The sequence below is a fragment of the Mesorhizobium jarvisii genome, from assembly GCF_003601985.1.
In the GTDB taxonomy this organism is placed as follows: domain Bacteria; phylum Pseudomonadota; class Alphaproteobacteria; order Rhizobiales; family Rhizobiaceae; genus Mesorhizobium; species Mesorhizobium jarvisii.
Window position 1 is genome coordinate 1 of sequence record NZ_QZXA01000015.1, and the last position, 110,134, is coordinate 110,134.

The following is a 110,134-nucleotide window of genomic DNA, read 5'->3' on the forward strand; positions in this document are numbered from 1 at the left end:
GAAGCACTTGCGCGGCGAAGAGGATCTGCGGCACGGTTCGCTGCAGGATTTTCGTGAGGAATGAGCAAGCGAGGGAGCGATTTTCTCTATCTTTGGATTTCGGACCATCTATCCGACGATCCGATCACTGACCATGTGCTGCTGATCATCGAAATGGCTGTGGATGCGAAACGGGCGGCTGAAGCACAAGGCATTTCCGGTCACGAGATCGACGAGGAAATCGGCACGATCTACAAATTCATCATGCAGGGGCTGCGCTGACCACCGGGTGCCTTTTGGTCGGGCGAAGACAAACCCGGGGCCGGGCACCTCTATACTTCAGTTTTGGCTAAACTACGGAACGTCCAACGAATGTTACCGGAACCAAAACGGAAACGTCAGACTTTCGCTGTCGGTAGGCAAGACCTTAGTCTTGCTACCCACGGTTTAAGGTCTGAAGCTATTCGGAAGACATAGGGCCGCACCGCAAAGGATCAATCTCCACGGGTGGCTACCGCCTAGATGTGCTTGCAAAGCTTGTTCAAGCCGATGCGCATGCGTTGTCCGTCCGCGAAGGACCGGGCGTAAGCTTCTCCCTCAAACGTGCTGACCTGCGCTTTCCCGTTGATGACGACGCGCACGAACCACTCGCCCATATTCTCGACTACTTCGACGCCATCCGGTTCGGGATCTGTCTTTTTCGCGTCAGCCACGGCTTTCGTCCCAGAGGCGAAAGCACCTGATTTGGCTTCCAAGCGCCCGAGTGCCTTGAAAGGGCGAGCGACGCAGAGATTGTACGCTTCCAACAATTCTTTGGCGACTCAGAACGAACGTGTGGCTTCCTATAGCGGCTTGCCTGCGCGCATCATGGCCCGAGCGATTGCGAGCTGTGTTTCCGTCCTCGCGTTCTCTTTCTGAGTCATATTGTCCGCCGCGATCAGCCGCTTTAGTGACCGCAGAGTTTCGCCGCGCGACCATGCGGCTTCCAGCATGCAATCAACGATGGCCTGGAAGCCGGGCTCCATCGCCTCCTGGCAGTCGATGACTCGGTCTGGATAATCGTTCGCTTCTCTTGGTCGACTGATCATCTCACCCCCGCCAAATAGCTGTCGCCGTGTTCGCGATGTTCGAAACAGTACCAGTGCGATGGCTGTCTCGGCTTGGCAAATCCGAACGGCGCACGCTTGCCGCAAACGTCAAACTCGCAGACATGATTTTCGCTCCGAACACGTGCGAGCGGCGGTACGGGCAGGCCGTCAGTTTGTCGGGTGGGTTCCTCGCTCATGGCTAAAAGATTCCACAGGCCGTCTTGACGTTCAAGGAAAATGTTCCTTTTCTGTTCTCATGGCGCATGAACCGATCGACACGCTGGGGAAGGCGACCCGGCATAACATGCTTGTGAAAGCGGAATGCAGCTGCGGCAACGTCCGCTACTGCCGATCTGCCGATCTGATGATGGTCTATGGCGGCGGTGTCGATCCGCTGAAGCTGAAGTTCGACTGCAACCGCTGCAAGCCGGATATAAGGATCACTCTGCTCGAGGTGCACCCAGAGCACCTGCCAAAGCGCCTCATGATCCACAAGCCGATGAAGGTCGACGGCAAGATCACCTGGTACACGGAACGGTTTCGTGGATAGCGAACGCCTCACGGTCCGATCCGCCTTCCAGCGCGGCTGGCAGGTCGTCGAGAACAACCGCGCGATCGAGACCTTCGACAGCAAGGCCGAGGCCTTCAACTTCGTCCATACCAGGGATGCCCGCGTCCAACTCACATGGGGGCGGACCGCCATCAGTGGAAAGGTGCTGCACTACGATTTTGGGGCGACTTATGGGGATACCTCAGTTGGCCGCATCATGAAGGAGATACATGGGCCGTCGGCGGGCACCTGGTCCTGGACGTGTTACGACGGCGGCGCTCGAGGGCGCAGCGATACCAAGGATGAGGCAGCGGCCGCTGTCGAGGTCGCCTACACGCGCCGCGTAGTCGGGGCGGATTTGGCTCGAAAGAGCTAGCTTCCCAAAGCTGAACGCTTCACGGGCCGCCGATAATTTCCACGCCTTCAATCGGCACATACCAACCGCAGGCTTTAAACAATGATTTTTCTTGCGACCCGGTAAACTTCTCTGGCCTCGGATCAGCCCCCCAGACTTCGCAATGGTAAAGGATTGCCCTCAACGGGATCGTATCCGATACGAAGCGAAAGCCCTGCCGGCCGGAGCGTTTTGGCATGGACTATTCGCGTTGCTGCGCGGCGTGCGGGGAAAGCACGGGCGCGGTCATCGCTGTCGATTCGCCGAGCCACGCCTGAAACTTGCCGCCTTTGCAGATTTGGCCCGCTGCCGCTGGTGGCGGGCCTATTTGGTAATCGCTTCTAGGGAAGCGGCAACGGTGTTTCACTCAAGGTCCGCAGGTACGCGATAAGGTCTGCTCGCTGCTTCTCGTCCTGCAGACCCGGAAAAAGCATATCTGTTCCAGGCAAGGTGAGCGCGGGATTTGAGATAAACAAATTGAGCTCCTCGAAAGTCCAATCGCCGCCGGCGTCCTTGAGACTTGCCGAATACTCAACATCGCCTTGCGAAGCCTTCCGCCGCCCGACGATGCCCCACAGATTAGGCTTGGGATTCTTGATCCCGGGCGCTACAAGATGACAAGTCCCGCACGTCTTGCCGAAAAGTTCTTTGCCCGATTCAGCGTTTGCCGATGCAAGTCGTGGCGCAATCGGCGCGATGGCCGGTCGTCCGGCGCCATGGCTGCGTAAGTAGGCCACGACGTCGTCGTGACCGGCGAGCTTGGCCAAATGTATAGGTGGACTTCCGTTCGACGTCAGTGCGTTGACTTCTGCACCAGCGTCGACGAGGTGCACGACGCACGGAAGGCAGCCATTTTCTGCAGCCACGTGAAGCGGCGTCTGCGATTTCGCCAACTGATTTGGATCGGCTCCATTATCGAGCAACAGCTTCACGATGTCAGCGTGCCCACCCTTGTTGGCGGCGTAGAGAGGCGTTCGTTGCCAACTGACGGGCAGGTTCACGTCCGCCCCGCGATCGATCAGAAGTTTCGCTATTTCGACATTTCCGCCTTCGCAAGCGATATAGAGCGCAGTAACACCATCAACGTCGTTGACAGCGGCGCCTTTGTCCAAGGCAGACGTTACTCCAACTAGGTCGCCACTTTTGACTAGATCTCCGAGGCTGCCTGCTTGGGCAGGTATGATGAAAAGCGAAAGGATCCACGAAGCTCCTTTCAGCCACACGCGTCGCTTGGTCATCGTCTCCTCCCTGATGCGTTTTTCGACTTCCGACAGGTCGCGGGCTGCCTGCGTGCGGTTTCCTTCGCGGAAAAGCGCCGAAGGTTGGTTATTGCCGCACAGACAGTGGCCTGGACAAACAGTGGCCTGCACAAAGACGAATTTTAGCAGATCCTTATATAGCGGCCAAGGAGCAGGTCGCAGTTGCTACGGCCCGGTGCCTCGGCTATCGGGGCGCACTCAGAGCGCCCCTAGATGGTGGACACTGCCGAAGACAATTTCCGGATCGAGGTTTGGGATCGGGAGGAGAAGACGCATCTCGAAACCATCTGTCGAACGCCGGACGCGGTGGTGAGCCAAGCTGCCTGGCACGCCGCCATCCGGCGCCGGCCAGGCATGCTGCTGATCCACTACAACAGCCGCCACGTTATGGAGAAGATCGTTACCCCCGGCGAGGTGAAGGTTCCGCCGCAGACGATCATCGACGGCAGTATTCACGCCGGACTAGACGTCGCGCTGGGCGACTTGCGCAGCTGGCACACGCTGCGTGCGTGGTGCACGACTTGCTCGCACCATGCCGAGGTGAAGCCCGAAGGTCTGATCCGGCGCAACGGCAAGGAAGCTCTGTTCAGCTCGGTGGAGCGCGCTCTTTTCTGCACGAGTTGCAAAAAGGGAGGACCGGTTCGGATGGAGATACACAGCATGCCGCGAAACTAAGGGTGATGACCGACCGCTCACGACCCGGCCTGCGGCGGGTGTTTCTTGTATCGAGCCTCGCGGAAGTCGAGCAAGTTCTGAAACACCTCCAGTTGCCTCGCGAAATTGCGCGCTAGATATCGAACCAGCTTGGGGTTGTTCAGCAGTCGGTCGAAATAGCTCGTAGCGGCGATCAGGTTTAGCATTTCTGAGCCGTGGGTGCTGGCAGCGCTCAGATAGTCATGGCTGGCCTCGGCAATGTCGGCTTCCATGGCGGCCATTTGCGCAGGGGAAATACCCTCGTATCTTTTTCTGCGAGCCAAGGGATTGGTGAGTTGTGATCGTGGGGTGAGCTCGATCAAGAGCCTCGCTACTCGAAATTCCACGCGGTTCATCGCGAGCATCAGCCGGACAATTTCAACCTGCCGGCCCGGCACGACCTCTCGTAACAAGCCGAAAATCTTCAAGGGGGCGCCGAAATCGTTCAGCATGTCGAGAGCTTCGAGGCAGATGCCTTCGACAAGCGGCTCGTCGACGCGCGGCAAGGAAATCTGCCGGTCTTCGCCGATACCTGCTTTCACCCCGGCCTCTGGCGAATTTTGCATCAAGATCGAAGGAGGCGTTGCGAAGCCATTCGATTGAAGCAATCCTTGAAATGCAGCGATGCGCAGGACATGACGAAAGGCATCGACGACGCTTTCCATCTGGTGTTTCACCGCGTCGGCTTCCCTGATGAATTCCTGCATATTGTCGACTTGGCGCCTGTAGGTCTTCAACAAACCGGAGACACGCAGCGGGTTCATCGGCGCCCGCGAATCTACCGTCAGCCGAATGGCATGCCGATTGTTTGTGACGAAGTCGCGAAGCCGGGCTTTCGTAGTTCTCATATATTTGCCGGCATTGGTTCTCGTCTCGCCATCTCAACTACAGGATCAAGCGAAGCGAAGAGGAAGGCATCAAGGCGCACGCCATTGTTGGCCTTGAGCATGTGAAGAGCAGACTGCGCTTCATGAGCGGGTGCGATCAGGAAGTCACGAACGGTCTGATTGTCGGACTCCATCCTGATCAAAATCGTTACCTCTGGCCCGATGAGACCCCGCTTCCAGAACGGCCAGCGTGGAAAACCGGTGACGTTCATCCGATATTGCGCAGTCCAAATCGCCACGGAGAATTCATCATTGACACGCATAATCTTTGTTTGGGGATCGTACAGCGCTGAGCCACCGACCCCGTCGATGTCCGACATCAAGTTCTCGATTGTTTGCTGCCGAATCTGAATGAGCCGCCTTCTGATGTCGAGTTTCCGATAGTTCGCCGACCCGTCGTATCCGATCAACTGGTAGGCGGCGTTCATGCTTCCAAAGCGATGCGCGTAAATGCTGGCTGAATGACAGCCTGGAGCGGCATCAATGATTGGGCTCGACAGCCTTCCCCGTTCTTTCAAAAGCTTGGTCAGATCGGCCAACAACTCTTCATCGGGTCTGAGGTAAGTGCGCGCCCGCCTGATAGCTTGCGCACGATCGAACAGCGCCCGGGGTACGAGCGGTTCGATGACGTTGTCGGCGCGAACAACTGCGCTTGGCGGATTTCTCAGCCGGTTTTGCAGAAGCCTGTGGGATATTCGGTTCCATACAATGTTGCCGACATATTTCTCGCTGGCCAATATCGTGCCTACGCACGCTCCGGTCCAAGGCCGGCCAAACTCGGTGACCAGGCCGCGCGCGTTTAGAGCAGACGCAATTTCGACTGCCGTTTTTCCTTTCTTCACGAACTGGTTGAATATCCATCGGACGGTTGACACCTCATTTTCAGGCCCGGGGACGAGAACGACGCGGTCGCTGGCCAGGCCTTTTCGCTCATCACGATGGAGGATTGCCTTGGGATTTCCAGAGCCGTCGACGAGAAGGCGCCTCAACCCATAGCCCGCAGGGCCGCCTCCGCTGAAACCCAGTTTGACTATTCGGCTTTGACCGGCAAAGACCCTATTCGACAGCATTCGGCTGTACTCCGCAGCCATGCTGCGCTTGATGGCCTTCAGAACATCGGACCCAATGCTGCCATCGTTGACGAATAGCTCAGCGCAGAATTCGATCCGTACTCCGGCTCTTTGGCATCGGTATTCATAAGAGGCGCTTTCATCAGTGTTCTGAAAGCGTCCCCATCGACTGACGTCATAGACCACGACAGTTTCGAAATCGGCCCGCCGGCTTTCGATATCTTCGATCAGCCGCTTCAAGCCCGGGCGCCCCAAGATGCTGAGCCCGCTTCGGCCTGGATCTTCATACGTGGCAACGATGTCGTAACCCATGATCTCTGCATAGTTACGGATCGCGTCCCTTTGATTGTCGATGGAGTAGATCTGCCTCTCCGTCGACATGCGCAGGTATTGAGCAGCGCGAGCCCTTCGCCTTTCAAACTCGGGGGGTGTGGTTGCTTTGTCCATCGCGCGGGCCATGGTACTCAGACCTGATAATAGGGGCCTGTACCGCCTGCGATTTGGTTAGGAAAACATGTCGAGTTTGCTTCGAATGCGAGCCGTCGGCCGCATCCAGATATAAATATATATCCGTGCGCAACTTTATCGGCCGTTGAGATCAGCGGGTTTGCCCGTTTCCTTTGCGCTTTGGAAACCATGGCTTTCAACTCATGGGAAACCCTGACTCACTTCGTGAGAGTGTGCGCCCCCGTTCCGCCGCAATGCGGCCTCACGGGACGATCGATAGGGATTTCAGACGTTTAAGGGAGACTTCACATGACCTTTCACAAAGCCATAGCCGCATTGCTGCTGACCGCCGCACTTGCCGGCTGCCAGTCGCAGACCGAAGGCCAGCAGCGGGCTACCACCGGCGCGCTCATCGGCGGCGCCGGTGGCGCACTCGTCGGCCAGGCGATCGGTGGCAACACCAAGAGCACGGTCATCGGCGCGGCGAGCGGCGCGCTGCTTGGCGCCGTCGTCGGTTCCGCCACTACGCCGCAGCGCCGCGGCGAAGAAATGTGCCGATACCAGGACCGCTACGGCCGCATCTACACGGCACCTTGCGACGACCGGTACTACAACGGCAATTATTGAGAGGCCGCTGGCTCCTTCTTTGCGAAGGCCCAGACCATCAGCGGGTATTCCTCGTCGTTGCTGAGGTCTCGCCAAAGACCGTAGGCGTACCGGGCCACCGATGTGAGCCCGGGCGCACGCCTTGTTGCCCCAGCCATGGACCTTCACGTTGGCTTCGGGGAAGCCGCCCTCGACCATCAGCTGCTTCAGGCCGGCGGGCGTCCACCTGTTGTAATCGTGCGGCCGGGCATGGACCCGGAACAGGAATGGTGTCGCCACCATCGCCCAGCCGCCGGGCCGGGTCATGGCATGGATGTTCTGGGCCGCCGCTAGCGGCCGCCGCACGTGTTCCAGCACCTGGTCGGCGATGACGATCGAATATTGTTCCTCCGTGCGGTCCTTGCAGATGTCGAAGGCCGGGAAATCGACCGAGCGATAGTTGGGGCACATCGCCCGCCAATAGCGGTTCCAGCCCGGCGAGATCTCGATGACGTCAGAGGCCTTGCGGTTGCCGGCTTCCAGAAAGACGGTGAACGCCTCGATCTGGCGGATACGCAGCCAGTTTCGGGAATCATAGCCAAGCAGGCGTTTGGCCATCTGTTTGCCGCGGTTTTTCAGGGTGCCGGCAAGGCTTGTCGTCATCAGATCGACCTCCTCCAAAGCCCGCCGTGAAAACAGCCTAGCCTAGGCAAATGGGCAAAAGATGACAGGACAGCCTATCTCTCTACGCGCGCCAGGGGATGATCGACCGCACGCACAACCGGGCGCGATAGCCTATTGAACAGTCATCTGTTTGCGCCATTCCCATGGGCGGTCGAACGCTCCAGCCCACAGGCCGCGCTTGGCGATCCTCGCGTCAGTCTCAGCCTTGGCATAGAAGCCAGCGCTGTATCTCGGCCAGTCGACCGCATAGCCCTTCCTGACAATCCATTCCCCGATATCGGCGCCTCCTGCCGTGCAGACGGCCACCATGCGTCTGAACCGGTCGCGGTCGACCTCGATGCACGATATGGGGCGATGCGCCTCGAGGAAGTCGGCCAGGGCGAGAGACGCCCTTTGCCCGCAACGATATTTCTTGCCGGAGGCGTCAAGGCAGAGCTGCGCACTCTCAGGTGCGTCGATGCCGTTGAGGCGAATTCGCTGCCCGTGAATTTCGATTGTGTCTCCGTCAATGACGGAGGGAACGCCCAGTTTATGTCTTGCGTCGAGGGGACGGTGAATATCACCCCGGCTAATACCCCGCTTATCGCCGAGGCTACACGAACCGGTTTCCAACAGATTTCCGATGCCATCAACCAGCCGAAGAGCCTCAGAGCTCTGGTGAAGCTGGATGAGCCAGGGCTCTACATTTGGATTGGATATCCGATTTGGAGCGGCGGCCTGACCAGCGTCGGTGTGGGCTTCGACCAAGGCGTCACCGTCGGAAGTATCAATCAGCAGTCCGCGATCAGCCTGACTGGCAGCGAGTTCGTGCAGGACCACGAGGTTTGCGTCGCGCGGAACGTCCCCGTCGGGCTGCACATGGTGACACTATCATCGAGTGCAGGGGCGGCCGCACTTGGCCTCAGCTACGTCCGGACGCGCCGATCGTCGGTCAAGAAGTCGTTCGGCAGAACTACGGTGACTGGCTTTGACCGGCACAAGGATCTTTCGGCGCCGATGGCCGAGCATCGAAAAGGCTGCCCGACATGCCGAGCCCGAAGAAAGGAAGCGACGCCGAGAAGCCGCAAGGGACACTGAAGCTCGCAAGGCCTCGAAAAAGTGGATTGCCGACGTCGGCGTCATCGCTATCCACTGCTAGCCGAGATTTGCCGCCGCTTGGTCGGCTGGTTGCGACAGCGCAATACGGTATCGTCTTTTCATCCAAGTGACGGGTGAACTTGTTGAGCCATTGGACTTGATGGCTTCCTATCCAAACGCAATGCGTCGAGAAGGCAACTGCATTTGGGGTAGGTGGCGTTCGGCTACGCTCGCCGAGTTGGTTAGGACATGGCCCACACCCCATCGCCAGGAGCGGACGAACTTTTGCGCGGCAGGTGGCAGCCGGCGCTTGCCGAACTGAGGTCGCCCGTCGAAATGCCGGGAGCCTTGAGCGGAAAAATCCATGTCGCAAGCTTAAGACGACTGGCTGACTTGCAGTCTGAACGAGACGGATCATATCGGGCGTTCGGTAACTGTCCGTGTTCACATGTGGCGAGGCAGGAACACAGGTTCTGGAGCAGAGATTACGAACAGCGGTGGGCAAAAATATGAACTTTTTCGTATGCTCATGAGCCGGCCAGCCGTTGGCCGAGCATCCTTGTGCTACGAGCTACTCGCCGCCTGCGCTCGCCGTCTCGTCCTTGAAGCTGACTTTCGTTCCTTTCTGCACCATGGACGCGAGGTCCTCGGCATCCCAGTTGGTCAACCTGATGCAGCCATGCGAGAAGGTCGCGCCGATCTTGCCCGGTTCGGGCGTGCCGTGAATACCGTAGCTCTCGATGGACAGATCGATCCAGACCGATCCCACGGGATTGTTCGGTCCGGCCGCAATCGTGAACGGCCGTTTGGCTTTGACCCCCTTGAAAGCGAAGTTCGGATCGTAGTGATAGGTGGGGTTGCGCGCGACGCGTTTGACCTCCGCCTCGCCACTCGGCGCCGGCTTCTCGGCGCTGCCGATGGAAGCGGGAAAGACCGCGAGCCATTTACCGGAAGGATCAAGAACGCGCACCAGGCGTGCGCCCTTGTCGACCTCGATGCCGGCAATCCTGGCTGGAGATTCCCCCCGATCAATATCCGGAACCAGCAACTTAGTGCCGGCCTTCATGAACCCGATCCCCGGATTGAGCCTCCTGAGCAATTGCTCGCTTATGTGGAAGCGCTCGGCCAGTTTCTCCGTCACGTTGTGATAGCCGAGCGTCCGCAGGCGGGCCATCTTCTCCATGCGCGCCGGAATGCGCTTGGTAAAGGGTCCGCTCACATCCTTGCGTGTCAGTTCGTAGCTCACCACGACTGGGTTGGTGGAGGTTGCCGTCAGCCTGTCCCAGGTCTCCGGCGTAAGCTTGCCGTCGGAGGACAATCCGTTCGCAGTCTGAAAGGCCCTAATGGCCTTTGCGGCGTTGTCTGAGAAGCGGCCCTCGATCATGCCTGGCGAGAAACGGGCGCGATCCAAAAGTATCTGCGCCTTCAGGATAACCGGGCTGAAGCCTTTCGATCTTTCGGGTGAGAATTGCGCTTGATTGACAGTGGCGGAGTCGAGCTTGGCCGCCGCTGTCCCGTCGCAAGTGAGGGCAAGCGCCGCAGCCGCGACGAGAAGGAGCCTGACCATCGATGCCTCCACCAGAACCTGTTTCTATGACGCATCAACGCCGATATGGTTCCGGCCCATGAGGCTCCTCCAACGGCTTAACGGGCCTCGGATACGCTGGGGCTCTGGCCAGGCGCTTCGCTGTCAACCAGAAGATGGTCATGATGGAAGAGGCGAGCATCGCTCGCCGACCTGCCTGCCGGCCCGAAAGAACCGGCATCGGCGATGCTCGCGATTCTGGAGGCCGCGGTCAATTGTCGCTTTCCGCCGCAAAATGACGCTGTCGCACGACGCTGCCTCTAGGCCACCTCGAGGAAGAATGAACCGGACCATCAGAGGCGCCATCCTCAAGACCATCAGAGGCGCCATCCTCAAGCGCTCTTACGACGACGAGAGCCAAGCATCGTCGCGCCACGTCGTCGTCGCTTTACAACTTCGCCTGCATGAGCCGCACCTCGAGGTCTGACCTGCGAGTCCGATGGGGCAATCGACAACGGGATGGTTTCGAACTCGACCTGATCCAGCAAAGTGCCGGTACTGAACATCTAGGAACAGAGGTAGTGTAAGGTTTTGCGCCAATTGCGCCGTTGGCAGGAACTGGCACGGCTGCACGACGTTTCCAGGACACGCAGTCAAGGGAGTGCTAGAATGCAAACCTCACCAGCGAGTCCCGAGTATCCTCCGACCGCGCCTGCCATCCTTCCCTTTCATGGTACGGTGACGGTCAGATTCTCTGACGCCATTGTTGCGTCAAGCGAGTGCGCAAAAATGCTCTACGAAGACGGGCGAGATCCAGTCTTTTACATCCCGTTCGAGGACATCTATTTCGAGCTTTTCGAGAAAACCAACGCCACCTCGGAGTCTGCATGGGGCACGGCCGGCTATTGGCGCGTGCATGCAGCCGGTGCATCGGCTGACAATTTCATGTGGGCCTACGAGACTCCCGAAACGGCCGCCCTGGCCATCGCCCGGCACGGCGCATTCGACCCGCACAAGGCCCGCATCGACGCCGATCCGGCCGAGGACAAGCAGCATACCCCGCACCTCCCCGAATAGTCATGTAATGGGGAAGCTGATAATGCCGGACATGTTTTGGCATGTGGACGCAGCAAAGGAACTAATCAATGCGCCCAAAATCATCGCGCGATATTCCGGGACAAAAGCCTCGCAACGACAGGGATCGGACCAGCCGGAAGGCCGCTGCTAAAACCCCGGATAAGACCAACGACTGGGATCGAGATGCAGTCCACGGTGAGGGCGAGTCGATCGGAATAGAGATTGAGCAAGTAGAGATTGAGCAAGGGATCGAGTCGAAATAGGCGTTTATTCAGGATTGTCGAAGGGCCGAATTGAGCCACTCGTACAGGAATCCCTGCGCGTCCTCGAAATCAGCAATTTCCCGTACCAGATTATCGGCGCTCTCACGAAAACAGGGCAGTCGAAAATCCGATTGTTTTTAGGATCCTGCAAGTCAACGAACAACTGAGTTTTTGATGCAGGCCAGCCATATGGTCAGCGGCCGAGCGCGATATGAGGATTTTGTGCGTCAAGACGGTCGAAACGGGCGTGGGAGAAATCAACGGAACGGTTGGCTTCCACCTCCACATATCCTCCGGCGTTCGTGACCGCGCTGTACTGAATGATGACGGCACGCTTTCCTAACTGCCCGCGCGGCACCGCTTTGCGCGACGGGTCCGCATTTGGAACACAGTCATGCTGGAAAATTGGGGCCGCACTTGTCCCCTTCTTGCTTCTCCGTGAGACTTGCAGGCGGCGGGCTTTTGCCTATCGCTCTGCTAGGACCGCCGCCGGCACGGATTCAAATAGGATTTGTATTAATCTGGTGCGCCCCGCAGGACCGGCTTGGGCTTGCTACAGGTCTCGACGCATAGCAGATAAGCCGCCGCCACAGAGGGCGGCGGGCAGTTATCCTACCAGTCTTGCCTGGTGTACCAGGCGTCGATATCCCTACGCGCGCGGTCGCGTTCGATGCCGTAGCGCTCCTGGATCTTACCTTCGAGTTGATCGCGTTTGCCAGCGATGCGATCAAGGTCATCATCAGTGAGTTTTCCCCACTGTTCTTTGACCTTGCCTTTGACCTGCTTCCAGTTTCCCTCAACGCGGTTCCAGTCCATCACGACCTCCTTCATTCGAAAAAGGATCGAACGTCGTTTTGCCGCGGAAGTTCCAGGCAATCGGGGGTGCCGAGCCCGATCCACGAAAGTCCCGCGTGTTGCCGAATGAATCATGGGCAGCGTGTATTCGTCTATCGACGAAGCCGTCAACCTTCCTCCCCATATGTTGACCAGCCCGGGATGCGGAAAGCGCACCTAAATTGCCCAGGTGTGTCGCATCGTTAATAGCCGCTACAGCAATAAGTTGCATAACATACATTATGGAACTTGAAAGTACTCAATACAATCAATATGGTAAGTCCTCATTAGGCCGACCTTGGCGGTGGCCGGGACACTGGTCTGCTATCTAACCCTTCGCACACCTAAAACCTATTTTGTGGCCTTCTACGATCAACGATTCTGTCAAAGGGCGTCTGTATTTGATTGTACGCTAATGTACGTTTTCAGCTAGGCAAGCACGGGGGCTATCGAATCCGACGAAGGAAATTGGATGGCCACTCTCCATTATGCATCAGGCGGATCAGCGACGGACGTCGCAACCGCCGGATTCAATCTTGTCGACGTTTCATCCGTGGACGAACTCAACGCCTTGCCGGCTGGCACGAAAGGTCTGGTTTGGCTGGATGAAGCCAATGGCGCAACCTCGTCTTTCATTGACAAAGTCACGCCCTTCATCGGCAACCCGAAGGTGTTCGGCTTCTTCCTCGTCGACGAGCCCGATCCCACGGGCAAATGGGGAACCTATGCCACAGCCGACAATCTGAAGGCGGAATCCGACTGGATCCACACCCACCTGCCCGGCGCCAAGACCTTCATCACCATGATGAACATGGGGTCTTCGGCTGATCCCGATTTTTCAAACACTTTCAATCCCGCCAACACGCATATCGACTATTACGGCGTGGATCCCTACCCGGTGCGCACCGGCACAAGCACCGTCGACTACAATATGATCGACAGGACCGTGGCCGCGGCGGTCGCCTCTGGCGTTCCGCTCAGCCAGATCGTTCCGGTTTATCAGACGTTCGGCGGCGGCAACTACACCACCGATACGGGCGGCCAATATGTCCTTCCCAGCGTCGCCCAGGAGCAGACCATGCTGGACCACTGGGCCAAGGTTGCGCCATCGCCCGCCTTCGACTATGCCTATGCGTGGGGCTCTCAACAGGGCGACACCGCGCTTGGCGACTCGCCGGAGCTGCAGGCCTTGTTCCAGCAACATAACCTCAGCAGCGCCGCAAGCGCCCCGGCAACCCCTACCCCGAGCACCTCTGAAACCTCCAGTACTCCTGGCATTCCCCCCAGTACGTCCGGTACGCAGGGGAGCCCTGGCACCGCTAGTACACCGAGTACTCAATTTGTCGCCAATCCTAGCGATGGTAGACATCATAATTCTGATGGTGCCGATTTGATCCACGGAACCGGTGCCGTCCATCACCTCGCGAATGCCAGCCACTGGGTGACAGAGTCGGCCGGTGTCGGCAGGGGCATAGGACTTGCCTCACTGGCCGATGCCGGCAGCGATGCCTTCGCATTCGATGCAGGCGCTCTTGCGGCCCGCGGTGCCGACCGCCCTACGGACTTCAGCGTCTCCCAACAAAAGTTTCATCTCGACCACGCTTTGGGGCTTCACACGGGCGCTCCACCAAATGGCGCTCTCGTCGCCGGCATGGGCTCGCATGATGGTAGCGACCATATCATCTACAACAGTTCGACCGGAGCGCTCTCTTTCGACAACCATGGCACCGGAGGTGCTCATCACATAGAATTCGCCCATTTTCCCGCTGCCTTAATCTGAAAAGGCCTTTAGAACGGCCGCCATTGACCGAAGCCCCGCAAATCACTCAGACCAAGTCTGTGGCCCTCGAAGTGCGTCTCAGAAGATGATTGGTGCCTGGGAATGATCAAGCGCGTGACCGACGATCGCATCAGCGTTGAATTCCCAGCTACAATTTCCCTCATTCAATTATCGAACGGCCAAGTTGTTGAAGGGCCAACAGAGCCGCGTTTGGCGGACTAGAAAGAAGGCGCTGATCGATGAGCCGGATTGACAAACCATGACTAGGCCTTCCGACGTTGGCCGGCCGTTCCCCTTCATCGTGCTCATCGATTGGCGCTGCCGTTCACGAAAATTCATCATTAGCAACTAGGTGGAATGTTGGGCCGGAACCTTCCGCCCGCGTCCCGCTGTCCGGGGGAACCTCACCCGCTTCCGACAGCGCTGGAAGTTGATTTGTAGCTGTCCGGCAAAGCCTCAGTTCAAAAACGAAGGTGGACCATCCGCACCATGGGTTTGAGCGATCCCTCGCCAGAATAATTAACCGTGGATGCTGTGTGGATATCCCCGCCGCGCCCATTGCGAATCGAGGTGATGCGGGCACCTTGGCCGAATGGTCGCAGGATATGTTGAAATGGTGCTATTCGAGCAGTCGCTTTGCGACGGCGACGGTATGCATCGGCCATTCGCCGATCGCGTCGCTGACGCTGCGGCGAAAACATCCGGAACGGTCTTGTTCGACGTTCGTATCGATGGTGACACCCAAGTCCAACGAATGGCCGCTATCGGATATGACGACGCTGGCACCGCAATAATTTTGATGGAGAAGACCGGAGACTTGAGGTGCGCGTCGGTAAACGGCGAGACCGCCGTGTTGGTAGCGGAGCTGGCCGCTTGGGAATCATCTCCTCTTAGCGAGCATGCGCGCGTTGATTTCCGAGGGACGGCAGCGATGCTGTTGGCAAAGCTTCGCAGTTCCGGTCACTTCGGCCGATCCATTTGATCCTCTGCAGCACACGGGGCACGTTTGGTGCGGCGCCCTCCGTCCAGCCCGGTTAAGTGCGAGGGATGCTCTGAGCGTCGTGCAGCAAACGTTCGAGCCTGACAATCGTATCTCGAACCAAATCGTGAGCGCGGCTGCTCTCTCCGAGACACATTGCCGCCTCGCATTCACCTAACACAGCGACAGCGTTCTGAATCTCTCGCTTGAGGTCATCGGTCTTTTTGCTCATTATCAATTATAGTCCCTTCGAGCCGTCGCCGCAAATCGTTGCCCTGAAGGCGTCAGGTTATCAATCGCGGGCCGCAGGTCTCGCCATAGGCGATAGAATTCGACCAGGATGTTCGTCTTCGGCTGCTCGTACCTCCAGGGAGAGGCCGCACTTTCACCGGATCTGGAAGCTGCTATATTGGTCTTTTGGTCATTGCCTGCGCGCCATACGGTCCTCCTCGGGAACAGTTTCACCGAACAAGCTGGTCAGCAATCAGCGTGAAGCGATAGGTTCTGCCCCAACCTGCGAGTTCGTCGGATTTCTTTAAGCGGGCTCACGGCGATTTTGTGGGCTGCTGCCCTCCCAGCGCGCCTGGCGATCATCGGCGCTACGCGAAGGTTAAGCTTGGTTTTTAGGGTGACCGGTCGTTGCGGGCGTGCAGGGGCCATGGCAAAGGACGCCGCCCTCGATCTGATGGCAAAGCCAAGCTTTCGCCTCGCTGAAACGGGACCGAATAATTGATCCTGGTTGGTGCCAATTCCGACGCACGAACCATGGCAGGTTCATCCGGCGAGGCGCCAGATCGATAAAGCACTACGCTCACTGCAATCTCACTGCGACTTCCCAAGACAGCGCCTACACGTCGCTCATGTCGTCGCCTGACAGAACGGCGGGTTGTGGCACTCGTCAGGCATCCTTCCGCCTGGCCTTCCGCGTCCGCTCCCGATCCTGCGCGCCAGCTTCACATCGACTCGATCTGTCTGCCATTGGAACCAAGCAATCGCCGGGAGGTTTGGCTCTCATCGTCGTCTCCAACAAAGGAGTAGCTGCATGAGAAATACCTTTCGCCTAACGTCTCTGTCGCTTGCCACCTCACTGGCGTTTGCATTGCCGTCATTCGCCGCCGAGACTGCGCAAGACTTCGTAACCAAGGCCGCGATTGGCGGAATGTTTGAGGTCCAGTCGAGCAAGGTCGTCCAAGACAAGCTTCAGGACCAGGCGCTGAAGGACTTCGCCCAGAAGATGATCTCCGATCATGGGGCTGCCAACGCCAAGCTCGAAAGCATCGCCGGCGAACAGAAATTGCAGGTGCCTGCCGATCTCGATGCTTCTCACAATAGCGACCTCGACAAGCTGAAATCAGCTTCAGCACCAGTCGATAAGCCATATGCGGTCATGCAGAAGGCTGCTCATGCCGATGCTGTTAGTCTGTTCGAGGCGTACGCCAAGGATGGCGACAACGCCGCCCTGAAATCCTTCGCTTCTGAGACATTGCCTACACTCAAGATGCACCGGGACATGATCCAGAAGGCTGAAACCAAGGCGCCTGCCAACGAAAGCACAACGCCCGCAGTCTCAACCAGCGGCGTCAATAATCCCGCAGCTCCGGTACCCGGCGCCAACAGCTTCACCGAAGACCAGGCAAAAAGCGCGATCCAGAAGGCCGGTTATACCGACGTCTCTGCACTCAAGAAGGACGACAAGGGCATCTGGCGCGGGACGGCGAGCAAGGACGGCAAGTCGACTCCAGTCGCTCTCGACTATCAGGGCAACGTCGTTGCCGACACTCAGTGATCAAAAGAAAGGATAAATGCGATGCAAACCGTAACGGGATTGTTCGACGACTATGATGACGCCAACGATGCCGTAGGCGAACTTGTGGCAACTGGCGTGCCTCGCGATGAGATCAGCCTCGTGGCCAACAACGCGACCGGGTGGTACAAAGCCGACGACGCCGAGGCGGGTGAGGATGCGGCCACCGGAGCTGGCCTTGGCGCCGTCGTGGGCGGCGCCGGCGGCCTGGCGACTGGCCTCGGGTTGATGGCCATCCCTGGCCTTGGACCTGTCGTTGCGGCTGGATGGCTGGCGGCCACGGCTGTCGGCGCGGTCGGTGGTGCCCTGGTTGGTGGGGCCGCAGGCGGCATTATCGGGGCTATGACCAAAGCCGGTGTCCCGGAAAACGATGCCCATGTCTATGCGGAGGGTGTCCGTCGCGGTGGAACGATGGTCACAGCCAGGGTCGAGGACAGTCTTGTTCCGAACGCCGAACAGATCCTCAAGCAATACAACTCGGTCGACATCGCTGACAGGCGCTCTGCGTATGAAGCCGCCGGCTGGACCGGTTTCGATCCCGCGGCCGACGTCTATCCTGACGACGACCTCCGGCGGGGGACCCGGGCGCGATCTCTGATGTAAACCGCAGGGCGGCGAAGCCGCCCTGTTCTTCTCTTAGATGGGATAGAGCCAATGCGCCTAAAGCGGCTCGCGACCGCTGAGGTCAACCCAGGCGGGAGCATGGTCGCTTGGTTTCTCCCATCCGCGCACTTCAACATCGACGCCAGCTGAGTGTATCCGACCGGAAAGTGAGGGGCTCACCAGGAGGTGATCCATGCGCAGGCCAGAACTGCGATCGTAACCTCCCCGGTAGGTGAAATTCCAGTAAGTGTAGATGCCTTTTTCCGGATGTATTGTGCGCACGGCGTCCACCCATCCGCCGGCCAACATGTCAGCATAGGCCTTGCGGGTCTCGGGAAAATACACCGCATCGCCAACCCAGCGGTGCGGCACGACCGCGTCTATTTCGGTTGGGACGACATTGTAATCGCCACACAGAACCGTCGGCACGTTTTCCTCAAGCAGTAGCTGTCCGTAGGCAATGAGACGGTCGAACCATCTAAGCTTATATTCGAATTTTGGCCCCGGCGCTGGATTGCCGTTTGGCAGATAAAGGCAACCGACGACGAGGCCATCGACCTCCGCCTCAAGATAGCGGCTATGCGTGTCGTCCGGGTCGCCCGGCAACCCGCGTCGTCGTTCAAGCGGCACTTGCCCCCGGGCCAGGATGGCAACACCATTGTATGATTTTTGACCGTGCCAGATCGCGCCGTAACCGACGGCCTCGATCGCTTTTTCAGGGAACTTCTCGTCCGAGGTTTTTAACTCCTGCAGGCAAACAATGTCGGCACCGGTTTCCGACAGCCATTTCAGCAGCACAGGCAGCCGACCGTTTACACCATTCACGTTGAATGTTGCCACCCGGGTCATTTTCGATCGCATGGGGCCACCTACTGTGTTGACTTCGGAGCCGGATGACGTCGCCGCATGATATCGATAAGGCTGCTGTGAAGATCATCCCAATTTTCGACTATGTCTTTGTCGGTGATGCCTTGCGCCTCTGCTTCGACCGCGAGCCGTTTGGCGAGTTCCGTTATGTCCGCATTACCCACGCGCCGGCCGTCCAGCAGATCGTATCTCTCCATCCACAGGTGTAAAAAGTGAACGGCGCGCTGACATTTCACGTTCGCGCTCCCACATCGAAATTTTCCATGGCGTTGACAACAATGCGGCAGAGGCTTTCGAAGTCGGCGTCTATTTCAATCCGCTTGAGGCCGTCGGCCCTGAACTCGGCGGCAGGTTTATGGATGGGCTCGTCTCTGAATAGATGCATCCGCATTGGCGGTCTCCGGAGTGCCGTCTGCAAATTCACCAGGGCAGAAAATTGACGCCGCGCGTGTTCGTTTATTCATAAGCTCAAGCGCGACTTTCCGTTCCTATAGCGTTTTCGATATTCGTCGTGGTCAGAGCAGGGACGTTGCGAAAGTTGCTCCCGCTCGACTGGCGAAATTCCATCCTTATCGGCAGGAGTGCCGCCTGCGGGAGACTGCCCGGGCCGAATTCCCTGTCGACGGCATCACTGAGCTGTCGTTTCCTTGCCATAATGGATCCGAAAATGGATTCTCCCCTTCCTGCGGGCTAATCACGGCCTGAAGAAAGGCTAGAGGCGACGGGAAACGCGCGCCCGGACCGTTCCTCACCCCGAAGCGGGCAGCTTCATTCCGAGCGGTGAATTCAGACAGCGGGAGGTCTGATGGTCGCGTTCGCGGGCTATTGTTCAAGCCTTCTCACGTTGGTGTTCGCCGGGATATCTCCCGAGACATCTGCCCCTGCCGATGTTGGACGATCGCGTCGAGTACTGCTTCGTACGTGCTCCCGTTGTCTTGCTTGAGCTCCTCGCTACGGATGCCGATCGCTTTGGCGTCGGAGAGAAGCTTCTGCGTTGCTTCAGCAAGCGTGACCACATTGGCACCAACAATTCCCGACATATTGTTCATCAGCCATTGGCGAAGGAATTTTGCGCCGCGTTCACTCATCGTTTTGCTCCACGCAATTCCCTTTCCATCTCCTGCAGAGAGGCGGCCCGTGATGCAGTTCTCTTATGGGTGTTGGCCTTTTCATCGCCCCAGAAAGCCACTGTTCGCGCAACCTTCCCGTCTTGGATTCCTGAGCCTTTTGTCGGCATGAATGATCCGGAGGGCATCTCTGGCCGCGCGTTTTATTCGACGTTTGTCAATCTTTCTGCGCATGAAAACCTCCCCTGTGGTTGTTTCACAAAATGTGATCCGCCGCAGGAGGGTTCCAGCGCGCAAGCACAGACATTGGCTTGGTAAAAAACGTACAAATGACGCCGAACAAGCCCACTTGCGAACGGTAAAGCGAACGGTTCCGAGACAGGAAATGATCGCTGTCCTAGCCTGCTTCCGGCTTTGCGGACAAATTGCGAAAACAGCACATGAGGGTGACGGGGATGCAGTCTCGGCATCGCGCAAACAGGTTCGTTCAAATCCTAAAACCCGTCGAAGGTTTTAGAGGCGCGTAATATTGGTCGCCCTCACGACAATATCGTTCTGGCGGAATTCCTCCGCGAGCTTCCCCTTCACTGTTTGCCAATACGTGGCTTCCAGAGTCTCGGCCATGACCTCGAACAACACGACGTCATCGTGGTGGCTGCCGCCTCCGCCTTCGTGCCACAAGCCATTGGCCGGCGAACGCATGTAAGCGGTCGCACCGCCAAATTTCTCAGCGAGACGTTCTTGAACGTCACGGTAAAGCGTCGTTGGGAAAGGTGTCCCGGAATTGTCGCTCAAGGGGAGCAGTATTTCCACCAGAACCATATTCAAGTCCTTTGCGCGTCTCTCTGAGAATGACATTCCGCGCGGGAAGTTCCGTTGACGCAGGCTCCGCGATCCTATTTGACGCTGGCCTCCGGCCTCCCATCTGCCGCCGCGGTCTCCTCGTTGGGCGCTTGAAGGCCCCGCGGGGTATGGCTTCGTCCTTGCCAGGGCGCTCGCGACCTGGATCGCGCGTCGCGCTGTCTATCTTGGAGATGGACACCTCCAATCGCGCATTTCATGGCCGCTACGAGGTTGGTGAGTGCGCGACCGGCGTTGACGGTGGTTCTTGCCCGATATGTTTATTTCGTCGCGGGTATTGTGTCCCTTGGCTCCAGTACGGGGCTGCGATAGGCTGAGCAATCACAGATCGACTTTGGCGCCTGTCGCCCACGTCTGCGAACTGGCAGCAGCGTTGGCGATCGAGCTGTTCTCGAAGACCGCGTCCGACATTTCAAACGGTCTTAAGCATATTGATGACTATACGCGACCGCGTCTTTTTGGCATTGCTCGTTTTGCCATGCGGCGTGGCGCTCAACCTTTCCGCTCCTGCTTGGCTCTGGCAAAGCCCCGATCCGTCGCGATGAATCGCTCAAGCATGGGCACAATCAGGCGAAGAGGATCCGTGGAAGGCTGCCCCGCGTCGCGGCCAAGGATCTCAGCATATCTGGACAGATCGCGGTGCAGCGGCGCAGGCAGTTCCACCGTGACCTTAACCGGCTTGTCATCTGCAATCGGACCGAGTTTCAGCTTGGCCATTTCAGCCTCCATAGGGTTCGAGCACGAGATCGCGCGTAACGACGACACGCACATCAAAGCCCGGTCGTATCGTCAATGTCGGTGCGATGTTAAGTTGGCGCTGGACGATCTGCTGGCCCACCTGGCTGAGACTGTCGGAGGCGCCGCCGCGCAAGGCGCGCACGGTGTCACTTTCCTGGCCGGACGAGCCGGCCTCCGCACCGACACTGAGGATGGTGGTGAGTGCGGCCGCCTTGAACAGGTCGGCCCAATGGTAGTCGACGCCGTCCTCAAGGCCGGCATAGCCTTGGGTGTCAGTGCCAGGCTGGCGTTCAAGAACAATGGAGCGGCCGTTGGGAAAGACCAGCCTGCTCCAGACGAGCAGCACGCGACGCTGGCCGAAGCCGACCCCATTGTCGTACTGGCCAATGACACGCGTGCCTTGCGGGATCAGCAGCGAGCGACCCGTGGGACTGTCATAGACATTCTCGGTGACCTGCGCGGTGATCTGACCGGGCAGATCGGAACGGATGCCGGTGATGAGTGCTGCCGGAATGACGGCCCCTGCCTGGAGCACATAGGGCGATACCGCCGGCGTGACGCGATCCGGCGCCACGGTGCGCCGATCAGCGGCCGCATTCAGAAAGCCGAGCTGGCGGTCCTGCGTGGTCGACTGGCCGATCTGACCGGCAAGGTCGGGGCCGCCAAGGTTAGGCGGGGAAGTTCCTCCGGGCGGGGTTTCGGCCATCGCCGCGGTTGACTGCCCTGTCTGGAAGAAGACACGCGAGATTCGGGCCGCCTCCTCTTCGGTCCGCCGGCGCTGTTCCGCCTCATCGACCATGGGTGTGGCGATCGTTGGCGGCACGACGGGCTGTCCCTTGTTCTGGGCATCAAGCATCGGCCGGCCAAGATCGCCAGGCAGCGGCGGCCCAAGAACGGGACCGGTATAGTCGCGCGGCAGGCTGGCCAGTCCGTCGGCGGGCTGTCTGTTCGACGTCGAGTAGAGCTCGTCGCCATGCCTGCGCGTTTCACCCGTCTGAAGCGCGTAGATCAGCGCGCCGCCGACGCCAAGCGATGCACCTAGGCCGATGCCGGCGAGCACCTTGCGGGACAGGCGCGTGACACGCGGCGGATCGGCGCGAAGCCGCATGGGGGCAGCCGGGATTTCGTTCTCCTTCATGATTGCTCCCCTCCCCTTTGACGAAATGCGTTCTTTGCATTCGGCGCCGCGTTGGTGCCTGAGATCCACAGACCTCTCCTCGCATCGGTGCGGACGATCCTGACCGTCTGTTGCCGCTTGCCGCTGCCAAGCCGCAATTCCGCCGCGCCAAAGAGACGGTCGACGATCAGGGTGTTCTGGTAGACGCGGCTGTTGGCGATCTCGGCCTCGCCGTCCGGGCCGATGACGAAGATGGGCGGCATCTCGCCTTGCACGATCCCGCCTGGAAACTCGACATAGACCCGCCTGCCGTCGTCATAGACGCCGACAGGCCTCCAGGGGGGCGCGTCGCCGGTGAGACCATAGCGGTATTTGCGTTCGGCAATGGCGGGAATCACCGGTGTCGCCGGGATTACCCGCGCTTGTCCCGCCGGCGGAGGGGGATAGGCCCATGACACGGCTGGCATATACGGCTTCTCGCCCGATCGGAGCTCGATCATGTAGCTGCGCCGGTCGGTGGTGATGACGAGATTGGTGTTGATGTCCGAGCGCAAAGGCTTGACCAGCACATGGACGCGCCTGGCGACGCCCGCTCCGCTTTCGGTGTCACCGATGATCCAGCGGGCTGTATCGCCCGCCGCGATCGGACCTTCGCCGGTCAGGCTTTCGCCAGGCTCAAGCGCGATGTCCGTTATCTGTCCTGGAGCGGCATAGACCTGGTAGAGTGCCCCTTCGCTCCAGGGATAAATCTGAATGGCGTTGTAATAGCCCTCACGACGCGGCTGGACCCGCGCCGCCGCGTTGGCGTTCTCGACGCGCGCCACCGGCGTGCTGCCGGCGACACCGCCGCGGGTCGCGACCCACCCTGGTGGAACGTGCAGCGGCTTTGGTCTTTCATCGAGCGCGGCTGCCGGAGCGGCGGGCAAAGGCGGCACGTAGGCATCATAGGAGATCTGAGGTGGTTTCTGCGGCATGGCGCAACCGGCAAGTATGGAGCCAGATAGCAACACCACGGCAAACGCCGACCTTGTCAAACCCGGAGTGGCGATGACACACAATGGCAGGTTCATTGGGTCATCTCCCGGGACCAGTTGATGGCGTTGACGTAGATGCCGAGCGGATTGGCGCGAAGACGTTCGGCGTCGTTTGGCATCTGTGTCACGATCGTCAGGATCGCGGTCCAGCGCTCGGTGCCGGAAAGCTGGCCGTTTTCGTAATGGTGCTCGATCCAGGCGACACGAAAGGAGCCCGGTGAAGCCCTGATGACCGAAGAAATATCCACCGCGACCTGCTGCTTGCCGACCCTGGAGAAAGGATCGTTGGCGCGAGCATAGTCATTGAGCGCTGCGGCGCCCTGGTCGGTGGTCCAATCATAGGCGCGCAACCAGTCCTGGCGCAGAACAATCGGGTCTGCGGGGATGGAGCGCACCTGTTCGACAAAGCGGGCGAGATGCCACGCTATCTGGGGATCAGTCGGCTTGTAATCCGCGATCGCGGGCGCGGTCGCTTGAACCTGGCCCATCTTGTCGACCTGCACGACCCAGGGCACCACAGTACCGCGGCCCAATTGCCAGACCAGTGACGTGGAAAGGCCTGCCGACAAGATGAGCGACCCGAACGCCATGGCGCGCCAGTTGCGTGCCTGCACGCGCGCAGAGCCGATGCGTTCATCCCAGATCTGCTCCGCCTTTTGATAGGGGGTTTGGGGGAGAGGGGTCTTGCCGTAGTGGACGTCGGGTCGCCTGAAGATGTTCATGGATCATTCGCCTTCAGAAAGAGAAATCGAAGCTCCGCCGCCATGGCTGTCGCCGGCGCGTACCGCGTGGGCAGCGGTCTGGGCGCCATGAGAGAGGCGTTGAGAGCGCTGCAAGCGTCTGGCCCATTCCGGCTGCCCTTGAGCGCTCGATGGCTTGCCCGCGCCCGACGCAGGAGCATCGGTTGACACCGCGGCACCACCGATCGTTCCCATGGTCGACGAACCGCCGGTGATTTCAGCCGCCGAACTGGCGCCGAAGGTGAAGCTGGACTTAAGCGATTGACCGGTGTTTGCGGCAGCACGCTTGAGGGGGGAGGAGGCTGCCGTAGCGCCAGCACGCGCAATGCCGCCCAAACCGGAGGCGATGCCTGCCGCGCCAGTCTGGCCGGCGGCGCCAAGCGTATAAGCGGCCGAGGCGCCGCCAGCGAGTGACGTGGCGCCACGAGCGGCTGACACAGCGCCCGAGAATGCGGTCGTCCCGCCTCGCGCTGCCAGGCCGGCGGCGCCATAGCCCGCAACCGACATGCCCCCCGCCGCAAGGCCGGTGCCAACGGCCGCACCGGCGCCAAGCTGCGGTCCACCCGCGACGAGGCCGTTGGCAATACCGGGACCGAAGATGCCGAGGCCAAGCAGCGACAGCGCCGCCAGCACGATCGCCATGGCCTGGTCGATGGTGGGGCTCTCGCCGCCAAAGCCTTGGGTGAATTCGCCGAAGAGCGTCGACCCGATGCCGATCACCACGGCAAGCACCAGAACCTTGATGCCGGACGAGATGACGTTGCCGAGCACGCGTTCGGCCATGAAGGCCGTCTTGCCGAAGAGGCCGAAGGGGATCAGCACGAAGCCGGCCAACGTCGCCAGCTTGAACTCGATCAGCGTCACAAAGAGCTGCACCGCCAGGATGAAGAAGGCGAGCAGGACGAGCGCCCAGGCAAAGAGCAGGCAAACAATCTGGATGAAGTTTTCAAAGAAGGAGACGTAGCCCATCAAACCGGAGATCGCCTCAAGCAATGGTCGTCCCGCATCGAGACCGGTTTGCGCCACCTTGCCGGGGTGCAGCAGGTCCTGTGCCGAGAAACCCGTTCCACTCGCCTTGAGACCAAGACCGGAGAAACTCTCGAACACGATTTGAGCGAGACCGTTCCAGTTGGATATCAGATAGGCAAAGACACCGACGAAGAGCGTCTTCTTGACGAGCCGTGCAAGAATGTCGTCATCAGCGCCCCAGCTCCAGAAGAGCGCGGCGAGCGTCACGTCGATGACGATCAGCGTGGTGGCGACGAAGGCGACCTCGCCGCCGAGCAAGCCGAAACCGCTGTCGATGTAGCGGGTGAAAGTGGCCAGGAATTGGTCGATGACACCGGTATTGCCCATGTCTATCGGGCCTCGTGCAGGGCAGCATCCGGCGCGTCCGGCTCGACAATTGAACGCCCCGATGGCTCTTTGAGACCAAGAAAGCGATCGCGCTGTTCGGCCCATAGCCGCGCGCATCCATCATCACGCAGGGCAGCCTCGCCAAGGACCTGGCAGCGGCGCAGACTGTCGTGAAGCGGATTTGGCATGTAGGCTGAGGTTGCGCGCGGGCGCTGGCCCGCCGGCTTGTCCTCCTTCCGGCTCATACCGAGCGCCGCCGCCGTGGCGGCGGCCGCGACAAAGATGACAGCCGCCATGCGAGCGAGCGTTTTTCCGTCCATGGCCTTCGACCTCAGCGGTTGAACATCTGGACCGAGCCGGCCTCGTAGCCCGAGCCTGGAGTGAGGAAGCGGCGCCGCTGCTCGCGTCCCTGATCGACCGCGGCAGCCCGTTCGGCCTCAGTCAGAGCCTGTGCGCGGCCGTTGGCAGCGACCACAGCGGTCAGATCCGCGAGCTGCTGGCCCTGGAGCGCGAGAAGCTGATTGCCAGCTTGCGTCGCCTGCAGAGCTCCGGTCGCCGATTGGCTGGCGCCGACCAGCGCCGACATCTGCGCCCGGCCGGTCTCGATGTTTCCAACCACACCGGCCTGGACGCGCATGGCGTCCTGAAGGCCGCCCACCGTGTTTTGCCAGCGCGAGCGCGCGTCCGTGACGAGCTCTCGGTCGGATGCCGAGAGCGAGACGCTGGCGTATTGCTGCTGAAAGGCCTTGTCGACCTGCTCGACGTCGAAGGCGATGTTCTGTGCTTGCCCGAGAAGCTGTTGCGTGCGTTGCACCGACTGTTGCAGTTGCTGGAGCGAGGACAAAGGCAGGCTCGCCAGGTTGCGCGCCTGGTTGATGAGCATCTGGGCCTGGTTCTGCAGCGAGGTGATCTGGTTTGTGATCTGCTGCAGCGAACGCGCGGCCGTCAGAACATTCTGGGAATAGTTCGATGGATCAAACACGATGAGGGCATAAGCTGGCGCCGTCATCATGGGTGAGATGGCGGCCGGCGCGGCGAGCATTGCCGCGACCAGAAAGATGGCGCGTGGGCGGCTTTGATGAACAGTCATGGTTGCGGATCCTTTTCAGGTTCGGGAAGGGTCAGGTTGGGAATAAGGTCGGCGGCCCAGCCGACGTCGCGGGCACGCAGCCAGGCCGCCAGGAAGCCGTGGCGGCCATGCTCGGCGATGATGCTGCCAATCAGGGCCTGATCGCCCTTCGAGGACGCGGCGCAAAGTGCCAGCCCGACCTCGGACAGGCCGAGCTCGAAGAGACGGTTGCCGCGGCGGGACTGGCAGTAGTAATCGCGCTTGGGTGTCGCTCGTGCCAGGATTTCGATCTGGCGGTCGTTCAGGCCGAAGCGCCGATAGATGGCGGTGATCTGCGGCTCAACCGCGCGCTCATTGGGCAACAACAGCCGGGTTGGACAGCTTTCGATGATCGCCGGCGCGATGGTCGAATTGTCGATATCGGCAAGCGACTGCGTGGCGAAGACGACGCTGGCGTTCTTCTTGCGCAGCGTCTTCAGCCACTCGCGCAACTGCCCGGCAAACCCCTCGTCGTCGAGGGCAAGCCAGCCTTCGTCGATGATGAGCAGCGTTGGACGCCCATCGAGCCGATCGCCGATGCGATGGAACAGATAGGACAGAACAGCCGGCGCGGCTTGCGTGCCCACCAGCCCTTCTATCTCGAAGGCCTGGACGGATGCCTGGCCGAGATGTTCGGCCTCGGCGTCGAGCAAACGGCCGTGGGCGCCTCCGACACAGTAGGGGCGCAACGCCTGTTTCAGGTCATTGGCTTGCAAGAGCACGCTGAGCCCGGTGATTGTGCGCTCCTCGACGGGAGCAGAGGCAAGCGACGTCAGCGCCGCCCAGATATGCTCCTTTGCGTCCGGGGTGATTGGGACGCCCTCGCGCGTCAGCAGCGCAACGATCCAGTCAGCCGCCCAGGCGCGCTCGTACGTGTCATGAACCCGGGCGAGCGGCTGAAGCGAAACGGAGGCATCCATGCCTTCGGTAAGCTGCCCCCCGAGATCGTGCCAGTCGCCACCCATGGCGAGCGCCGCCGCGCGGATAGAGCCGCCGAAGTCGAAGGCGAATATCTGAGCGTTGCGGTAGCGGCAGAATTGCAGGGCCATCAGCGCGAGCAGCACCGACTTGCCGGCGCCAGTGGGTCCGACGACGAGTGTGTGACCGACATCGCCGACATGAAGGACCAACCGGAACGGGGTCGAGCCTTCGGTCTTGCCGTAAAGCAAGGGAGGACTGACCAGATGCTCGTCCCGTTCCGGCCCCGCCCACACGGCGGACAGGGGCATCATGTGGGCGAGATTGAGCGTTGAGATGGGAGGCTGGCGGACATTGGCATAGGCGTGCCCAGGCAAGGAGCCGAGCCAGGCGTCGACGGCGTTGACGGTCTCGGCAATCGCCGTGAAGTCGCGGCCCTGGATGACCTTTTCGACAAGGCGCAATTTCTCGTCGGCGACGCGTGGTTCGGAATCCCAGATGGCGACGGTCGCGGTGACATAGGCCATACCCGCCATGTCGGCGCCGAGCTCCTGCAACGCCGTATCGGCGTCGGCCGCCTTGTTGGCGGCGTCGGTGTCAAGGAGGGCTGACGCTTCGTTGGTCATCACCTCCTTCAGGATCGAGGCGATGCTCTTGCGCTTGGCAAACCATTGCCGCCTAATCCTGGTCAACAGGCGGACAGCGTCGACCTTGTCGAGCAGGATGGCGCGGGTCGACCAGCGGTAGGGGAAGGCCAGCCTGTTGAGGTCATCGAGCAGGCCGGGTGTTGTGGCGGTCGGGAAGCCGACAATCGAGAGCATGCGAAGATGCTTGTCGCCAAGCCGCGGCTCGAGCCCGCCGGCGAGCGGTTCATCGGCCAGCAGCGCATCGAGATAGATCGGCGTCTCGGGGACGCGCACCTTATGGCGCTTGGTCGAGATCGTCGAATGCAGATAGGTGAGCGTTTCGCCGTCATCGAGCCAGTGGCATTCCGGCATGAACCCGTCGAGCAGGGACAGCACGCGCTCTGTCCTGTCGACAAAGGCGCGCACGATCTCGCCCGGATCCGCGCACGACTGGTTGCGCCCCTCATAAAGCCATCCCTCGGCGCGCGTGGCGTCTTCGGGCGGCGGCAGGAACAGGAAAGTGAGAAAGTAGCTCGATACGAAATGAACCCCCGCCTCGTCGAAGTCGGCTTTGCGCTCGGCATCGAGCAGCGCGGAGGCTGCATTGGGGAACTGGCTCTCGGGATAGGAGGCCGCTTCATGCCGCTGCGCTTCGACGAAGATGCTCCAGCCCGAGCCGAGGCGACGAAAGGCATTGTTGATGCGCGATGCCACCGCCACAAGCTCGGCCGCGACGGCGGAGTCGAGATCGGGCCCGCGAAACTTCGCGGTGCGCTGAAAACTTCCGTCCTTGTTGAGCACGACGCCCGGCGCGGCGAGAGCTGCCCAAGGCAGATAGTCGGCAAGGCGAGCGGCTGTCCGGCGGTATTCATGAAGGCTCATCACGGCCGCGTCCTCAAACCGACAGGTGCCCGGGCAGCCGCAAGTGCCGGCGTCCGACCTCGAAAAACAACGGATCGCGCCTGGCGGCCCATACCGCCGTCAGATGTCCGATTGCCCATATGAGGAGACCGACCAGCCACAGCCGCAGCCCAAGACCGACCGTGCCCGCCAGCGTGCCATTAAGGATCGCGATTGCGCGCGGCGCGCCGCCGAGCAGGATCTGCTCCGTCAGCGCCCTGTGGACGGGCACCGTCCACCCCGGCACCGCGTCGAGTTGTTCAAGAGCGCTTGTCATCAGATCAACGCTCCGCCGCCGAACGAGAAGAACGACAGGAAGAAACTCGACGCGGCAAACGCGATCGATAGGCCAAAAACGATCTGGATGAGCCGCCTGAAGCCGCCCGAACTGTCGCCGAAAGCCAGCGTCAGGCCGGTGACGATGATGATGATGACGGCCATGATTTTGGAAACCGGTCCCTCGACCGACTGCAGGATCTTTTCGAGTGGCTGTTCCCACGGCATCGAGGAGCCTGACGCATGGGCGCTCGACGCGACCAGGAGATTGATGGCAAGGGCGGTGGCCCCCGCGGCCAGGTGGCAGCGTGCAAGGAGGCGGATCATGAGATTTCTCCTGGGTTGATCGGTGTGGCGTCAGCAATGCGATAATCGCCGTCGGGACCGAGACCCTCGACCCGAACGAGTTCGCTAAGCCGTCTAGCGGCGCCACGTCCGGCGAGCACAGCGACGAGGTCGATCGTGTCGGCGATCAACGCACGCGGGACAGTGACGACGGCTTCCTGGATAAGCTGCTCAAGGCGGCGCAGCGCGCCCACGCCGGAGCCCGCATGAAGGGTACCGATGCCGCCGGGGTGCCCGGTTCCCCATGCCTTCAGCAGGTCGAGAGCCTCGGAGCCACGCACCTCGCCGATCGGGATGCGATCGGGACGCAGACGCAGCGAAGAGCGGACCAGGTCGGCGAGCGTGGCGACGCCATCCTTGGTCCGCATCGCGACAAGGTTGGGCGCGGCGCACTGTAATTCGCTTGTGTCCTCGATGATCACGACCCGGTCCATCCCTTTCGCCACTTCGGCGAGCAGCGCGTTGGTGAGGGTCGTCTTGCCAGTCGATGTGCCGCCGGCGACAAGGACATTCGCGCGCTCCGCAACCGCGGCGCGCAAGATCGCGGCCTGGCCGGCTGACATTATGCCCGCCGCGACGTAGTCATCGAGCGTGAACACGGCGACGGCGCGCTTGCGGATCGCGAAGGCGGGTGCTGCGACGACGGGCGGCAACAGCCCCTCGAAACGCTCGCCGGTCTGCGGCAACTCGGCCGAGACGCGTGGGGAACGGGAATGGACCTCGGCGCCGACATGATGGGCGACCAGACGCACAATCCGCTCTCCAGCGGCCGGCGCCAGTGTTTCCCCCGTATCGGCCAAACCTTCCGAAAGCCGGTCCACCCAGATGCGGCCATCCGGATTCAGCATCACCTCAACGATCGCGGGGTCGTCGAGAAACCGGGCGATGGCTGGTCCGAGCGCGGTGCGCAGCATGCGCGAGCTGCGCGCGCGTCTATCGGTATCGTTGTGCGATATAGCCATCCTGTCCCCGTTTGAGCCGGGAACGCGTCAGACGACGCCCGGTCGGGGACGATCAAAAGAGCTCTGGAGCGGTCGGGTTCAACGGGTTTCAGCCATCATCGTAGCGTGGCGTGCAATTACTGGCGAACGGCGGCGCCGGCGGCAGCGACCAACATAATGTGAACTTTCGCAATAATATGTCTATGTTTATTGACACACGACTCCTGCGAGGTTTATGAGAGAGCCATCGATGGCCTGCCCCTACAGGCGATCGTTTTCTATGGCGCGGAGGGTTGTCATGAGGTCCGGTCCGGAGGGTGCGATATCTCGGCGCATAAAAGCCCTCCTCAAGCACGCCGAAACGATACCGACAACGCCGCCGGCCCCGACGAAGAGGGTTGGCACCCCGTGAGCATGATCGAGATCTGGCTTGGCATTCTGCAGGGGTTGGGTATCACCGCAGAGGTCACGGCCTATGGCCTGCTCTTTGCGGTCCCCTTCGCGCTCGTCTTGGGCGTCGCGCAGTTTCTGACCACCGGCTTGACGCGCTTTCTGGTTACCGCCGTGATCGAATTCTGGCGCAGCTCAGCGGTCGTCGTCCTGCTCTTCTTCTTTTACTACGTGCTGCCGGTGATGGGGGTCACTCTGTCGGCGCTGACCGTCAGTGCATTGGTGCTCGGTCTCAACACCGGCGGTTATGCCAGCCAGGCGGTGCGCGCCGGGCTGCAGTCTCTTCCGGCGGGGCAACGCGAGGCCGGCATGGCGCTCGGCCTCTCGCGCCCGGCGATCCTGCTCCTGATCGAGCTGCCGCAGGCGCTGGTCGCGATGAGCCCGACCTTCGTCAACAACCTTATCCAGCTCGTCAAGGCGACGTCCCTCGTCTCGCTGGTCACGCTGACGGACATGACCTTCCGCGCCAAGGAAATTGCGCAGACCGACTACGACCCCGTCGCGATTTATTCGGCGCTGCTGCTGGCCTTCTTCGTCGTCTGTTATCCGATCGCACTTGCCGGCCGCTGGCTCGAGGCGCGGGTCAATCCCGAAAGAGGAACGCCGCGTGGGATTTGACTTCGATTTCGCACTATCGACCATCCCGACGATCATCGGGGCGATCGGGACGACCCTGCTCGCAACGGTCTTGAGTTGCCTCGGCGCCTCAGTGCTCGGCTTCACTTTCGAAATGATCCGCCGCGGCGGCGGTGCGACTGGCCTCGCCGTCCGCTTCCTGATCGACTTCATCCGCTCGACGCCGGTTCTGGCCTGGCTCTATTTCCTGTATTTCGTCCTTCCTTTCTACGGGATCCGGCTTGGCGCCGTGACGGTCGGCATACTGGGGCTGAGCCTCTATTACAGCGGTTACTTGGCGGAGGTGTTCAAAGCGGGCATCGACGCGATTCCGAAAGGCCAGCAGGAAGCGGCCAGAGCCTTGTCGCTGACCCGCCGCGACACGGTCGTTTTCGTCATCGCGCCGCAGATGTTGCGCAACATCGCCGCACCGTTGGGCAACTATCTTGTTTCAATCCTCAAGGCGACGCCCTATCTCGCAATCCTGGCTGTGCCCGAAATGCTCGGACGCGCCTTCGATATCGCTTCCGAGACCTATCGATACGCAGAGCCGCTGACCGTTGCCGGCATTCTGTTTCTCGCCTTGGCCTTGCTCATCTCTTACGGCGTGAAGCGCATCGAGCAGCGCCTGCTTGCGGCTGGACGTCGCTGATGCTCGCTGAAACCTCACATCCAGTCGCGGCCGTTCAATTGATCCCTCATGTTAGGATCGACGGCCTCAACAAGTGGTTCGCCGCCCTGCAGGTTTTGAAAAACATCGATCTTTCCGTACGGCCGGGCGTACGCATCGTCGTTTGCGGACCGTCCGGCTCGGGCAAGTCGACCTTGATCCGCTGCATCAACGGTCTGGAGCCTTTCCAGAAGGGAACGATCCAGCTCGACGGGATAGCACTGGGAAGAAATGCCCGGGACACTGCGACGGCGCGCCGGCTGACAGGCATGGTGTTCCAGAGTTTCAACCTGTTTCCGCACCTCACGGTGCTTGCCAACTGCACGCTGGCGCTGCGCCGGGTTCTCTTGAAACCGGCACGGGAGGCCGAAGAGATCGCCATGCAGCATCTGACCGCGGTCCGCATCCCCGAAAAAGCGCAGGCCTTTCCGGCCCAGCTCTCGGGCGGCCAGCAACAACGGGTGGCGATCGCACGTGCGCTTTGCCTCAATCCCCGCATCATGCTGTTCGACGAACCCACTTCGGCGCTCGACCCGGAAATGATCAAGGAAGTCCTCGACGTCATGATCGCGCTCGCAGGAAGCGGCGTGACCATGGTCTGCGTGACCCATGAGATGGGTTTCGCACGCGAAGTCGCCGATGAGATCGTTTTCATGGACGAAGGCCGCATTGTCGAGCATGCCTCGTCCAGAGACTTTTTCTCTCGAGCCGCTCACCCACGCGCCCGGCTGTTCCTGGATACCATCCTGAGCCATTGAGAGCCGACGCGTGTGGACCCTGCGTGACGGCAGTCGGCGCGCAAGCACGCCACATGCCGGAATCGCCGAGCAGGTCACCAGTCCGGCGCGAACGCGTAGCCAGCCGAGCGGACCGTCCGGATCACATCGCTTCCCACGGACGCCCGAAGCCTTTTGCGCAGCCTGGCGATATGGACATCGACACCCCGCACGTCGGTTGCGGCTGCATGTTCAGGCCATGCGGTCGCGACCAGTTCCTCGCGGCTGAAGACCTTGCCAGGCTGCGCCAAAAGGCTGCGCAAAAGCTTGAACTCGATCGGTGGCATCACGATTTCTTTTTGCCTGAAGAATGTCCGGTGAGTCTGCCGCTCCAGCCGGAAATCGCCCTGAACCAACTCACCCGAATCCGTTTCGCGCGACTGCTTCGCAAGGCCCGCTTTGCCATGCAGCCAGGCCAAAAGCTGTTCGGGGGCGAACGGCCGCGAAAATATCTCGTTGACTCCAGCCTTGATCAAGTCGAGATGAAGCTTGCCCGAACGCGGGGCAACCAGGCTCACGACCGGCGTCCCTTTGGTTGCCGCGCCAGATTTCAACCAGGTGGCCTGTTTGACCACCGCACGGTCGCCTGGATGGCAGTCCATGATCACGGCAAGCGGGGATGCCGCCTCGATGGCGCGTGCGATTTCCCGATCTCCCGAAATCAGGCGAATCTCGAACCCCGCTACCGAAAGTATGTGCCCGAAAACCAGGAAAAAATCCGGGTCCTTCGAGGAGATCAGGACCAGCGGCTTCATGAGTCCGTCAACCGGGTTCGACACATCATAAGGCTGACTACCGCGCAAATGGGCGCGATGACAATATCCATGGGTTTCTTTGAATCCTTTCAACCTTTCTGAGTCGTGCCTCTACCCAAGTTTCGGGTGCTTATGGATAAGCGGGAATGCATCGAGTGTGGACGGCAGCTTTGCGCCGCGTTTCGGACATTTGTCCTAGCCCGGTAGTTCATCAAGACCGGTCGTTTCTAACCAGTGTCACGAAGTGCGCTAAGACATTCTCCGCAGTTCGCTCCGCTGTGTTTCCCGTCACTCCCCACTGTGCAAAGTGTCCGTCAATGCACATGCGTGCGAGCCCGTAGACCAGCGCCCTCGCGGCGATCTGCGTCTCTGCTATGTCGTTTGACCGGAGCATGTCTCGTCGCTGAGCTTCTACCATTGCCCCTTCCATCAAAGCACGCACCGCTTCGTTATCGCGACGCAGCGACTCCGAACTATCCCAATCAATGAGGCTCCTAGCGGAGATGATTTGGAAATGGGTGGGGTTTCGAAGTGCCCAGCGCAAATAGGCCATTCCAACAGCGGCAAAGCGTTCAATCGAATCGTCCGTAGCGACATTTTTGACGGCGTTCGTAATCTCCGAGCGGAATCGGCTCATTGCCTGCTCCGCGACAGCCGTCATCAATGCGGTCTTACTCGCGAAATGACGGAAGGGTGCACCGGGGGAAACGCCCGCTCGCTTGGCGACTTCGCGCACGCTGACATTTTCGGCCCCGTCCTTCTCTATCAGTTGAACCGCAGCATCGATTAGCACCTGCCGCAGATTGCCGTGGTGGTAGCCAGTGCGGCTAGGCGTCTTGTCCTTTGGCATTTCGTCCTTCGTTCGTTTGAACTGCACAATGCATGCGTATCACCGATGCGGGCATGATGTAATCGCTGTTTACAACGAAGATGATAGGATGTAAGCAGTGATTACAAATGGGATCGGAACAGGCCTGCGACTTTCGCGGTTGCCGAACTCCCAGATGGAGGAGCTGAACATGTTCGCCAGAAACGCCGAAACTCACCCACTGCAATCGTCTATTTCGGTCCCCAGCCCAGCCGGAGAACCTCGGCCGGAGGTAAGCTTAAGCGCGGCTGTGACCAACGTTCCGCTTTATCGGCTTGCGTCCATCGCCGGAGTGGGAAGCGCACTTATTCTTCTGGTCAACGCGGCCAAGCGCAGCTCGGTCATCCCGACCACCGATTTGACGCAACTTCTGGCGCCCCTTGCAGAGATATTGGCGCTGGGTCTTGTCGTGGGTTTGTTTCTTGCTTCTGGACGGCGTGCTGGCCGGCTTGGCACTATCGCGTTTGTCCTCAATTTCGTTGCATTGGCAAGTTTGGAAGGAGTGGAAGTGGTGATCAATCTCGTATTTTCGAAACTTCCGCTGACAACCATCATCGACTTACGAGCCGGGCCATTGGGACTCGCGCTAGTCGCCAGTTCGCTGCTTTTCTTGATTGGGACGTTTGCGTTCGTAATTTCTCTTGTCGTTGTAAGAAGCGTGCCACGCATTCCACTGGCGCTCTATCTCCTTGGCGCGGCGCCTATCGCCCTCCGTGCGTTCGTGCCGGAGTGGGCTCTCGACCTTGGCTTAATGGTTCTTGCGATAGCTATCGCTTGGTTGGCCGGCTGGCTGTGGAGAAGCGCGACCGCCATCGATGATCCCAATGTGCACTTAACGCGCGGTGCGCTGTGACCTCGCCGCCGATATCCAGGCGCACATGATCGACGATATTGGCTTGACGAAGGCCGAAGTCGAATCTGAATCATTCTGGCGATGACCGGGTCCTGACTTGGCCGGGCACTTGAAAGCTCTAACCATTGTCGGGTGCTCTCACGTCACCCTTTAGGTCCAGCCAGTGCGATGCCCACGCCAATTGTCCGCTCTTGAAGAGTTGCAGCTCGAAGCTGCGGCTCCGCTCTCGGCCCCAAAATGGTCGTCGAATAGTTCTGCAATTTGCGATCGATTGGCGGTCGCCGGCTGGCGAACTTCAGCTGGCGATGGGTATCATTCTAGATCTTGTCGGCAAGTATGACGCCGCTGATGCCGTAAGCGCGGCGCGTCTGTTCAACTGCCTCGGGCGTGACATCGATCAGCAACGCGATGATGTCGCCGTCGGGATGTTCCAGAACGTCGCCGAGCTCGGTCAGCGTCCAGCCAAGCGCACGCAGCCGTTTTGGCCAGAACGCCTCGCAGACCACACTGATCTGTCGAATCCCCAGGCTTTGTGCGGCCTCGAGCAGACCGCAAAGAACAAAGCCGGCGACCGGCGATGAGGCACCCTGCGTGCGGAGCGATGGAACGACGAAGAAGCGCGTCCATTCGAAAATCTCAGCCGCTCTCGGCGGCCTGCCGCCAGCGAGACCCGGGAAGACCTCGCTCATGAGATGCGGCTGCAGCGTCGGCACGAGGCGCGAGCCGCCTACGATCTTGCCATTGGTATCAAGCGCCAAGACATAAAGCGCATGTTCGTTATCGAAGGCATCGATCTCGATGTTGATCGGCCGGGCGACGGCGCGCCAGCGTCTCTGCTTCACGTAGATCTCGTACCGTATCCGAAAGTAGCGTTCCAGAACTTTCCTGTAGTGCTTCCTGTTATCCCAAGTGACCAGATGCATACGAACCATGACGCCTCCAGGCGGAGGGTCGTAGGAAAATCGACTTGCCGTACGTATGACGGTATTCAGGTATTGCTAAATCTGGATTTCCTGCCGTCGCAGCGCCTTGACAATGGCATGCGCCACGTTGATTGCATCGAGCTTGCCTCGAATGTTGCGCTGATGGCTTTCGACCGTGTTCCTGGTGACACCGAGGATACAAGCGATGTCATCGGTGGATTTGCCTTGCGCGCTCCACTCCAGGAGTTCGCGCTCGCGCGCCGTCAAGGGCGTCGGCTCATCGCGATCGCCGGGTGTTCCCAGCGCTGAGAGGCTGCGAAAGGTATGCACGCAAAGTGTCTCGATAAAGGGCATGGCGCTTGGCGGAACGTCCATCCGGTCACTCGCCATCGTGACGACGCCCGGCCCGGCCAACGGAACATGAATGGGGACACAGATACCTTCTTTCATCCCGAACTCGGCCGCCTCGTCCATGACCAGCTTCGCGCGTGGAACCAGCCTTGCGGCCGGCAGCTCGCCCCATCGGAAAGGCTCTGGCGAGTGCCGGCACTGGGCGACACAAGGATCGTGCAAAAAATACTCCTGGGCGACATAGCGACGATGCCATTCAGGCGACCAGCCATCTGCAAGAATCTCTCGCTGCCAGTCCGTGCCGTGCGGCACGGGCAGTCCGGTGATCAGAAAATTGCGCAATCCGTAATGCTCCATCGCCGCGCGGAACGCTTGAAGGATTGCATCGGCCGACCGTGCGGTGTCGATCTTCGTGATCGCCGCAAAAAGGTCGACAATAGTTTCGCTCTCCATCGACAGACCTCAACCAAAGTCAGGCCCTACCCCGCGAAACAACCTATGGCTGTCTAGATCCAATCTTCAATAGGAAGCGCATCGAATGTACACTGAAGGAGTCAATCCCATGTCACAGCGAAGAGACAAGTGAAAATCAGGTCAGCACTGCTTTATAGAAGGTTGGCTTCAATCGGTCGACTTTGAAGCGGCCGGTTTCGTCACCCGTATAGCTCGCTTGTTTGCCGGGCCTGCCGAAACCAACTCTTGCGGCTCGACATTCAACGCCTTGGCCAAAATTTCGACTGTATCCAGCGTGGCGTTGCGCCGGCCGGCCTCGACGCTGCTGATATAGGCACGCGTGCGGCCCGAAACGAAAGACAACTGCTCCTGAGAGAGTTTTCTCTCTCTCCGGAGCCGCTGCACGTTCAGGCCGAAAACGCCGCGAAGTTTCATCAAACAACGGATGCTACGACGCGCACTATGGTGCGACACACTATAGTGCACATTCCGCATTGACATCGCTGCTGTTGGCTGTTTGAAACAACCAGCGATTTCATCGTTTCCTGGATAAGGAATAGCCATGGCGAGCCGGCCGTTTCGCGACCTCGCACACGATATGTCCGCGCATCTCCCAGGCGAGCAAAACCGACCCGTTATGGACACAGGTCGCGTCCTGGAGTTCGTCTGCATCCGATGCAGCACTTCCTATCCCGCCGACGTCACCATCGACTCCAAGGGATGCGCGCGCTGCCAGGACACCGCGCCGGCAAATCTTGCGCCCGTCTATGCAGCTCCGCAGCCCGACCCTTTAGCCGGCGCCACCAGCTCGCGCTCGCTGTGGCGTTTTGCGCATATGCTGCCTTGCACAGAGGCGGAGGCGGTGAGCCTCGGCGAGGGGCTGACGCCTTTGCTTGCCGCGCCGCGCATCGGCGCGTTTCTCGGCGTGCCTGAGCTTGCAATCAAGGATGAAGGCCGAAACCCGACCTGGTCGCACAAGGACCGCTTCTCGACCATCGCGGTCAGCGTGGCGCGCGCGCGCGGCGCGAAAATCGTCGCGACCGCCTCATCTGGAAACGCCGGCGCCTCGCTGGCGGCCTACGCTGCCCGCGCCGGGTTGAAATGCGTCGTCACCACTTTCGCGGGATCGGCCGGCGCGATGCTGGCGCAGATCCGCAAATATGGCGCGACGGTCCTGCCCTTGGTCAGCAAAATGGACCGATGGTCGCTGCTTGAACAGGCAGCGGCCCGCTACGACTGGTTCATCGCGTCGCCCTATCACGGTCCGGTCGTCGGCAGCCACCCACTCGGCATCGAGGGTTACAAGACGATCGCCTACGAGATCGTCGAGCAGTCAAACGGGACGGCGCCAGACTGGTGCGCCCTGCCGGTCTGCTATGGCGATGCGTTGTCCGGCGTGTGGGCTGGCTTTTGCGAGCTGTTCACCCAAGGGTCGATCACGCGCCTGCCGCGTCTCGTCGCGGCGGAGGTGCATGGCTCGCTGGCGGACGCTCTGGCGAGCGGCGCCGATGCGTTGAGTGAACGCAAGCTGCTCTTCGACAGCCTTGCCGTATCGATCGGCACGCCGCGCAGCACCTTTCAGGCGCTGAAGGCGCTGCGCGAATCCGGCGGGCACGCCGTCCCTGTCAACAATCACGGCCTGATCGCGATGCAGGAACGCCTTGCGCGGGACGAAGGGATCTTTGCCGAACTGGCGTCGGTCACGCCACTGATCGCCATATCGAAATTGAAGGACCAAGGTGTCATCGCAGCCACAGACCGTGTCGTGGCCGTCGTTACAGCCAGCGGTCTCAAGGACCTCGATCGGTCCGCCGGATCGAACGAACACGATCAGATCTTCCAGACGACGGACGATGCCTGGCGCTGGCTCGACAAGAACGGGCTGGATCTCGCTTCATAGATTTTCCGCCGCGCCAACAGCCGGTGGCACGTCGCTTGCTTCGCGCGTTTTCAGCACATCGTCGAGACTGCGACGCAGCCAGAGAAAGCGTGTCCATTGCGTCTCCGCGGCCGGTGCAATGGTGGTCAGCGTCCTTGGCTCGGACGGTTCCTTGCAGGGCCAGCCAGGCAGAGCGCTGAGCCATTCATCGTTGTAGACAGTCTCGGCATGGCGATGGCCTTCGTCAGGCATGATGACCGCCACTTGCGCATCCGGAAGGGTCGTTGCAACCCAATGCGCCACCAACGCGGCGGCGCCGCTGGTCGGCCCCATGAAGAGGCCGTGCTCGCGCAGCAAGCGGTGCGCGGTCCTATACGCCGGATAGGCGCCAACCCAATGGATCTCGTCGACAAGCTCATGCCTGACATTTTTCGGCAGAACGCTGTTGCCCAGGCCGCGAAGCATGCGTTTGCCGACGGGCTGTCCGAACAGGATGCTGCGATGGGTATCGACGGCAAACACCGTCAGATGCGGAAAGACCGTTCGCAAAAAGGACGCGGTGCCGCATAGCGAGCCGCCCGTACCGACGCAGCCGACCAGGCAGTCAACCTTGCCCATTGCCCGGATGAAAAGTTCGGCCAGCCGCGCATAGGCAAGCCAATTACCCGGACTGTCGTATTGGCGGGTCCAGAAGCCGTCCGGCTCGTTGGCCAGGATTTCCTGGAGGCGCTCCAGCCGGCCAGGCTGGTTGCCGTCGCCGCGCGGATCGTCAAGGGCGATGACCGTGGCGCCGATGCGCTCCAGGCGGGCTTTGTATTTGGCATCGATCAACGTTGAAGCGGTGACGAGTGTAAGGCGATAGTCACGCGCCGCCGCCAGCAGCGCGACCGCCATGCCGAACGTGCCCGATGTCGTCTCGACAATGTGGGAGCCTGCCTTCAGTTCGCCATTCGACGCTGCCCGATCCAGAATGAAGCGGGCCGGCATCAGCTTCATCAGCGGAAACGCCGCGGCCACTAGATTTGGCGCAAGGCGCGCAAGACGCGGGGTCTCAAGATCCCTGAAATAGTCCACGTCGAGGGTCACCATGACCAGCCCTCCGCATTGACCAGATGGACTTCGACATCCTTGAAGCCGGCACGTCTTATCTGCTGCGCAACCAGGGCCGCCCGTCGCTTCAGATTCGATGCGAAAAGATCGAAGATCAGGCCGAACAACGAACCGCTATGGGCGACCTGCACCCCGCACGCCCCGCCCCGTCTGGCAATCTCGGCGATCTCGTTGAAGCCCTGTTTTGGCAAGTGCCGTTGACTGATCAGGGCACTGGCCGAGGCGGCGCGTCCGAGAAGATAGGGATCTTGAAGGCGAACCGCCCGCGCCACCAGCGCCCGCAGCACGCCGAATTCCTGGATCTCGGCACTGTCGTAGCGTGCGGGCGGCAGCTGCAATGTATCGACCGGAACCCCGCCATTTGCCTTGAAGCCGACCAGAAGCAGCGGCGGCAGCGAGCCTCCGAAATTCTCGATCACCTTGCCTTCGCGTTGCGCGAAAAGCACCGCGTGATCATCGAAGGCGATCGCGTCGCTGGCGCGCTCGGCAGCCACGGCCAGACGCCCGATGCTTGACGGCCGCAACTGGACGTCAACGGCTGCGGCGACAGCGCGAATGGAAGCGACAACGTCAGCCGTCGATGAGCCGTAGCCGTGCCCCACGGGGATTGCGCTTTGAAGCGTCAGCTCGCCACCGCCAGTGACGTTCAAGAAATCGAGCGTGAGCCGCGCGGCTGCCGCCGCTTTGACCTTATGGTCGGGAGTGACGACGACCGCATCGCCGTCACTCCTGTCAAAGCGCGCCTCCGATCTCAAGCCGGCGATCGGCAGTGTCACGAGCCCGCGATGAAGACTCCCATCATCATCCTTGAAGACGCCCTGGATGAGCTCGCCATGATGCGCTATCGCAATCGCCGTACCAACCGGCGACGGCAGCGCTCCACGGCTCATGAGATCGCCGGCCTCAGCCATTTTCATCTTTCCCCAGGCTTTGTCGCCACGCGGGAAGATGGCGCCGACGACTGACGGCCGCTCTCAAGGAATTCCGGTATTGACGGCTTCCTGTTGTACCAGCAGGGGACGAGGCGATGCTGGCCGATCGTCAGGCGGCGGAGCCGAGGTGCCTCAGCGGCCGGCCGGCCGAAACCGATTGCGCCGCAGCCATGATGCCTTGCGCATCGATCCCGTAATACCGGTAGAGGTCCGCGATTGTACCGGTCTGGCCAAAATGCTCGACGCCGAGCGCGCGCGTGCGATGGCCATGGACCGAACCCAGCCAGGCGAGCGTCGCGGGATGCCCGTCCAGCACCGTCACGATGGCGCATGAGGCGGGCAGACCAGCCAGCAGGCGCTCGACATGGCTGGTGGCGCGGGGATGGCCATACTGGCGCGCCCGCGCCGCGGCAGACCAGCCGGCGTTCAGCCGATCGGCCGAGGTCACGGCCAGAAGCCCGACATCGCGCCGGTCACCCGCCATCAGCCCCAATGCCTGGACAGCTTCCGGCGCGACAGCTCCCGAATAGGCGATCACCACAGCGGCATTCGGCCCGGGTTTGCGCAGCCAGTAGGCGCCATCGACGATGGCGCGCGCCAGCGGATCCTCCATCTGGCGTGCCGGCTGCTCGATCGATCGCGTGGACAGCCTGAGGTAGACTGAACCTCCGGTCTGGTCGCGCAGCCAGCTGTGGTTGTCGGGCTCGGCCTCGCCGGAGCGCTGGATATAGTCGAATGCCCAACGCAGGATGACTGCCAGCTCGTCGACATAGGCCGGCTCGAACGCCGCCAGGCCGTCTTGCGCCATGCCGATCAGCGGCGTGGCGATCGACTGATGCGCTCCTCCCTCGGGCGCCAGTGTCACGCCTGATGGCGTCGCCGCCAGGATAAAGCGTGCATCCTGATAGCAAGCATAGTTGAGCGCATCGAGACCACGCTCGATGAAGGGGTCGTAGAGCGTTCCTACCGGAAGCAGGCGCTCGCCGTGAAGCGTGTGCGACAGACCCAGCGCCGACAGCATCGTGAAGAGGTTCATCTCCGAGATGCCCAGTTCGAGATGCTGTCCCGACGGCGAAAACGTCCAGTTGAAGGTAGAGGGAATGCGCTCTTCCCGGAAGAGGTCTGCCTGTCCGCCGCGCGCGAACAGGCCCCGCCTGTTCACCCAGGCCCCGAGATTGGTCGAGACCGTGACGTCCGGAGACGTGGTCACGACACGCTTGGAAAAATCGCTGTCTGACTTGGCGATCTCGTGCATCAAGAGGCCGAAGCCCTGTTGTGTCGACATGGAGGCCTGTGCGCCCCAGGGGATCTGCGGCACGGGTACGGCTGGAGTTTTATGGCGACGGGTAGCTGCCTGCGCGAAAGGCGACGACGCCAGATAGGACCGGATCGCGGCCTCATCGTATGCAAGGCCCTCGAACAGGTCCCATTCACGCCCCTCGCGTACACCCATGCCTTGCCGCAGCGCGTCGACCTGCGCCGGCGTCATCAATCCGGCGTGATTGTCTTTGTGGCCGGCGAGCGGCAGGCCGAAGCCCTTGATCGTATAGGCGATGAAACAGGTCGGACGATCATGACCGCGCGCTTGCTCGAAGGCATCGATGATGCTTGCCAGATCGTGGCCGCCAAGGTTTGCCATTAAGGCGGCAAGGTCGTCGTCGCTTCGCTTCTCGATCAGGCGGGTCACCGGTCCTTGGTCCCCCAGGTCATCCAGAAGGCGCCGGCGCCACGCGGCGCCGCCCTGGAAGGTCAGCACCGAATAGAGCTGGTTGGGGCATGCATCGATCCACGACCGCAGCTTTTCGCCGCCCTCTTCGGCGAACGCCGCCTGTTGCAATGTCCCATGTTTGAGGATCACCACGTCCCAGCCGAAGTTTCGAAAGATGGATTCGAAGCGCAGCCACAAGCCTTCGCGCACCACCGCATCAAGGCTTTGCCTGTTGTAGTCGACGACCCACCAGGTGTTTCGCAGGCCGTGCTTCCAGCCTTCGAGAAGAGCCTCGAAGATATTGCCTTCATCCATTTCGGCGTCGCCGAGAAGGGCCACCATCCGACCTTCCGGCTGGTCCGCGTTCCAGCCTTTGGCCCTGACATAGTCCTGGACCAGCGAGGAGAACAAGGTCTGCGCCACGCCCAGTCCGACCGACCCGGTCGAGAAATCGACATCGTCGATATCCTTGGTTCGTGACGGGTAGGACTGCGCGCCGCGATAGCCGCGAAAATTCTGCAGCTGCTCGAGCGTCTGCCTGCCGAACAGATACTGGATGGCATGGAAGACGGGGCTCGCATGCGGCTTGACGGCAACGCGGTCTTCAGGCCTGAGGATCTGAAAGTAGAGCGCCGTCATCAAGGTCGACGCGGACGCCGACGACGCCTGATGACCGCCGACCTTGAGGCCGTCCTGCGACCCGCGAACATGATTGGCATGATGGATCATCCAGACAGCCAGCCACAGAACCTTGCGTTCAAGCTCGGAAAGGATCGTCATCGTCGGCTCCCGTGAAATCGCGGCTCAAAGATAGCGGCCAAGGTCTGTCAAAAGTGGCTATTCTTGCGCAAGCTTATCGATGATATTGGCTGATCCAGCCAAAAATGACGCCCACATGAGGGAAACGTGCCAAATCCGACGCTCGATGCAATCGACCTGAAAATCATCGCCGCGCTGCAGAAGAACGCAAAGGCGACGACGAACGACCTGGCTGAAGCCGTGGGCCTTTCGCCTTCACCATGCGCCCGGCGCGTGAGGCTCCTGGAGAGCGCCGGCGTCATCAAAGGTTACACCGTGGTCCTCGACCAGAAGAAGCTCGGCCTGCCGATCAGCGCTTTCGCGTCGATCAAGCTTGAACGGCAACGCGAGGACGATCTCGACCGCTTCTCCCAGGCGGTGCTGCGCTGGCCAGAGGTTGTCGACTGCTATCTGATGACCGGCCAGCGCGATTACCTGATGCGCATCGTGGTGCGCGACCTCGAGGCCTATGAGCGGTTCATCAAGGACAAGCTGACGCGGCTGGACAACATCGCCTCGATAGAAAGCAGCTTCGCCCTGGGGCAGGTCAAGCGGTCGGAGGTCCTGCCTGCCTAACCGACCGGTAGTCTCCAGCGGGCGGAACGCCTTCTGCTTGTCTTGGTGGTCAGCACAGTGCGCCAGTTCGGCTTCTCGAAGACGCTGACGACACGTTGTTGCAGGCTTGTCGGTCATCGCTAAGCCATGCGCGTTCGTATGTTGCGCTGATATTAGCATGAGCGCATGTATTCCAGCCGGCATTCTGCGCAAAGCCGGTCAAACACCCGCTGGAGCACGTCCAGATGCTCGGGCTCAAACACTCCGCCACAACCAGCGAGAGGCATCACAATGCGCCTCGATAACCCACGCAACTAATTTACTCTCGGCACAGGCTCGGAAAAGTCGAATCGGTAAATTGTATGGAACCGTACCATGTTCGGGCGATCATTTCCCTGAATGTAGACGAAGCCCGCACTCTCTGGCGGAGAGAGCGCGGGCCGATCGGAGTCCGATCTTCGACAAGGGGGCGCGGGCACCCGCCCTGCCGCGTGAGTCAATCTTTAGGAATGACTAATGTTCCGCAGGGATCCTGGCCGCCGCGACGGGGGTGCTGATCGGTTTCATCTGCCCTCAATACAAGAAAGGTCTCATTGTCCGCCGCCCAAAGCTAAAGCAAGAATATTCGACACTCGATGCGGCGGGGTTCAATCGACTGATGGCAGCAGCGGGCGGGATCCAAAGCTGTTTTGCCTCAGTTGACTTCGATAATTTTCGTCGACCACTTTTTAGCGGGCGGCCGGCGCGTTTTCACCGGAGCTGGCCTCTCCGTGGGTTGTGCCGAGGAAAGACGGAGCGCCCGCAATCGCGCCGTCTTTGCATTTCGTGCCAGCGTTTCCGCCTCAATCAACAACTTCGCCTCTCGATCGGCGCGCTCGATGCGCTCTTTGTCGATCCGTCGTTGGGTCAAGATAGCCTCCCTGGCTAACTAACCTATAAAATTATCGCTTGCTAAAATTGTTCCTTCGCTGGTTTCCAGCGGACAGTTTGTGAGCGCCTCAGCGATATTGTAGCCCGCAAAATCGTTTGGCCCCTCCGCGCAGCTTCATTTGGCACCAGCTTTAAAGGTTTTGAAACCTGACAAGTAGGATGTTTTTTGTTCGTGTTGCCGCCCAATTCGGAGCTACCGCCATGACGCAGCCGATGGAAGAGTACATACGATTTCAAACTGCGAATGAGGCCTTGCGGCAGGCGCGAGCGCTAGGAGCTACCGGTGACCTAGCCGCCGCCTTCGAAATGCTTTGCACCGCATTAGAGCGCATTATCAAGGACGCTGACGAGGACATTGAGGACCTCGTCCAAGTTTATTATGACCTGGACAGCAGGGTAGGCTAGACCACTTACGCAGGCTCGGTGTCGAATTTTGCGCCGAAGCCGGCCGGGCTTACTCATCGCGGACGGTGTCGCTCACCGCCGCTTCGTTGTCATCTGTCTCCTGGACATCTTGCACGGACGCATGGCGCAGTTTGTTTTCGCCTCGGAGGTAGCGGACACGCGCCCTGAAACCAGGCTTGAGCCATTCCACTTTCGGGCCTGTGACCGCTTCCGGGATACCCTCGGGCCGTCTTATCCTTGCGGACCCGTCCCATAGACGTTTGGCCTTGCGATTGGCGTACCAGCGATAGCCGAGCCCGCCGATCGCCAGCACCGCGCTTTCGAGTGACCACGTTGCCGATCCACTCGCTGGTGTAGGACAGCGGCGACAGCTGGTTCTGCCAGATCATAGAGGTAACCAGACAGACCGAGGCCACCGGTGCCGGCGCCAGTTGCCAAGTCCGCCGGAGCGGTTGACGGTGCGGCGTTGGCATCATCGACAAAGGCTTTAGCTTGGCCGCCGTCTATGAAGTTAGCCGCCTGTGGCACCTGGCCGGTTGCCCATGCCTGGCCGATTGCTCGGACTTCAGCAACGCGAGCAGAGGAAGGCCATGCGGGCGTTGCAGATGGGTCGATCAGCGCGTCGTTGTTCTTGTCCGCCTTCAGCGCCGCACGCCGCCCATGCCGAGGACGCCGTCAATGCGGCCGGTATATGCAGGTCGCAACGCCTGCTGAAGCCACATGATCGAGCGACCGGGACCGGAATTCAGCGCGCCGTCAAGAACCACGTAGTCGACGCCGGCCGGCAACGTGTCGCCCTGCACCGCGTCCCAATACTGACGAACATAGATTTCATTCAATTCGGCGGTGGTGAGGCTTTTTACTGAGCGAGTGGCAAGGCCTTTGCCCTTCCGAAAGCCGTCATAGACGCGCTGCGTTCCCTTCATCGTCGGGCCACCGGGATCATTGGGATGGTTCGAATAGCCGCCCTCATGCGCAAGTACGCGGGCAAGCGATTCCTTTTCACGGGAAACAGCCATGAGTTTTCCTTTCGGGTGATGATGGTATGGTCGCCGGCCCCAGAGGAGGCCGATGCGATGGTGAGGAAGGATGACAAGCTGTCGGATCAAATCCCGATGGATCTCAGCGGGCCGCCGACAATGATGGGCCAACGGGGGACCTAAGCTATCTCAGCATGCCATGGGCAAAAGCCAGCTATGACGGCGGACTGCTGGCGCTCGTTGATGGTGTCTGGATTGTGCTGAAGAGCGGCGACGGCAACGATGCCGCTGTAGTTCGGGAAGCACTGCGGAAGGTGGCTAGGCCGCGACCTCGGCAGAACGCCCAATCATGGCTTTAGACTGCACGCCAGCCAGTCGGGCCAACCATCCGGACTTGTTGATGGGTCGCTCGATTGCGTAGTAGCTGGCAAGGCCGATGAGAACGGCAATCGAACAGGAAGTCAGCGCCAAAACCTCCACCGGCACTTTGCCAATAATCCCCAGGTCCGCGTAGCAGGCGGCCAGCACCGCGAACAGGGGATAGTGCCAGAGGTACAGAGAGTAGGAGGAATCCCCGACACCAACCCACGGCCTCGAGAATACCCATCCGGCCCTGATCTCCATGGCTACCAGGCCGTAAACGATGAAGGCGCTGGGCAGGCCAAAACACAGGACACGCCATATGTGACCAAGAGCCCACCAGCCGCCTTGAGAATGGAAATAGACCGCGCCAATAATCATGCCGCCGACCCCTACGGCCAGCGATGACGCTGCGTGCCCGGAGATCTTCCGCTGCACCAACAAGGCGACGACTATGCCAAAGACGAACTCCAAGAAAAGATATGCCATTGGCTTAACGATGCCGGCGACACACCCAAAGAAAACAGCCACTGCTACCGGACCTAGCATGAGCAGGATGCGCCGTGGAAACAGCAGGATTCCAAGCGCGCAGATTGCGTAAAAGGTCACCTCATACTGCAGCGTCCATGCCGCCCCAATTCTGTTGTTGGGCTGGTCAATCAGAAGAAGCAATCCCCACAGGGGTCTCTCTGATATCTGCGGTGGGGCCACGACCAACGTGGTTGTCAGAAGCAGAACCGAAGCGACGAAAAACGCGACCCAATAGCCGGGATAGATTCGAAGCACTCGCTTGACGGCGAATTCTCGAAAGGAGCGCCACCGGCCCACGATCTCGGCCTTTTTGCCCAGTCTGTCGGCGGACAAATAGACGACGAACCCTGAAATCACAAAGAACAGATCAACGCCGTTGGGTCCCATGGTGCCCACATAAGGCAGCGTCCAATGAGCCTGCATCGGCAATGCTGGGTAGATATGGGCGAACATCACCATCAATGCCGCGACGGCGCGAAGACCCTGGATGTTTTTATAGAGCATTGGCTCCAACTACCATCGCGCGCGCCTTTCCCTCTCAGGCCGCTTCCTGAACGACTATGCGGGTTTGTTCTTTTCTCCCCGCCACCCGCGAGGCGAAGCCCTTGCCCCATTCATTCAGCCAGTTTTCCCAGCCGTAGAAGGTCAAGGCAGCAATAGGGATCACGCAAGCCAGCGTCAGTCCCAGCGCCAGTGCATAGGTTTCAACTGGGCCTAGTCCCAACGCGTGAAGGTGCTGGTACACCGTAGATCTGTAGGCTAGCACAACGATTACCGGGCTGTGCACGAGATAGATGGAATAGCTGATATTGCCGAGCCACACGGTTGCCGTGTTGACCAGCAGCCTGAGCGGGAGAAGGTAGAGCCCCACCAAGAGGCACCCAAACATCGGCCCTTGCCAATAGATGGCCGGGCCGAATGGGACCAAGCCATGGATAATCACATAGAACTGAAGCGGCACCGAAGCCAGCAGGAGAGCGCCGATCACTCGTTTATGTTTCCATTCGCCAGCAGCCCGGACCATATAAAACGCGATGATCCCGAACATGAACATCGGCGCCAACCCAAAGATGGACTGATTTATGTACGAGGCGGAGTCGGCCACCAAGTTCCCGATGACAGATCGAAAAGCCGCGGCGACTAAGAAGGCAACAACGAGCGCCCGAATGGCCAACGTCACACTTTTGGTTCTGGCATATATGAAGGGAAACATCACGTAGAACGCCATTTCCACGCCAATCGTCCAGCCCGCCAGGACCATCGCCGTTTGATATCCGCTGCCTGGAATGAAGTTGAAGACGAAAAATATGTTCGCGGCTAGCGCACTCCATCTGAAAGGAAAGATGCGCATCAGGCGTGTCACGATGATCAAGAGGTAGAATAGCGGAGCTATCCGAAAAAAACGCCGCAGCATGAACCCTAGATAGGGCCTTTCTTCTTTGTCATGCTTCGGCATTGTAAGGCAAAGCGAAAACGCGCTCACGAGGAAGAACAGATTAACGCCCATAACGCCGTTTCCGACGAACCCCTCTGCCCACCATGGAAGCGCCAAATGCGGATTAGGCATATGGGCTACATGGACCATCACGACCCATAGAGCAGCCATCCCGCGCAGGGCGCTGAGATAGGGAAAGCGATCCGGCCGTTTGATCTGCGTCGTCAATTTGGACACCCGGCGAGCCCCCGCCAGATGCATTGCTCCTACAGGGATTGGAATTTTGACGCAACGGTTGAGATCGTCGGCCAGCATGTGATATTGCCCATCAGCATGATGACCAAGTTGAACAAAACAGAGATGCTCGCCGTCTGTCTGGCCGCGCTGGTACTTCTAACCTAGATCATCAACTACCCCAATCGAGACAGTGCCCAGGGACGGCGAGTGGCATTATTCCTATGCCAGAAAGCCCGTCTTTATTCAGGATGGAACCACGGCAACGGGCACTGTTATGACCCGGTGGGGTGGAAGTTCTTGGGAACACCGGTCACCGCACAGAGATGAGGCAATGGCGCTGGATACCGCTCCTGTCCTCGGGCCTAGTGCTCAATAGACCGCAAGTCAGAAATGATTGGGCTACTGCCGCTGACGTTAGACCGCAGCCCCATGAACCCGCCGAGATAGGGCGTTGTGAGCGCCACCGTGCCGAGCAGCGGCCCATTATAGACCTTGAGGCTGCTGGAGCCCGGGTCAATGACAAGCCGATATTGCTTGGAGACCCCACTGAAATCCGCCGCATTGACGGCGGTGGCCGTGTAGGTGTTTTCCCCGGTCAACTGATAGACCGTGACAAATCCGGTCGAGGCCGCACAGCCGACGCCGACGCCCATGCGAGCTTTCATGCCTGTCGCGCCGGTCGGCGGGGCGGTGTTGACTCCGTGCAGAACGAATTGTGTATCCTTCGCGAAGGTGGCGGCGAAGGTGATGTCTATGCCTTCCGTCGCGATTAGGCGAGAAATGGGAAGCTCGTCCCACAATTCCACAGCATCGGCGCCATTGGCGAAGATCGTGACACTTTGGCCGCCAAGAAGCTCCTCAAACGAAACGGAACGGCACCCGCTAGGCCTCGCAGCTCGTCGTCCCAACTTGCCCACGGGATTGCCCGCAATTCCTCAAGGACGGTCTTCGAACAAGGCGTGCGAACAGGCAGGTCATCGGAAACCTCCGGATATGAGCTCGAGATCGGATCGAAAGGCCGAAACCAGTCCCGTCAGCCTTAGAATGTCATGCAGGTAGCGATCATACCAAGCATTGCTTTCGGCCTCCCTCGACAGGATTGGTTAGCACGGCAAAGGCATGTCGGCTCAGTTAGCACAATTTGATCCACGTCATAGCGAGCTCAGCTGCCAAGGGTGTGAAATGTAACAGGATAGAGGGTCGCATCATGCTGGTCCGCACGCTCTCTACTTTGGAATGCACGAAATTGCTGGCTGCCAATCGTGTCGGCCATTTGGCATGCGCTAAGGACGGACAACCCTACGTCGTCTGCTTCAACTACGCCTACGCCGACAGTCACCTCTACGCGTTCTCTTTACCGGGAAAGAAGATCGACTGGATGCGTGCCAACCCCTCGGTGTGCGCCCACGTTGTCGAACACACGCAGGGACGCGGATGGAAAAGCGTGATTGTCGACGGCCGCTTCGAAGAACTGCCTGACCAGATCGGTCACAAGCTTCAGCGCGATCACGCATGGTCAGTGTTGAGCAAGCACGCGGACTGGTGGGAGCCCGGTGCGCTCAAGCCTGTGATCCCACCCGCGTCACATAGCTTGCCACACGTCTTCTTCCGGATTCTCGTAGAAGAGATGTCTGGCCGGGAAGCAAGTGAGTAGGCTCCGCCAGGCGCGTGGCCGGTCGCACGGGACCAGAATTGCGCGGGCGCGGTCCGTTTTCGACGGACCAAGCCCGCCCCCAACTCGGCCAAGTTTCTCTCTACCTCGAGTGTCCGCCGCCCGAATAATGATGCGTGAGCTGCTTTGCGCGCGGATGCCGACGCGCTGGAATGCCGATTTGGCAAGAATGCCTAAACGACCCGCCGGGGTGCGGTAGACGCAGAAACTCGGAAACTGATTATTTATAAATTCTAATATACTTTGTACGACGTCGCAGGCCAGTTATGAGTAGTGCGACGCTCTCATACAACGAAAGCCCGGCCCTCCCCCGCGCCGGGCTTTTCATATTTGGCCTTTAGCAACCGGCCATACGCCCCGCGCGTCGTAACGCTTCTTGCCAGGCTTGGGTTTGCTCTGTCGCGTGCCGGCAAGGCTCGGTGGCCTGTAGGTCACCCGAAAGACTGCGTCGCCGTTGAGACTCGATCGCGGTCAGGTAAGTTCGACAATCTCGGGGTACAACTCACACCAGTTTCCTGCCTTCGTGGTTTTGTGGAAGGGTCCTTGGATTTCGATTGCATTGCTTTTTCAGTAACACCTAATATCAGCTTGTTGAAATCGGCATTCTGGGGAGGAAGTGTCATGCCTAAGGTCTCAGATCTTTTCTTTAAGACAGCTATCGTATGGCTCATTCTGGGGATCGGCGCCGGCTTGCAGATGGCAATCTCGGGCGACCACGGTGCATTTCCTGCACATGCACACATCAATCTGCTCGGATGGGTCACAAGCGCAATCTTTGGCGGCTACTACGCTCTTAATCCGGCAAAGGCAGCGCGGAGAACCGCCATGGTCCACTACGGCCTCTACAACGTCGGATTGGTGGTAATGCTGCCAGCTCTGTATCTGATGCTTCACCAAGGCTATACGGCAATCGAGCCCGTCGTCGCCGTAGGTTCACTGATCGTGGCTGCCGCCGTCCTGGTATTCGCCTTCGTTGTTTTCTCAAGCGCAAGCGAGCGCGTGGCGTCTGGGTTATCGACCGCGACACGCTAAATCGGCGGAACTCGGCAGTATGAGGGCCGGCATGAGCCACTGGAGCCGGAAGCACAGGCTGACCGACTCTAGCGCGAGCAATCGTTCTGGCCTCAGTTATGGCCTGTTTCTGTGGTCGCAACGCAAAAACGCTCCGCTCACAAGTGGCGGGCTGTGATCTCAAACTTCCTTTGTCGAGCGTTCGCCGAGCATCGCACCGGTTTCAGCATCCACTGCCACCATGCTGACCTCGTAGCCCCAAAGGTTTCGGATATGGCGCAAGGTCGCGTCGCGGCTTCCGCCCTCGAGCATGAGACCATTCTTCACCGTGTGCTGAAGCCTCAGACGCCGATCGCCCAGGAGATCGACGTCAATCACCTGGATGTCGGGCCGGCTCGCTCCCACGTCGTAGCTTTGAGCAAGCGCTGACCTTATCTTGGCATAGCCTCGCTCGTTGTGGATCGACGCGACTTCGTAGTGCGGCTCGTCGGCGTTGTCGGCCAGCATGAATAGCCGCCACTTCCGGATCAGAGCCGGGCTCAGATATTGGCGGACGAAGGATTCGTCGCGATGGTTGGCCCAGGCATCGAGCAAGGTATCGCGCCAGTCGCCGCGGCCGGCTATGTCTGGGAACCAGTCGCGGTCCTCTGCAGTCGGCGCGGTGGAGATGCGCCGGATATCCTGCATCATGTCCAGACCAAGCGCATAGGGATTGATGCCGGAATAGCGGGGGTCGTCATAGGCCGGTTGGAAGATGACGTTAGAGTGGTTGCGCAACATCTCGAGCATGGCGCCCTCGCTGATGCGGCAACGGTCGAAAAGCGTGTTCATGAGCGTGTAATGCACGAAAGTGGCGCAGCCTTCGTTCATCACCTGGGTTTGCCGCTGCGGATAAAAATACTGCGCAATGATCCGCACGATCCGGATGATTTCGCGCTGCCAAGGCTCAAGGACGAGGCTGTTCTTCTCGAGGAAATAGAGCAGGTTTTCCTCCGGAAGTTTGAGCGACTTCTTCCGCTCTGCAAGGATTTGGTCGGTGGCGTCCTGCTTGCTCTTTCCCGGCGAGGGCGGCAGCGTTCTCCAGAGATCGTTGAATGAACGCTCCTCGTATTCGAGGCGTTCGTGCAGCCCCTCGCGCTGCTGTTCCGATGACAGCTTCGGCGGCCGCCGGTAACGGAAGACGCCTTGCTCCATCAGCGCGTGGGCGGAATCCAGGATCGCCTCCACAGGGGTCACGCCATGCCGTTCCTCACATCGCGCTATGTAGCTCTTGGCAAAATCCAGATAGCTCAGGATGCCGCCGGCATCCGTCCATTGGCGGAAGAGATGATTGTTCTTGAAGAAATGGTTGTGGCCCAGTGCTGCGTGCGCCGTCACCAGGGCTTGCAGGGCCATGGTGTTCTCTTCCATCAGGTAGACGATGCATGGATTGGAATTGATGACCATTTCGTAGGCCAAGCCGCGAGCGCCCTTGCGGTAGAGAAGTTCGTCGTAGAGGAAACGTTTGCCGAACGACCAATGCCGATACATCAACGGCATGCCCAGAGATGAATAGGCGTCGAGCATCTGTTCAGAAGAAATGACCTCCATCTGCACAGGATAGATGTCGAGACCAAGCTCTTCGAGGCCGAGCGACTCGATCTCCTCGTACACTCGCGACAGTTTCGCAAAATTCCAGTCCGACCCGGAAAACAGCAGTTCGGACGTGCACGCCTGACTGACCATTGCCGAAGTCCCTCACGCGCTCTTGCGTAGACCAGGCTGCCTGGCGAACAGCTGGCGGAAAACCGGATAAATGTCGGCCGGGGCGGCAATGCGCCTCATCTGGAAGTTTGGCCATTTGCCGTCGATGGCGTTATAGGCGCGCCAAAGCGATGTCCCGTTCTCGGTCGCGCCGAAAATGTGGCTTTCCCGTTCGTCGATGATTTCTACATAGGCGAAATATTGGCAAAGCCGCATGAGCTTGCGGTCGAGCAGCTCTATGCAGCGCTCGGAGTCGCCGGCGAAGTTGTCGCCGTCGGAGGCCTGGGCGGCATAGATGTTCCATTCGGCGACCGGATAGCGCTGCTCGATGATGCGGTGCATTTCCTCGAGGGCGGTGGAGACGACGGTGCCGCCGCTTTCAGTGTGGTAGAAGAAGGTATGTTCGTCCACCTCCTTGGCCAAATGGGTGTGGCGAATAAAGACAATGTCGGTGCGTTCATAGCGCCGTGTCAGGAAGAGGTGCAGTAGCACAAAGAAGCGTTTGGCCAGATCCTTCTCGCGCTCTCCCATCGATCCCGAGACGTCCATCAGGCAGAACATGACCGCGTTCGCATTGGGCAGAGGCTGGGGATCGAAGCGATTGAAACGGATGTCGACCGGATCGACATAGGCAATTCGCTTGCGCCGGCGCTCGAGCCGGTCAAGCGCCTCGCGCAGGGCGGCGATGCGTTCGCGCACCAGGGCGCTTGCCGGCTTGGCTTCCAGCTCGGCAATCTGGCGGGCGATCGCGTCGAGCTCCGCCTGTTTGGGGCGCCTGAGCGCGATGCGCCGCCCGTGGCTGTTTCGCATCGTGCGTCCGACATTTATGTTGGTCGGCGCCCCGCTTGCCGCGAAACCTGCCCGTCTCGGCTTGAAGCTCAGTACCTGCTTGAGGTTGAGCTTGACCAGATCGGGTAGCTCGAGATCCTCGAAGAAAAGGTCGAGCACTTCCTCGCGCGACAGCACGAAACGAAAGTCGTCTTCGGATTCGGTGGTTCCCGCGGCCGAACCGTAGCCTCCGCCGCCGCCCGGCTTGGGGATAAGATCACCAGAGCTGAATGTCCGGTTGCCGGGCAGGATGTGCTGACGCCGGCCGCTTTCCTTGTCGTCGCCGAAGCTCGGTTCGCCGGTGCCTTTGCGAGGGATCGGCACCACATGCTCGCGGTCGAGTTCGGCGATGCCGCCGGCGCGGACCTTGTCGCGGATGCTGCGCTTGAGCTCTTCGCGCGCGCGTCTTAGAAAGCGCTGGCGATTGCCAAGGCTCTTGTCCTTCGGATTCAGGCGGCGGTCGATGAAGATCGGCATGGCACCGTTCGGGCGTCGCTCAACCCGCCTTGTTCACGCGCATGTACCAGTCGACCAGCCGGCGGACCTGCCGCTGCGTATAGCCGCGCTCCACCATCCGCTGCACGAATTCGTTGTGCCGCTTCTCCGTGACGCTGTCCTGCTTGGAGCCGAAGCTGATCACCGGCAGAAGGTCCTCGACTTGGCCGAACATGCGCTTCTCGATGACCTCGCGAAGCTTTTCATAACTCGTCCAGGACGGGTTGCGGCCATTGTTGCGCGCGCGGGCGCGCAAGGTGAATTTGACCACTTCGTTGCGGAAGTCCTTGGGATTGGCGATGCCGGCGGGTTTTTCGACCTGCGACAATTCCTTGTCCAGGACGTCGCGATTGAGGATCTGCCCCGTATCGGGATCCTTGTAGTCCTGATCCTCGATCCAGGCATCGGCGTAGGCGATGTAGCGGTCAAAAAGGTTTTGACCGTATTCGCTATAGGATTCCAGATAGGCTTTTTGGATCTCGTGACCGATGAACTCGGCATAGCGCGTTGCGAGTTCCGACTTGATGAACTCGAGATAGGCGGCTTCCGTCTCCTTCGGGAATTGCTCGCGCTTGATCGCCTCCTCGAGGATGTACATCAGATGCACGGGGTCGGCTGCGACCTCCCTGGTGTCGTAGTTGAAGGTCTGCGACAGGATCTTGAAGGCGAAGCGCGTGCTGACGCCGGTCATGCCTTCGTCGACGCCGGCGGCATCGCGATATTCCTGGACCGACTTCGCCTTCGGGTCGATCTCCTTGAGGTTCTCGCCGTCATAGGCGCGCATCTTGGTGTAGAGCGGCGAATTTTCGTGTTTGGCAAGGCGGGTCGAGACGGTGAAGCGGCTGAGAATGTCCAGCACCTCGGGCGCGCAGGGGCTGTTCGCCAGCTCGCTTTCGCGCAGCAGCTTCTCGTAGATTTGCCTTTCTTCGGTGACGCGAAGGCAATAGGGAACCTTGACCACGAGAATGCGGTCGAGGAAGGCCTCATTGTTCTTGTTGTTCTTGAATTGCTGCCATTCCGATTCGTTGGAATGGGCAACGACGATGCCCTGGTAGGGGAACGCGCCGAAATTCTCGGTGCCGTTGTAGCTGCCTTCCTGGGTCGCCGTCAGCAGCGGGTGCAGCACCTTGATGGGCGCCTTGAACATCTCGACGAATTCGAGCAGGCCCTGCGTCGTCCGGTTCAGGCCGCCGCTGTAGGAATAGGCATCCGGATCGGACTGGCTGAAGTTCTCCAACTGCCTGATGTCAACCTTGCCGACCAGCGCCGAGACGTCCTGATTGTTCTCGTCGCCGGGCTCCGTCTTGGCTATGGAAATCTGGCGGAGCCGTGACGGCAACAGCTTGACGACGCTGAATTTGGAGATGTCGCCGGACAGTTCGTCCAGACGCTTGGCCGCCCAGGGCGAGATCAGTCCGTTCAGGCGGCGGCGAGCTATGCCGTATTTGTCTTCCAGCAGATCGCCCATGCGGTCGGGATGGAAAAGGCCGAGCGGCGATTCGAAGACCGGGCTGATCTGGTTGCCGACCTTGAGCGTGTAGATCGGGCGCTGCTCCATTAGCTTCTTCAGCCGTTCGGCGAGCGAGGATTTGCCGCCGCCGACCGGGCCTAGAAGGTAGAGGATCTGCTTGCGCTCCTCGAGGCCTTGCGAGGCGTAGCGGAAATATCCGGCAATGCGCTCGATCGTGTCTTCCATTCCGTAGAAGTCGGAAAAGGAGGGATATACCTTGACGGTGCGGTTGGAGAAAATGCGGCCGAGCCGCTCGTCCTTGCTGGTATCGACCAGGTTTGGCTCGCCGATCGTCTCGACCATGCGCTCCGGGGCCGACGCATACATGGCCTTGTCCTCGCGGCAGGCTAACAGATACTGCTGGAGGCTGATCTCTTCCTGGGCCGCGTTGGAATATATCTCCGAAAACAGATCGAAGACGTCTGATTGATTTTCGCGCATGATGCCTTTGCCTCAACAGGCTGCCAATCGGCTCATCCACTCATATTAACTGCCGGGAAGCATTGCGGTTCCCTTCACGTGAAGGAGAGCGCATGCAATGCGACATCGACCTCGGCGACTCGGTGCATTCGAGCCAGGCGATCCCGGCTCTGGGGCAAATTCAAGGCATTGCCGAAGAAGATCTATCCTTACTGACGTTCGCCGATATCCAGGACAAGCGCGTTGGCCTCATGGCAGCAGCGGCCATCCAGGATCTCCTGAAGTTCGCCAGTCGCCTGGCCTGTAGAGAAGCCGCGGATCAGGTTTGTCTTGTCCCACTGGCTTTAAGTTTGGCCTAGGGACGCGGGCGAGGCGGTTGGGTTAAGACCGCTGGAAGCCCAATCTTCGGACTTTCGCGCGTCTTCAAAAACAATCCCGTGAAAATCGGACGCGGCGGGCTATCGCCACGCGGTCCAATTCGCAAGGCTCGATTAAGGCTCCTGAGCGCACCCTCAAAGCCCGCGTGTCTCAACAAGTATTTTTACGAGTGAGGGGGCCGCTTTGCACGCCCGCTTGACCGGAATCGGCACATCGCGGTCATTCTGGAACATGGCTCCTAAGCAGGCGAATGTTCAGGGCTGGCGTTGGGCTTAGCTAAAGCCGCCGTTATCGCGTCCCGGAATCGATGCTGACCAGCTTCGCCGCACCACAAAGTCGAAGGGGGTGATCGTCGAGGCCGCGCTCCTTGAGGACATTCCCACCGCCGATCCCCAGGCCGATGCGGCTCAAAGCGGCATTTCGATCAGCCGAAAACGTCGATCAATCGACGCCGGCTTTGAGATCATCCCGAACCGCAAGCTGATCGCCAGATTGTGGAGGTAGTCGGTACTCGGCCCCGATCTGATATGTCATTCCGCGGCGCTGGCTATTCGGCATCATCCATTCTTCAATCACAGCAATGCCGTTAACGCCTGCCTCGCAGACCGGGCTGGCCTGCGCGATTCCCTGGAAGCGCTAGGACAGCAGGAAAGGCCGGAGATCAATTTGTCCTGTTGATAGAAGTAACAGCTAGGTTCGTCAGCTTGTTGTTGGTGGCTTTTTCCTGGTCGAGGATCTCGCTGAGCAACTTGTGCGCCTCATCATGCCCAAGATCCTTTGCCCATTCCCGTAGCGAGCCGTACCGAGATATCTCATAGTGCTCGACCGCCTGGCAGGCGGCCAGCAGGCCAGAATCGAGGGCCGTTCCTGAGGCCTCCTCGATCAGCCCGTCGGCTTCCTTGATGAGGCCCTCAATCGCGTCGCACTTCTCGCCAGAAGCCTTCATGCCTAGCGACTTGAACACCTGCTCGAGCTTCTTGATCTGCGCCTTCGTCTCCTCCAGATGGTCCTCGGCTGCCTGCTTTAGCTTCATATCCTTGACGGCCGCAGCCACCTTGGGCAACGCCTTGGTAATCGCGTTCTCAGCATAATACATGTCCTGCAGTGTATGCTCGAAAATATCGGCTAGAGTTTTCATTACAAAATGCTCCTTGCCCGAATTGGCTTTGAGTGAAAGAGCCGGCAACGCGAAAGGTTCCGTGCCTTTCTCGTCATGCCGCCCGGGTGCACTGGCAAGTAGAATAACATCGCCAGATGGTGGGAAAAACACGCGTGATCCTACCAGACCACGCGTCAATCATAGGTCAGACTGCACGCAAGATCGATTGCTTGGTTCAGCGCTTGATCATTCGGGCCACGGCGATCAGAATACATGCGCCGATGAAACCGGAGACAAGATAGCCAAGCCAGCCGGCCAAGGATACACCCAGCAACCCAAGAAGGACGTTGGCGACGATGGCGCCGACGATTCCCAGAATGATGTTCATGAGCACGCCCATGTTGCTTTTCATGAACATCTCGGCCAGCCATCCGGCGATACCGCCGATGACGACAGCCGCTATCCAACCGACACCTGGATTTTCCATATTTTCCCCTTCTCCTTGGAACCGAAATTGGTTCGGCGGGAAAACGTGCGTTAAACCAATAAGGTTCCGTGGGTGAACACTGAGCCGCAATCAGGTCGGGCCGCCGGGCACCAAGTCGCGCTTAACGTTGGAGGCGGCGACGAAGCAATGTGATATTGCGATTGTTGGCCTTAAAATACACGTCGAAGAAAGAGCCCAGAATAGGGACGCTTCCTACAATGGTATCAAGCAGTACGTTCCCTAACATTCTGGCGACCAACGTCTTTCGAGCACCGCAGCTTCGGGCTCGCAACACGATGTAAACCGAAACGATGCCTGTCGCCGCATCTCCCAGGACAGGCACCAGACCCACCAGGGCATCCAATCCGAAGCGAATGGATGTCCCCGTAATGCGCCAGCGGGAATCGAGTAAGGCAGCCAGCAAATCCAATTCGGCAACTACGTTTGTCGCCTTGGCGCCATGATAGCCCTGCCCAGTTAGATCAACTGCCGAGCCCGTACGAGGCAGCGGGTCTCCCCGGGGCATGGTCGTTACTCTAGACATCGTTTTGCCCGGTTCTACTCGGGGGCACGTCGTCGAGTAGGGTTATCGCATTGGAGCTTTGCTTGGGCAGGGGTGGGAGTTCACCATTTGGCGTCATCTTGTTGATCGCCTCGGGCAGATCCCGGGTGATCCTGCTGATGAGTTCCTCGCGCGAAAGTCCAGTTTCCATCGAGAGCGATGTCAGTGTGTCTTCATCGATTGCCGCTTCCACGTCATTTGGCTTGATTGGCTGGTTGGGCCCAGTGCCTACCCACGAGTCGACCTTTGATCCTGCCCCCACACCTCTAAACCGATCAAGGATATCTCGAAGCGCCGTCCCCGAGACGCCTTTGGAAAACTGATCCAGAAGCCCGCCTTGCGGGTCGTTTGGATTACGATCGCCCGCGCCACGGATCATTTCGCCGATTTTGTCGCGATTCTGGTAGGCTAGAACGCCGAGCATCGCGAGCGCCAATTTTCCGAGATTCGCCATTGGTATCTCCACCGTTCAGTAGAGAAGGGCTCAACTCCACAAAGGTCGACGCCGATGAATGCCGGGCAGCCCTGATGCTGATCCGGCGCACGATCGAGGAACACTGCCCGCCCGGTGTGCTGCCGAGCGAAGAAGCGGTGAACGGCCTTCACGGGCCGGAGTTGATCCATGAGGCGGAAGCGCTGGCGGCTGCCATCGTCGCAACTATCGACAAGATGCAGTTGCGCGTGATGATGAAGCCGCCTTCCCCCAGTATCAAACAGTAAGCCAGGAAGCCCACCAGCGCGCGTTTCGGCTGCCGTCCGTTCCGGTGCAATTACGGCCACCGGTGCTGTCGCCGTCTGCTTTCAGCACTAGACCAAACTGATCTCTAGGCCGACATGTGGCGCAAAGCGGTCATTGGCGATTCTACTTTTTCGAGAATGTGCGCCAGCAACAATGCCGTTTGAATTACCGGAGCTCGTGGATGACCACGTTAGGGACAACCGACTTCGCAATCTCACACAGGTGTTTATGATGGGTGAGGTAGATCACCTGGCCCACATTAGCCATCTCACTGAACAGTCGGAAAACTTCCTCCGACCGGAGATGGTCAAAGGTTTCCATGATGTCATCGGCGATGAACGGAACGGACGGCCTGAGCTTGGCAAACTCGTAATATCCGGCGAGGCGCAGAGCCAGGTAGAGTTGAAAACGCGCGCCTTTCGACAAAGCGTCTGCGACCTTCGATTGGCCATCCCGCTGCGTGGCGATGAGGACCTCACCGCCCTTTACCGGCTGGGTCGTCAAGCCTGTGTACTGGCCGCGCGTGATCAGCGCAAAGGCGTCGGAGGCCTGGCTCATCATTCCAGAGCGGTGGCGTTCGCGGTAGACCCGGAGCGCGCTTGCCGCCGACATGACACCGAGTTTCAACTCGATATAACGGGCAGCCTTCTCCTCGATTTCGAGAAGCACGGTGCGGCGCTCGGCATCGATGCGGGCAACTTGGCTGTCGCCGCCAATCGCGTCGAGCTTGTCGGTCGCTCGGGTACGCCGGACGAGTTGCTGTTGCAATGCTTCATCGAGGTCAGCGAGGCGCCGCTCGATTTCGGCCTTTTCAATTGCCAACTCGCCGAGATCGAGGCACTCCAGCAATGAGCGCGCCTGGGCGAAGTCCTCAAGGGCGAGCTCGCTCGTCAGCCGTTCTTCTAGCTCGGCCACGGTGCTCTGCAGGCCGTCTCGCTCGCGAAGCTGTTCATCGCGCTCTGAGACCTCCGACAGAGTTCTTACCCCAAAGGCATCCAGCACTTCCTGTTTCGTCGTGTCGTTTGCCCCGACCTCGCCTTTCAGCGCCTCCCGAACCTCGCGCAATGTCTGAACATCAAGGAGGAGATTTGCCCTCGCCTCTCGAGCACGCTCAGCTTGCTCGAGACGCTCTGTCAGCCTGACGCTAACCTGCTCTGGCGCCTCGTCGCTCACACACTCGCCGCCCTTCGCACCGAGTCTGGCCACCTCTTCGGCAAGTGCAGTCCTGTCCGCCTCCATCTTCAGGATGCGGATGCGCATGGCCTCACGATCCTGCAGGGCCCTCGACAGCTCCGACAACTGGTCGAGCACACTGCCAAGTCCTGTCCCGGCAATGCCTTCTTCGAGCCAAGTGCCCTTCAGCGTTTCCTTGACCTCGGCCTGCCATGCACCCTCTCGCCTTTCGGCAATTTCAACAGGGAGCCGCCTGGCGGCCAGCTCCTCTTCTTTCGCGGCGATGCTCCTCAGCGCTTCAGCTCGTTCGGCATCGACCTTCGCCTGCCTATCGAGAAAGCGGTCGGCGGCTACAACCGTTGCTTCCAAGGGCTCACCAGCATCCGGCTGAATTCCAACGCTTTGAAGAGCCGAGGCCAATGCGAGAGGGATCCGCTCTCCCTCGGCTATTGCGCATTCAATCCGTGCGCGTGCGAGCAGAATGTCATCCCAAGAGGCAAGCGCGTCAGCGCGTGCGGAAAGTCGCTCTTCGAGAAGTCCTATCAAAAGGTCGAGCGACTGTGCCTGGCAATCCTGAAGTAAGGCGCTAGCTGCCTCCTTGATTTCAGCGGACGCTATCTCTGCACGCTGCGACGCCCCGGCGAGCTGGCAGCCTGCGCGCTCAATTGCCGCTTCGGTCTCGGCAACCTTTTGTTTCACTGCGCGCAGATCTGCGAGCTCGCTCGCATGGGCCAATCGTCCAGCCCCGACATGATCATCCTTGGCCAATGCTGTGGCAAACAGGTCCGCGGTTTCAACCTTGAGGTCCGCCCGGTGACTTCGCCAGGCCTCGTCTCTCTCACGTCGTATGGCTGCGGCTGTTTCATCGTCAGCGAGATTGGCCGAGGCGCGGACAGCAGCCAACCATGACGAAGTAGTTATCCGACTTTGTTCATACTCAGCCAGACGCTCGGTGAAGACTGCCTTGTCCCTTCGAAGGTCCGCGGCCAGTGTTTTCCAGGCAGCCAACTGCGTCGGCGGCGGGACCGACATCTTCGAAAGTAGGTCGACATCTCCTGACCACGGCTGGAGGCGCCGCATCGCATCCGCCAGCCTTATTTGCCGCTCGGCCTCCACGGCGCGCGCCTCTCGAATTTCGCGTGTGTGACTACTCTGCTTCGCCCCCGACACGGCTGCCATCAGTCTGGCTCTTGCGGGCTCGGGCACTGCCCTCTCCTCGCCAACTCGGCCTCGCGCAGCGTTGAGCCGGTCGAGCGCGGCAGCGGCTTCATCGCGGGCCATCTGCAGGCTCGTCGTGATCCCGGAGCGTTGCTCGACCATATTGCGAAGGGTGCCTACCACAAAGGCAGGCAGAGTGAGCCGGGACGGATCCTGTTCGGCCGACCTTCCGAGCGCGGCGAGACAAGTCGCCACGACCTGGTCGAGCATCTGGACTTCCATCTTGCGGGTCGGCAGATCCATGCCCGCGGACAGATATCGCGCCTTGCGATCGGCAAGTCCTCGCACCTGCTCCGAGATCGCCAGCACAGCTTCATCGACAGCGATTGCTTCGATCTTTGCCTTCGCGCGCTCGATCTCATCGGCGTTGGCCTGGAGGCGGGTTCTCAAACGGGTATCCTGATCGATCAATTCCGCGACGCTGCCACTCCAGGTCCGGGAAGGAGACGGCATGTCAGGCAGCTCAGCCAGCCTGCTTGCCTTGCGTTTTATTTCGGCAAGGAGCGGCGCGGCGCGCGCATATCGTTCGATCGTGGCGAGCCGCGCCGACAAGACCGCGCGTTCAGCCAGGCTGCGGTCATACTTGTCCTGTGCTTCCACCCTTTCCGCCTCGAGCGCCTCGAATGTCGAGGCCAGCGTGTCGATCGCCTCCTTGCGTAACTTGAGCTCCGCGAACCGCTTCTTCAGCAAGGCGATTTCGGTGCTGTGGGCCTGTTTGCGATAAAGACCGTCTGCCTCCGTATCCAGTGCAGCCAGGACGTCGCTGGCATGCCCAAGCCCGGCGCTGGCAGTGAAAAGGAGCTTGCCGAGATCGCCACGCGATTCAAGGATCGCTCTGCCGCCCGCTTCCAGCGTCTCGTCATCGAGTGAGAACATGCTGCTGTAGGCATCGCGGGACAAGCCCGTGAGGTTTGCCGAAATGGCAATTTCGCTGAGCGGCCTGCCTTCAGCGTCGTGCAGGGAGTTACCGCGGCTTTTGGTGCGTGAGACGGCAAGCGTCCGTCCCTCGAATTCCAGCAACCCGCCGATGCGCATGGAGCTGTATTCGTGCAGAAAATTATAGCGGCTGCGCTCCTCGATGCCAAAGAGCAGATCCAAATAGGCGGAAAGCGCTGTCGACTTGCCGGCCTCATTCAGGCCGAAGACGATATGCAAATCCGGGGCCGAAGACGGCTTCTCCCCGAAGTCGATCGCTTTATCGGTAAACTTGCCATAGCGGGTCAAGTCAAGGCGACGCAATCTCATCGCGTCGCGCCTGCCTTGAGCCGGGCCGTGACCAGGTCTACGCTTCCGGCAAGCACATCGTCGAGAAACTGTTCGAGCCCTGCTTCGTCCTTGCCGGCGAAGCGCCGCGCATCGGGCGGCAGGTCCGCGATCGTCTTCAACACGAATTCGCGCGCTTCGGAGCGAAATGCTTCCGAGCTCGCATTGGAGCGCATTGATTGAGCGAGCTCCAAAGTGGGATCCGCAACATTGCCCAAACCCCCGACAGCGGAAGCCGAAAGATCAAACTCCAGCTTCTCCACCCAGGTGTCGCCCACCTGCTCCGCTGCCTGCTCGGCTTCTGCGACGGCCAAGTCCCGGTCGCGCATCAGCGACCATGAAAGGGCAGACGTGCCGACCAGGCGAAGGCGGGCAACAAGGTAGCGCGACCTGGCACCCTCCCGGAATTGCTCCAGCCCTGCTCGGACACGAATGATGGCCTCGCCCCATTCCGACACCCCGGTCAGATCGACACTCACCCGCTCGAACTGCGCGACACTGGTGAGCCTCTCCTCGATCTCGACCGAGCGATCATCGCGGATAGTGACCAGCGTGACCGATTTCTCGCCTGCCTCGTTGACGTCCCTACCCTGAGGAATCCCCGGCATGACGAGCGTCGCGCTCGCACCGGAATACACCTGGCGAACGTGAATGTGGCCAAGCGCCCAATACTCAAACCCGTGGCCGTGCAGGTCGGCGACGCTGCAAGGTGCATAAACGTCATGGCCTGGGGAGCCGGCCAGGCTCGTGTGCATAATGCCGATGTTCGCAGCTCCCTCTTGCGGCGCGGCATATTTGGGCAGCAGGCTTTCGGGCGCCTTGGGGCTGGCGAAACTCAGACCATGGAACGCAACGTCCACCCCAGGGCCAGACTGGATCACGGATTGGCAGCGGCCGCCAAAAATGATCACCGTGTCGGGCAACACAAGCTGCTTCGTAATCCGCGACATGGCGTCGTGGTTGCCGCGGATCATGTAGACCGTGACGCCAGCTTGATGGAGACGCGCCATCTGGGATGCCAGAAAGCGTGCCGTCTTCATCGAAGTCTGGTCGCCATCGTAAAGATCACCGGCGATCACAAGCGCATCGACACGCTCCGCAAGGCACAAATCCACGATCGCGGTGAATGCCTGGCGGCTGGCATCTCCGACGAGCTCGGCAAGCTCGGCGTTGCGCAACGCCAGCGAGCGCAGCGGGGAGTCTAGATGAATGTCGGCGGTGTGTACGAATCGAAATGCCATTCAGATCTCCGGTCGCTGAACATACTGCGTTGACGAGTTCTTCATAGGCCGGGCATGTGCGCGACGGGTGCGGCGGCGACCGCGACGTTCGATCAAATTGAGCGCGCAGTTCGCGACCCAGGAAACGTGTGGACAGAAATGCTGCGGAACCGTTCGGGCCAGCGCCAAGGCAACACGCTTCGTAAGCCGTCATCGGAGCGCTTGCAGGGTCGGATGCGCGAAATGGTGAAGGAGATCTCGGCCGCGACGGAGCTCACCGGCGCCGTCGACAAGGCGATCTACTGGTATCGCAACGAACCTATCGCTGACTATGGCCATCACACGGCGGCCGAACTCGTCGCTGACGGTCAGGTCGAAGCGGTTCTGGCCTTCATCCGGATCACGAGAATGGGGCGCGCGGGTGAAAGTCACCCGCGTCGGCCCCGACGAGATCTTCCATCGCTATCTGACACCCAAATGGGCTTTCCTGCCCACAAGCGGTGCAGGCGCGGCGATGGACGGCGGTCGTTTCAACCTACCTGGCATCGAAGCGCTTTATGTGTCCCGTTCGGGCCAATCTTGTCGAAGGCGATAAGGTCACGGTCCATGATCCCGATCCCCGGCTGCCGCACGACCAGTCGTCCTGGCCGTGAGTGATCTACTGTCTCTGGGATCACAATGAGCTGACGCCCGCGTCACGGCGCTTGGTCCTCAACGACATCGTCCGTACCGTCGCCCTCCCCGCTAGCCAGCCCGGCTGGGATATCGCCGGCCAGCAGCTTGTCCTTCGACAGCAGTCCGGCATCCTCCAGCGCCTCGAAATCCGGCAGCTGGCGCAGCGTGTCGAGCCCGAACTGCGACAGGAAATTCTTGGTCGTCACATATGTGTAAGGCGCGCCCGGCTGCGGGCTGCGCGGCCCCGACGCGATCAGCTCCTGCGCGCGCAGCACGCCGATCAGATCGCGCGACACTTCCTTGCCAAAGAAGCTCGACAACTCACCCCGGGTGATCGGCTGAAAATAGCCGATGCACATTAGGACAAGTGCCTCCGCCTGCGACAGCTCTTTTTCCCCCTTGCCGCTTCGCTGGCCGAAGGCGGCGTGGATGACGTCGCCAAACACCTTTTTGGTCCGGTGCTGCCAGCCGCCGGCGACCGAAACCAGCTCGTACGGGCGGCTGGCGAGCTCGGCGCGAATGTCGTCGATGATCAGCTCAAGATTGCAGCTTTTACCGACGACGCGCGCCAGCACCTCGCGCGGCACCGGTTCATTTGCCGCGAAGATCACCGCTTCGACGCGGCCCATCCATTCGCGCCAGCGAAGTTCTTGCGGCAGGTGCTCAAGCTCAGTGTCGACCAGCATCGGCTGGACATCATCCTTGCCCCGCGGGCGTTCGGATCGGGCGGCCTCGCTCATCGCTAGAGCCCAAACAGTCGAAAGCTTGCGCGGCCGGACAACTCGTGCACGGCTTCGAGTTGTTGCAGCCGCTCGAACAGCCGCCGCGATGCAAAGCGCGACAGATTCTTCGTCGTCAGCGATCCAGAGATGGCGTCTTCACTGAGCAGCAGAAAGATTACGTCGCCAGCGCCTTTGGCGCGCAGTTTCGGCGCCACCGCCAGGAGCCTTTCGGCCCGGCGTGCCAGCTCGGCGGCCAACCGACAGGCGTCTGCGGTGGCAGCAACGAGCGAGACGCAAACCGCCCGCTCAAAATTCTTGTCCCCGGGCCGGATGCGCCGGCCACCGCCGGCCCCGATGCGAAAGGATGGTCCAAAAACCTGCGCCATTAGGAGCGGCAGGGGCTGCGGCCAGCCCAGGCGTTGCGCCAGCACCAGGTCGGCGAGCCACCAGCCAAAGAGTTCGGCATCCGGACGCATCGCGACGACCTCAGTGGCGATCGCCGCGGCGTCGAACGGCGCCGGACGCTGGGATACCCCGAGTTTTTCGACCTGGGAGCAAAGATCGGCGAGCGCCCCGCCGTCCCAATGGAGGCCAAGCTGGTCAAGTATCTTTCCGAGCCGGTCAGGAGTAGCGGCGGGCGGCTGCCTGGCCAACTGCCGCCAGGCGCCAAAGACGGCGCCGGCGGGGCCGGGATCACCACCTGGGGGACGCAAATGCCAGGCATCGCGCAAGGCGGCGGCGTCCTCGGCGCGGCCGGCAAGCCGCATGCTGGCGGCGGCGCAGCTAAGCGCCAGCCGCTGCCGCCAAGCGCCGGCCCATGCAGGCTGCGCGCGGGCGAGCGTGTCGAGGGCACCCAGGGCGGCCCCGGCCCGGAAGGCGGCGCCGCCGTCGCTCGGCGCGCCGGAGCTTGTGATCGCCCAGGCCGGAACGGAGGGCGGCGCAGAGAAGCTGGCGGTCGCGGGATCGAGGCGAATCATGATCTGGAGAGTAAAGCGCCGGTGCGCTTTTTGCTATGATTGTTGCACCAAAACGCACAGCCTGTCGGCGTGACAAAACGAATGATAATCTTGCATTATCGCTCATTCTGGACAAGCTTGCCGATTCAGGTAGAAATTGCCGGAAAGGTAGACCCAAGGAGCCTGTCTTGCCCCTGAACCTCCAAAATCCGCAACCGTCGCCCCCGCCGACGAGCTCGCACGCCGCCGGGGCATCAGCAAGACAGCGGCTGTTCACCAGGCCGGCAATGCCTTCTCCAAGACAGATGTCGAGGCAGCATGACAATGACTGAGGATGGTCAGGACGCCACTGTGGCTTCCGGAGAGGACGATCTCCCCGACATCATCGACCTGGTCATGGAGATGGGGCGCCCGGCGAAGCACGAGAAAGCCCCCTCCCCTATGGCAGACAGCATGGAGCGGCTTCCCGCCCATCTTGACGCGCTCGCCGGCCGCGCCCGCGACTATATCGAGGCGGCGAGTTCAACCAACACCCGTCGTGCGTATGCTGCCGACTGGAAACATTTCTCGGCGTGGTGCCGGCGTCAGTCTTTTGACACCATGCCGCCGGATCCGCAGGTCGTCGGGCTCTATATCACGGCCCTGGCCTCTGGATCTGGAGGGGACAGGAAAGCGGTTTCGACGATCGAACGGCGCCTTTCATCGCTAACATGGAATTTTGCCCAGCGTGGCCTCCCGCTCGACCGACAAGATCGTCACATATCAACCGTGCTTGCCGGCATTCGCAATACCCACGCAAAACCCCCGGCCCAGAAGGAAGCCATTCTGCCCGAGGATCTTATCGCGATGCTGGAGACGCTGGATCGCGGTACCCTGCGCGGTCTGCGCGACCGGGCCATGCTGCTTCTGGGCTTCGCCGGCGGCCTGCGCCGCTCCGAAATCGTCGGCCTCGACGTGGCCCGCGACCAGACTGAGGATTCGTCCGGCTGGCTCGAGATTTTGGACAAGGGCATTCTGGTGACCTTGCGTGGCAAGACTGGTTGGCGCGAAGTCGAAATCGGTCTTGGATCGGCCGACAGCACCTGCCCCGTGGTTGCCGTGACGACCTGGCTGAAGCTCGGGCGTATCGTGCACGGGCCTGTTTTCCGCCGCGTGACCGGTAAAGGCAAGGCCGTCGGCGCCGAACGGCTGAACGCCCAGGAAGTGGCGCGGCTGGTCAAGCGTGCGGCACTGGCCGCAGGCGTGCGGGGCGATTTGTCCGAAAGCGAGCGGGAAATGAAGTTTTCAGGCCATTCGCTGCGTGCTGGTCTGGCCTCCTCGGCCGAGGTCGACGAGCGATATGTGCAAAAGCAGCTTGGCCATGCCTCCGCCGAGATGACCCGCCGCTATCAGCGCCGGCGTGACCGTTTCCGTGTCAACCTCACCAAGGCAAGCGGATTATAGGCTGGGACCAGTCCCCTCCCCTGCCCTTCCACGAGCACGCTATGACCAAGACAACTGGTCCTTCGGCAACCGGCCGCTCGGATCGAAGACAGTTACTTTATGCGGAAGGTCCGGACCCCAGTCCCAAAGGACCAGGTTACGATCCTCGTCCTGGGCACTTGGCGCGAAACTTGGGACCACAATTCCAGCAACATGGCGAGACCGCAGCCGGTCATAGATGGACCACGACGCCGGGCGCTCTGCGTCGCCCAGAGCCGTCGCCCAGGCACAGGCCATGTCCTCGAGCGCGATGGCGAATTCACCCCTGGCCTCTTCCGTTGTCAGATCCACGATGTCGTCGCAGTCGACCTCATAGGAGCAAAGGACACAGGGATTGATCCGGTGCGCAAAGCCTTGGTTGGCTTCCTTGACCGCCGTCATGATTGTCAGCCCCAGATAGAGGGCCGGCACGCCTTTGGGGTTGAACCGGGCGCCTCTGATCGCCGTTCCATCACCGGAAGTCGGCTTGAATGCCCAGCGTGGATCGTGTGCCCTGTAACAGGTTCTGACGAACCTCACGCAAAACCACCAACGGCCATGTGATCGAGATAATCACGGACCGCGGCGGCCTTGCCATCCTTCACCAGCGCTTCGGCAGTGCGTCCGCCAAATGCCGGAAGCGGCTGAGCCCGATACCAGGCCATTGCCTGTTCCTTGCCGCCTGCCCAACCGCTCACGCGGCTGATGATCTCGAGCATTTCGCGCAGACGCCCCTGGGTCTTTACCGCAGCACTTCGCTCCGAGCGATAGAGTGTCTCACGCGCAAGACCGGCGGTCTGGGCCAACTGACCCTTGGACATGCCAAACCCATCCGCGACCTGCTCGATCGCGATCTTCCCGTTCCGGTCCATATAGGACAAGATGAGAGGCCCATTCTGCTCGGCTATCTTGAGTGCTTGGCCCACAGCCTTTATCCACCATATCGGGAGTCATGTTTCTTGTGCAAAAGATATGGCATTTCCGGACAGCTTTCAAGCCCGGAGCCCGCCGCCGATAGGTGGTCGCATGCCGTAACCTATCCAGGCGCCCTTGAGCAGCGCCGAGCAACCTGCCCCAAGAACCCTGGAACCAATCATCCCGTCATCCTCGCTGCCGCGCCGTTGGCCTTGAGCGCGGCCATCAGCATCGGTCCGACCGAGAACTCCCCTGCCCTCGCCTTTTCCGTCAGCGCGCGCAGATAGCCACCGGCCGAATTGATGTGCTGTGCCCGCTGCAGAATACACGCAATCACGATCGCGGCGACTTCCTGACCCATCACATGGCAAGCCTCCTCATAGGCTGACGGTGAAACGCCAAGGTAGCCGCGCACCTGGGCCGCGGTGAGCATCAAATCGCGCCAGTTGGCGATTCCGTCGACGGCATAGTCCGCAATCTCGGGGCAGGCCCTCAGCACCAGTCCAATCGGATAGCTTTTCAACCGCTCGTCCGGTGCCGGTCTTGGCTCAACGGCCGCCCTGCTTTTTTCGAAAGCCGGTTCAAATACAAAAATGGAGTCTGTGTTTGAATCAGATTGCTGCCGCTCAGTTTGGGACTCATTGCCGCCAGGATTCGTGGAATTCGTAAAGCTTTCCAGCATCCTATCCACTTCATCATGGAGTGCGGTCAGCTCGGCAACGATCCCTTCAAGCTGTGACCGCCCTGCCCGGCGCGGAATTGCATCCACGATGGACCGAAACCGCCTCCAGACGCCGCCCCAGTCGCCAGGAACCCCTTCCTCGATCGCCGCCTCGACCAGCTTCTGGACGTCCCTGCGATGCAGCGTGATCCGCTCCCGCATCAATTTCAGCGCCAGGCACTCGGCGCGGACCTGCTCGGCGGCGCGCTGAAACTCCGCGGCCCGTGTCAGCAGAGGCGCCAACGAGAATCCGAAGGCTTCCGTGACAGCACCGCCCTGCCCCTTGCGAGCGAATCTCTTGCCGTTCGGACTGTCGCGGCGAATGATCAGGCCGCAACTCACGAGCTCGGCCAGGTTCCTTCTCAGCGTTGAATCGGCCATGCCGTGCGCCCGCAAAGATAGCTGTGCGTTCGACGGGAAGACCATCAAGCCGTTTTCCTCGCTGATCTGGTCGTCAGGATAGAACGTCAACAGCCCGCTCAGCACCGCCAGGGCACGATCGCCAACGCCGACAATCGACTTGCCCTCGCATAGCCACCGGTAGACCTGCCATTTCTCAACGGTGGCCCCTTCCGGAATCTGCCGCGACGCGGCATTGGCCTTCACCAAGGCAAGCGTCATCGGCCGCCGCCCAAAGGGCGTCGTCGCAAACCCACTCTCCATTTCCCTCACCTTTCACGAAGGCAAAAGAAACCTGCTCGCTGAAACGGCGCCACGACTCTTGACAGTGATTCGGGGAAGTGCGATTCTCAGCTTGCTACAGACGAGAAGGGCTTCCGCGACGGCGACGTTCGGGGGCCTTTTTCTTTTGCGGTTTCAGTCTCCCGTTTTCTTTGACATTTCCGATTGCCGGAAAGCTTCGAAAAGCTCGTCCAGCCGTTCGGTGATGAAAGCACCGAACGGCGAGGCTTCCCTCGCTTTCAGGGCAAGCGTGAACACTTTTCCGGTGTCGGTGATCTTGGCCCGCACCGAGCTGTCCTGCGGCGCCCAGTCCTTTTCTCGTGTCTTGGGCGCAGCCCGCGAGCGTTTCGCCGGCGCGCTCAGGAAGTCGAAAAGGAGCGCAAATCGTGCGTCACTGCTTGGCCCCGCGAAACCAGCGCTCTTCACATAGTCTACCGCCCTGCCCGCGTTCCCTGGATGCTCCATGAGCTTGGCCAGTTGCCACCATCTGTCCCGACCGACGGCCTTGGCCGCGCCAACCGCCACGATGACTGGCTCGGGAATATTGCCGGTCACGGAGCGCATCTTCGAGAAGGTCGTGTCATCGAGCGCCAAAGCGGACTTCACCGTGTCCGAGGTGTGGCCGCGCTTGAGAATGCGATCGGCAAACAGGGTCCTTTCGATGAAGGACAAATTGGCCCTGGCGGCATTCTCCTGGCCCTGGGCGATGACATGGTCCTCGTCGCCCATCTTCTTGACGACGGCGCGGACGGGCCTTCCCAACTGGCGGGCAACCTTGACGCGGCGATGGCCGAATACTGTCTGGAATCGCCCTGAAACCTCCGGATGCGGTCTGACCAGGATCGGAGAATCCTGGCCTCTTTCCCGAATTGCCGACAGCAACTCCTGATACGCCTGATCGTCTTCTTCCAGGCGGTCCGAGACGAACGAGGTGTCAACCATGGCAGGATCGAGATCGACGACCGAATTCTTGGAGAGCTCCTCGAAGGATTGCATGATCGAACGGGAGGCACCACGAACGGCATACCCCGATACATCCTTGTTATCGGCCACCGCAGCGACGGGACCCATCACACTGCCGAAAATATCCTTGCGGGCCATTCAACCGCCTCCACACAAGGCTAGCGATCTGATTTTACGAACAAAATAGCCCATCTTTACTGCCGTAAAGTTCGCCATCACGAGCGACCCCACGCACGATGGATGAGTGTGACGACCTCAGCATTCACCGCGTCAAGCGACTCCAGGGCGCGGTCATATGTGGATCGGGTGAAGGCAGACTTCTCCACCTCGTAAAGCGTCTGCTTGGTGAGGCCCGCATCCGAAATCGCCGTCGACTTCAACATCGGGTTTTCCAGGATCTGGCCGGCAAGCATCGACTGCATGAAGCCCACCATCTGCGCCTGCGGAATATCGGTCGGTTCGTAGCGCGTGATCAGGTAGCGAAACCAGTCGAGTTCGATCGCGGCGCCGGCGGCCTTGATGGTCTTCAATATGCCGCCAAGCATCAGCAGGAACTGGCTCATCGACATGAGGTCGAGCATCTGCGGATGCACGGTAATGAGGACCGATGTCGCCGCCGACATTGCAGTCAAAGTCAGATAGCCAAGCTGGGGCGGGCAATCGACAACGACAACATCGTACCGGTCGTCAACCTCCGACAGCGCCTTGGCCATGCGCGTGAAGAACTGGCGGCCGGCATTGGAGGTTTTGTCCTGCATGGCGAGTGGCGTGTCGTACTCGTATTCCTGCAGCTCGAGATTGGCGGGGATGATGTCGAGACCGGGGAAATTTGTCGGTATGATCACGTCCGCGATCGATCTGCGTTCATCGTCATACCTGATCGCTTCATAAAGCGAGAGGTTGCGATCGAGCTCGGGCTGGAAGCCATGCAGTGCGGACAGCGAAGCTTGCGGATCAAGATCGATCGCAAGAACCCGATGACCGGTCAGCGCCAGGTGCTGGGCGAGGTGGGCAGCCGTGGTCGTCTTGCCGCTGCCCCCTTTGAAATTGACCACCGCAACCACCTGGAGCTTATCGCCAAGCTTGCGGTGCGGAACGTATTTCTTGACTTCCGTCCTGCCATGCTGGTCCAGGAACTGTCTGAGCTCGAGCATCTGTGTAGCCGTGTAGGAGCGACGGCCGGAAGGACTTTGGTCAGGCAATGGCCCCTTGCCTTCGAGATGCAGACGCTTCAGATTGTTCTGCGAGACCCCGAGGTAGTGAGCGACCTCCGCCATCGAGAATGTGCGCAGCGTCTTGGTCGCATTGGGCGGAAATTTCTCCATCCGGAGCTGGTTCAACCGCCGGGAAATCTCGGCGCCCTGTTCGAGGATTTTGTCATCGAACTCGAAACGTGGCAGCCGCATGGAAACATTCATTCTCGTCGAAACCTGAATTGGCGCTTTTTGTTAGCAATGCCCACAAGAAGCGCCATTAAGCTCCGATTCGGACTTACCGGCAAGAAGTTTTGGGTTAACAAAAGGTTAACGCTGGCCAGACCACGGCCAACCGCGCGCAACGCATCCATAAATTTACCGCAGTAAAAACACCGCAGAACGATATTGAAAACAGAGATTTGCGCGGGCTGGAAGCGACCACTCGATAAGCAACGGGAATCGCAGCCGCGATGATGTTGCCAGGACCGCTACGTTGACGCGGATTCAGCGACGGATGTCGCGGAGGTCTCGGTTTTGAAATTGGCGGGGTAGGATTTGCGTGTGAAGATTTGTCTCGGCAGTTCGGCACTGGCGGCGTCGAATGCCGAAAGGTCGCCAATGTGTAAGGCGGCCGCTGCGTTCTTGCAGAGCCAAGGTTCGGGAAGGGGAGGGGGACGGGCACGTCCGCAGTCGTTTAGGGCATGAAAAATTTGCCGGTATATAGCGCAAAAGTTTGAGCTCGACTGGACCTCATACCGTTGCAACGCACATGATGCGTGACGATCGCCATTCCGAAATCGCCGCAGACGAAGATGGCGATCGAGCGCCCAATCGCCGACCAGGGTGAGCTTCTGGCGGTGCTGGACGGCAGCCAGCATAGTCGGGCCAAGGCCAAAGGCCCTGAAGACCCTCGCGGATTGTCGCTTCCGGCCTCAACAGCCCATTGTCGGCCGGCGCTTTGATGGGCAGGGGGCGCTTTATCTGGAGAAGCCGCGCCAAGAGATTCTGGCCCAGGGACAAGGCCATTTCCGACGCCGTGGAGCAGAGCATGATTTTCCGCACGTCATTGGCATTGAGTTCGCGGTTACAGCCGTTACCACTGCTTCGGCGCTGGCTCGCCGGTCTTGTCGGCGACTCACTCTCGGACAGGGGCGATATCGGGCGCGAGGTTCTGCGTTTTAACGCAACCGCTGCGCAGCTAGCGTCGACGATTTCCTGACAGTCAAGCGCTGGGCTTATAGAGGGCTTCGAATTCTCAGCCGTTTGGACGGCCCGCAGACCGACTTTGAAAGAGGGCGGCAACGGGTCCCGGCTGGAGATGCCGCATGGCGAAACGAGTGAAGGATGCCCATCGCCAGGAAGCTCACTTCATGCATCTAGTCCTGATTGGCAACGGAAGGATCCACTCCGGCCAACGGCGCTTCCAGGTTCCATGTGATCCCCTGCGGACCATATTCAAGATTTCCGTGCCCACCCACAGCCTCAGGTGCAACCCGTTTCAGGACCACGCTTCCAAAGCCGCCGTGTGCGATGGTGCCGACACGCGGCCCATCGGTTTCGGCCCAGGTCAGGTGAAACAACCGCTTTGCTCCCGAACCCGTGATACTCCATGTAACAGAAATCTGACCGTCATCGCCCGAGAGTACGCCGTATTTCGCCGAGTTGGTCGCGAGTTCGTGGAACGCAATTCCGAGATATTGGACCGCATTGGGACCAAGCACAAACGACGGGCCCGACATATTGATGATCTCACCGCGTGGGAATGGCTGGGCCTGCGCCGCCAACAGCTCACTGATGGCCGCGCCCTTCCAGTCGGCCGAAACAAGCAGGTCGTGGGAGCGCGACAACGCCATGATGCGCTCGCGCACCTGCGATTCAAATTGCCTGGGCGTCTCCGATCGTTTGTTGGTCTCCCGTATCATCGACAGGATAACAGAATACTGGTTTTTCACCCGGTGATTGACCTCGCGCATCAACGTGCGGATACGTTGCTCGTTTTCCCTAGCCGATGTGATGTCGCGCGCAATCTTTGAGGCACCGACGATCTGCCCTGTTGCGTTGCGCACAGGCGATATGGTCAGCGATACCGGCACCAGGCTGCCGTCCTTGCGCCGACGTATCGTTTCATATGTGTCGACGCGCTCCCCACGGCGGAGGCGCTCAAGGATACGAGGTTCCTCGTCCAGGTGGTCATCAGGGATAAGCATGGTGACCGACTTGCCGATCGCTTCGCTGGCGGAATAGCCAAAGAGCTTTTCGGCGCCTCTATTCCAGCTCTTTATGATCGCGTTGAGATCCTTGCTGATGATAGCGTCAAATGAGGATTCCACGATCGCCGAAAGGTGCTGCCTGGTTTCTTCGGCACGCTGGCGGTCCGTCAAGTCGAGCAGCATATTCACCGCGCCAACGAGGCGGCCCTGCTCATCGCGCAGCGGTGTGGGGTAGGGCATGAACGGAAAAAAGGACCCGTCCGGACGCTGCGCTACAGCCTGCTGGTCGCGGACCGGCCGGTTCTCCTTGAGGGTGATCGCCATCGGGCATTCGTCGTGCGGCAGCTCCTTGCCGTCGGTGGTGAACAGCTTGAACGTGACACACCATTTGTCCTTGCCGACCTGAGGCTCCCGCCCTGCCAGATCGGCAGCGGCTCGATTGTAGTAGGTAATGATCCCATTCTGGTCAGTCGTGTAGATGGCGACCGGAAGGCCATCGAGAATCTGGTGATAGGTGTTGTCCTGCCGCCTGAGTTCTTTGCGCGTCCGCTCAAGGTCGGTTACATCGACGGTAAAGCATCTGGTGTTGACCAGCTTACCGTCGCGGAAGTGACCGCTCGACGTGAGTTCGACGTGCTTGATGGATCCATCGCTGGCTCGCAAACGCGCCGGATATCTGGCAATCTTCTCACCACGGGAAAGCCTACTCCAAATGTCGACGATAACGTCCCGGTCGGGATAAAACTCCGCAATGTCATGGCCGATATAGTCCTCTGGACGATAGCCTAGGAGATCGAACTCCGCCTTGTTGGCATGCAAGATTAGGCCATCCGCGCTCACCAGATGGAGCGCTATGGCCCCGTTTTCGAAAAAATCCTGATAGTCGAGGTTACTGTCTGGGACCGTTCCCGCCTGTGGTAGTTCAGTCAGCGGCAGTTCACTCATAACAGGTCCCCGATGTAACCGGACCTAACGCGCCGTATAAACGATCGTTCCAAGTCGCTGCCTGCATACGATTTGCCAAGAACCCACCTTCAGGGGTGAACAACTTGTGCTGAGGGGGCTCCCATTTCCTCGGGCCAGCGCCTCACAGGGACCCCTTCTTCGGCTGCCGGGTGTCGTGGGAACCTCGATCAACGCATCCCGTTGTGATGCATCAAGTTGCCGTCCTGTCTGGAAAACGGGCAGGGCGCGCGCGACAACAACACAAAGGATAACCACAATGAGCTACAAAACTCTCGCTGCCGCCACCGCACTTGCAACCCTAATTGCCTCAGGGGCCTTTGCCGCGAACGTCGTGACATCGGCGCCCGCGGATAACAATGCTGCGACAACCGCCGCGGTTGCCCCAAATGGCAGCCTTGCTTCCAAAATAATCGGCGCTTCAGTTTATAACGGGACGGATGCTAATGCTCAGACGATCGGCAAGGTCAATGACGTCCTCCTTGCGAAGGACGGCAAGGCCCAGTCGCTCATCATCGGCGTCGGGGGCTTTCTCGGCATCGGCGAAAAGAATGTCGCTTTCGACTTCAACAAGGCCCAGTGGGCCGAAAAGGACGGCAAGCGCTGGCTCGTGATCAAGACCACCAAGGAAGATCTCCAGGCTCAGCCGAACTTCGATTCGAAGGCCTACGATCCAACCACGGCTTCCAACACAGCCCCCGCACCAACGACAGTGGCGCCTGACTCAACCACCACCGGGGCGGTCGACAAGACGGCACTGACCGCCGTCCCGATCGACAAGGTCCGGGCCGAGGATCTGGTCGGCACGACTGTCTATGGCGCCAACGACGCCAAGGTTGGAAAGATCGGCGACGTTGTCCTGACGGGCGACAAGAAAGTCGACGCCGTCCTTATCGATGTCGGTGGGTTCCTCGGGATAGGCGCCAAGGAGGTGGCCATTGGCATGGACAACCTCAAGTTCATGACGGACAAGTCGGGAAATAGGTACCTATATACGAATTTTACAAAAGAGCAGTTTAATGCGCAGCCGGCCTATGAAAAAGGCACTTACGCAAGCGCGCGCGACAAACAACGGATGATTGCAAACTAAAGTTTCTTTGGTCTATCCGTTGAGTAGATCTTCGCGGCCCGGTTCGTACCGACTGGGTCGCGGGTGATCATTCGGGGGGCGAATAGTATTGCGCTTCGCGAAACTTCGGAGGCGAGGTACCGCGCTTCCTCCAAGACTCGTCTTCCATCAGTGCGCCGCTCTGACAAGCCGTTCAAGCGTCCTGAAGTCGTCCAAATCCTCGTATGGCGTCAGATCCAAGTCGGCCGGGACGCGTGTCAGCTTTTCCTGGTCGATCGGCTTTTCATGGGCCTTCATCAATCGTTGGTAGGCTCGCCATGCTAGACCCGCCCCTCGCACGGCGTCGCGCTCGGCGCGCAACGCAATCTGGTGCGCGTGCAGGTAGTGGAGCCGTAGCTCGTCGAGCAAGGCTTTTTCGACGACTTCGTGCGTTACCAAGAACCGCGCTAGCCTGAAGTTCCGTCCCCTCCAAGACAGTGTCCGGGGCAGGTGCCGGTCGATGTAGACGGTCTTCGCGTCGTCGCTGTAGCCGGCAATATATGGAATGTCGTAGTCGTGGCTAATGTTGACGCGCCTATACAGTGCCGTCACGACGTCAGCCAGGACGCGATCATCCACCTCCTCGGAGGTGTGGGGAACTTCGTTGTCGATCTTCAAGGCGCTAGATCCTTTGGCACCACGAATCACGCTCTGCATGAAAGGCTCCGATCGCGCAGTCAGCTGGCTTGGACGCAGAAGGGAATAGCCGCTTCCTCGCTCTCTGCCGGGGCTGGAAAGCCGCATTGGTCAGTCGAGCCGCGCCTTTAGTGTCCTGGGTGGCCCGCGCTCCCAGCACAGCGCGGGCCGAGCATGCCAGCGGCGACACCAGGAAAGACGCCGCACGGCATTGAACGTAGACCCCGAGGGTAAGTTCCCTTTGGGCGTCCGATACCAGCCTCGGTGCCGCCACACCTCGGAGAAAGTCGCAGGCTGTTTTTATTTGCGGGTTGTTCGCGGCGGCCGGCGCAATCTGCGTTAAGCATCGGACGGTGCAGGGTCTGCCAGCCGGAAAGTCGATCGGGACCGTGCTGCCGGTAAGTCCAGCTACCGAAAAGGGCCTCGACGAGATGACTTCCGCCAGCGACCGTGGCGCAAGGACTGGGCGTCGACCGCGACTACTAGGTGAGCCGATGGTCGTTTGTCTCATCGCGTCTGGCCCGGGCCTACGTGGAGGATGTCCGTCGACGCGGAAGGGCCTACGAAACGAATCCGGCGGGGAGGGGTCCCAAACGGGACCCCTCGAATGACCGGATCAGGCGGCCTGCTGTTCGGCAGCTCGGTCGTTCACGCCCGCATCGCCAAGCGACGTCAGTGCTTCGTCGGTGGCTTTTTCTTCTTCCAGGTTGGCGTTGAGCAGTTCCGCGACGTCATCCCTACCAAGAGATGTCGCCCACGCAATCAAAGTGCCATAGCGGGCGATCTCGTAGTGCTCGACGGCCTGCGCGGCGCCAACCAGCCCGGCGTCCAAAGAGACCGAGCCTTTGTAGTCCTCGAGAATCTCGGATCCTTCCTCGAGTATGCCATCGATGGCCGGACAGGTCTTGCCTCGGGCCGCCGTGCCGAGAATCTCAAATACTTCTTCCAGCCGTTCGACTTGGCCTTCGGTCTCCGCAAGATGCTTTTCAAAGGCGGCGGTGACCTGCTGGTCCTCCGCGCCCCTTGCCATCTTCGGCAACGCCTTCAGGATTTTTTTCTCTGCATAATAGATATCTCTCAGGCCATCGAGAAACATGTCCTCAAGGCCTTTATTGGCGATTGCCTTCTTCGTAGCTGCCATTGCGATGTTCTCCTTGTTCATGAGCCCGTTGCGGGTAAGGTTCCCAACTTCATCGGGCCTGCGAGGTTCCCACAGCAATTAACAAGGTCGGCCTTTTGCTGGGCGACCTGACGTCGCGGACTCTGAACAGCCAGGGAGTTCATGCCGGGCAGCGCCGGTTTTGACGTTCAACATGCGAACCCGTTGGTAAATTTCCAGGAGGTGTCGCGAGCTGAGGAACGATCCAAATTCCCCTGCATTAAGGGGCCTAGATTGGACAGCCTTTGGAGCTCGCCGGTGTCATCCGAAAGGTACCGTTTGGCCGATGAGAGAACCAACGAGGTTTCAATCGTTGATCTCATACCTGCCCTGCGGGCTTTTGCGCGCACCTTCTGTCGCATCCCCGACGACGCCGACGAACTCGTGCAGGAGACCTTGACAAAGGGACTCGCCAGCATCGCCACGTTCAAACCCGGCACGCGCATGAAGTCGTGGCTCTTCACGATTATGCGCAATACTTACTATACGCGCATCAAGCTGGCAGCCAGGGAGGCGCCAGGCCTGCTTGGCTGTGCGTCGCTGAGACCGATTTCAGAGGCGACCCAAGAATGGACTGTCCAGAGCAAGGAGGTCCACGCCGCCATTCAGAAGCTGCCGGAGCACCAACGCGAGGTCCTGATGCTGATCGGCGTCTTGGGTATTAGTTACGAGGAAACGGCCGATATCTGCGGTTGCGCGGTGGGGACGGTCAAAAGCAGGCTCAGCCGTGCCCGAGCCAGCCTCCTTGAGTACATGGGAGAATCCTCGCTCCAGACATTGATTGAGAGAAGAAATCTTCTGGCAGACGGGCAACTTGACAGCGAACGTCACGGATAGTCAGTTCTTCGTGCCACCGTGGCGCTTCTCTAGTAGTGCTTTCTGCAATTCCACTGCTAGCCTCACCAGGCGATCAGGAACTTTTTCCCTCTCGATTTCGACAAGCAGGAAGGCAATCTCGCGGTCGACCAAAGTGTCTGCGGGGGCGTCCACATCGTCACTCGAACGAGACATCGTTTTCCTTGAGACGTCGATACATTAATCTCAATGTGACGAGAAGCTCTCGGCATTTCAAGGCGTCGCGATGCACCGCAGCGACCGCCGGCCACTGCCAAACCAGGAGCGGGTGCCGCCGAGACGAAACAGCCAAGGACCAGCTACCCGACAGGACATGACATGGGGGCGGTCGCGGACCACCTCGGCGCAATTTCCAAAGGCACGGCCGACAGAACGGAGCGAGCTGTGCGTAGGGTGTGGTAGACCTTCCCAACGGCGCCGAAACCAGAAACAGCAACATCACCTTGGGACTGGCTATTCAATTTGTGGCTAACGCCACAATTCTTGGTTACGACGTCCGCGCTGCCATGGTTACCTATGGCGAACCGGGAACTCCAAGTCTTAGGTCAAGAGACTGTGATCGACTGTGGGCGCAATTGGGCGGTGCGCTCGTTCGGCCGTGACGACCGCTTCCCCGGTCCGCTCACTTATCCATCTAATGAGACAAGATTACCCGAAACTCGCAGATCAATCCCGATTCTTCAAATTTCAGCGCCACGCTGCCTGACTTGTCGGAATCAAATACCCTCTCGAGGAGCTGTGTCCCGAAGCCCTTGCGGCCGCCCGGGCCAACGCGTGGACCTCCCGTCTCGCGCCAATCCAGATCTAGACAGCGATGCTGCTTGTGACTGACGAGACTCCAGCGGATGCAAACCCGGCCCGTGGGATTCGACAACGACCCGTATTTGATCGCATTGGTCGTAAGCTCATGAAATGCCAAAGCTACCGAAAGGGCGATGTTCGGCGGGAGCCAGACCGGCTCGCCGCTGATTTGGAACCGCTCAATCGGGACGTGCGGCATGATCGATCCCAAAATCAGGTCATTCAGGTCAGCCCCACTCCAGTTTTGCTGCGTGAGGAGGTCGTGTGCCTTTGCCAGCGAGATGAGTCGGCTAGAAAGTGTTCGTTGCGCCTCGGTCAAACTGGTGGCATTGCGGATGGTCTGAGCCGCAATGGATTGGACGACGGCAAGCGTATTCTTGACGCGGTGGTTAAGTTCATTGGCCAGCAGTCTTCGGTGCTCTTCGCCGCGCTTGCGCTCGGTAATGTCCAGGCTGATTTGTACTGCGCCGAGGATCGCGCCACCGGGATGGCGAATTGGCCGTGCGCTTGAGAGCAGGAAGCGTTCAACCCCCGACGGGAGGGTGTAAGCAAACTCTTCCTGATCGACCAGTTCTCCGCGCATTGCACGGCTCAGCGGCCGATCCTCTCGGCTGACTACATGACCATCCTTAACCGCCACTGTGTCGATTACGTGCTCTGGCTGGCCAAAGGATTTTGACGCTTCTGTCGGCAAACCCATCAGTTCAGCCGCGAAGCGGTTCCGGATAACCTGAAGCGCTTTCGGATCATAGGTGAACCATACTGCTGCAGGCACAGTATCCAAGACCGCTTCCAACTCGGTTCTGCGTGTGGCAATGGCCCGCTCTGCATCAACCATTGCATCGGCAATGGTAGCAAACTCGGCGATTGAGGAGTGCAGAGGTTCGACCTTTTGTCCGTGGCCCAGCGCTTGGGCGCGCGCCGACAGTTGGGCCGTAGCCCCGATGAAGCGTTTGGCGAAGATATATCCCAGCGCCATGGAGACAAGGAGCGACAGGAGGCCGATACCGGAAATTGCGATTAAGGAGCGCCAGAGCGGAGCCTTTGCCGTTGATAGCGGCAAATTGGCTGTAAAAAACCAATCGGAATACGAAGACCTGTAGTAGCCAGCCAGAAGAGTGATGCCTTCTAGATTGCGAGATGTAAAGCTGCCGGACCGCCCGACAACTTTCTCAACATATTCGGGCAATCCGGGCTTGCCGGTCATCTCCTCATGCAACTTGGAACGGGCCACGAAGTGGCCTTCACGGTCTCCAACCCCGACCGTCCAGCCCTCTGGCACTGCCGGCATCATTACATTGCGGATGCGCGAAGTCGGGACAGATATTGAAAGGATAAGGTCCTCGCCTTTGGGAGCCGGCACCCGCACACCGACGGCAACGCGATAGTCCTTCGACCCCGCGGCGGCGAAGACATCACTGACGAAAAGACCCGAAGTCTGCAACCTTTGGCGGTCATGGTCGGTGATCGGTTCTACGGGTGGGAGGCTAGTCCCGTAGCCAATTTCGGTGTTCATCAGCTGGTTGCGGCCGAGATCGCGTAGGACGATGACACGGTCAGTACCCCATACTAGATTGACCGCTTGGTCGTGAAAGGCCTGCAAATCGCCTTTGGAAAGAGCAGCCGATTTTGACAAGCCGTTGAGGACCGTCTGGAGATTGAAGAGCTCGCCTTCAACCACGAGCGAAACCTGCCTGGCCGTCTGCACAGCTTCGTGTTCGATGCGGTCTCGCTCCCGAAGCGCGAATTGGACCAGCAAATAGGCCGCAAATAACCAGACCGGCACGATCGCAGCAGCGATCAGTCCAAGCAGGTGCAATCGAACGGATCGAGGTTGCAAGCCGAACCCTCCGCCGCCTCTGGGTTATGCCAACCATAGTGCCAAGGCGTCGAACAGCAAAGGTTTGTTCAAGCGAATGTTTGGAAAGCCTTTTGGGCTAGCGTGGCATGACGGAAGCCTCTGAGACTCTCCCGCCGGCGCAAACAGGGCCTTGCCCGCTTCAGAAGTGTCGTGCGCGTCGAACCACCACTTGCCTCAGGCAAGTGAAGACAGGCGCAGTCAGCGCTCAAAGGACTGGTCCTGAACCTCGACGGCACCGGATTGCAGTCGCCAGAGGCGTCATTTCCATCTTGATTCCATCCCGGACACCCTGGCTCTAAGAGATCAAGCTCAAGGCGTTTTTTTAGAGGAGACGCGCGAAACTGCTTATCAATGGCTCCTTTGGTGGTCTCGCGTCTCGCGCATCATGAGCGCCGCTTCAGTGCGGTTTCGCACATTGAGTTTCGACAGCACCCCGGTCATGTGGTGCTTGACCGTCTTTTCCTGCAGCTCCAGGCGCAAGGCAACCTCCTTGTTGGAGAGCCCCTCCGCCACCAGCCGCAGGATTTCCGTTTGCCGTTCGGTCAGTTGCCGCAACCGGTCCGCCGCGCCGTTGGTGGATTGCGGGGACTGGAGATCGGAAAGCAGCCGCGCCGACAGCATCGGCGAAAGATAGCTCTCGCCGCCCGCCACGTTGCGCAGGATATCGGCGAGCGCGCGCGATCCGACACCCTTGAGGATATAGCCCTGCACGCCCGCGTTCAGCGCCGTGGTTACATCGGCATTGGCCTCCGAAACGGTCAGCATGACGATCCTCTGGGCGGGATGGGCGGCAAGGATGCTTGCGACCGCGGACAGGCCGCCACCCGGCATGGAGATATCGAGCAGCAATATGTCAGGCTGCATCGTCGAGGCGATGCGTTCGGCATCTTGCGCTGTCGCGCCTTCGCCGACGATCTCGAAACCTCCGATCTCCGACAGGCTGCGCGTCACGCCTTCGCGAAACAGCGGATGATCGTCGACAATAGCGATGCGGATAGTGCCAATCATGCTTGCTCCTCGACCGAAAGACTGATCACCAATCGCGTGCCTTGCGGCCAATTTCAAAAAGGCCGCGCGATGCCTCTAGCCCTCTCTCGGCGCCCAGTCTGAAACCATACACAACTAATCGTCTTTGAACGGCTAAAACTACGGGGTTATTTGAAGTCTCCGCGCCGCCGCTAAGCCGGTTAGGCCAAGGGTCTTGGCTGTGCATTGCCACAACAGAGCCTGGCAGGGGTGTGATTGCCGGCCGCTGCTGCGCCAGCATGTCGATCCTGCGCATAGCGCCTATAATCGGGGACTAGAAACGCCCCGGTGGGCGGGAGCGCAACGATTGGAAGTCCCCGACACCGGTCGGTCGCTTGCGCGGCATGCCGACCAGATGCCCGTGCCAGGAGTCCTGCAGAACCTGGTGGTCATCTTAGGGGTCCTGATCGGTGCAGATGTCATCGGGCAGTGCGACGCACCACCATTCGTCTATGACCGATGGCGCTGGCGCAACGTGATTGCCCATCCGTGATGCGCGCCGACCTTTTTGCTTTCTCTTTTGTGGATGTCGATCTGGTGGCGCATCGCGTCTGAAAGTGACAACGCCAAATCGAGGTCTTTCGGGTAGTCTGGCAGGATCCAGACGGCCGTCAGCTCTGTCGCGGTGATAGGGTTCATGACGCCTGTCTCCAGAACACCTCTTGACTTGACAGGAATATATTCCTTATTTTAACGGCGTCTAGGCTAGGAAAGGCTTATGGGAAAGCGCCGAGACGCGCCGGCCGACGAAGCTATGTCGGAATTGGAATTCGCGGCCCGAGCAGGCCATCACCGCAGCCGGTGGTGACACTGTGGTTGCCTTGCTTACGCCTCTGGCCAAGAATCCCGAACTTAAGCGGAAACTCGCTCTGTCACGCGCGGCGATCTCGAATGGCTTTTCTCGCGGCTGGCACAAGGGGTGCCCTGGATGGTGAACACCCCCATGACAATTTCCGGTTCGAGGTATGCAATCGAGAGAAGACCCATTTCGAAACCAAAACTCAATCGCTCGACGCCGTGGTGAGCCAAGCGGCATGGCACGCCGCCAGTCGGCCCCAGCCGGGCGTACTGCTGACCCAATACGACAGCTGCCATGCCATGGAGAAGACCACGTCCCCGCGCAAAGTAGAGGTTCCGCCGCAGACGATCATAGACGGGAACATTCATGCCGACTGGACGTGGCGTTCGGCGACCTTTGCAGTTGGCACACGCTGCGATCGTGCCGGAGGACCTTGTCACATCCCGGAGGGGAAGCCTGCAAGCTTGATCTAGCGGTATGGCAAAGAAGATTGGTGGAGCGGGCTGTTATGCACGAGTTGCGACGGGGCGGACCCGTGAGGTTGGAAATCCACAGACTACCAAGGAACTGAAAGGATTTCGGGAATGCACGACTTGATCGAATTCTTCCAGGCCAATGCGGCTCTGGTGATCGCCAACCCCATGGCCTTCCTGACTTTCGCTGTCCTTTTTGGAACCGGAGGGTTCACCGTCGGTCGCTATTTCCTAACCGAACGCATCGCCAATCTAGAAAGTCGAATTGCTCGGCGTGATGATGAAATCGCGGCACTGAAAACAGACAGTGCAAAGACGGCAGAGCCGTCAATGATCCCGATCATAGGCACGTCGGCGCTTGGTAAAAACGACGCAATCCCGATGTTGAGAAAATGGCCTGATCGGCGTCTGCCGGAAACCCCGTCGGCACCTCTAAGTCGAGGCCGTGGCTAACCACTCGTTACTTGGGTTATCTCATCTTTTGAATCCGCACAAAACCCATGGGGAAATTCTGCGCGAAATATCGGACAACGCGCGCTCTCCATCAGCGTATCGAGGTATCACCTTGTCGCCAAAGAGCACGACGCGTCACCAACCAACGCGTTCGGCGTGTCTCAGAGCCTTCTGGCTCAGGGCTGCCAAATCTGGCTGCTCCGGTGATCCGAAGGCTTTCCCTGGTGTTACCTGCGATGTGGCGTGGCGCTACGAAATGCAGACCACGGCCTGCGCCCTGGCCTCTTGTCAAATGGTATCAGGCTCGGCCTTTGCCCGTAACCGTCCATCCATGGCGACGTGGGTGATGGAGTGGTGGGGCGGGGCAGGGCGCTCCTGAAGCCGAATGCCCATTGGCCAGAGCCGCAACGCCTCCCAATGGATGCCGGCGGTCACCTTGAGTGTCAGCAGAGGATACGAGATGAATGCGCGCAGCAGACTGGCATCGCTCAGCGCCCGCCGCTTGCCGGCGAAGCTTGCCACCATCAGCGGCCCTTGGTCATCGCTGGCAGTGATGTGTATCGCGACGTTTTCGTCGGGGAGGCCGATGCGAAAGCGATAGTTCAATCCCATGGCTATGAAAGGCGAAACGTAGAAGCGCTTGTCGCAGTGTTGCCTGACAGTCTCGTCGTGCCGGTCGCCGACAGGGATCAGGTAGCTGTGGCGCTGCCCAAAGGTGGATCGCGACGAGGTCGCCCTGCCGGCTATGGCAGAAATAGATGCTGAGCGGATTGAAAGCGTCCAACCATCAATCGATCCGGGGGATCGATCGGATCGCGAACATGGACCTCCTCCGCCATCGCCTTCCAAAATGGCGTGTAGACTTTGTAAAAGCCGCCGGACCCAGTCTTGAGGTGCGAAGGTTCATGCAGGAGCGCGCCATCGAAGCTGAGCGCCGTGAGCCCCTTCTCGCGCAGGGCGGCTTTCATCCTGGCATCTACCCCCGCCTCCGAGGGGTCGTAACGCCTGTTCCAGAACACGCAATTCGCGCCGCTGGCGTCGATCGCCTTGGCGACGGCGTCTTCGGTGCGTCCATGCGCCAGAAATAGATTCGCTCCAGCCTTGCGAAGCAGATCGCCAAGAGCCGCGAGCGAGTGATGGAGCCACCAGCGGCTGGCCGCTCCCGTAGCCCTTAGACCTTTGGTTGTCTCGTCCAGGATATAGAGCGCCACGACGGGAGCGCCGCGATCGGCTGCCGCCGCGAGCGCGGCGTTGTCACCAATGCGCAGGTCGCGCCGGAACAGCACAATGGTGGGAGCTTGGGCTTGTCGGCTCATTCCGTCTCGCAGATCATTTTGCCGGCGTCCAGCGCACGTTCTTGCAAATCAAGCCTGCGCCTATGCAGCCTCGCGTTGTGAGCCCCCCCTTCTTCACCGTCAACGTCATTGAATAGGTACGGTTTCGCTTGGGGTCGTAAGCCTTTCCGGCCAGCGTGCCTTGTGACGCCGGTAATGATCAGCTTGTCGCCGGCCTGTTCACCCTTGCTGTTGTCGCCGATCCACAGATTGGTCGCGCACAATTGCTGTCCACAAGGCGCGATTGAGACCTTGGCGTTGCCGTCGTCTCGCATCCATATGCCGCGGCTGTCCGAGAATGCCCGAACGTCGCGTCGTCCTAATGCCGATCTGGCGCTGCGCCGCAGTCGGCATAAGGCGTCTCGGGTGCCGGTAGCGCAGCTTCGTCGTCGTCGCAATTTCCAAGGACAGTGCGAGTATGTCCACAAAGTGCCTGAGGCGTTGCAAAAGTCTCTGCAGGGGCGTGCGGAACGGCCTAAGAATGGAGGCGCATTTCTAACCCGCTGGCCGTTGCCGTGTCGAAAGCGACCGGCACACCGTGAGCAATGCATGCCTCTGCGAACAACTCCTCCAACATTTGGTCGGTGACGGTGCAAGCCGGCATGAGGGTTCTAATGGCACGGATCGCCATCGCCATCGATAGGAACCGCGCTTTGCGTCGCGAGAGCACGTAGGCTTCGGCAGCCCTTTCAACCGCCACTGTTTGAAAATCGTGGACCATCAACACTCCTCCCTGGAAGCACGTTAGGGCGGGCTCTCTTCGCACTTCAAGGCTTGGTATGAATCCGAACAGTTAGGTTGAGGACATATTGAGCGATCTTCCAGGGGAGCCAGGTCGATGCCACATCAGGTTTCTGAAACCACCTCGCCGAACGGCATCACCAGCACAGTTATGCCGCTCTCGTCGGTCACTTCGAAGCTGCAGTCGAACCAGCTGCGGAGCGAGTCCATGCGGGTGTGAAAGACGAGATCATAGGCGTTGGCAAGCGCATGGCCTTGCACGGCTTCCTCGTTCTCCAGCTCATCGCCGTCAGGGTCCGGTATGAGCCGGCCGCGATAGCGAACATTCATGAAGTAGCGCACGATCCACCTCATCTGTCTCGCTTGATCGGGAACTGAAATACGTTGGAATATTCCTTCTCTGCGAACCCGTAAGCTTGGCCGGCGATCTGCTCCAGCTTCTCGCGATCTCTCACCGTGACGTGGCCGCGCGTGGCCCGGATCACACCGGTCCCCTCCAGCATCTGCACCGCCAATGTCACACCCGGACGACGCGTGCCCAGCATGACGCTCAGAAACTCGTGGGTCACGGGCATATCGTCTTTTTCCAGACGATCGTGGGTCATCAACAGCCAGCGGGCCAGCCGGTCCTCGATGGAGTATCCGGCGTTGGCATAGGCCGTCTGGCTGACCTGCACGATGAAGGTGTGCACGAAGCGCAAAAGCAGCGCGCGCAGCGTGGCACTGTGGTCCATCGCTGCCTGGAGTTCATCGGCCCCGATGCGAAACGCTTCGCCCGCAGCCTGTACCATGCAGGTGTGAGGCGTGCGGTCCACGCCGAGCACAACGGCCGTGCCCACCAACCCCTCCGATCCCACCATGCCGACCTCGAAGCGACCTTCTTCCGTGTCGGCGACGATCGAGGCGATGCCGTATTCGGGGAAAGTGACATGCGTGATCTTCTGTTCCGCCCGGAACAGGTGTTCACGCACCCCAAGCGTGACGGCTTCGAGATGCGGCTGCACGAGCGCGAAGTCGTCGCACGACAATGATGCAAGCAGACGATTGCGGATGCTGGATTGCTGAAGCTGAGCCATGCTCTCGCCTCCCGTTTTGGGGCAAGAGCACACGCATCTCTCAGCCGCTTGCGCCCACACAAATCGGCAAGCGATCGCTCACCATCCTCTCAAGTCGCGCGGCCGGCAATTGCGAATGTCGCTTTTGGGCTTCGGAAATATCCTTGGGTACGATTTCGAACAGTGGGCGAAAGTGCGGGCGGCGTTCTCGAACCGGCACTGAATGGTTCTGCCGGAACAATTCCAAGCTGGCCGGGTTTGAGAACAAAGGTGGCTACAATGGAACGAGAGCATCCTCGCAACCTCGCCGAATTGCTGCGACGGCAATTTTCCAATGAAGTCTTGCGACGGCACCTGCGCAGTCTGCCAATCTTTCGTGTCGAAAAATGGCTTCCCGATCGACTAAGGTACCTGGCGGATCGCTTGTCGCGGAAGGCAGCAAAAAAGTAGGCGCGCCACGTTGGGCTTGGCCCTCAGGATGATGCGAACCTGTTTTATTCCACACGCTGGATACGGCCCTTGTTTAGGCAGAAGACGCCATGGTGACCGCCCTGTCTCTCAAAATCGGTTTGGAGTTCATCCCAGGTGCCCAGATACGCTCCACAATCATCGCAAAAAATCGGGGTGTCTGGGCGAGCGTCGGTGGGAATTCTCAGCCGTATGGTGAGGCAGTATGGGCACTCCAGCTTATGGTCGAGGAATTTTGGTGGCTTTGGTCTAGCATGTTCCGACTTGCACGCTATCCAATCCAGCAGGTCCGGATCCACGGTGTCAAAACCGGTGAATTCACGGATGATCTGCGCGGCGAAGTCGCGCCATTGGCTTTCCGGAATCTTCTTCTCGGAGATCGCGCGGCGAAAGGCACGCAGGATAGCGTTGTCGATTGACGCCCCTTTGGTATGTGACATTTTCATCCTCCGCATGCAAAGGCGGAAGCACGGCCAACTCCCAGGGCGCGCCCGCAATGCCACTGTTCGGTATGAGCGGTCCCGCCAAGTATACGCCGGTTCGAACTCCGCCGAGTCCCGCCAGCGATGGGTACGAATCCGTACCAGCATTTCTTATTGAAAGGACGATACTTCGCCGCCCTACAAATTTGAAGATTGCCATGCAGGATAAGCGAGATAGCGCAAGATGGCGAACGGCCGTTGAAGTTATAAAAGCCGGTGAGGAATGGTTGGTCCGCTTGGTCGAGGACGACCAGGAACTAACCCCTCATTCGCGCTGCAATCTTTTGCCTTTGCGGAGGGCCAGCGGATACGGCTAGGCCCTCCCCGATTTCAAACGGAAGGCAGCCTTCAGATGCAAGGTCCGCAATTTAACGGCATAATTGAACCGTGACGGTCGCGTTGTTGAACGACCCTCAAACCCCGCCGGCAAACTGCAGCCGCCGCAGCGGCGAGCCAGGCTGGTAATTCGAGGCCGCCGGAACGCAATGTTCAACCAATGCGTTTCATGATCCAGCAAGGGGCACTTTTCGGAGGCTGAACATGAGCAGCTTCGAACTGATCGATCTGCTTTGCGTGGTCGAGGCCTGCCGGCACGATCGCGTGGTCGGAAATTTTGTCTCGATGGCTGAGGGCGTGGAAGAGTTGCGGGTGCTGACCGGCGATTTCGTGTCGTCGGACGAGGTGATGGCAAACGCCCTTTCCACGGTGGCGCTTGCGCGGGGCTGTTCAGTCTTGTTCGATGAACAGGCAGGGGCCGAGATCCAGCTTTGACGTCCTGACCGCCACACTGCTGGTATTGCCGCTTCCATGAAGGGAAGCCATCCTGCAGCTCGACCGCGGTTGAGTCATCGTCAGGTTTCATAGAACGCCCGCCACCTGGATGTGGCGGGCGTTTCAGATCGGGCGCCCAAGTCAGGTCAGGGTAAGGACGATCTTCAACGTATCCGGATCGACGATGACGATTTAGCCGTCGGCCAATATGAAATACTCTTAGCTTTCGTACGCTGGTACGATTTTGACGAGACGCGCGGGCAGACGATCTGAATTACCTTGTAGCCGCGGCCTCTCGGCCAAGCCATGAAGATGTGGCGCCTTGTGTCCAAAAGGTTCGCCTTCTGGTGACCTCCGCCAGATCGCTAGGAAGCGCTGACGCCGCTCCTAGGGGGCAAGTTCCGAACTCGACGGCTCAAATCGCAGACCATCCCAATCATCCATGCTGGTCACCGTCCGCGCACGGCAGCTGGGATCGTGGGCTACAAGGTCGCCTTCGTGCCGTTCAGCGCCGAACATCCAACGGAATGGGGCAGGACGTCTTCACCGGCCTCCTCAAAGGGCGAGGCGAGGGGAAGGCCGGTTGGTGTCAGGGCCGGCGCGCTTTTGATCGCCGACGATGTCGGCAATACGGTGTGGCGGGTGACCTGACAAGCGGTGCTCCGAAACCGGTGGACGCGATGTTCTCATTTCGCGGCCTGGACCAGCAGATGGGCGGATCTCGGCCCGACCTCGATCATCTCACTGCCCACCGCCCGTCGGTCTTGCTGCGAAGCTGGGAGTTGGGCGGCGCCAGCAGAAGCTGGCCTGCGAGAATGCGCCACAGGCTGCCCGGCATCGGCGGCAACTTCCTCGCGCAGACGGATTAGGGATCAAGACAGACGTCCCCGAAAACCTCGCACCTGGCAATCAGCCGCCTGCTCGGCTCATACTTCGTCGAAGCGGCTTCCTTCCTTCGAAGGATCGCGTGACAAAACTCGCTCCTCTTCGTCATCGGGCAACGCTTCGTCGCTGTTTTGGTAAGCGTTGTCGTCGTCTTCTTCAGGAAGCGTTCCGTCCCTCTCCGTCGCACCATCAGCCTCGCCCTCGGCCGCCACGATGCTGGCGCCTTCGACCGCATTCCAGTTCTGCTGCTCGCTAGCCGGCGCGCCGGTCCGATCTTGCTGAGCGGTTCGCTTATTGCGCGGTTCCATGGCGATCTCCACGATTTGATTGGGGCCTTTGCGTTAGAGAAAACCGCCCAGGCGACGGGAGGTTCCAGCGCGTCCGATGCCGCAGCAGTCGAATGGAACCAGCCAGGCTTGGACTGGCAACCTCAGAAGCGGTACGCCTGTCTGGTCTGCATACCGCCCGCCGTCCATTCCTGCGAGGCGGCTGACATTACACGTTAAGACCGATGTGGCATGGGCATCAGCGGTGCGATGATGGCCGAGGCGCTGACGCGAGATGGACTTTGCGTGGTCTGACGACCGGTGCGGACCGTTGAAGGATCGACGGCCGTGACGACCGCGCTGGTTCAGTTTGAAATCGATCGGCCGCTGACGGAACTGTCGCATATGATTGGTGCCGGGGCCGCCCAACAGGCATGGCCGCGCTCGCGCCTTGCCCTCTTGAACCTGCAGGAGGCATCCGGTCCGTATCTCTATGCTCGCCTACGGCGGATGGTCGTGATTGCGGCGGCGAGGACGAAGATTTCACCGACGAACAAAGACGAAATGCCCTGACATCGAAAAGGCAAAACGCTGGCGAGGAAGCTCGCACGGATTTTCCCGCACCTGGACGTCTTTTCGCAGATTGCTTCTAAGCTCGTCTCAAGCTCGATCGCCGGTGTGAAGGACACGTATATGGCCTTGCTCGCATTCAAGCCGTGAATGGTGCCTTGTTGAAGACTGGAAGCGGGGGGTTACGCGATCTGCTCGAAGGTGCATTGGCGCGGGGCTTTGTCCGGCCGCCAGCGCAAAAGTTTCGTTCCGTGCCGGAAGCGGTCGCCGGTGACGTGGTCGAAGCGAACCTCGACCACGAGTTCCGGTCTGACCGGTTCCCATTCGCCGCTACGCTCGGTGCTCCACCGGCTAGGGCCGCCCGGCGCCTTGCCGTTGAAGCCGGATCCGCCACGCAGCTGTTCCAGCCTTTCCGTCAGTGCCGCACGCTCGTCATTGGCGATGGTCGAAGTGAAGCCGACATGGTCGAGCAGACCATCGTCGTTGTAGAGACCGAGCAGCAGCGATCCAACCTGTCGTCTGCCGTTCAAATAGCGGAACCCTCCCACGACGCAGTCGGCCGTGCGTAGGCGCTTTACCTTCACCATGGCGCGTTCGCCCGGCCGGTAGGGGCCGTTGAGAAGCTTGGCCACGACACCGTCGGTGGACCCGCTACCAGCGCCCTTCAACCACTTGTCGGCTGTCGCCAGGCTGGTGGTGGCCCGCGAAAGCCGGAGAATCTTGGTCTTTGCCTTGGCCACCAAGTCTTCGGCCGCGGCACGCCGATCGTGCAATCGCAATTCGATCAGCGGCCGATCTCCCGGAGCCACAAGCATATCGAAGACGACCAGCTGCGCGGGAATTTCCCCACTGAGCTTGCGGATGCGGCTCTCTGCTGGATGAAGCCGCATCTGCAGGGCGTCGAAAGAAGCACGGCCATCGATCTCGACTATGATTTCGCCGTCGACGACGAAGTCCGTTGCCGCGAGCGTACTCAAGGCCCTTACGAGTTCGGGAAAATAGCGACCAAGCGGTTTACCGGATTTTGCCCTGAGGTCGACGGCCTTGCCGCCCTTGAAGGCGAGGCAGCGGAAGCCATCCCATTTCGGTTCGTACTGCCAGGGACCGTCTTCTCGCGGCAATGCCTCCGCCGCGCGCGCTTCCATTGGCTGCGTGCTCAAGGGCAAGGGAAACTCGACGCCAGATTCCGTTACCATCGCTCTTCCGTATTGCGATGAGGCAGGTCGAGGCCGCAGCTAACCCAGCTGAGCCGCTGCGCGGACCCGTGGTTGTATTGCGGCTCGAGTTCCGCCGGATTGTCGAAGGTTCCGACATGCAGCGCGATTTCGTCAATTGCGGCATCATAGGCCAGAGTAAGCGGCGTGCCGCATGCCCGGCAGAAGCCGCGTTGCGCAAGGGGTGATGACCGGCGGTAGGTAGGTTCCTCGCTTTGCCAGGAAACTCCGGCAGAACGCAGCCATGCGAGCACCGCAAAGGCGCTGCCGGTCGCACGCCGGCACATGTCGCAATGGCAGTAATGCACGCGCGGATCGCCAGTCACCCGATAACGGATTTTTCCGCAGAGGCACCCGCCTGTACGTTCGATAGCGAAGGTTTGGACGGAATTCTGTGCTGTATCCATCCAATCTGAACGCGCGGCGCGGTAACTGGTTTCCGAGGGAACGCGTAGCCGGGGAGGGACGTTTGTCCGACATTGCGAGGATCAACCATTGAATCTTAAGAAGCGCCGCTGCTCGCCGAAACAAATGTTGTCCTGCTTGACGTTAGTACAGTCGAGCCAAGCGCGCTTGGGATTGTGATGTCAACTCCGGGCTTGAGCTACGGACCGCTTGGCGATCGCTGCGCGCATCTTTGCGTCGATATGCAAAAGCTGTTCGCCGAGCCGTCCGAATGGGCGACGCCCTGGATCACCCGGGTCCTTCCGAGAATTGTCCGCCTTGTCGAAAGGAAAGCCGAGCAAACGATCTTCACCCGCTTTATCCCGGCTGCAAAGGTAGGGCAGGGCGCCGGGACCTGGAAGCGCTACTACGAGCGCTGGGCATCGATGACGATAGAGGCCGTCGGTCCGGAGATGGTGGACTTGCTGCCGCCGCTGCCTGCATTCAGTCCGCCGGCGAAGATAATCGACAAGCATGTCTATTCGCCTTGGCCGGAGGGAAGGTTGCAGACCGAGCTCGCTGAGCGTCGGATTGATACGTTGGTGATCACGGGCGGCGAAACCGATGTCTGCGTCCTCACGACCGTTCTTGGCGCGATCGATATCGGCTATCGCGTCGTTCTGGTCACCGATGCGCTTTGCAGTTCGTCCGACGCCACCCATGACGCGCTGATGACCGTCTATCACCAGCGTTTTGCCCAACAGGTCGAGACCGTCGAGATGGAGACGGTTCTCTCGGCGTGGAATTGACGAGCCCCACCGCTACGCTTCGAGGACGATCAACGCAACGCCGAGTTCGGAACGCTTCCTGCGGCGAAGGTGGCCAGCAATAGTGCCGCTCGAAAGAAAGGTGTGTCACCGCCTTTCCGTCGTTTTTCGGGGCGATGATGCCACGCGGCGACAAATCAAAATACGCGGACAAGCAGGAACGTAAGGCTGATCATATCGCCGAAGGCTATGAGAAGCGCGGCGTTTCCGAGAAGGAGGCGGAGCGACGCGCCTGGGCCACCGTCAAAAAGGATGATGGCGGCGGCAAGAAAGAGGGAGGGTCGGGTCGAGGCAAACATACCGGCCATCCCGCCGCACACAAAGGCGGCGAAAAGGGTGGGGCCGCTTCCGCAGACCGACCCGCCGCCGCGCGTTCTGCCTCCGCAAGGAAGGCCGCGAAAACACGGGCGAGGGATGAACATTCTTCCCACTGACAATCCAGGCTTTCCGGCAGTGTTTCCCAGGAGCGTGCGCAATGGGTGGAGGGGCTAACTCCCGAGGGCATTCAAGCCAACTGTGCCCAAAAAATACTATGTCGGCAGACAGAGCCGTCGATGAGGTCCACGCGAAGAAGCGCGTCCACGGCTCGCCAGCCGAGCATGAACCAAAGAGGCGGGCAAGAGTCGAGGCGCTCTCGCAACGCTAAGGCCGTAACGCCTCAGGAGAATCCGCCGCATTTCCAAGCGCCTAGTTTTGGGACGGGGGCGGGGACGCAGGAACATGTTGATTTAGAAGGGTCGACAAAGCGGTGATGACCTGAACGACGGCGAATGGCTTGGCGATCATTACGCTTCCCGGCACGCCTTCCGCACCCCAATGAATGTCACTGTCGCCGCTAATATAAATTACGGGGAGGGCTGAATTGGCTTGACGCAAATGCCTTGCAACTTCCCATCCGGTTTTACCCGATCCCAGGCGAATGTCCGAGATGAGCGCCTTGAACGATGTCGGATCGGCATCGAAAGCTTCAATGGCTAGAGCGGCGCTGTTAGCAGCGACGACAAGAAACCCTGCCTCTTCAAGCGCCGATTGTATGTCGAGCAAAATCAGCGCCTCGTCCTCGACGACTAGAACCGAACTGCCGTTCATTATCATTCCCCTCTAGCGCGGCCGTAAACGGCTACCGGAGGTTTAAGTTCCGAACCAATGAATCACTTTAGCGCGAGCGCCGAGTCCTCGGTCACGGAAAGGGCTGTGCCCATAAACATCACAAGAGCGACGCTCCTCATGGTTTTGCTCCTTGTGTGTTGGAGCAGCCTATTCTTCAGCGAGACGCGGACTTCGTTACAGTGGAATATTTGACAATAGGGAGAGCCGATTTGGAACATGGTAAGTCAAGGCCACGACGTGACGTTACTCGGATTGGTGGTCGCATCTGTCACACTTCTTCGCCAAAGAGCATCGCCTCCAGAACGTCCGTGCGAACCGCTCGCATCTGCTTGCGTAATTTCCACTTACCTTGAAAAGCCGCCGACCGCCCAACCTAGCGATATGGCTAAAACAAACCCGAGAATGACAGCTGTAAAGAACCACATATTATTGTTCCTTGCTCGGTATACGAGCATGAATGATTTTTGCCTGAAAAGGTTGCGCACCAACTTGTTCGAGTGCGCTTCTGATCTTTTCCCTCATGAGGTGACATCAAGCGGCCGCAATGTCTCCCTTCTGTCGGACCAGAAGACAAGCGAAGTTCGAGCCATTCTGGCCCGTAACACCGGCTTGCCAGAACATCAGTCATCTAAAGGTTGACCGCTGCAGGGCGGTGCCCGCGGCTCCTGCCGCTAGAGGGACATGATAGTGACGGCCCATCTTTTCCCCTTCGCCACGGGGCATGGGACCGTACGCAGCGAAGCAGGCCGAAAGCGATAGGCGGCCGGAACCGGCTTCAGCGAATGGCGTTTTTCCCGAGGTCACTCAACTGACCTATCAATGGAGGAAAACCAAAATGAGCATCAAGATACTCACTCTGACTGCTGTGGCGCTTGCAATGATGTCGGGCTCGGCCCTACCGCTAGCAATACGTCGGCGCTTGACGATCCGGCAACGATGTCGCCTTTCTTCACGGATGCCGGCATGAAATCTCTGAGATCGGAAAAGGATTTCAAGACCGCATGGAGCGCCATGAAACCCGAGCAACAGAAGGCAGTGCTGAAGGACTGCGGCGACACTACGCTCAATAAATCGCACGCAGAATTCTGTGCCATGGCAAAGAAAATGGGCGGCTGAAATCCAACGTCGAAGGCTGAACAGCTTCCAGACTCGTACTGCAGGAGGTCCGGTGCGATCCCGCACCGGACCTCATCACGTGTGACCCTGCGCGAAGGGGAACTAACGTTCCTGCGCGCAGCATCGCCAATAGGCTGTGTTTCTTTCCTTGCGTTCTTCTTTTTGCGTCGAAGCCATCAAAGGGAGCGACGATCCGGGCAAAGAACCTAGAGCAGTGGCCGCCGGAATCGGAAAGCCCAGATCGGCCGATCCGAATTTACTAACCTTTAGACGCGAGTTGGACATGGGAGTGGCGTTTGGCGCAAGCAGTACGGTTCTCCCGTGGTGATTGAGGATGATACTGGCGGTGTCATAAAACGCTCTGGCACACGGTTGCTGGCAACGCATTGACTGCGGAGGAAGTGGCGCGCGCCCGCAAAACTCGCTGAAATCGGGACTTGGCGGGCTTTCGGCACGAGCCTCGATACCTTCGAACGAGCGCGATGACCGAGCTTCCCGGCTGAGCCCGCTACGTGTCGATCGCCGGCGAGGCGTGCTGTTGCGGCGCCCGAATCCAAAAGAGTTTGAAAAGTGGCGCCATCGATCGCATCAGGCCGAACGGCAGGAAATTGCTCCCGAGCCTTGCGGCGCCGGCGGGCCGGCTGAACGGCGGTATAACAAGAAGAGACGTCGTCGCTACTGATAACCAGGTCGCCCACCCGGCGACTGCAATGCGCTTCGCCATCAGGGGAACCCAAATGTTTGTGTAATTTTCGACTTGGGAAAGCTAAATGCCGCCCGGAACCAAATTGAAATCGCGGCGTTTGGGGACTTGCGGGGGAATGTATCGTTCGCACGCGAGGGGCATTTATCCGACATGGATCGACCGGGGAGGGGCACTGTGACTGTGCAGGCATCCAAGACGCAATTGGACCGTCGTAGCATACTGAATTCTCTAAAGGCCTTCCGGCGCGGTGACTTCTCAGTCCGCATCGACAACGTCTACGAAGGCCTCGATTCCGAGATCGCGGAAACCTTCAACGAGATCGTCGATCTGAACGACCAGGTGTCCCGAGAATTCGAGCGTCTGAGCAGGGTCGTCGGCAAGGATGGGCGGATAGGCGAGCGTGGCCGCGTCCGAAACGCTACAGGCAGCTGGGAATCCAGCGTACGCTCGGTCAACGATCTCATAGAAGACATGGTCCAACCGACGGCCGAGGTCGCGCGCGTCATCGGCGCCGTCGCTAAGGGTGATCTGTCGCAGACGATGATGGTCGAGATCGACGGTCGACCGCTGCGCGGCGAATTTCTGCGCATAGGCAAGATCGTCAACACCATGGTTGGTCAGCTTGCTTCCTTTGCCTCCGAGGTAACGCGCGTGGCGCGCGAAGTCGGCACCGAAGGCAAACTCGGCGGCCAGGCGCGCGTGAAAGGAGTCGCCGGGACGTGGAAAGATTTGACCGACAACGTCAATGCCATGGCAACCAACCTGACCGGCCAGGTGCGCAACATCGCGGAGGTGACGACGGCGGTTGCATCCGGGGACCTGTCGAAAAAGATCACCGTCGACGTGAAGGGCGAGATTCTGGAGCTGAAGAACACCATCAACACCATGGTCGACCAGCTCAATTCCTTCGCCTCGGAAGTGACACGCGTGGCGCGCGAGGTCGGCACCGAAGGCAAGCTGGGCGGCCAGGCACGCGTGGAAGGGGTCGGCGGGACGTGGAAGGATCTGACCGATAATGTGAATTCCATGGCCGAAAATCTGACCGGCCAGGTGCGCAATATCGCCGAGGTGACGACGGCCGTCGCCTTGGGCGACCTTTCCAAGAAGATCACGGTCGATGTGAAAGGCGAAATCCTTGAGCTGAAATCGACCATCAATACCATGGTTGATCAGCTCAATTCCTTCGCCGGCGAGGTAACCCGCGTCGCGCGTGAGGTTGGCACCGAAGGCAAGCTCGGCGGCCAGGCGCAAGTGCGCGGCGTTGCCGGCACGTGGAAGGACCTCACTGACAACGTCAACTCGATGGCTGAAAACCTCACTGGACAGGTGCGCAACATCGCAGAGGTCACGACGGCGGTTGCCTCTGGAGACCTTTCAAAGAAGATCACCGTCGCGGTTCAAGGCGAAATTCTGGAATTGAAAGACACCATCAACACGATGGTTGATCAGCTGAACTCGTTTGCCTCGGAAGTGACGCGCGTGGCGCGCGAGGTCGGAACCGAAGGCAAGCTGGGCGGTCAGGCCGAGGTGAGGGGCGTCGGCGGCACATGGAAGGATCTGACCGACAACGTCAATCTGATGGCTGCCAATCTGACCGGACAGGTGCGCAACATCGCAGAGGTCACGACGGCGGTGGCTCGCGGCGACCTGTCGAAGAAGATCACCGTCGACGTCAAGGGCGAAATCCTGGAGCTCAAGGATACCGTCAACACGATGGTCGATCAGTTGAATTCCTTCGCTTCGGAGGTCACCCGTGTGGCGCGCGAAGTCGGTTCGGAAGGCAAGCTTGGTGGGCAGGCTCATGTCGAAGGCGTCGGCGGCACCTGGAAGGACTTGACCGACAACGTCAACGCAATGGCCGGCAATCTGACCGTGCAATTGCGCGATGTCTCCAAGGTGGCGACGGCGATTGCCACCGGAGACCTGACGCAGAAGATCACGGTTGATGCACTGGGCGAGATCTTGCAGATCAAGGACGTCATCAACACGATGGTGGATCAGCTCAATTCCTTCGCCTCGGAGGTGACGCGCGTGGCACGCGAAGTCGGCTCGGATGGCAAGCTGGGCGGTCAGGCGCAGGTGCGTGGTGTCGCCGGCACCTGGAAGGATTTGACCGACAACGTCAATGCCATGGCCGCCAATCTAACCGGCCAGGTACGCAACATCGCCGAAGTGACCACGGCCGTGGCGCTTGGGGATCTGTCAAAGAAGATCACTGTCGATGTGCGAGGGGAAATCCTGGAGCTCAAGGACACGATCAACACGATGGTCGACCAGCTCAATTCCTTCGCCTCGGAAGTGACGCGGGTAGCGCGCGAGGTCGGCACCGAAGGCAAGCTGGGCGGCCAGGCGCAGGTGCGCGGCGTGGCTGGAACTTGGAAAGACCTGACCGACAATGTGAACTCCATGGCCGAGAACCTGACTGGCCAGGTGCGCAATATCGCGGAAGTAACGACCGCTGTTGCGCGCGGTGACCTGTCGAAAAAAATCACGGTTGACGTGAAGGGTGAAATCCTTGAGCTCAAGTCGACCATCAACACCATGGTGGACCAGCTCAACTCCTTTGCCGGCGAAGTGACCCGCGTGGCGCGTGAGGTTGGCACCGAAGGCAAGCTTGGCGGCCAGGCGCGTGTCGAAGGCGTGGCCGGTACCTGGAAGGACCTGACCGACAACGTCAACCTCATGGCGACGAACCTGACCAATCAGGTGCGTGGAATCGCCGACGTCGTGACAGCGGTCGCGCAGGGTAATCTCAAGCGCAAACTGACGGTCGATGCCAAGGGTGAGATCGCTTCGCTCGCTGACACCATCAACGGCATGATCGAGACGCTGGCTACCTTCGCCGACCAGGTGACCAATGTCGCGCGTGAAGTGGGCATCGAGGGCAAGCTCGGCGGTCAGGCGCGCGTGCCAGGTGCTGCCGGCCTGTGGCGCGACCTCACCGACAACGTCAATCAACTCGCCGCCAACCTGACCACGCAGGTGCGCGCAATTGCCGAGGTTTCGACAGCGGTGACCAAGGGCGATCTGACCCGCTCGATCAGCGTCGAGGCCTCCGGCGAGGTCGCCGCGCTCAAGGACAACATCAACGAAATGATCCGCAATCTGAAGGATCAAACCCTTAAGAATGCGGAGCAGGATTGGTTGAAGACCAATCTCGCGCGATTTTCGCGCATGCTGCAGGGCGAACGCGATCTTGCCACCGTCTCGCGGCTTATCATGTCCGAGCTCGCTCCGCTGGTGAACGCCCAATACGGGGTCTTCTACGTCACCAACCGCGACGAAGAGGAATCCTATCTTGAGCTTGCGGCGTCCTATGGCGCCGAAAGCAGGGCCGCCATCAAACAGCGTCTCGATCTGCGCGAAGGTCTGGTCGGCCAAAGCGCTGCTGACAAGCGGGCCATCATGCTGAACAATGTGCCGCCGGAATTTCTTCGCGTCACGTCAGGTCTCGGCAGTGCCTCGCCAGCCAACGTCATTATTCTTCCCGCCTTGTTCGAGGATGAGGTCAAAGCCGTTATCGAACTCGCCTCGTTCGGCGAATTTCGCGAGACGCACCAGTCCTTTCTCAACCAGCTGATGGAATCCGTCGGCATCGTTCTCAACACCATTGCCGCAACGATGCGCACCGAGGGGCTGCTCAAGCAGTCCCAGCTGCTGACCTCGGAATTGCAGGCGCGTCAGACCGAACTGACCAAGAAGCAGGAAGAGCTGCATGCGACCAACGAGGAGCTGCAGGAAAAGGCGCAGCTTCTCGAGAACGAAAAGAAGCAGGTGGAAAACAAGAATCTCGAAATCGAGATGGCGCGGCGTGCTCTGGAGGAGAAAGCCGAACAACTGGCGCTTACGTCGAAGTACAAGTCCGAGTTCCTGGCCAATATGAGTCACGAGCTGCGCACACCGCTCAACTCACTGCTTATTCTTTCCAACCTTCTTGCGACCAACCAGCAGGGCAATCTCAATGAAAAACAGGTCGAATTCGCGCGGACCATTAACTCTGCCGGAACCGATCTTCTCAGCCTCATCAATGACATCCTCGATCTGTCGAAGATTGAGTCCGGTACCGTCTCCATAGACATCAACGATATGCCGGTGACCCATCTGCGCCAGCATATGGAACGCACATTCCGGCAGTTGGCCGCCGACAAGGGCCTCGGTTTCACCATCAAGGTCGATCCCGCACTTCCCGAGACGGTCCGCACCGACGAGAAGCGCCTGCAGCAAATTGTCCTCAACCTTCTTTCGAATGCATTCAAGTTCACCTCGCAGGGCGAAGTCAGCCTGAATTTCCGGGTCGAGAAGGCCGGCCGCCGCAATGGCTCCGGGCAAGCGATGAAGGCCTTGGCGATCGCCGTGACCGACACCGGCATCGGCATTCCGGAAGACAAGCAGAAACTGATCTTCGAAGCCTTCCAGCAGGCCGACGGTACCACCAGCCGCAAATATGGCGGCACCGGGCTTGGGCTATCGATCAGCCGGGAAATCGCACGCCTGCTTGGCGGTGAGCTACGCGTTGAAAGCACGCCCGGCAAGGGCTCGACCTTTACGCTGGTCATACCGTTCGACGGCCCCCATGCGGCGGCCGCTCAGTCGGTCTTGCCTGCGCCAACCGAGGCAGTTGCCGCGCCGGCATCGCTCGGCAGCTCGCCTTCGGCGGAGCTGATCGACGATCGCGATTCCATCACGCCGACGGATCGGGTCGTATTAATCGTCGAAGACGACCCGACCTTTGGCGGGTTGCTGCTTGGTCTCGCGCGTTCGGCCGGCCTCAAAGGTGTCTTGTCGACCGCCGGTTCCGGCACACTTGCCCTGGCCCGCAAACTCGTTCCTGATGCGATTACGCTCGATCTCGGTCTTTCGGATATCGACGGCTGGGTGCTTTTCGATCTGCTACGTCACGATCAGAAGACCAGTCACATCCCGGTTCATGTCATCTCGGGTGCCGAGGATATCGACGCTCTCGCCCGCAAGGGGGCGTCCAGCATCGCGACCAAGCCTGTCTCTTCCGAGGAACTGATGAGGGTGTTTCAGCATATTCATTCCAGGAAGCTGCGCATTCAGAGGCGCGTTCTGGTCGCGGACCCCGACCCGGAGCGCCGGCTATCGCTGGTCGAAGCGATCCGCGACGGGGTGACGTCGGTCACTGCGATCGGCCGTTTTGCGGCAAATGCCGACGATATCGGCACGGCTTCGTACGATGCCGTCGTGCTTGGCTTCGGGCGCTCGGCTAGGGACAATGCACAGGTGCTCGACGAGCTCACCGGCCAGTTTGGCGAAGCGTTGCCTCAGCTGTTGTTCTTTGCCCCTCATCCCGATGCGCTTGAACAGGTGTTGGCCCTGAACCCGGCGCTTGCGAATGCGCCGCGGGCCGAGAATTTTGCCCAACTGGCGCTGCAAATCTCGGCGACCCTGCCCGGAGAAGGACGCGAAGAGGGGGATCCAGCAGTCGAGCAGGCCGGCAAGTCCGATCTTGCCGGAGCGAAAGTGCTTATCGTCGACGACGATATCAGGAACATCTACTCTCTCACCAGCGTCCTTGAGACCTACGACATTCAGGTTCTGCATGCCGAGCGCGGCCGCGACGGCATCGCACTGCTGGAGCAGACGCCCGATGTCGACGCCGCTTTGATCGATATCATGATGCCGGAGATGGATGGCTACGAGACGATGCGGCGCATTCGCGGGATGCCGGCGATCGCTCACATCCCGCTTATTTCCGTCACTGCCAAAGCGATGAAGGGCGATCGGCAGAAGTGTTTGGACGCCGGTGCTTCCGATTATATCGCCAAGCCCGTCGATCTCGATCTCCTGCTGGCATTGCTTCGTGTCTGGATAGGCCGTTCCAGGGCACGCACGGACACTCCGGAACAGATGCTCGTGGCAGTGAACTGACGGCCATGCAAAAACCTCAGAGGAATAAGGTCAGAAAGCTTGAGGCCGGGCAATTGGCCGAGAGACCGGCAAGGGCGCGGATCCTTGCCGTTGATGACGATGAACGTAATCTTCTGGCGATCAGCGAAGTCCTTGCTTCGACGGGCGATGTCATCTGCGCGCAATCGGGCGAAGAGGCCTTGCGGTTTCTGCTGAAGGAGGACTTCGCCATCATCCTCCTGGATGTCCTCATGCCGGGAATAGACGGCTATGAGACGGCTGCGCTTATACGCCAGCGCGAGCAATCCAGGCGCACTCCCATCATCTTTCTTACAGCCATCAACAAGGAGCAGGCCCACATGCTGCGCGGCTATGATGTCGGCGCGGTCGACTATGTGTTCAAGCCGTTCGATCCGGTCATGCTGCGTTCGAAAGTCGCTGTATTCGTCGACCTCCACGAAAAGACGGCGGAAATCAAGCGAAAGGCAGCGACCGAGAAGAGACTGCTGGCACAGGCACTCCAGGCGCAGAAGGACAAGCTTGAGGCGGAGCAGACGCTGCGCAACGTAGAGGAACGGCAGGACGCCATTTTGAGTTCGCTGCCGGTTTGTTTCCATGCGAGGGCAGCCGAGCCGCCCTTTGCAGCGCGCTTTGTCACCGATGGAGTGGAACGTCTGACCGGTTTTTCGGCCAAGACATTGACCTCGGATCCGCCCTTTGGCCTCAGCAGGGTCCATCCGGACGATCTCGCCAGGTTGGAGCAAGCGCTGCTGGCGGCAAAGACGACCGGCTCCTACACCTGTGAATTCCGCTGGCTGTGCGCCAATGGCGAGTATCGGATCTTTCTCGACCAAGGTGTGATGTCTAGTGGCTCTGATGGCCGCGCACCGGAAATCTTGGGGACGCTGCTTGACGTCACCGAGCGGCGGGCTCTCGAGGACCAGCTGCTTCAGTCGCAGCGACTTGACGCCATCGGCAAACTGACCGGTGGTTTGGCTCATGATTTCAACAATCTGCTCGCCGCAATCTTGAGTGGGCTGGGACTGCTCGAACGCGGTGCAAGCTTGGATGACCAGTCCCGGCAGGTTCTCGAGCTGATGCGACGCTCGGCCAGACAAGGGGCCGATCTCGTCACTCGAATGCTCGCCTTTTCGCGACGCCAGACGCTGAAACCGCAAGCGGTGCGTCTTGCAGGGTTTGGCGACACCATGAACGGGTTGGTAGCGCCAGTTTTAGGGGGCTTGATTCGCTTCGATTGGCAGATCGACGACACGGTATGGCCGGTACATGTCGATGCCGGGCAGCTTGAACTTGCGCTGATGAACCTTGTTTTCAACGCACGCGATGCCATGCCATCTGGTGGAACGATCGTTGTGCATGCAAAAAATCGTGCCCTCAACGCGACGTCGCAAGATTTGGCGGCCGGCGAATATGTGGTCGTAACGGTCAAGGACACGGGTTCGGGAATCGCTCCCGACATTCTGGAGAAGGTCATAGAGCCATTCTTCACGACAAAGCCGGTTGGAAAGGGAACTGGGCTCGGGCTCAGCACGGTTTATGGCTTCATGAAGCAGTCCGGTGGTTCTCTTCGCATCGACAGCGCCCCTGGACGAGGAACGGCAATGGAACTGTGGCTGCCACGCTCTTTTGATAATTCCTTCAACGATAACGCGGCGAGCAACGAGGAACCCGTAACTTACAGCGGCAAAGAAACCCCGTCTGTCCTTCTGATTGACGACAGCAGCGTGTTGCGGCAACTGACTGCCGAGTCGCTTCGGCGGCGCGGTTTTCCGGTAACCTGCGCGTCCGGCGGCGCTGAGGCGCTGGCTGCCATTGAACGGGCACCGCATGATTTTGACGTAATCGTCACTGACTTTGCCATGCCGCTAATCACCGGGATCGACGTCATTCGATTTGCGCGTAACCTTCGCGGCGACTGGCCCGCCGTGATAGTGACGGGCTATGCCGAAGCGGATACGATTTCGGATCGCCCGTCGGACGTCCCATTGTTAAGCAAGCCGTTCCGAGAGAAGGATCTCATCGAGGGGATCTTTCGGGCAATCGCACAGGCGGCCACGAAAATAACAAAGGCAGGATAGGGCGAGCCACTTGACCGCAGCGAAGCGTCCAGGAAACCATCTCGCTGCGCGCCAAACGGGTCAAGGCTGCGACGCTGTGAATGTCGAATGCACTCCTACCAATCTCTCAGCAGGGGCCTAGCGCCTGACCTTGAATCAGCCAGGGCGTAAGCGCGAAGACTGCATTGCCATTGCGCCTCGGCCTATCTGATCGGCGAAAGAGCCGAACCGCGGCAGCCGCACGTCCCATCGCAGGGTCGCGCTGGCCCGGCGCCCTCAATACCCCTCGGGACACCGCGCAACATAGACGCGCCCCTGGCGATCCCTGTAGCGGCACTGGCCGGCCTCGCTGGCGTGCCCGATCACCGCTCCGGCGATGGCACCCGCAGCTCCGCCGACGACCGCGCCTTGGACTGGGTTGCCAGCCACGGCGGCGCCGATTGCCGCCCCACCCAATCCGCCCACGGCAGCACCCTGTTCCGTGCGGGAACATGCAACAAGCGCACTGAGAAGGCTTAATACGAGCATTGTCCTTTTCATGAGTCGTCCTCCAGCAGCCCGAAAGTGAGCCGGATGTTAAATGCGCGATTCCCGCTTTGGATCCACATCAGCCTAATTTAGATCTGGCTAAACGATGATTTTTGACGAGCCACATGAGTATCTCGGCGGATCCCCGGAGTGCGGGCCTCGAGCGCTGTGCCGCCGCCTTTCGGCACACTTCGGATCTAATCCAAGCCAAGCGGAACATCCAAAGCCTCGACGCATTGCATTAGCAAAGATGGAGCTCGTTCGGTTTTAGGGACCAGCATGCTCCTTCTTCTCAAGGCGATCTGGCCAGGCTGGTTCCCGCGCCGTTGCCTGCAGAGACAGCGAATCCGGTCACAGCGAGCAAATGACTCTCGGCGATAAAAAGAGAGCATGTCAGGCGGGGTTTTGGCGTCGCCATGGCCTGTGTGAGTGCGACGATAACCGCTATCGTACCGGGTCCACGCCGCCCTTAGCATTTGTTGATGAAAATGCATGTGGACGAAGCCGGTGGGCACGCGCGTTGGGGCGCTATGAGCATGAACAATTCTATGCTCCGTGAAAGGCATCCTTGGCTCGGAGGGTTCCGCTTGCTCCGGAACGCGCCGGCCTCAGCCTTGCTGCCAGACTTGCCGACAGTCCGCCGTCATTTCGCAGTGGTGTTGAATTCACGGTTTGCTGCATAATCGATGGTGAAAATGCCCGGAGGAGCGCGAACGCCCTCCTTCACATTGGAGATAGTGACCGTCGTGCTTTACCCTCTTTCGTCGGTTAGGCTCCATCTGCGCAAATCGAGCGATTTCCTGTCGAAGACCATCGTGATGTTCGAGTTTCCAAAGACCGACTTGTCGGCCAGCTTGATGGTAACAACCTGGGCGCCATCGTCTTTGACACTTTTCAGGCGACTGCCAGAGAATTCGACCTTGTCGTCCAGCAGGAGCTTGAGCGGCGTCTTCGAGAGAGAATCGAGGTGCGACGTCTTGAGCCTTTCGTTGTAGATTTCCATCTGCAATCAAGCTGATCCCGGATTTGCCTGCATAGTCGAACCGAAGCTTGCCCGGGCATTGGAGAAAAAATCTACCTCCGCTCTTTTCCTCCCTTGGGCCGGACTGAACGAAGTCCCCGGACATGGACTTTATCGCCGAGAAATGATTGGCAATCGTCGCTGCATCTGAGATGCGCGTCCGAAAAGGCAGGCGCAAGGTCAAGATTGATGGCGGTAGCGCTGACAACTACAAACCCGGAAGCCAGCAGTCTTTTGATCTTTTCCGCATTCCAGGTTCGAGCGACTACATGATTTCATTAACGGGCAATCCATCGCCTAAATTTTCTCTCGCCGATTGCGATAATGCCCCTCTCGTGCTCGATGACGGCGACGAAGCTTTTGGCCGATGTCCTACCGTTACGTTGTAATACATTTGTGCCCGGCTCTCGAATTGAGAGCCGGGCATAGGGCTGCCGTCAGTATCCTCCATTCTCGTCCTGCTGGATAACAACGTGGCGATGCCGATGGTGCGATCGATCCATCGGGCTTCGGATTACGACCGTGTCGGAGCGATGGTGCCGGCGACCGTGATCGAAGAAAGCGATATCGCCATGTCGGCGGTGATGGAGGCGATGTCCTTCGCGATAGATGACCACACGATCATTGTTCCAGTGAGTGTCGGTGATGTCGATGGTCTGAACTACGATCGCGTCGGCCGAGGCCACGGATGGTACGAGCAGGCACAGTGCCGAAGCACTAAGAATGGCGGTTTTCAGTTAAGATCCTCAACGATTTAAGATGGCCCTTCGCCTGCTTAACATCGTGTGATCGCTTTGGTTCCGGGCGATTTGAGGAAGGCTGGCGGGTGGTGATCTATGAGCAGGAGCATCCAGGACTCGTCCCGATCAAGAGGTGGACTTCGATCGCGGCAGCAATTGCCGCTAATAAGGTCGCCGGCCACTGAACGGTTGCGGCGTTTGGAAGAAAGGGGTTTCCTAACGTTACCGAAGGACCCGCCGGGGCATCGAGGGGACTACGGGTCGGGCGATGGCGAAGGGCGTATCGTCGAGATCCATTGGTAGACGCTATTTCGGAGGTAAACGGATGTCCTGTTGCCATCAAAAAGATCTCGGTCGTTTGTCGGACCGTTTCCAAGGCGCGCACCAACGCAAGGACCAAAGCAGCAAAACCCGCTAAAGCCGCCCAAGGACGACGTCGTAAAAATACGGCCTCCTATGGAACATTAGGCAGTCGGAAATGTTGATTTCGACGCAATGACCAGATCGGCAGGCAAACAGCGTGGACTGCCTATTATTTTGGAGGCCGACATATGCACAGCATTATCTACATCGTAGGGCTAGTCGTCGTTGTTCTTGCGGTGCTGAGCTTTTTTGGCCTGAGGAGATAGGCCGGCAATATCGTTGGTGCCGCTACTGATCGCGGAATGGGATTGCCTGGTAGCCGACCGAGCTGAGGGAGACCAGGTAGGCTCCTAAGGCCGCGGCCAATGCTGAAAAACGTCAATGCGCTACCGCTTATGCGCCGGCAATCCTCGCAGTTCGGTTCGGCAGCTTCGCTGGGGCCAACGACCTACCTTAGGAATGTTCCATCTGGAACTAGCACTGGCGTGGGCGGGTTATCTTTGATCAGGAGTGTCAAGACATGCGTGACAACAAGAGCCATCGCGAAACCGGGGCGACAAAATATCCGGCAAAGACCGGCGCGGACCCTTCGGATGCATTCTCTCAGGACGCGGCGGGAAACGAGAAGACCAAGCATGGCGGTGGGCTGACGCGCCCCGTGAATGAGGTGGAAGACAAGACTCATCAATCAAACGGGCAGCAACCATCCGACCAAGTACCCAATTCAAGGTCATAACCCTCGCCATCTGGCGTGGCTGTCGCGCCGATCACTAATATCGCCCTGGGGAATTTCCCTGGCCAAAGTCACTGGCCTGGATAGGCTCCACGCAGATTGCGACGCCATCTGCTTCCCGATCCGGAAGTTGAAGACACGCTCCTGCGGCCAAAGCGTCGCGCAGGCATGGAGGCTTCGCTGTTCAAAACCTTTCAACGACCGTCGAAAATCGTCCTCACCTTCTCCGCGAGATCTTCGTTCCAGAATCGAGAATACCGTCGTGAACGATAGCGTTGCGCGTGTAGCCCGTGGTGTAGAGAACCTTGAGTTCTGGATTGTCCGTGCGCAGGATATCAACCATTGCCGCCCCGACTTTCCGGCATGAAGGCATCGTTGTAGAGCCAGATGTGGTCCTGGCCCCAGACGACAAACATAGGTTGTGCAGAGCCTAGAATGAGATCGACGAGTGTCTTCAGCTCTGTGGGCCATGAAGAGACCGGCCCGATAGATGTAGCGCCCCAACCAAACGAACCGATACGCTCAGCCATGTCTCCGGCGCTGCGAAACGCGGCGCTCGCCCTGTCCTTGCTGGATGGTCCCAAGATATCCCCCGAAATATCGAACCGGACAAAACGGCGGTTTTGGTTGCACGGCAAGGGGTAGGGCAGCGTGCGCCGCATGAAAGCAGACGCGGTATCGACATCGCTGTTCAACTTTTTCCTTGAACGCACGTTGTGTCCTGAGGCGGTGGCAACTCAGAAAAGTGGCCGTATCTAGCTTCGCGCGCTGGTAGGATCCACGACGCACGGCTGCTCTGTGCGCTTGCCAATCAGTCTGCGGTTTTGCCCAACGTATCCGCTACAACTGCACCACGCTTGCCCATGGGCAGGGGCGGGCCTGTCGTGGAGTCTAGGGCTGTCTGATGCTCCATCTCGACATTGATCGCGGCACCGACGGATGATGACGGAAATCCACGTCCACATCATCAAACCGACTACGGCGCCGAGGGATCTATTGCGGTATGGCCTTCTGCCGGTTTCTGGGACACCGAGATAAGGTGTTTAACGGAACTGGAGAGTTGGAATCGAAGGAAATTCAGCCGCGAGTTAAAGCTTGAGGCTGTTAGATTGATCAAGGATCGGGGCGTTACGGTGGCCCAGGCTGCCCGCGACCTCGATGTCCACGATCGCCTATGAGGAACGCGAAAAACGCAGCCTCATCACGCTCAACCTGATGTCGATCCTATTCACCGTCGGAGCGTTGCTGATCGGCATCGTGCTGTTGCTCACGGTGGGCGTCGTTCCCGCATTCTTGCGCTATTTCTATCTCGATGCGTGGACGGAGACGCTAGTCGCAGCGGCCCGGTGGCCGGTCCTGGTCTGCGCGATGCT

General features: G+C 59.7%; 114 protein-coding genes and 7 pseudogenes (1 of these 121 cut by a window edge). 44 read left to right on the forward strand and 77 right to left on the reverse strand.

The window, feature by feature from the left end:
- The first annotated feature begins 60 nt into the window (after positions 1 to 60).
- Positions 61 to 261, forward strand: a complete 201-nt coding sequence (locus D3242_RS28860) for a DUF768 domain-containing protein (RefSeq protein ID WP_064982003.1) — start codon at positions 61 to 63, stop codon at positions 259 to 261.
- A 236-nt stretch (positions 262 to 497) separates the two neighbouring features.
- Here the strand turns inward: D3242_RS28860 and D3242_RS28865 are convergent, their stop codons facing one another.
- Together D3242_RS28865 and D3242_RS28870 are read right to left on the reverse strand one after the other, a co-directional pair.
- Positions 498 to 692, reverse strand: a complete 195-nt coding sequence (locus D3242_RS28865) for a hypothetical protein (RefSeq protein ID WP_038645949.1) — start codon at positions 690 to 692, stop codon at positions 498 to 500.
- Positions 693 to 821: 129 nt separating this feature from the next.
- Positions 822 to 1,067, reverse strand: a complete 246-nt coding sequence (locus tag D3242_RS28870; RefSeq protein WP_064982007.1) for a hypothetical protein — start codon at positions 1,065 to 1,067, stop codon at positions 822 to 824.
- 304 nt (positions 1,068 to 1,371) lie between these two features.
- Here D3242_RS28870 and D3242_RS28875 point away from each other — a divergent pair, with 304 nt between their 5' ends.
- Both D3242_RS28875 and D3242_RS28880 read left to right on the forward strand, forming a co-directional pair.
- Positions 1,372 to 1,617 (forward strand): hypothetical protein, encoded by a 246-nt coding sequence (locus tag D3242_RS28875; RefSeq protein ID WP_223217978.1) that lies wholly within the window; start codon positions 1,372 to 1,374, stop codon positions 1,615 to 1,617.
- The gene (locus D3242_RS28880) at positions 1,610 to 1,993 is read left to right on the forward strand and encodes a hypothetical protein (RefSeq protein ID WP_064982008.1); all 384 of its coding nucleotides are present in this window, start codon (positions 1,610 to 1,612) and stop codon (positions 1,991 to 1,993) included. The genes D3242_RS28875 and D3242_RS28880 overlap by 8 nt, the downstream gene beginning before the upstream one ends.
- A 19-nt stretch (positions 1,994 to 2,012) precedes the next feature.
- Here the strand turns inward: D3242_RS28880 and D3242_RS33380 are convergent, their stop codons facing one another.
- Entirely contained in the window at positions 2,013 to 2,210 is a 198-nt protein-coding gene (locus D3242_RS33380) for a hypothetical protein (protein ID WP_147377498.1), read from the reverse strand.
- Positions 2,211 to 2,352: 142 nt separating this feature from the next.
- Positions 2,353 to 3,249 carry an ankyrin repeat domain-containing protein gene (locus tag D3242_RS28885; RefSeq protein WP_081295948.1) on the reverse strand — a complete coding sequence of 299 codons (897 nt, stop codon included), beginning with the start codon at positions 3,247 to 3,249 and terminating at the stop codon, positions 2,353 to 2,355.
- Positions 3,250 to 3,483: 234 nt separating this feature from the next.
- Between D3242_RS28885 and D3242_RS28890 the strand changes: the two genes are divergently transcribed.
- The gene (locus tag D3242_RS28890) at positions 3,484 to 3,945 is read left to right on the forward strand and encodes a hypothetical protein (protein WP_064982010.1); all 462 of its coding nucleotides are present in this window, start codon (positions 3,484 to 3,486) and stop codon (positions 3,943 to 3,945) included.
- Positions 3,946 to 3,962: 17 nt separating this feature from the next.
- Here the strand turns inward: D3242_RS28890 and D3242_RS28895 are convergent, their stop codons facing one another.
- Positions 3,963 to 4,727 (reverse strand): plasmid partitioning protein RepB C-terminal domain-containing protein, encoded by a 765-nt coding sequence (locus D3242_RS28895; RefSeq protein ID WP_064982011.1) that lies wholly within the window; start codon positions 4,725 to 4,727, stop codon positions 3,963 to 3,965.
- Between the two features lie 80 nt (positions 4,728 to 4,807).
- A complete protein-coding gene (locus D3242_RS28900) occupies positions 4,808 to 6,379 on the reverse strand; it encodes a recombinase family protein (RefSeq protein ID WP_223217977.1) in 1,572 nt (523 codons plus the stop codon).
- Between the two features lie 297 nt (positions 6,380 to 6,676).
- On the opposite strand from D3242_RS28900, the gene D3242_RS28905 reads away from it, so the two are divergent.
- Positions 6,677 to 6,994, forward strand: a complete 318-nt coding sequence (locus tag D3242_RS28905) for a YMGG-like glycine zipper-containing protein (RefSeq protein WP_019863671.1) — start codon at positions 6,677 to 6,679, stop codon at positions 6,992 to 6,994.
- On the opposite strand, the pseudogene D3242_RS28910 reads toward D3242_RS28905, so the two are convergent.
- The 3 genes and pseudogenes from D3242_RS28910 to D3242_RS28920 form a co-directional block, all read right to left on the reverse strand.
- Positions 6,988 to 7,615: pseudogene (locus tag D3242_RS28910) on the reverse strand (class I SAM-dependent methyltransferase). The gene D3242_RS28905 and the pseudogene D3242_RS28910 overlap by 7 nt on opposite strands.
- A 132-nt stretch (positions 7,616 to 7,747) precedes the next feature.
- Positions 7,748 to 8,494 (reverse strand): thermonuclease family protein, encoded by a 747-nt coding sequence (locus D3242_RS34125; RefSeq protein ID WP_342634145.1) that lies wholly within the window; start codon positions 8,492 to 8,494, stop codon positions 7,748 to 7,750.
- A gap of 790 nt (positions 8,495 to 9,284) precedes the next feature.
- Positions 9,285 to 10,280 carry a L,D-transpeptidase family protein gene (locus D3242_RS28920; protein WP_019863674.1) on the reverse strand — a complete coding sequence of 332 codons (996 nt, stop codon included), beginning with the start codon at positions 10,278 to 10,280 and terminating at the stop codon, positions 9,285 to 9,287.
- A gap of 298 nt (positions 10,281 to 10,578) precedes the next feature.
- On the opposite strand from D3242_RS28920, the gene D3242_RS33685 reads away from it, so the two are divergent.
- Both D3242_RS33685 and D3242_RS28925 read left to right on the forward strand, forming a co-directional pair.
- Positions 10,579 to 10,725, forward strand: a complete 147-nt coding sequence (locus tag D3242_RS33685; RefSeq protein ID WP_155772681.1) for a hypothetical protein — start codon at positions 10,579 to 10,581, stop codon at positions 10,723 to 10,725.
- 302 nt (positions 10,726 to 11,027) lie between these two features.
- On the forward strand, positions 11,028 to 11,315 hold the full coding sequence (locus D3242_RS28925; RefSeq protein ID WP_236952486.1) for a DUF427 domain-containing protein: 288 nt from the start codon (positions 11,028 to 11,030) through the stop codon (positions 11,313 to 11,315).
- 875 nt (positions 11,316 to 12,190) lie between these two features.
- On the opposite strand, the gene D3242_RS28935 is transcribed toward D3242_RS28925, so the two are convergent.
- Positions 12,191 to 12,394 carry a CsbD family protein gene (locus tag D3242_RS28935; RefSeq protein ID WP_027047858.1) on the reverse strand — a complete coding sequence of 68 codons (204 nt, stop codon included), beginning with the start codon at positions 12,392 to 12,394 and terminating at the stop codon, positions 12,191 to 12,193.
- Positions 12,395 to 12,884: 490 nt separating this feature from the next.
- Between D3242_RS28935 and D3242_RS28940 the strand changes: the two genes are divergently transcribed.
- The 4 genes from D3242_RS28940 (at position 12,885) to D3242_RS28955 (ending at position 17,578) form a co-directional block, all read left to right on the forward strand.
- Complete coding sequence (locus tag D3242_RS28940; RefSeq protein WP_064982015.1) at positions 12,885 to 14,192, forward strand: DNA-binding protein; 1,308 nt, start codon at positions 12,885 to 12,887, stop codon at positions 14,190 to 14,192.
- A 592-nt stretch (positions 14,193 to 14,784) separates the two neighbouring features.
- A complete protein-coding gene (locus tag D3242_RS28945) occupies positions 14,785 to 15,174 on the forward strand; it encodes a hypothetical protein (protein WP_064982017.1) in 390 nt (129 codons plus the stop codon).
- Positions 15,175 to 16,213: 1,039 nt separating this feature from the next.
- A complete protein-coding gene (locus D3242_RS28950) occupies positions 16,214 to 16,957 on the forward strand; it encodes a DUF4142 domain-containing protein (protein ID WP_064982019.1) in 744 nt (247 codons plus the stop codon).
- 21 nt (positions 16,958 to 16,978) lie between these two features.
- Positions 16,979 to 17,578 (forward strand): hypothetical protein, encoded by a 600-nt coding sequence (locus D3242_RS28955; RefSeq protein ID WP_019863684.1) that lies wholly within the window; start codon positions 16,979 to 16,981, stop codon positions 17,576 to 17,578.
- Between the two features lie 57 nt (positions 17,579 to 17,635).
- Here the strand turns inward: D3242_RS28955 and xth are convergent, their stop codons facing one another.
- Positions 17,636 to 18,427 carry an exodeoxyribonuclease III gene (xth, locus tag D3242_RS28960; RefSeq protein WP_064982020.1) on the reverse strand — a complete coding sequence of 264 codons (792 nt, stop codon included), beginning with the start codon at positions 18,425 to 18,427 and terminating at the stop codon, positions 17,636 to 17,638.
- Between the two features lie 44 nt (positions 18,428 to 18,471).
- Here xth and D3242_RS33690 point away from each other — a divergent pair, with 44 nt between their 5' ends.
- On the forward strand, positions 18,472 to 18,654 hold the full coding sequence (locus D3242_RS33690; protein ID WP_019863686.1) for a hypothetical protein: 183 nt from the start codon (positions 18,472 to 18,474) through the stop codon (positions 18,652 to 18,654).
- Positions 18,655 to 18,677: 23 nt separating this feature from the next.
- Here D3242_RS33690 and D3242_RS33695 read toward each other — a convergent pair whose 3' ends face one another.
- The 14 genes from D3242_RS33695 to trbB form a co-directional block, all read right to left on the reverse strand.
- Positions 18,678 to 18,836: a hypothetical protein gene (locus D3242_RS33695; protein ID WP_155772682.1), complete on the reverse strand. Its 159-nt coding sequence runs from the start codon at positions 18,834 to 18,836 to the stop codon at positions 18,678 to 18,680.
- A 448-nt stretch (positions 18,837 to 19,284) separates the two neighbouring features.
- Positions 19,285 to 19,533, reverse strand: coding sequence for a DUF768 domain-containing protein (locus D3242_RS28970; protein ID WP_064982022.1), 249 nt, complete (start codon positions 19,531 to 19,533; stop codon positions 19,285 to 19,287).
- Positions 19,534 to 20,025: 492 nt separating this feature from the next.
- Positions 20,026 to 20,334, reverse strand: a complete 309-nt coding sequence (locus D3242_RS28975) for a hypothetical protein (protein WP_064982124.1) — start codon at positions 20,332 to 20,334, stop codon at positions 20,026 to 20,028.
- Between the two features lie 531 nt (positions 20,335 to 20,865).
- Positions 20,866 to 21,090, reverse strand: coding sequence for a DUF2274 domain-containing protein (locus tag D3242_RS28980; protein WP_027047861.1), 225 nt, complete (start codon positions 21,088 to 21,090; stop codon positions 20,866 to 20,868).
- Position 21,091: 1 nt separating this feature from the next.
- Positions 21,092 to 22,249 carry a TraB/TrbI/VirB10 family type IV secretion system protein gene (locus D3242_RS28985; protein ID WP_064982024.1) on the reverse strand — a complete coding sequence of 386 codons (1,158 nt, stop codon included), beginning with the start codon at positions 22,247 to 22,249 and terminating at the stop codon, positions 21,092 to 21,094.
- Positions 22,246 to 23,298 (reverse strand): P-type conjugative transfer protein TrbG, encoded by a 1,053-nt coding sequence (gene trbG, locus D3242_RS28990; protein WP_064982026.1) that lies wholly within the window; start codon positions 23,296 to 23,298, stop codon positions 22,246 to 22,248. Before trbG ends, D3242_RS28985 begins: the two co-directional genes overlap by 4 nt.
- Positions 23,295 to 23,984 (reverse strand): conjugal transfer protein TrbF, encoded by a 690-nt coding sequence (trbF, locus tag D3242_RS28995; RefSeq protein WP_064982028.1) that lies wholly within the window; start codon positions 23,982 to 23,984, stop codon positions 23,295 to 23,297. The genes trbG and trbF overlap by 4 nt, the downstream gene beginning before the upstream one ends.
- Before the next feature lie 3 nt (positions 23,985 to 23,987).
- Positions 23,988 to 25,358 carry a P-type conjugative transfer protein TrbL gene (gene trbL / locus D3242_RS29000; RefSeq protein WP_064982029.1) on the reverse strand — a complete coding sequence of 457 codons (1,371 nt, stop codon included), beginning with the start codon at positions 25,356 to 25,358 and terminating at the stop codon, positions 23,988 to 23,990.
- 2 nt (positions 25,359 to 25,360) lie between these two features.
- Positions 25,361 to 25,678: a putative entry exclusion protein TrbK-alt gene (trbK-alt, locus tag D3242_RS29005; RefSeq protein WP_064982031.1), complete on the reverse strand. Its 318-nt coding sequence runs from the start codon at positions 25,676 to 25,678 to the stop codon at positions 25,361 to 25,363.
- Positions 25,679 to 25,689: 11 nt separating this feature from the next.
- The gene (trbJ, locus tag D3242_RS29010) at positions 25,690 to 26,448 is read right to left on the reverse strand and encodes a P-type conjugative transfer protein TrbJ (protein WP_064982033.1); all 759 of its coding nucleotides are present in this window, start codon (positions 26,446 to 26,448) and stop codon (positions 25,690 to 25,692) included.
- Positions 26,445 to 28,895, reverse strand: a complete 2,451-nt coding sequence (gene trbE / locus D3242_RS29015) for a conjugal transfer protein TrbE (RefSeq protein WP_064982034.1) — start codon at positions 28,893 to 28,895, stop codon at positions 26,445 to 26,447. Before trbE ends, trbJ begins: the two co-directional genes overlap by 4 nt.
- 10 nt (positions 28,896 to 28,905) lie before the next feature.
- The gene (locus D3242_RS29020; RefSeq protein ID WP_064982036.1) at positions 28,906 to 29,187 is read right to left on the reverse strand and encodes a VirB3 family type IV secretion system protein; all 282 of its coding nucleotides are present in this window, start codon (positions 29,185 to 29,187) and stop codon (positions 28,906 to 28,908) included.
- Positions 29,187 to 29,513 carry a TrbC/VirB2 family type IV secretion system protein gene (locus D3242_RS29025; RefSeq protein WP_064982038.1) on the reverse strand — a complete coding sequence of 109 codons (327 nt, stop codon included), beginning with the start codon at positions 29,511 to 29,513 and terminating at the stop codon, positions 29,187 to 29,189. The genes D3242_RS29020 and D3242_RS29025 overlap by 1 nt, the downstream gene beginning before the upstream one ends.
- Positions 29,510 to 30,493, reverse strand: coding sequence for a P-type conjugative transfer ATPase TrbB (gene trbB / locus D3242_RS29030; RefSeq protein ID WP_064982040.1), 984 nt, complete (start codon positions 30,491 to 30,493; stop codon positions 29,510 to 29,512). The genes D3242_RS29025 and trbB overlap by 4 nt, the downstream gene beginning before the upstream one ends.
- Positions 30,494 to 30,880: 387 nt before the next feature.
- On the opposite strand from trbB, the gene D3242_RS29035 reads away from it, so the two are divergent.
- Genes D3242_RS29035 through D3242_RS29045 form a run of 3 tightly spaced genes read left to right on the forward strand, consistent with a single transcriptional unit; the run spans position 30,881 to position 32,965 of the window.
- Complete coding sequence (locus D3242_RS29035) at positions 30,881 to 31,540, forward strand: amino acid ABC transporter permease (RefSeq protein ID WP_081295949.1); 660 nt, start codon at positions 30,881 to 30,883, stop codon at positions 31,538 to 31,540.
- Positions 31,530 to 32,189 (forward strand): ectoine/hydroxyectoine ABC transporter permease subunit EhuD, encoded by a 660-nt coding sequence (gene ehuD, locus D3242_RS29040; protein WP_064982043.1) that lies wholly within the window; start codon positions 31,530 to 31,532, stop codon positions 32,187 to 32,189. The genes D3242_RS29035 and ehuD overlap by 11 nt, the downstream gene beginning before the upstream one ends.
- Positions 32,189 to 32,965 (forward strand): amino acid ABC transporter ATP-binding protein, encoded by a 777-nt coding sequence (locus D3242_RS29045; RefSeq protein ID WP_064982045.1) that lies wholly within the window; start codon positions 32,189 to 32,191, stop codon positions 32,963 to 32,965. The genes ehuD and D3242_RS29045 overlap by 1 nt, the downstream gene beginning before the upstream one ends.
- Before the next feature lie 74 nt (positions 32,966 to 33,039).
- Here the strand turns inward: D3242_RS29045 and D3242_RS29050 are convergent, their stop codons facing one another.
- Positions 33,040 to 33,738, reverse strand: a complete 699-nt coding sequence (locus D3242_RS29050) for a winged helix-turn-helix transcriptional regulator (RefSeq protein WP_064982047.1) — start codon at positions 33,736 to 33,738, stop codon at positions 33,040 to 33,042.
- A 211-nt stretch (positions 33,739 to 33,949) separates the two neighbouring features.
- Entirely contained in the window at positions 33,950 to 34,588 is a 639-nt protein-coding gene (locus D3242_RS29055; RefSeq protein ID WP_064982126.1) for a TetR/AcrR family transcriptional regulator, read from the reverse strand.
- 169 nt (positions 34,589 to 34,757) lie between these two features.
- Here D3242_RS29055 and D3242_RS29060 point away from each other — a divergent pair, with 169 nt between their 5' ends.
- Complete coding sequence (locus D3242_RS29060; protein WP_196774181.1) at positions 34,758 to 35,459, forward strand: hypothetical protein; 702 nt, start codon at positions 34,758 to 34,760, stop codon at positions 35,457 to 35,459.
- A gap of 317 nt (positions 35,460 to 35,776) precedes the next feature.
- Here D3242_RS29060 and D3242_RS29065 read toward each other — a convergent pair whose 3' ends face one another.
- The 3 genes from D3242_RS29065 to D3242_RS29075 form a co-directional block, all read right to left on the reverse strand.
- Positions 35,777 to 36,391 (reverse strand): acyl-homoserine-lactone synthase, encoded by a 615-nt coding sequence (locus D3242_RS29065; protein ID WP_064982049.1) that lies wholly within the window; start codon positions 36,389 to 36,391, stop codon positions 35,777 to 35,779.
- A gap of 66 nt (positions 36,392 to 36,457) precedes the next feature.
- Complete coding sequence (locus tag D3242_RS29070) at positions 36,458 to 37,186, reverse strand: LuxR family transcriptional regulator (RefSeq protein WP_064982051.1); 729 nt, start codon at positions 37,184 to 37,186, stop codon at positions 36,458 to 36,460.
- A 168-nt stretch (positions 37,187 to 37,354) separates the two neighbouring features.
- Positions 37,355 to 37,621, reverse strand: a complete 267-nt coding sequence (locus D3242_RS29075; protein WP_064982052.1) for a helix-turn-helix domain-containing protein — start codon at positions 37,619 to 37,621, stop codon at positions 37,355 to 37,357.
- Positions 37,622 to 37,823: 202 nt separating this feature from the next.
- Between D3242_RS29075 and D3242_RS29080 the strand changes: the two genes are divergently transcribed.
- Complete coding sequence (locus D3242_RS29080) at positions 37,824 to 39,086, forward strand: threonine synthase (RefSeq protein WP_064982054.1); 1,263 nt, start codon at positions 37,824 to 37,826, stop codon at positions 39,084 to 39,086.
- Here the strand turns inward: D3242_RS29080 and D3242_RS29085 are convergent.
- The 3 genes from D3242_RS29085 to D3242_RS29095 form a co-directional block, all read right to left on the reverse strand.
- Positions 39,081 to 40,154 carry a PLP-dependent cysteine synthase family protein gene (locus D3242_RS29085; RefSeq protein WP_064982056.1) on the reverse strand — a complete coding sequence of 358 codons (1,074 nt, stop codon included), beginning with the start codon at positions 40,152 to 40,154 and terminating at the stop codon, positions 39,081 to 39,083. The two genes, D3242_RS29080 and D3242_RS29085, sit on opposite strands and share 6 nt — an antisense overlap.
- Positions 40,148 to 41,092, reverse strand: a complete 945-nt coding sequence (locus D3242_RS29090; protein ID WP_064982058.1) for a GHMP family kinase ATP-binding protein — start codon at positions 41,090 to 41,092, stop codon at positions 40,148 to 40,150. The genes D3242_RS29085 and D3242_RS29090 overlap by 7 nt, the downstream gene beginning before the upstream one ends.
- Positions 41,093 to 41,216: 124 nt before the next feature.
- Complete coding sequence (locus tag D3242_RS29095; RefSeq protein ID WP_064982059.1) at positions 41,217 to 43,595, reverse strand: pyruvate dehydrogenase (acetyl-transferring), homodimeric type; 2,379 nt, start codon at positions 43,593 to 43,595, stop codon at positions 41,217 to 41,219.
- Positions 43,596 to 43,721: 126 nt separating this feature from the next.
- Here D3242_RS29095 and D3242_RS29100 point away from each other — a divergent pair, with 126 nt between their 5' ends.
- On the forward strand, positions 43,722 to 44,189 hold the full coding sequence (locus D3242_RS29100) for an Lrp/AsnC family transcriptional regulator (protein WP_019863741.1): 468 nt from the start codon (positions 43,722 to 43,724) through the stop codon (positions 44,187 to 44,189).
- Between the two features lie 673 nt (positions 44,190 to 44,862).
- Here D3242_RS29100 and D3242_RS29105 read toward each other — a convergent pair.
- The 6 genes from D3242_RS29105 to D3242_RS29130 all read right to left on the reverse strand — a co-directional run bounded on the left by D3242_RS29105 (position 44,863) and on the right by D3242_RS29130 (position 49,963).
- Positions 44,863 to 45,078, reverse strand: a complete 216-nt coding sequence (locus tag D3242_RS29105) for a hypothetical protein (RefSeq protein ID WP_080643897.1) — start codon at positions 45,076 to 45,078, stop codon at positions 44,863 to 44,865.
- 474 nt (positions 45,079 to 45,552) lie between these two features.
- A complete protein-coding gene (locus D3242_RS34135; protein ID WP_019863744.1) occupies positions 45,553 to 45,816 on the reverse strand; it encodes a hypothetical protein in 264 nt (87 codons plus the stop codon).
- A gap of 328 nt (positions 45,817 to 46,144) precedes the next feature.
- Complete coding sequence (locus D3242_RS34140) at positions 46,145 to 46,522, reverse strand: glycoside hydrolase family 108 protein (protein WP_223217973.1); 378 nt, start codon at positions 46,520 to 46,522, stop codon at positions 46,145 to 46,147.
- 279 nt (positions 46,523 to 46,801) lie between these two features.
- Positions 46,802 to 47,878, reverse strand: a complete 1,077-nt coding sequence (locus D3242_RS29120; protein WP_064982063.1) for an acyltransferase family protein — start codon at positions 47,876 to 47,878, stop codon at positions 46,802 to 46,804.
- A gap of 34 nt (positions 47,879 to 47,912) precedes the next feature.
- Entirely contained in the window at positions 47,913 to 49,124 is a 1,212-nt protein-coding gene (locus D3242_RS29125; protein WP_120145560.1) for an acyltransferase family protein, read from the reverse strand.
- Positions 49,125 to 49,408: 284 nt separating this feature from the next.
- Positions 49,409 to 49,963: a hypothetical protein gene (locus D3242_RS29130; protein ID WP_019863752.1), complete on the reverse strand. Its 555-nt coding sequence runs from the start codon at positions 49,961 to 49,963 to the stop codon at positions 49,409 to 49,411.
- 290 nt (positions 49,964 to 50,253) lie between these two features.
- Here D3242_RS29130 and D3242_RS29135 point away from each other — a divergent pair, with 290 nt between their 5' ends.
- Positions 50,254 to 50,700, forward strand: a complete 447-nt coding sequence (locus D3242_RS29135; protein WP_027047874.1) for a pyridoxamine 5'-phosphate oxidase family protein — start codon at positions 50,254 to 50,256, stop codon at positions 50,698 to 50,700.
- A 639-nt stretch (positions 50,701 to 51,339) separates the two neighbouring features.
- Positions 51,340 to 51,750, forward strand: coding sequence for a heme-copper oxidase family protein (locus D3242_RS29140; protein ID WP_019863754.1), 411 nt, complete (start codon positions 51,340 to 51,342; stop codon positions 51,748 to 51,750).
- A 159-nt stretch (positions 51,751 to 51,909) separates the two neighbouring features.
- Here D3242_RS29140 and D3242_RS29145 read toward each other — a convergent pair whose 3' ends face one another.
- Genes D3242_RS29145 through D3242_RS29155 form a run of 3 tightly spaced genes read right to left on the reverse strand, consistent with a single transcriptional unit; the run spans position 51,910 to position 56,746 of the window.
- Positions 51,910 to 53,454 (reverse strand): SpoVR family protein, encoded by a 1,545-nt coding sequence (locus D3242_RS29145; protein WP_064982064.1) that lies wholly within the window; start codon positions 53,452 to 53,454, stop codon positions 51,910 to 51,912.
- Between the two features lie 12 nt (positions 53,455 to 53,466).
- The gene (locus tag D3242_RS29150; RefSeq protein ID WP_064982066.1) at positions 53,467 to 54,777 is read right to left on the reverse strand and encodes a YeaH/YhbH family protein; all 1,311 of its coding nucleotides are present in this window, start codon (positions 54,775 to 54,777) and stop codon (positions 53,467 to 53,469) included.
- A gap of 19 nt (positions 54,778 to 54,796) precedes the next feature.
- The gene (locus D3242_RS29155) at positions 54,797 to 56,746 is read right to left on the reverse strand and encodes a PrkA family serine protein kinase (RefSeq protein WP_064982068.1); all 1,950 of its coding nucleotides are present in this window, start codon (positions 56,744 to 56,746) and stop codon (positions 54,797 to 54,799) included.
- Between the two features lie 92 nt (positions 56,747 to 56,838).
- Between D3242_RS29155 and D3242_RS29160 the strand changes: the two genes are divergently transcribed.
- Positions 56,839 to 57,084, forward strand: coding sequence for a hypothetical protein (locus D3242_RS29160; protein WP_064982070.1), 246 nt, complete (start codon positions 56,839 to 56,841; stop codon positions 57,082 to 57,084).
- Between the two features lie 364 nt (positions 57,085 to 57,448).
- Positions 57,449 to 57,607, forward strand: coding sequence for a hypothetical protein (locus D3242_RS33700; RefSeq protein ID WP_155772683.1), 159 nt, complete (start codon positions 57,449 to 57,451; stop codon positions 57,605 to 57,607).
- Positions 57,608 to 57,764: 157 nt separating this feature from the next.
- Here the strand turns inward: D3242_RS33700 and D3242_RS29165 are convergent, their stop codons facing one another.
- The 4 genes from D3242_RS29165 to D3242_RS29180 form a co-directional block, all read right to left on the reverse strand.
- Complete coding sequence (locus D3242_RS29165) at positions 57,765 to 58,241, reverse strand: YciE/YciF ferroxidase family protein (protein ID WP_064982071.1); 477 nt, start codon at positions 58,239 to 58,241, stop codon at positions 57,765 to 57,767.
- Between the two features lie 196 nt (positions 58,242 to 58,437).
- Positions 58,438 to 58,689, reverse strand: coding sequence for a GlsB/YeaQ/YmgE family stress response membrane protein (locus tag D3242_RS29170; RefSeq protein ID WP_064982073.1), 252 nt, complete (start codon positions 58,687 to 58,689; stop codon positions 58,438 to 58,440).
- Between the two features lie 121 nt (positions 58,690 to 58,810).
- Complete coding sequence (locus D3242_RS29175; protein WP_081295950.1) at positions 58,811 to 59,233, reverse strand: DUF4112 domain-containing protein; 423 nt, start codon at positions 59,231 to 59,233, stop codon at positions 58,811 to 58,813.
- Positions 59,226 to 59,705: a YidB family protein gene (locus tag D3242_RS29180; protein ID WP_064982075.1), complete on the reverse strand. Its 480-nt coding sequence runs from the start codon at positions 59,703 to 59,705 to the stop codon at positions 59,226 to 59,228. Before D3242_RS29180 ends, D3242_RS29175 begins: the two co-directional genes overlap by 8 nt.
- 74 nt (positions 59,706 to 59,779) lie before the next feature.
- Here D3242_RS29180 and D3242_RS29185 point away from each other — a divergent pair, with 74 nt between their 5' ends.
- Positions 59,780 to 59,971 (forward strand): hypothetical protein, encoded by a 192-nt coding sequence (locus D3242_RS29185; protein ID WP_081295951.1) that lies wholly within the window; start codon positions 59,780 to 59,782, stop codon positions 59,969 to 59,971.
- 184 nt (positions 59,972 to 60,155) lie between these two features.
- Here D3242_RS29185 and D3242_RS29190 read toward each other — a convergent pair whose 3' ends face one another.
- Together D3242_RS29190 and D3242_RS29195 are read right to left on the reverse strand one after the other, a co-directional pair.
- Positions 60,156 to 63,626, reverse strand: a complete 3,471-nt coding sequence (locus D3242_RS29190; protein WP_064982077.1) for an ATP-binding protein — start codon at positions 63,624 to 63,626, stop codon at positions 60,156 to 60,158.
- The gene (locus tag D3242_RS29195) at positions 63,623 to 64,885 is read right to left on the reverse strand and encodes a metallophosphoesterase family protein (RefSeq protein ID WP_064982079.1); all 1,263 of its coding nucleotides are present in this window, start codon (positions 64,883 to 64,885) and stop codon (positions 63,623 to 63,625) included. The genes D3242_RS29190 and D3242_RS29195 overlap by 4 nt, the downstream gene beginning before the upstream one ends.
- A gap of 171 nt (positions 64,886 to 65,056) precedes the next feature.
- Between D3242_RS29195 and D3242_RS34145 the strand changes: the two are divergent.
- Together D3242_RS34145 and D3242_RS34150 are read left to right on the forward strand one after the other, a co-directional pair.
- A pseudogene (locus tag D3242_RS34145) lies at positions 65,057 to 65,289 on the forward strand (hypothetical protein); the annotation flags it as partial.
- On the forward strand, positions 65,286 to 65,459 hold the full coding sequence (locus D3242_RS34150; protein ID WP_120145563.1) for an RES domain-containing protein: 174 nt from the start codon (positions 65,286 to 65,288) through the stop codon (positions 65,457 to 65,459). The pseudogene D3242_RS34145 and the gene D3242_RS34150, both read left to right, overlap by 4 nt.
- Positions 65,460 to 65,559: 100 nt before the next feature.
- Here D3242_RS34150 and scpB read toward each other — a convergent pair whose 3' ends face one another.
- Positions 65,560 to 66,279 (reverse strand): SMC-Scp complex subunit ScpB, encoded by a 720-nt coding sequence (gene scpB / locus D3242_RS29210; protein WP_064982081.1) that lies wholly within the window; start codon positions 66,277 to 66,279, stop codon positions 65,560 to 65,562.
- 2 nt (positions 66,280 to 66,281) lie between these two features.
- Positions 66,282 to 67,238 (reverse strand): DUF1403 family protein, encoded by a 957-nt coding sequence (locus D3242_RS29215; protein ID WP_064982082.1) that lies wholly within the window; start codon positions 67,236 to 67,238, stop codon positions 66,282 to 66,284.
- A 297-nt stretch (positions 67,239 to 67,535) separates the two neighbouring features.
- Here D3242_RS29215 and D3242_RS29225 point away from each other — a divergent pair, with 297 nt between their 5' ends.
- Positions 67,536 to 68,660 (forward strand): site-specific integrase, encoded by a 1,125-nt coding sequence (locus D3242_RS29225; protein WP_064982084.1) that lies wholly within the window; start codon positions 67,536 to 67,538, stop codon positions 68,658 to 68,660.
- A gap of 39 nt (positions 68,661 to 68,699) precedes the next feature.
- On the opposite strand, the gene D3242_RS29230 is transcribed toward D3242_RS29225, so the two are convergent.
- From D3242_RS29230 to repA, 5 genes are all read right to left on the reverse strand, one after another.
- Positions 68,700 to 69,218, reverse strand: coding sequence for an RES family NAD+ phosphorylase (locus tag D3242_RS29230; RefSeq protein WP_064982086.1), 519 nt, complete (start codon positions 69,216 to 69,218; stop codon positions 68,700 to 68,702).
- Positions 69,215 to 69,604, reverse strand: a complete 390-nt coding sequence (locus tag D3242_RS29235; protein ID WP_081295952.1) for an MbcA/ParS/Xre antitoxin family protein — start codon at positions 69,602 to 69,604, stop codon at positions 69,215 to 69,217. The genes D3242_RS29230 and D3242_RS29235 overlap by 4 nt, the downstream gene beginning before the upstream one ends.
- Before the next feature lie 167 nt (positions 69,605 to 69,771).
- Complete coding sequence (gene repC / locus D3242_RS29240; protein WP_064982090.1) at positions 69,772 to 70,977, reverse strand: plasmid replication protein RepC; 1,206 nt, start codon at positions 70,975 to 70,977, stop codon at positions 69,772 to 69,774.
- Between the two features lie 153 nt (positions 70,978 to 71,130).
- Complete coding sequence (gene repB, locus D3242_RS29245; protein ID WP_064982091.1) at positions 71,131 to 72,096, reverse strand: plasmid partitioning protein RepB; 966 nt, start codon at positions 72,094 to 72,096, stop codon at positions 71,131 to 71,133.
- Positions 72,097 to 72,173: 77 nt separating this feature from the next.
- A complete protein-coding gene (gene repA, locus D3242_RS29250) occupies positions 72,174 to 73,376 on the reverse strand; it encodes a plasmid partitioning protein RepA (protein ID WP_019863972.1) in 1,203 nt (400 codons plus the stop codon).
- Between the two features lie 554 nt (positions 73,377 to 73,930).
- Between repA and D3242_RS29255 the strand changes: the two genes are divergently transcribed.
- Entirely contained in the window at positions 73,931 to 74,116 is a 186-nt protein-coding gene (locus tag D3242_RS29255) for a hypothetical protein (RefSeq protein ID WP_064982094.1), read from the forward strand.
- Between the two features lie 414 nt (positions 74,117 to 74,530).
- On the opposite strand, the gene D3242_RS29265 is transcribed toward D3242_RS29255, so the two are convergent.
- Positions 74,531 to 76,309 (reverse strand): PAS domain S-box protein, encoded by a 1,779-nt coding sequence (locus tag D3242_RS29265; RefSeq protein WP_064982097.1) that lies wholly within the window; start codon positions 76,307 to 76,309, stop codon positions 74,531 to 74,533.
- Between the two features lie 277 nt (positions 76,310 to 76,586).
- On the opposite strand from D3242_RS29265, the gene D3242_RS29270 reads away from it, so the two are divergent.
- On the forward strand, positions 76,587 to 77,417 hold the full coding sequence (locus tag D3242_RS29270; RefSeq protein WP_051112879.1) for a PRC-barrel domain-containing protein: 831 nt from the start codon (positions 76,587 to 76,589) through the stop codon (positions 77,415 to 77,417).
- Positions 77,418 to 77,564: 147 nt separating this feature from the next.
- On the opposite strand, the gene D3242_RS29275 is transcribed toward D3242_RS29270, so the two are convergent.
- Positions 77,565 to 78,053 carry a hypothetical protein gene (locus D3242_RS29275; protein WP_147377500.1) on the reverse strand — a complete coding sequence of 163 codons (489 nt, stop codon included), beginning with the start codon at positions 78,051 to 78,053 and terminating at the stop codon, positions 77,565 to 77,567.
- Positions 78,054 to 78,687: 634 nt separating this feature from the next.
- The gene (locus tag D3242_RS29280) at positions 78,688 to 79,212 is read right to left on the reverse strand and encodes a YciE/YciF ferroxidase family protein (protein WP_064982134.1); all 525 of its coding nucleotides are present in this window, start codon (positions 79,210 to 79,212) and stop codon (positions 78,688 to 78,690) included.
- 297 nt (positions 79,213 to 79,509) lie between these two features.
- On the opposite strand from D3242_RS29280, the gene D3242_RS29285 reads away from it, so the two are divergent.
- Complete coding sequence (locus tag D3242_RS29285) at positions 79,510 to 80,067, forward strand: sigma-70 family RNA polymerase sigma factor (protein WP_064982136.1); 558 nt, start codon at positions 79,510 to 79,512, stop codon at positions 80,065 to 80,067.
- Here D3242_RS29285 and D3242_RS33705 read toward each other — a convergent pair whose 3' ends face one another.
- The 4 genes from D3242_RS33705 to D3242_RS29305 all read right to left on the reverse strand — a co-directional run bounded on the left by D3242_RS33705 (position 80,068) and on the right by D3242_RS29305 (position 84,412).
- The gene (locus D3242_RS33705; protein WP_019863978.1) at positions 80,068 to 80,241 is read right to left on the reverse strand and encodes a hypothetical protein; all 174 of its coding nucleotides are present in this window, start codon (positions 80,239 to 80,241) and stop codon (positions 80,068 to 80,070) included. It abuts the gene before it with no gap.
- Between the two features lie 478 nt (positions 80,242 to 80,719).
- Positions 80,720 to 82,726, reverse strand: a complete 2,007-nt coding sequence (locus D3242_RS29295) for a sensor histidine kinase (protein ID WP_223217971.1) — start codon at positions 82,724 to 82,726, stop codon at positions 80,720 to 80,722.
- A gap of 369 nt (positions 82,727 to 83,095) precedes the next feature.
- The gene (locus D3242_RS29300) at positions 83,096 to 83,755 is read right to left on the reverse strand and encodes a response regulator (RefSeq protein WP_019863981.1); all 660 of its coding nucleotides are present in this window, start codon (positions 83,753 to 83,755) and stop codon (positions 83,096 to 83,098) included.
- 468 nt (positions 83,756 to 84,223) lie between these two features.
- A complete protein-coding gene (locus D3242_RS29305) occupies positions 84,224 to 84,412 on the reverse strand; it encodes a hypothetical protein (protein WP_020629213.1) in 189 nt (62 codons plus the stop codon).
- A gap of 252 nt (positions 84,413 to 84,664) precedes the next feature.
- Here D3242_RS29305 and D3242_RS29315 point away from each other — a divergent pair, with 252 nt between their 5' ends.
- Both D3242_RS29315 and D3242_RS29320 read left to right on the forward strand, forming a co-directional pair.
- Positions 84,665 to 85,045: a hypothetical protein gene (locus tag D3242_RS29315; protein ID WP_019863983.1), complete on the forward strand. Its 381-nt coding sequence runs from the start codon at positions 84,665 to 84,667 to the stop codon at positions 85,043 to 85,045.
- 111 nt (positions 85,046 to 85,156) lie between these two features.
- Positions 85,157 to 85,498: a hypothetical protein gene (locus tag D3242_RS29320; protein ID WP_019863984.1), complete on the forward strand. Its 342-nt coding sequence runs from the start codon at positions 85,157 to 85,159 to the stop codon at positions 85,496 to 85,498.
- Positions 85,499 to 85,786: 288 nt separating this feature from the next.
- Here the strand turns inward: D3242_RS29320 and D3242_RS29325 are convergent, their stop codons facing one another.
- The 7 genes from D3242_RS29325 to D3242_RS29355 all read right to left on the reverse strand — a co-directional run bounded on the left by D3242_RS29325 (position 85,787) and on the right by D3242_RS29355 (position 89,536).
- Complete coding sequence (locus tag D3242_RS29325) at positions 85,787 to 86,347, reverse strand: DUF1365 domain-containing protein (protein WP_167470468.1); 561 nt, start codon at positions 86,345 to 86,347, stop codon at positions 85,787 to 85,789.
- Positions 86,242 to 86,814: a deoxyribodipyrimidine photo-lyase gene (locus D3242_RS29330; protein WP_027047919.1), complete on the reverse strand. Its 573-nt coding sequence runs from the start codon at positions 86,812 to 86,814 to the stop codon at positions 86,242 to 86,244. Before D3242_RS29330 ends, D3242_RS29325 begins: the two co-directional genes overlap by 106 nt.
- Before the next feature lie 13 nt (positions 86,815 to 86,827).
- Positions 86,828 to 86,923 carry a DUF2147 domain-containing protein gene (locus tag D3242_RS34155; RefSeq protein ID WP_245314234.1) on the reverse strand — a complete coding sequence of 32 codons (96 nt, stop codon included), beginning with the start codon at positions 86,921 to 86,923 and terminating at the stop codon, positions 86,828 to 86,830.
- 384 nt (positions 86,924 to 87,307) lie between these two features.
- A complete protein-coding gene (locus D3242_RS29340) occupies positions 87,308 to 87,553 on the reverse strand; it encodes a hypothetical protein (protein WP_019863985.1) in 246 nt (81 codons plus the stop codon).
- Between the two features lie 125 nt (positions 87,554 to 87,678).
- Complete coding sequence (locus tag D3242_RS29345; protein ID WP_019863986.1) at positions 87,679 to 87,927, reverse strand: DUF6894 family protein; 249 nt, start codon at positions 87,925 to 87,927, stop codon at positions 87,679 to 87,681.
- Complete coding sequence (locus tag D3242_RS29350; protein WP_019863987.1) at positions 87,924 to 88,649, reverse strand: Crp/Fnr family transcriptional regulator; 726 nt, start codon at positions 88,647 to 88,649, stop codon at positions 87,924 to 87,926. Before D3242_RS29350 ends, D3242_RS29345 begins: the two co-directional genes overlap by 4 nt.
- 473 nt (positions 88,650 to 89,122) lie before the next feature.
- On the reverse strand, positions 89,123 to 89,536 hold the full coding sequence (locus D3242_RS29355; protein WP_019863988.1) for a hypothetical protein: 414 nt from the start codon (positions 89,534 to 89,536) through the stop codon (positions 89,123 to 89,125).
- Positions 89,537 to 90,118: 582 nt separating this feature from the next.
- On the opposite strand from D3242_RS29355, the gene D3242_RS29360 reads away from it, so the two are divergent.
- Together D3242_RS29360 and D3242_RS33710 are read left to right on the forward strand one after the other, a co-directional pair.
- A complete protein-coding gene (locus D3242_RS29360; RefSeq protein WP_019863990.1) occupies positions 90,119 to 90,349 on the forward strand; it encodes a hypothetical protein in 231 nt (76 codons plus the stop codon).
- Between the two features lie 480 nt (positions 90,350 to 90,829).
- Positions 90,830 to 91,000 (forward strand): annotated as a pseudogene (locus tag D3242_RS33710) (PQQ-dependent sugar dehydrogenase); the annotation flags it as partial.
- A 275-nt stretch (positions 91,001 to 91,275) separates the two neighbouring features.
- On the opposite strand, the gene D3242_RS29370 reads toward D3242_RS33710, so the two are convergent.
- Complete coding sequence (locus D3242_RS29370; RefSeq protein WP_027047922.1) at positions 91,276 to 91,542, reverse strand: hypothetical protein; 267 nt, start codon at positions 91,540 to 91,542, stop codon at positions 91,276 to 91,278.
- Positions 91,543 to 91,848: 306 nt separating this feature from the next.
- Here D3242_RS29370 and D3242_RS29375 point away from each other — a divergent pair, with 306 nt between their 5' ends.
- On the forward strand, positions 91,849 to 92,073 hold the full coding sequence (locus tag D3242_RS29375) for a hypothetical protein (protein ID WP_147377502.1): 225 nt from the start codon (positions 91,849 to 91,851) through the stop codon (positions 92,071 to 92,073).
- A 179-nt stretch (positions 92,074 to 92,252) separates the two neighbouring features.
- On the opposite strand, the gene D3242_RS29380 is transcribed toward D3242_RS29375, so the two are convergent.
- Together D3242_RS29380 and D3242_RS29385 are read right to left on the reverse strand one after the other, a co-directional pair.
- The gene (locus D3242_RS29380) at positions 92,253 to 93,266 is read right to left on the reverse strand and encodes an ATP-dependent DNA ligase (RefSeq protein ID WP_019863998.1); all 1,014 of its coding nucleotides are present in this window, start codon (positions 93,264 to 93,266) and stop codon (positions 92,253 to 92,255) included.
- A complete protein-coding gene (locus D3242_RS29385) occupies positions 93,260 to 93,691 on the reverse strand; it encodes a GFA family protein (RefSeq protein WP_064982104.1) in 432 nt (143 codons plus the stop codon). Before D3242_RS29385 ends, D3242_RS29380 begins: the two co-directional genes overlap by 7 nt.
- 177 nt (positions 93,692 to 93,868) lie before the next feature.
- Between D3242_RS29385 and D3242_RS29390 the strand changes: the two genes are divergently transcribed.
- Together D3242_RS29390 and D3242_RS29395 are read left to right on the forward strand one after the other, a co-directional pair.
- The gene (locus tag D3242_RS29390; RefSeq protein ID WP_027047924.1) at positions 93,869 to 94,477 is read left to right on the forward strand and encodes a cysteine hydrolase family protein; all 609 of its coding nucleotides are present in this window, start codon (positions 93,869 to 93,871) and stop codon (positions 94,475 to 94,477) included.
- Between the two features lie 137 nt (positions 94,478 to 94,614).
- Positions 94,615 to 94,929, forward strand: a complete 315-nt coding sequence (locus D3242_RS29395) for a plasmid stabilization protein (protein ID WP_080644031.1) — start codon at positions 94,615 to 94,617, stop codon at positions 94,927 to 94,929.
- A gap of 253 nt (positions 94,930 to 95,182) precedes the next feature.
- Here D3242_RS29395 and D3242_RS29400 read toward each other — a convergent pair whose 3' ends face one another.
- Complete coding sequence (locus D3242_RS29400) at positions 95,183 to 95,584, reverse strand: response regulator (protein WP_032921644.1); 402 nt, start codon at positions 95,582 to 95,584, stop codon at positions 95,183 to 95,185.
- A gap of 856 nt (positions 95,585 to 96,440) precedes the next feature.
- On the opposite strand from D3242_RS29400, the pseudogene D3242_RS29405 reads away from it, so the two are divergent.
- The 3 genes and pseudogenes from D3242_RS29405 (at position 96,441) to D3242_RS29420 (ending at position 105,397) form a co-directional block, all read left to right on the forward strand.
- Positions 96,441 to 96,721: pseudogene (locus tag D3242_RS29405) on the forward strand (hypothetical protein).
- Positions 96,722 to 97,607: 886 nt separating this feature from the next.
- Complete coding sequence (locus D3242_RS29415) at positions 97,608 to 103,319, forward strand: HAMP domain-containing protein (RefSeq protein ID WP_425374471.1); 5,712 nt, start codon at positions 97,608 to 97,610, stop codon at positions 103,317 to 103,319.
- A gap of 5 nt (positions 103,320 to 103,324) precedes the next feature.
- Positions 103,325 to 105,397 (forward strand): response regulator, encoded by a 2,073-nt coding sequence (locus D3242_RS29420; protein ID WP_019864005.1) that lies wholly within the window; start codon positions 103,325 to 103,327, stop codon positions 105,395 to 105,397.
- Between the two features lie 255 nt (positions 105,398 to 105,652).
- Here D3242_RS29420 and D3242_RS29425 read toward each other — a convergent pair whose 3' ends face one another.
- On the reverse strand, positions 105,653 to 105,916 hold the full coding sequence (locus D3242_RS29425) for a YMGG-like glycine zipper-containing protein (protein ID WP_027047926.1): 264 nt from the start codon (positions 105,914 to 105,916) through the stop codon (positions 105,653 to 105,655).
- A 739-nt stretch (positions 105,917 to 106,655) separates the two neighbouring features.
- A pseudogene (locus D3242_RS34160) lies at positions 106,656 to 107,031 on the reverse strand (outer membrane lipoprotein carrier protein LolA).
- A 22-nt stretch (positions 107,032 to 107,053) separates the two neighbouring features.
- Between D3242_RS34160 and D3242_RS34165 the strand changes: the two are divergent.
- The 3 genes from D3242_RS34165 (at position 107,054) to D3242_RS33390 (ending at position 108,764) form a co-directional block, all read left to right on the forward strand.
- A complete protein-coding gene (locus tag D3242_RS34165; protein WP_223217970.1) occupies positions 107,054 to 107,314 on the forward strand; it encodes a hypothetical protein in 261 nt (86 codons plus the stop codon).
- A gap of 90 nt (positions 107,315 to 107,404) precedes the next feature.
- Positions 107,405 to 107,683, forward strand: coding sequence for a hypothetical protein (locus D3242_RS33715; RefSeq protein WP_199201953.1), 279 nt, complete (start codon positions 107,405 to 107,407; stop codon positions 107,681 to 107,683).
- An 865-nt stretch (positions 107,684 to 108,548) separates the two neighbouring features.
- On the forward strand, positions 108,549 to 108,764 hold the full coding sequence (locus D3242_RS33390; RefSeq protein ID WP_147377503.1) for a hypothetical protein: 216 nt from the start codon (positions 108,549 to 108,551) through the stop codon (positions 108,762 to 108,764).
- A 332-nt stretch (positions 108,765 to 109,096) separates the two neighbouring features.
- Here the strand turns inward: D3242_RS33390 and D3242_RS29440 are convergent, their stop codons facing one another.
- Together D3242_RS29440 and D3242_RS34170 are read right to left on the reverse strand one after the other, a co-directional pair.
- Positions 109,097 to 109,456, reverse strand: coding sequence for a hypothetical protein (locus tag D3242_RS29440; RefSeq protein WP_223217969.1), 360 nt, complete (start codon positions 109,454 to 109,456; stop codon positions 109,097 to 109,099).
- Between the two features lie 116 nt (positions 109,457 to 109,572).
- A pseudogene (locus tag D3242_RS34170) lies at positions 109,573 to 109,753 on the reverse strand (ribonuclease); the annotation flags it as partial.
- Between the two features lie 60 nt (positions 109,754 to 109,813).
- On the opposite strand from D3242_RS34170, the pseudogene D3242_RS29450 reads away from it, so the two are divergent.
- Together D3242_RS29450 and D3242_RS29455 are read left to right on the forward strand one after the other, a co-directional pair.
- Positions 109,814 to 109,936 (forward strand): annotated as a pseudogene (locus D3242_RS29450) (transposase); the annotation flags it as partial.
- 40 nt (positions 109,937 to 109,976) lie between these two features.
- Positions 109,977 to 110,134, forward strand: the 5' portion of a protein-coding gene (locus D3242_RS29455; protein ID WP_236952537.1) for a YhjD/YihY/BrkB family envelope integrity protein. Its footprint extends 79 nt past the window's final position; the window shows 158 of its 237 coding nt (coding positions 1-158); the start codon lies at positions 109,977 to 109,979; its stop codon lies beyond the right edge, outside the window.

Excerpts from the sequence above, each read along its gene's own strand:
- D3242_RS28950 (WP_064982019.1), top strand. The coding sequence starts at position 16,214 with ATGAGAAATACCTTTCGCCTAACGTCTCTGTCGCTTGCCACCTCACTG.
- D3242_RS29190 (WP_064982077.1), bottom strand. The coding sequence starts at position 63,626 with ATGAGATTGCGTCGCCTTGACTTGACCCGCTATGGCAAGTTTACCGAT.
- D3242_RS29360 (WP_019863990.1), top strand. The coding sequence starts at position 90,119 with ATGAGCAGCTTCGAACTGATCGATCTGCTTTGCGTGGTCGAGGCCTGC.
- D3242_RS33695 (WP_155772682.1), bottom strand. The coding sequence starts at position 18,836 with ATGCGGATGCATCTATTCAGAGACGAGCCCATCCATAAACCTGCCGCC.
- D3242_RS28940 (WP_064982015.1), top strand. The coding sequence starts at position 12,885 with ATGGCCACTCTCCATTATGCATCAGGCGGATCAGCGACGGACGTCGCA.
- trbL (WP_064982029.1), bottom strand. The coding sequence starts at position 25,358 with ATGGGCAATACCGGTGTCATCGACCAATTCCTGGCCACTTTCACCCGC.
- trbJ (WP_064982033.1), bottom strand. The coding sequence starts at position 26,448 with ATGACTGTTCATCAAAGCCGCCCACGCGCCATCTTTCTGGTCGCGGCA.
- D3242_RS28870 (WP_064982007.1), bottom strand. The coding sequence starts at position 1,067 with ATGATCAGTCGACCAAGAGAAGCGAACGATTATCCAGACCGAGTCATC.
- D3242_RS29140 (WP_019863754.1), top strand. The coding sequence starts at position 51,340 with ATGCCTAAGGTCTCAGATCTTTTCTTTAAGACAGCTATCGTATGGCTC.
- D3242_RS29370 (WP_027047922.1), bottom strand. The coding sequence starts at position 91,542 with ATGGAACCGCGCAATAAGCGAACCGCTCAGCAAGATCGGACCGGCGCG.
- D3242_RS28895 (WP_064982011.1), bottom strand. The coding sequence starts at position 4,727 with ATGAACCCGCTGCGTGTCTCCGGTTTGTTGAAGACCTACAGGCGCCAA.
- D3242_RS29320 (WP_019863984.1), top strand. The coding sequence starts at position 85,157 with ATGCACGACTTGATCGAATTCTTCCAGGCCAATGCGGCTCTGGTGATC.
- D3242_RS29145 (WP_064982064.1), bottom strand. The coding sequence starts at position 53,454 with ATGGTCAGTCAGGCGTGCACGTCCGAACTGCTGTTTTCCGGGTCGGAC.
- D3242_RS29265 (WP_064982097.1), bottom strand. The coding sequence starts at position 76,309 with ATGAGTGAACTGCCGCTGACTGAACTACCACAGGCGGGAACGGTCCCA.
- D3242_RS29120 (WP_064982063.1), bottom strand. The coding sequence starts at position 47,878 with ATGCTCTATAAAAACATCCAGGGTCTTCGCGCCGTCGCGGCATTGATG.
- D3242_RS28905 (WP_019863671.1), top strand. The coding sequence starts at position 6,677 with ATGACCTTTCACAAAGCCATAGCCGCATTGCTGCTGACCGCCGCACTT.
- D3242_RS29025 (WP_064982038.1), bottom strand. The coding sequence starts at position 29,513 with ATGATCCGCCTCCTTGCACGCTGCCACCTGGCCGCGGGGGCCACCGCC.
- D3242_RS28875 (WP_223217978.1), top strand. The coding sequence starts at position 1,372 with ATGCTTGTGAAAGCGGAATGCAGCTGCGGCAACGTCCGCTACTGCCGA.
- D3242_RS29060 (WP_196774181.1), top strand. The coding sequence starts at position 34,758 with ATGTTCGCCAGAAACGCCGAAACTCACCCACTGCAATCGTCTATTTCG.
- D3242_RS29350 (WP_019863987.1), bottom strand. The coding sequence starts at position 88,649 with ATGGCTCAGCTTCAGCAATCCAGCATCCGCAATCGTCTGCTTGCATCA.
- D3242_RS29065 (WP_064982049.1), bottom strand. The coding sequence starts at position 36,391 with ATGGTTCGTATGCATCTGGTCACTTGGGATAACAGGAAGCACTACAGG.
- xth (WP_064982020.1), bottom strand. The coding sequence starts at position 18,427 with ATGACCCGGGTGGCAACATTCAACGTGAATGGTGTAAACGGTCGGCTG.
- D3242_RS29125 (WP_120145560.1), bottom strand. The coding sequence starts at position 49,124 with ATGCTGGCCGACGATCTCAACCGTTGCGTCAAAATTCCAATCCCTGTA.
- D3242_RS29150 (WP_064982066.1), bottom strand. The coding sequence starts at position 54,777 with ATGCCGATCTTCATCGACCGCCGCCTGAATCCGAAGGACAAGAGCCTT.
- scpB (WP_064982081.1), bottom strand. The coding sequence starts at position 66,279 with ATGAGCGAGGCCGCCCGATCCGAACGCCCGCGGGGCAAGGATGATGTC.
- D3242_RS29340 (WP_019863985.1), bottom strand. The coding sequence starts at position 87,553 with ATGGTCCACGATTTTCAAACAGTGGCGGTTGAAAGGGCTGCCGAAGCC.
- D3242_RS29225 (WP_064982084.1), top strand. The coding sequence starts at position 67,536 with ATGACAATGACTGAGGATGGTCAGGACGCCACTGTGGCTTCCGGAGAG.
- D3242_RS28945 (WP_064982017.1), top strand. The coding sequence starts at position 14,785 with ATGGTCGCAGGATATGTTGAAATGGTGCTATTCGAGCAGTCGCTTTGC.
- D3242_RS29300 (WP_019863981.1), bottom strand. The coding sequence starts at position 83,755 with ATGATTGGCACTATCCGCATCGCTATTGTCGACGATCATCCGCTGTTT.
- repA (WP_019863972.1), bottom strand. The coding sequence starts at position 73,376 with ATGAATGTTTCCATGCGGCTGCCACGTTTCGAGTTCGATGACAAAATC.
- D3242_RS29085 (WP_064982056.1), bottom strand. The coding sequence starts at position 40,154 with ATGGTGACCCTCGACGTGGACTATTTCAGGGATCTTGAGACCCCGCGT.
- D3242_RS29195 (WP_064982079.1), bottom strand. The coding sequence starts at position 64,885 with ATGGCATTTCGATTCGTACACACCGCCGACATTCATCTAGACTCCCCG.
- trbB (WP_064982040.1), bottom strand. The coding sequence starts at position 30,493 with ATGGCTATATCGCACAACGATACCGATAGACGCGCGCGCAGCTCGCGC.
- D3242_RS29330 (WP_027047919.1), bottom strand. The coding sequence starts at position 86,814 with ATGAGCCGACAAGCCCAAGCTCCCACCATTGTGCTGTTCCGGCGCGAC.
- D3242_RS28980 (WP_027047861.1), bottom strand. The coding sequence starts at position 21,090 with ATGGCCAAGCTGAAACTCGGTCCGATTGCAGATGACAAGCCGGTTAAG.
- D3242_RS29385 (WP_064982104.1), bottom strand. The coding sequence starts at position 93,691 with ATGGATACAGCACAGAATTCCGTCCAAACCTTCGCTATCGAACGTACA.
- D3242_RS29095 (WP_064982059.1), bottom strand. The coding sequence starts at position 43,595 with ATGACGATCCTTTCCGAGCTTGAACGCAAGGTTCTGTGGCTGGCTGTC.
- D3242_RS28860 (WP_064982003.1), top strand. The coding sequence starts at position 61 with ATGAGCAAGCGAGGGAGCGATTTTCTCTATCTTTGGATTTCGGACCAT.
- D3242_RS28900 (WP_223217977.1), bottom strand. The coding sequence starts at position 6,379 with ATGGCCCGCGCGATGGACAAAGCAACCACACCCCCCGAGTTTGAAAGG.
- D3242_RS33390 (WP_147377503.1), top strand. The coding sequence starts at position 108,549 with ATGCGTGACAACAAGAGCCATCGCGAAACCGGGGCGACAAAATATCCG.
- D3242_RS29175 (WP_081295950.1), bottom strand. The coding sequence starts at position 59,233 with ATGTCTAGAGTAACGACCATGCCCCGGGGAGACCCGCTGCCTCGTACG.
- D3242_RS29185 (WP_081295951.1), top strand. The coding sequence starts at position 59,780 with ATGCTGATCCGGCGCACGATCGAGGAACACTGCCCGCCCGGTGTGCTG.
- trbG (WP_064982026.1), bottom strand. The coding sequence starts at position 23,298 with ATGAACCTGCCATTGTGTGTCATCGCCACTCCGGGTTTGACAAGGTCG.
- D3242_RS29380 (WP_019863998.1), bottom strand. The coding sequence starts at position 93,266 with ATGGTAACGGAATCTGGCGTCGAGTTTCCCTTGCCCTTGAGCACGCAG.
- D3242_RS28985 (WP_064982024.1), bottom strand. The coding sequence starts at position 22,249 with ATGAAGGAGAACGAAATCCCGGCTGCCCCCATGCGGCTTCGCGCCGAT.
- trbK-alt (WP_064982031.1), bottom strand. The coding sequence starts at position 25,678 with ATGGACGGAAAAACGCTCGCTCGCATGGCGGCTGTCATCTTTGTCGCG.
- D3242_RS33715 (WP_199201953.1), top strand. The coding sequence starts at position 107,405 with ATGCCGATGGTGCGATCGATCCATCGGGCTTCGGATTACGACCGTGTC.
- D3242_RS29345 (WP_019863986.1), bottom strand. The coding sequence starts at position 87,927 with ATGAGGTGGATCGTGCGCTACTTCATGAATGTTCGCTATCGCGGCCGG.
- D3242_RS34155 (WP_245314234.1), bottom strand. The coding sequence starts at position 86,923 with ATGACGTTGACGGTGAAGAAGGGGGGGCTCACAACGCGAGGCTGCATA.
- D3242_RS28890 (WP_064982010.1), top strand. The coding sequence starts at position 3,484 with ATGGTGGACACTGCCGAAGACAATTTCCGGATCGAGGTTTGGGATCGG.
- D3242_RS29155 (WP_064982068.1), bottom strand. The coding sequence starts at position 56,746 with ATGCGCGAAAATCAATCAGACGTCTTCGATCTGTTTTCGGAGATATAT.
- repC (WP_064982090.1), bottom strand. The coding sequence starts at position 70,977 with ATGGAGAGTGGGTTTGCGACGACGCCCTTTGGGCGGCGGCCGATGACG.
- D3242_RS29050 (WP_064982047.1), bottom strand. The coding sequence starts at position 33,738 with ATGAAGCCGCTGGTCCTGATCTCCTCGAAGGACCCGGATTTTTTCCTG.
- D3242_RS29160 (WP_064982070.1), top strand. The coding sequence starts at position 56,839 with ATGCAATGCGACATCGACCTCGGCGACTCGGTGCATTCGAGCCAGGCG.
- D3242_RS29395 (WP_080644031.1), top strand. The coding sequence starts at position 94,615 with ATGCCACGCGGCGACAAATCAAAATACGCGGACAAGCAGGAACGTAAG.
- D3242_RS29390 (WP_027047924.1), top strand. The coding sequence starts at position 93,869 with ATGTCAACTCCGGGCTTGAGCTACGGACCGCTTGGCGATCGCTGCGCG.
- D3242_RS28885 (WP_081295948.1), bottom strand. The coding sequence starts at position 3,249 with ATGACCAAGCGACGCGTGTGGCTGAAAGGAGCTTCGTGGATCCTTTCG.
- D3242_RS29180 (WP_064982075.1), bottom strand. The coding sequence starts at position 59,705 with ATGGCGAATCTCGGAAAATTGGCGCTCGCGATGCTCGGCGTTCTAGCC.
- D3242_RS33705 (WP_019863978.1), bottom strand. The coding sequence starts at position 80,241 with ATGTCTCGTTCGAGTGACGATGTGGACGCCCCCGCAGACACTTTGGTC.
- D3242_RS33380 (WP_147377498.1), bottom strand. The coding sequence starts at position 2,210 with ATGCCAAAACGCTCCGGCCGGCAGGGCTTTCGCTTCGTATCGGATACG.
- D3242_RS29315 (WP_019863983.1), top strand. The coding sequence starts at position 84,665 with ATGGCTTTTCTCGCGGCTGGCACAAGGGGTGCCCTGGATGGTGAACAC.
- D3242_RS29080 (WP_064982054.1), top strand. The coding sequence starts at position 37,824 with ATGGACACAGGTCGCGTCCTGGAGTTCGTCTGCATCCGATGCAGCACT.
- D3242_RS33685 (WP_155772681.1), top strand. The coding sequence starts at position 10,579 with ATGAACCGGACCATCAGAGGCGCCATCCTCAAGACCATCAGAGGCGCC.
- D3242_RS29075 (WP_064982052.1), bottom strand. The coding sequence starts at position 37,621 with ATGAAACTTCGCGGCGTTTTCGGCCTGAACGTGCAGCGGCTCCGGAGA.
- D3242_RS29055 (WP_064982126.1), bottom strand. The coding sequence starts at position 34,588 with ATGCCAAAGGACAAGACGCCTAGCCGCACTGGCTACCACCACGGCAAT.
- trbF (WP_064982028.1), bottom strand. The coding sequence starts at position 23,984 with ATGAACATCTTCAGGCGACCCGACGTCCACTACGGCAAGACCCCTCTC.
- D3242_RS29215 (WP_064982082.1), bottom strand. The coding sequence starts at position 67,238 with ATGATTCGCCTCGATCCCGCGACCGCCAGCTTCTCTGCGCCGCCCTCC.
- D3242_RS29170 (WP_064982073.1), bottom strand. The coding sequence starts at position 58,689 with ATGGAAAATCCAGGTGTCGGTTGGATAGCGGCTGTCGTCATCGGCGGT.
- D3242_RS28955 (WP_019863684.1), top strand. The coding sequence starts at position 16,979 with ATGCAAACCGTAACGGGATTGTTCGACGACTATGATGACGCCAACGAT.
- D3242_RS29425 (WP_027047926.1), bottom strand. The coding sequence starts at position 105,916 with ATGAAAAGGACAATGCTCGTATTAAGCCTTCTCAGTGCGCTTGTTGCA.
- D3242_RS29420 (WP_019864005.1), top strand. The coding sequence starts at position 103,325 with ATGCAAAAACCTCAGAGGAATAAGGTCAGAAAGCTTGAGGCCGGGCAA.
- D3242_RS28925 (WP_236952486.1), top strand. The coding sequence starts at position 11,028 with ATGCTCTACGAAGACGGGCGAGATCCAGTCTTTTACATCCCGTTCGAG.
- D3242_RS29400 (WP_032921644.1), bottom strand. The coding sequence starts at position 95,584 with ATGAACGGCAGTTCGGTTCTAGTCGTCGAGGACGAGGCGCTGATTTTG.
- D3242_RS28970 (WP_064982022.1), bottom strand. The coding sequence starts at position 19,533 with ATGAGTGAACGCGGCGCAAAATTCCTTCGCCAATGGCTGATGAACAAT.
- D3242_RS29135 (WP_027047874.1), top strand. The coding sequence starts at position 50,254 with ATGCTGGTCCGCACGCTCTCTACTTTGGAATGCACGAAATTGCTGGCT.
- D3242_RS28975 (WP_064982124.1), bottom strand. The coding sequence starts at position 20,334 with ATGGTTCTGGTGGAAATACTGCTCCCCTTGAGCGACAATTCCGGGACA.
- D3242_RS29045 (WP_064982045.1), top strand. The coding sequence starts at position 32,189 with ATGCTCGCTGAAACCTCACATCCAGTCGCGGCCGTTCAATTGATCCCT.
- repB (WP_064982091.1), bottom strand. The coding sequence starts at position 72,096 with ATGGCCCGCAAGGATATTTTCGGCAGTGTGATGGGTCCCGTCGCTGCG.
- D3242_RS29355 (WP_019863988.1), bottom strand. The coding sequence starts at position 89,536 with ATGTCACATACCAAAGGGGCGTCAATCGACAACGCTATCCTGCGTGCC.
- D3242_RS29090 (WP_064982058.1), bottom strand. The coding sequence starts at position 41,092 with ATGAAAATGGCTGAGGCCGGCGATCTCATGAGCCGTGGAGCGCTGCCG.
- D3242_RS29020 (WP_064982036.1), bottom strand. The coding sequence starts at position 29,187 with ATGACAAGCGCTCTTGAACAACTCGACGCGGTGCCGGGGTGGACGGTG.
- D3242_RS29280 (WP_064982134.1), bottom strand. The coding sequence starts at position 79,212 with ATGGCAGCTACGAAGAAGGCAATCGCCAATAAAGGCCTTGAGGACATG.
- D3242_RS29270 (WP_051112879.1), top strand. The coding sequence starts at position 76,587 with ATGAGCTACAAAACTCTCGCTGCCGCCACCGCACTTGCAACCCTAATT.
- D3242_RS28920 (WP_019863674.1), bottom strand. The coding sequence starts at position 10,280 with ATGGTCAGGCTCCTTCTCGTCGCGGCTGCGGCGCTTGCCCTCACTTGC.
- D3242_RS33690 (WP_019863686.1), top strand. The coding sequence starts at position 18,472 with ATGACGTCGCCGCATGATATCGATAAGGCTGCTGTGAAGATCATCCCA.
- D3242_RS28935 (WP_027047858.1), bottom strand. The coding sequence starts at position 12,394 with ATGGACTGGAACCGCGTTGAGGGAAACTGGAAGCAGGTCAAAGGCAAG.
- D3242_RS34140 (WP_223217973.1), bottom strand. The coding sequence starts at position 46,522 with ATGGCTGTTTCCCGTGAAAAGGAATCGCTTGCCCGCGTACTTGCGCAT.
- D3242_RS29305 (WP_020629213.1), bottom strand. The coding sequence starts at position 84,412 with ATGAACCCTATCACCGCGACAGAGCTGACGGCCGTCTGGATCCTGCCA.
- D3242_RS29070 (WP_064982051.1), bottom strand. The coding sequence starts at position 37,186 with ATGGAGAGCGAAACTATTGTCGACCTTTTTGCGGCGATCACGAAGATC.
- D3242_RS29165 (WP_064982071.1), bottom strand. The coding sequence starts at position 58,241 with ATGAAAACTCTAGCCGATATTTTCGAGCATACACTGCAGGACATGTAT.